This is a genomic window from Streptomyces ortus, from assembly GCF_026341275.1.
Classification (GTDB): Bacteria; Actinomycetota; Actinomycetes; order Streptomycetales; family Streptomycetaceae; genus Streptomyces; species Streptomyces ortus.
The window spans coordinates 8,025,698-8,140,046 of record NZ_JAIFZO010000002.1 but is presented as its reverse complement, the minus strand read 5'-3'; the positions used below and the strand labels follow the sequence as shown (position 1 = coordinate 8,140,046).

General features: G+C 71.3%; 103 protein-coding genes and 3 pseudogenes (2 of these 106 cut by a window edge). 51 read left to right on the top strand and 55 right to left on the bottom strand.

Annotated elements, in window-relative coordinates; genetic code table 11:
* The 9 genes from K3769_RS38710 to K3769_RS38670 all read left to right on the top strand — a co-directional run.
* A protein-coding gene (locus tag K3769_RS38710) for a helix-turn-helix transcriptional regulator (protein WP_267030882.1) crosses the window boundary here: on the top strand, positions 1-839 show its 3' portion. The gene continues 22 nt to the left of window position 1, outside the view; only the last 839 of its 861 coding nucleotides appear in the window; the start codon falls outside the window, past its left edge; the stop codon is at positions 837-839.
* Positions 840-917: 78 nt separating this feature from the next.
* A complete protein-coding gene (locus tag K3769_RS38705; protein ID WP_267031735.1) occupies positions 918-1,244 on the top strand; it encodes a PadR family transcriptional regulator in 327 nt (108 codons plus the stop codon).
* Positions 1,241-2,179 carry a hypothetical protein gene (locus tag K3769_RS38700; RefSeq protein WP_267030881.1) on the top strand — a complete coding sequence of 313 codons (939 nt, stop codon included), beginning with the start codon at positions 1,241-1,243 and terminating at the stop codon, positions 2,177-2,179. The genes K3769_RS38705 and K3769_RS38700 overlap by 4 nt, the downstream gene beginning before the upstream one ends.
* A 57-nt stretch (positions 2,180-2,236) precedes the next feature.
* Entirely contained in the window at positions 2,237-3,058 is an 822-nt protein-coding gene (locus K3769_RS38695; protein ID WP_267030880.1) for a DUF4184 family protein, read from the top strand.
* 115 nt (positions 3,059-3,173) lie between these two features.
* Complete coding sequence (locus tag K3769_RS38690; RefSeq protein ID WP_267030879.1) at positions 3,174-3,668, top strand: lamin tail domain-containing protein; 495 nt, start codon at positions 3,174-3,176, stop codon at positions 3,666-3,668.
* 113 nt (positions 3,669-3,781) lie between these two features.
* Positions 3,782-4,759 carry a bile acid:sodium symporter family protein gene (locus tag K3769_RS38685; RefSeq protein WP_372515123.1) on the top strand — a complete coding sequence of 326 codons (978 nt, stop codon included), beginning with the start codon at positions 3,782-3,784 and terminating at the stop codon, positions 4,757-4,759.
* 44 nt (positions 4,760-4,803) lie between these two features.
* On the top strand, positions 4,804-5,595 hold the full coding sequence (locus K3769_RS38680; protein ID WP_267030878.1) for a DUF1963 domain-containing protein: 792 nt from the start codon (positions 4,804-4,806) through the stop codon (positions 5,593-5,595).
* 105 nt (positions 5,596-5,700) lie between these two features.
* Positions 5,701-6,012 (top strand): hypothetical protein, encoded by a 312-nt coding sequence (locus K3769_RS38675; protein WP_267030877.1) that lies wholly within the window; start codon positions 5,701-5,703, stop codon positions 6,010-6,012.
* 504 nt (positions 6,013-6,516) lie between these two features.
* Positions 6,517-6,645, top strand: a complete 129-nt coding sequence (locus tag K3769_RS38670; protein WP_254644124.1) for an LPFR motif small protein — start codon at positions 6,517-6,519, stop codon at positions 6,643-6,645.
* 109 nt (positions 6,646-6,754) lie between these two features.
* Here K3769_RS38670 and K3769_RS38665 read toward each other — a convergent pair whose 3' ends face one another.
* Both K3769_RS38665 and K3769_RS38660 read right to left on the bottom strand, forming a co-directional pair.
* The gene (locus tag K3769_RS38665) at positions 6,755-7,990 is read right to left on the bottom strand and encodes a sensor histidine kinase (RefSeq protein ID WP_267030876.1); all 1,236 of its coding nucleotides are present in this window, start codon (positions 7,988-7,990) and stop codon (positions 6,755-6,757) included.
* 98 nt (positions 7,991-8,088) lie between these two features.
* Positions 8,089-8,946 (bottom strand): helix-turn-helix transcriptional regulator, encoded by an 858-nt coding sequence (locus K3769_RS38660; protein WP_267030875.1) that lies wholly within the window; start codon positions 8,944-8,946, stop codon positions 8,089-8,091.
* A gap of 187 nt (positions 8,947-9,133) precedes the next feature.
* Between K3769_RS38660 and K3769_RS38655 the strand changes: the two genes are divergently transcribed.
* On the top strand, positions 9,134-9,343 hold the full coding sequence (locus tag K3769_RS38655; RefSeq protein WP_267030874.1) for a 4-oxalocrotonate tautomerase family protein: 210 nt from the start codon (positions 9,134-9,136) through the stop codon (positions 9,341-9,343).
* Positions 9,344-9,377: 34 nt separating this feature from the next.
* Here K3769_RS38655 and K3769_RS38650 read toward each other — a convergent pair whose 3' ends face one another.
* Both K3769_RS38650 and K3769_RS38645 read right to left on the bottom strand, forming a co-directional pair.
* Positions 9,378-9,653 carry a hypothetical protein gene (locus K3769_RS38650; RefSeq protein WP_267030873.1) on the bottom strand — a complete coding sequence of 92 codons (276 nt, stop codon included), beginning with the start codon at positions 9,651-9,653 and terminating at the stop codon, positions 9,378-9,380.
* A 185-nt stretch (positions 9,654-9,838) separates the two neighbouring features.
* Positions 9,839-10,423, bottom strand: a complete 585-nt coding sequence (locus K3769_RS38645) for a TetR/AcrR family transcriptional regulator (RefSeq protein ID WP_267031733.1) — start codon at positions 10,421-10,423, stop codon at positions 9,839-9,841.
* Between the two features lie 135 nt (positions 10,424-10,558).
* Between K3769_RS38645 and K3769_RS38640 the strand changes: the two genes are divergently transcribed.
* Entirely contained in the window at positions 10,559-11,299 is a 741-nt protein-coding gene (locus tag K3769_RS38640; protein WP_267030872.1) for an SDR family NAD(P)-dependent oxidoreductase, read from the top strand.
* A 144-nt stretch (positions 11,300-11,443) separates the two neighbouring features.
* A complete protein-coding gene (locus K3769_RS38635) occupies positions 11,444-11,893 on the top strand; it encodes a spore-associated protein (RefSeq protein WP_267030871.1) in 450 nt (149 codons plus the stop codon).
* Between the two features lie 107 nt (positions 11,894-12,000).
* Here K3769_RS38635 and K3769_RS38630 read toward each other — a convergent pair whose 3' ends face one another.
* Both K3769_RS38630 and K3769_RS38625 read right to left on the bottom strand, forming a co-directional pair.
* Positions 12,001-12,171, bottom strand: coding sequence for a hypothetical protein (locus K3769_RS38630; protein WP_267030870.1), 171 nt, complete (start codon positions 12,169-12,171; stop codon positions 12,001-12,003).
* Positions 12,172-12,198: 27 nt separating this feature from the next.
* Entirely contained in the window at positions 12,199-12,555 is a 357-nt protein-coding gene (locus K3769_RS38625) for a PRC-barrel domain-containing protein (protein ID WP_267031732.1), read from the bottom strand.
* 132 nt (positions 12,556-12,687) lie between these two features.
* Here K3769_RS38625 and K3769_RS38620 point away from each other — a divergent pair, with 132 nt between their 5' ends.
* From K3769_RS38620 to K3769_RS38595, 6 genes are all read left to right on the top strand, one after another.
* A complete protein-coding gene (locus K3769_RS38620) occupies positions 12,688-12,924 on the top strand; it encodes a hypothetical protein (RefSeq protein ID WP_267030869.1) in 237 nt (78 codons plus the stop codon).
* A gap of 248 nt (positions 12,925-13,172) precedes the next feature.
* Complete coding sequence (locus tag K3769_RS38615) at positions 13,173-14,144, top strand: pectate lyase family protein (RefSeq protein ID WP_267030868.1); 972 nt, start codon at positions 13,173-13,175, stop codon at positions 14,142-14,144.
* A gap of 148 nt (positions 14,145-14,292) precedes the next feature.
* Positions 14,293-17,802 carry a substrate-binding domain-containing protein gene (locus K3769_RS38610; protein WP_267030867.1) on the top strand — a complete coding sequence of 1,170 codons (3,510 nt, stop codon included), beginning with the start codon at positions 14,293-14,295 and terminating at the stop codon, positions 17,800-17,802.
* Positions 17,803-18,558: 756 nt separating this feature from the next.
* On the top strand, positions 18,559-19,953 hold the full coding sequence (locus tag K3769_RS38605) for a condensation domain-containing protein (RefSeq protein ID WP_267031731.1): 1,395 nt from the start codon (positions 18,559-18,561) through the stop codon (positions 19,951-19,953).
* Positions 19,953-29,306, top strand: coding sequence for a non-ribosomal peptide synthetase (locus tag K3769_RS38600; protein ID WP_267030866.1), 9,354 nt, complete (start codon positions 19,953-19,955; stop codon positions 29,304-29,306). The genes K3769_RS38605 and K3769_RS38600 overlap by 1 nt, the downstream gene beginning before the upstream one ends.
* A gap of 39 nt (positions 29,307-29,345) precedes the next feature.
* Positions 29,346-30,224, top strand: coding sequence for a TauD/TfdA dioxygenase family protein (locus tag K3769_RS38595; protein WP_267030865.1), 879 nt, complete (start codon positions 29,346-29,348; stop codon positions 30,222-30,224).
* Between the two features lie 15 nt (positions 30,225-30,239).
* Here K3769_RS38595 and K3769_RS38590 read toward each other — a convergent pair whose 3' ends face one another.
* From K3769_RS38590 to K3769_RS38575, 4 genes and pseudogenes are all read right to left on the bottom strand, one after another.
* On the bottom strand, positions 30,240-31,817 hold the full coding sequence (locus K3769_RS38590) for a hypothetical protein (protein ID WP_267030864.1): 1,578 nt from the start codon (positions 31,815-31,817) through the stop codon (positions 30,240-30,242).
* A gap of 157 nt (positions 31,818-31,974) precedes the next feature.
* A complete protein-coding gene (locus K3769_RS38585) occupies positions 31,975-32,688 on the bottom strand; it encodes a hypothetical protein (RefSeq protein ID WP_267030863.1) in 714 nt (237 codons plus the stop codon).
* Positions 32,689-33,053: 365 nt separating this feature from the next.
* A pseudogene (locus tag K3769_RS38580) lies at positions 33,054-33,611 on the bottom strand (SDR family NAD(P)-dependent oxidoreductase); the annotation flags it as partial.
* A 120-nt stretch (positions 33,612-33,731) separates the two neighbouring features.
* Positions 33,732-34,637 carry an AraC family transcriptional regulator gene (locus K3769_RS38575; RefSeq protein WP_267030861.1) on the bottom strand — a complete coding sequence of 302 codons (906 nt, stop codon included), beginning with the start codon at positions 34,635-34,637 and terminating at the stop codon, positions 33,732-33,734.
* 164 nt (positions 34,638-34,801) lie between these two features.
* Between K3769_RS38575 and K3769_RS38570 the strand changes: the two genes are divergently transcribed.
* The 3 genes from K3769_RS38570 (at position 34,802) to K3769_RS38560 (ending at position 38,882) form a co-directional block, all read left to right on the top strand.
* Complete coding sequence (locus K3769_RS38570) at positions 34,802-35,119, top strand: putative quinol monooxygenase (RefSeq protein WP_267030860.1); 318 nt, start codon at positions 34,802-34,804, stop codon at positions 35,117-35,119.
* Positions 35,120-35,241: 122 nt separating this feature from the next.
* A complete protein-coding gene (locus K3769_RS38565) occupies positions 35,242-36,255 on the top strand; it encodes an alpha/beta hydrolase fold domain-containing protein (protein ID WP_267030859.1) in 1,014 nt (337 codons plus the stop codon).
* Between the two features lie 347 nt (positions 36,256-36,602).
* Positions 36,603-38,882: a M4 family metallopeptidase gene (locus K3769_RS38560; RefSeq protein ID WP_267030858.1), complete on the top strand. Its 2,280-nt coding sequence runs from the start codon at positions 36,603-36,605 to the stop codon at positions 38,880-38,882.
* A 102-nt stretch (positions 38,883-38,984) separates the two neighbouring features.
* Here the strand turns inward: K3769_RS38560 and K3769_RS38555 are convergent, their stop codons facing one another.
* The 3 genes from K3769_RS38555 to K3769_RS38545 are packed head-to-tail and all read right to left on the bottom strand — an operon-like array spanning position 38,985 to position 41,275.
* Positions 38,985-39,956 (bottom strand): alpha/beta fold hydrolase, encoded by a 972-nt coding sequence (locus K3769_RS38555; RefSeq protein ID WP_267030857.1) that lies wholly within the window; start codon positions 39,954-39,956, stop codon positions 38,985-38,987.
* Positions 39,956-40,189, bottom strand: a complete 234-nt coding sequence (locus K3769_RS38550) for an acyl carrier protein (protein ID WP_267030856.1) — start codon at positions 40,187-40,189, stop codon at positions 39,956-39,958. Before K3769_RS38550 ends, K3769_RS38555 begins: the two co-directional genes overlap by 1 nt.
* 45 nt (positions 40,190-40,234) lie before the next feature.
* On the bottom strand, positions 40,235-41,275 hold the full coding sequence (locus K3769_RS38545; protein ID WP_267030855.1) for a beta-ketoacyl-ACP synthase III: 1,041 nt from the start codon (positions 41,273-41,275) through the stop codon (positions 40,235-40,237).
* 193 nt (positions 41,276-41,468) lie between these two features.
* Between K3769_RS38545 and K3769_RS38540 the strand changes: the two genes are divergently transcribed.
* Positions 41,469-42,698: a hypothetical protein gene (locus K3769_RS38540; RefSeq protein ID WP_267030854.1), complete on the top strand. Its 1,230-nt coding sequence runs from the start codon at positions 41,469-41,471 to the stop codon at positions 42,696-42,698.
* Positions 42,699-42,773: 75 nt separating this feature from the next.
* Here K3769_RS38540 and K3769_RS38535 read toward each other — a convergent pair whose 3' ends face one another.
* From K3769_RS38535 to K3769_RS38520, 4 genes are all read right to left on the bottom strand, one after another.
* Complete coding sequence (locus tag K3769_RS38535; RefSeq protein ID WP_267030853.1) at positions 42,774-43,640, bottom strand: HD domain-containing protein; 867 nt, start codon at positions 43,638-43,640, stop codon at positions 42,774-42,776.
* Positions 43,641-43,748: 108 nt separating this feature from the next.
* Positions 43,749-44,492, bottom strand: a complete 744-nt coding sequence (locus tag K3769_RS38530) for a TetR/AcrR family transcriptional regulator (RefSeq protein WP_267030852.1) — start codon at positions 44,490-44,492, stop codon at positions 43,749-43,751.
* Positions 44,493-44,615: 123 nt separating this feature from the next.
* Positions 44,616-45,761 carry an RNA polymerase sigma factor gene (locus K3769_RS38525; RefSeq protein ID WP_267031730.1) on the bottom strand — a complete coding sequence of 382 codons (1,146 nt, stop codon included), beginning with the start codon at positions 45,759-45,761 and terminating at the stop codon, positions 44,616-44,618.
* A 5-nt stretch (positions 45,762-45,766) separates the two neighbouring features.
* The gene (locus K3769_RS38520) at positions 45,767-46,174 is read right to left on the bottom strand and encodes a YciI family protein (protein ID WP_267030851.1); all 408 of its coding nucleotides are present in this window, start codon (positions 46,172-46,174) and stop codon (positions 45,767-45,769) included.
* Positions 46,175-46,337: 163 nt separating this feature from the next.
* On the opposite strand from K3769_RS38520, the gene K3769_RS38515 reads away from it, so the two are divergent.
* The gene (locus tag K3769_RS38515; protein WP_267030850.1) at positions 46,338-46,727 is read left to right on the top strand and encodes a VOC family protein; all 390 of its coding nucleotides are present in this window, start codon (positions 46,338-46,340) and stop codon (positions 46,725-46,727) included.
* A 240-nt stretch (positions 46,728-46,967) separates the two neighbouring features.
* Positions 46,968-49,223: a catalase gene (locus tag K3769_RS38510; RefSeq protein ID WP_308216449.1), complete on the top strand. Its 2,256-nt coding sequence runs from the start codon at positions 46,968-46,970 to the stop codon at positions 49,221-49,223.
* Positions 49,224-49,341: 118 nt separating this feature from the next.
* Here the strand turns inward: K3769_RS38510 and K3769_RS38505 are convergent, their stop codons facing one another.
* From K3769_RS38505 to K3769_RS38480, 6 genes are all read right to left on the bottom strand, one after another.
* Positions 49,342-49,908 (bottom strand): type 1 glutamine amidotransferase domain-containing protein, encoded by a 567-nt coding sequence (locus K3769_RS38505; protein WP_267030848.1) that lies wholly within the window; start codon positions 49,906-49,908, stop codon positions 49,342-49,344.
* Between the two features lie 63 nt (positions 49,909-49,971).
* Positions 49,972-50,532, bottom strand: coding sequence for a DNA starvation/stationary phase protection protein Dps (dps, locus tag K3769_RS38500; protein ID WP_267030847.1), 561 nt, complete (start codon positions 50,530-50,532; stop codon positions 49,972-49,974).
* A gap of 88 nt (positions 50,533-50,620) precedes the next feature.
* Positions 50,621-51,448: a glycosyltransferase family 2 protein gene (locus K3769_RS38495; RefSeq protein ID WP_267030846.1), complete on the bottom strand. Its 828-nt coding sequence runs from the start codon at positions 51,446-51,448 to the stop codon at positions 50,621-50,623.
* A gap of 35 nt (positions 51,449-51,483) precedes the next feature.
* Positions 51,484-52,134, bottom strand: coding sequence for an SAM-dependent methyltransferase (locus tag K3769_RS38490; RefSeq protein WP_267030845.1), 651 nt, complete (start codon positions 52,132-52,134; stop codon positions 51,484-51,486).
* Entirely contained in the window at positions 52,131-52,907 is a 777-nt protein-coding gene (locus tag K3769_RS38485; RefSeq protein ID WP_267030844.1) for a PIG-L deacetylase family protein, read from the bottom strand. The genes K3769_RS38490 and K3769_RS38485 overlap by 4 nt, the downstream gene beginning before the upstream one ends.
* Positions 52,904-53,995, bottom strand: a complete 1,092-nt coding sequence (locus K3769_RS38480) for an acyl-CoA dehydrogenase family protein (RefSeq protein ID WP_282567460.1) — start codon at positions 53,993-53,995, stop codon at positions 52,904-52,906. The genes K3769_RS38485 and K3769_RS38480 overlap by 4 nt, the downstream gene beginning before the upstream one ends.
* 274 nt (positions 53,996-54,269) lie before the next feature.
* On the opposite strand from K3769_RS38480, the gene K3769_RS38475 reads away from it, so the two are divergent.
* Positions 54,270-54,863, top strand: a complete 594-nt coding sequence (locus K3769_RS38475; protein ID WP_267030842.1) for a TetR/AcrR family transcriptional regulator — start codon at positions 54,270-54,272, stop codon at positions 54,861-54,863.
* 205 nt (positions 54,864-55,068) lie between these two features.
* Positions 55,069-55,758 carry a type 1 glutamine amidotransferase domain-containing protein gene (locus tag K3769_RS38470; protein ID WP_267030841.1) on the top strand — a complete coding sequence of 230 codons (690 nt, stop codon included), beginning with the start codon at positions 55,069-55,071 and terminating at the stop codon, positions 55,756-55,758.
* Positions 55,759-55,856: 98 nt separating this feature from the next.
* Here K3769_RS38470 and K3769_RS38465 read toward each other — a convergent pair whose 3' ends face one another.
* Genes K3769_RS38465 through K3769_RS38440 form a run of 6 tightly spaced genes read right to left on the bottom strand, consistent with a single transcriptional unit; the run spans position 55,857 to position 61,933 of the window.
* On the bottom strand, positions 55,857-56,732 hold the full coding sequence (locus K3769_RS38465) for a phosphogluconate dehydrogenase C-terminal domain-containing protein (RefSeq protein WP_267030840.1): 876 nt from the start codon (positions 56,730-56,732) through the stop codon (positions 55,857-55,859).
* The gene (locus K3769_RS38460; RefSeq protein WP_267030839.1) at positions 56,732-57,541 is read right to left on the bottom strand and encodes a sugar phosphate isomerase/epimerase family protein; all 810 of its coding nucleotides are present in this window, start codon (positions 57,539-57,541) and stop codon (positions 56,732-56,734) included. Before K3769_RS38460 ends, K3769_RS38465 begins: the two co-directional genes overlap by 1 nt.
* On the bottom strand, positions 57,541-58,320 hold the full coding sequence (locus tag K3769_RS38455; RefSeq protein WP_267030838.1) for a triose-phosphate isomerase family protein: 780 nt from the start codon (positions 58,318-58,320) through the stop codon (positions 57,541-57,543). Before K3769_RS38455 ends, K3769_RS38460 begins: the two co-directional genes overlap by 1 nt.
* Positions 58,320-58,811, bottom strand: coding sequence for a ribose-5-phosphate isomerase (locus K3769_RS38450; protein WP_267030837.1), 492 nt, complete (start codon positions 58,809-58,811; stop codon positions 58,320-58,322). The genes K3769_RS38455 and K3769_RS38450 overlap by 1 nt, the downstream gene beginning before the upstream one ends.
* Before the next feature lie 12 nt (positions 58,812-58,823).
* Entirely contained in the window at positions 58,824-60,569 is a 1,746-nt protein-coding gene (locus K3769_RS38445; protein WP_267030836.1) for a dihydroxyacetone kinase family protein, read from the bottom strand.
* Entirely contained in the window at positions 60,566-61,933 is a 1,368-nt protein-coding gene (locus tag K3769_RS38440; protein ID WP_267030835.1) for an MFS transporter, read from the bottom strand. Before K3769_RS38440 ends, K3769_RS38445 begins: the two co-directional genes overlap by 4 nt.
* A 247-nt stretch (positions 61,934-62,180) precedes the next feature.
* On the opposite strand from K3769_RS38440, the gene K3769_RS38435 reads away from it, so the two are divergent.
* On the top strand, positions 62,181-62,945 hold the full coding sequence (locus K3769_RS38435) for a FadR/GntR family transcriptional regulator (protein ID WP_267030834.1): 765 nt from the start codon (positions 62,181-62,183) through the stop codon (positions 62,943-62,945).
* A 254-nt stretch (positions 62,946-63,199) separates the two neighbouring features.
* On the opposite strand, the pseudogene K3769_RS38430 reads toward K3769_RS38435, so the two are convergent.
* Positions 63,200-63,331, bottom strand: a pseudogene (locus tag K3769_RS38430) (response regulator); the annotation flags it as partial.
* 7 nt (positions 63,332-63,338) lie between these two features.
* On the opposite strand from K3769_RS38430, the pseudogene K3769_RS38425 reads away from it, so the two are divergent.
* A pseudogene (locus K3769_RS38425) lies at positions 63,339-63,518 on the top strand (heme-binding protein); the annotation flags it as partial.
* A 21-nt stretch (positions 63,519-63,539) separates the two neighbouring features.
* Here the strand turns inward: K3769_RS38425 and K3769_RS38420 are convergent.
* From K3769_RS38420 to K3769_RS38395, 6 genes are all read right to left on the bottom strand, one after another.
* Positions 63,540-65,156: a glycoside hydrolase family 13 protein gene (locus K3769_RS38420; protein ID WP_267030833.1), complete on the bottom strand. Its 1,617-nt coding sequence runs from the start codon at positions 65,154-65,156 to the stop codon at positions 63,540-63,542.
* 134 nt (positions 65,157-65,290) lie between these two features.
* Positions 65,291-66,166 carry a carbohydrate ABC transporter permease gene (locus K3769_RS38415; protein WP_267030832.1) on the bottom strand — a complete coding sequence of 292 codons (876 nt, stop codon included), beginning with the start codon at positions 66,164-66,166 and terminating at the stop codon, positions 65,291-65,293.
* A 14-nt stretch (positions 66,167-66,180) separates the two neighbouring features.
* Positions 66,181-67,143 (bottom strand): carbohydrate ABC transporter permease, encoded by a 963-nt coding sequence (locus K3769_RS38410; RefSeq protein ID WP_267030831.1) that lies wholly within the window; start codon positions 67,141-67,143, stop codon positions 66,181-66,183.
* 74 nt (positions 67,144-67,217) lie between these two features.
* Positions 67,218-68,636: an ABC transporter substrate-binding protein gene (locus K3769_RS38405; RefSeq protein ID WP_267030830.1), complete on the bottom strand. Its 1,419-nt coding sequence runs from the start codon at positions 68,634-68,636 to the stop codon at positions 67,218-67,220.
* Positions 68,637-68,870: 234 nt separating this feature from the next.
* The gene (locus tag K3769_RS38400; protein ID WP_267030829.1) at positions 68,871-69,881 is read right to left on the bottom strand and encodes a LacI family DNA-binding transcriptional regulator; all 1,011 of its coding nucleotides are present in this window, start codon (positions 69,879-69,881) and stop codon (positions 68,871-68,873) included.
* A gap of 121 nt (positions 69,882-70,002) precedes the next feature.
* Positions 70,003-74,289 carry a discoidin domain-containing protein gene (locus tag K3769_RS38395; protein ID WP_267030828.1) on the bottom strand — a complete coding sequence of 1,429 codons (4,287 nt, stop codon included), beginning with the start codon at positions 74,287-74,289 and terminating at the stop codon, positions 70,003-70,005.
* 486 nt (positions 74,290-74,775) lie between these two features.
* Here K3769_RS38395 and K3769_RS38390 point away from each other — a divergent pair, with 486 nt between their 5' ends.
* The 5 genes from K3769_RS38390 to K3769_RS38370 all read left to right on the top strand — a co-directional run bounded on the left by K3769_RS38390 (position 74,776) and on the right by K3769_RS38370 (position 82,223).
* Positions 74,776-78,222, top strand: a complete 3,447-nt coding sequence (locus K3769_RS38390) for a CARDB domain-containing protein (protein WP_267030827.1) — start codon at positions 74,776-74,778, stop codon at positions 78,220-78,222.
* A 212-nt stretch (positions 78,223-78,434) separates the two neighbouring features.
* Positions 78,435-80,114: a PP2C family protein-serine/threonine phosphatase gene (locus K3769_RS38385; RefSeq protein WP_372515121.1), complete on the top strand. Its 1,680-nt coding sequence runs from the start codon at positions 78,435-78,437 to the stop codon at positions 80,112-80,114.
* Positions 80,111-81,244: a cobalamin B12-binding domain-containing protein gene (locus K3769_RS38380; RefSeq protein ID WP_267030826.1), complete on the top strand. Its 1,134-nt coding sequence runs from the start codon at positions 80,111-80,113 to the stop codon at positions 81,242-81,244. Before K3769_RS38385 ends, K3769_RS38380 begins: the two co-directional genes overlap by 4 nt.
* Positions 81,241-81,672: an STAS domain-containing protein gene (locus tag K3769_RS38375; protein WP_267030825.1), complete on the top strand. Its 432-nt coding sequence runs from the start codon at positions 81,241-81,243 to the stop codon at positions 81,670-81,672. Before K3769_RS38380 ends, K3769_RS38375 begins: the two co-directional genes overlap by 4 nt.
* 50 nt (positions 81,673-81,722) lie before the next feature.
* A complete protein-coding gene (locus tag K3769_RS38370; RefSeq protein ID WP_267030824.1) occupies positions 81,723-82,223 on the top strand; it encodes a MarR family winged helix-turn-helix transcriptional regulator in 501 nt (166 codons plus the stop codon).
* Here K3769_RS38370 and K3769_RS38365 read toward each other — a convergent pair.
* Together K3769_RS38365 and K3769_RS38360 are read right to left on the bottom strand one after the other, a co-directional pair.
* Positions 82,190-82,855 (bottom strand): response regulator, encoded by a 666-nt coding sequence (locus K3769_RS38365; protein WP_267030823.1) that lies wholly within the window; start codon positions 82,853-82,855, stop codon positions 82,190-82,192. The two genes, K3769_RS38370 and K3769_RS38365, sit on opposite strands and share 34 nt — an antisense overlap.
* The gene (locus tag K3769_RS38360; RefSeq protein ID WP_267030822.1) at positions 82,852-83,805 is read right to left on the bottom strand and encodes a HAMP domain-containing sensor histidine kinase; all 954 of its coding nucleotides are present in this window, start codon (positions 83,803-83,805) and stop codon (positions 82,852-82,854) included. The genes K3769_RS38365 and K3769_RS38360 overlap by 4 nt, the downstream gene beginning before the upstream one ends.
* 284 nt (positions 83,806-84,089) lie before the next feature.
* Between K3769_RS38360 and K3769_RS38355 the strand changes: the two genes are divergently transcribed.
* From K3769_RS38355 to K3769_RS38345, 3 genes are all read left to right on the top strand, one after another.
* Positions 84,090-84,416 (top strand): TraR/DksA family transcriptional regulator, encoded by a 327-nt coding sequence (locus K3769_RS38355; protein WP_267030821.1) that lies wholly within the window; start codon positions 84,090-84,092, stop codon positions 84,414-84,416.
* Between the two features lie 177 nt (positions 84,417-84,593).
* Positions 84,594-84,986, top strand: coding sequence for a TraR/DksA family transcriptional regulator (locus K3769_RS38350; protein ID WP_267031728.1), 393 nt, complete (start codon positions 84,594-84,596; stop codon positions 84,984-84,986).
* Positions 84,983-85,858, top strand: coding sequence for an acetate and sugar kinases/Hsc70/actin family protein (locus K3769_RS38345; RefSeq protein WP_267030820.1), 876 nt, complete (start codon positions 84,983-84,985; stop codon positions 85,856-85,858). Before K3769_RS38350 ends, K3769_RS38345 begins: the two co-directional genes overlap by 4 nt.
* Here the strand turns inward: K3769_RS38345 and K3769_RS38340 are convergent.
* Both K3769_RS38340 and K3769_RS38335 read right to left on the bottom strand, forming a co-directional pair.
* Complete coding sequence (locus K3769_RS38340) at positions 85,850-86,677, bottom strand: MHYT domain-containing protein (RefSeq protein WP_267030819.1); 828 nt, start codon at positions 86,675-86,677, stop codon at positions 85,850-85,852. The genes K3769_RS38345 and K3769_RS38340 overlap by 9 nt on opposite strands.
* A gap of 477 nt (positions 86,678-87,154) precedes the next feature.
* On the bottom strand, positions 87,155-88,612 hold the full coding sequence (locus tag K3769_RS38335) for an MFS transporter (protein WP_267030818.1): 1,458 nt from the start codon (positions 88,610-88,612) through the stop codon (positions 87,155-87,157).
* Positions 88,613-88,776: 164 nt separating this feature from the next.
* Here K3769_RS38335 and K3769_RS38330 point away from each other — a divergent pair, with 164 nt between their 5' ends.
* The 7 genes from K3769_RS38330 (at position 88,777) to K3769_RS38300 (ending at position 96,127) form a co-directional block, all read left to right on the top strand.
* Positions 88,777-89,229, top strand: a complete 453-nt coding sequence (locus K3769_RS38330) for a MarR family winged helix-turn-helix transcriptional regulator (protein WP_267030817.1) — start codon at positions 88,777-88,779, stop codon at positions 89,227-89,229.
* Between the two features lie 402 nt (positions 89,230-89,631).
* A complete protein-coding gene (locus K3769_RS38325) occupies positions 89,632-90,060 on the top strand; it encodes a DUF485 domain-containing protein (RefSeq protein ID WP_267030816.1) in 429 nt (142 codons plus the stop codon).
* Positions 90,057-91,667 carry a sodium/solute symporter gene (locus K3769_RS38320; protein ID WP_267030815.1) on the top strand — a complete coding sequence of 537 codons (1,611 nt, stop codon included), beginning with the start codon at positions 90,057-90,059 and terminating at the stop codon, positions 91,665-91,667. Before K3769_RS38325 ends, K3769_RS38320 begins: the two co-directional genes overlap by 4 nt.
* 180 nt (positions 91,668-91,847) lie before the next feature.
* Complete coding sequence (locus tag K3769_RS38315; RefSeq protein ID WP_372515119.1) at positions 91,848-92,906, top strand: FecCD family ABC transporter permease; 1,059 nt, start codon at positions 91,848-91,850, stop codon at positions 92,904-92,906.
* Between the two features lie 131 nt (positions 92,907-93,037).
* The gene (locus tag K3769_RS38310) at positions 93,038-94,060 is read left to right on the top strand and encodes a FecCD family ABC transporter permease (protein ID WP_372515188.1); all 1,023 of its coding nucleotides are present in this window, start codon (positions 93,038-93,040) and stop codon (positions 94,058-94,060) included.
* A 212-nt stretch (positions 94,061-94,272) separates the two neighbouring features.
* The gene (locus K3769_RS38305; protein ID WP_267031725.1) at positions 94,273-95,049 is read left to right on the top strand and encodes an ABC transporter ATP-binding protein; all 777 of its coding nucleotides are present in this window, start codon (positions 94,273-94,275) and stop codon (positions 95,047-95,049) included.
* 49 nt (positions 95,050-95,098) lie between these two features.
* Positions 95,099-96,127, top strand: a complete 1,029-nt coding sequence (locus tag K3769_RS38300; RefSeq protein ID WP_267030814.1) for an iron-siderophore ABC transporter substrate-binding protein — start codon at positions 95,099-95,101, stop codon at positions 96,125-96,127.
* Between the two features lie 107 nt (positions 96,128-96,234).
* Here the strand turns inward: K3769_RS38300 and K3769_RS38295 are convergent, their stop codons facing one another.
* Together K3769_RS38295 and K3769_RS38290 are read right to left on the bottom strand one after the other, a co-directional pair.
* A complete protein-coding gene (locus tag K3769_RS38295; RefSeq protein ID WP_267030813.1) occupies positions 96,235-97,353 on the bottom strand; it encodes a dipeptidase in 1,119 nt (372 codons plus the stop codon).
* Positions 97,350-98,660, bottom strand: coding sequence for an amidohydrolase family protein (locus K3769_RS38290; protein ID WP_267030812.1), 1,311 nt, complete (start codon positions 98,658-98,660; stop codon positions 97,350-97,352). The genes K3769_RS38295 and K3769_RS38290 overlap by 4 nt, the downstream gene beginning before the upstream one ends.
* Positions 98,661-98,853: 193 nt before the next feature.
* On the opposite strand from K3769_RS38290, the gene K3769_RS41000 reads away from it, so the two are divergent.
* From K3769_RS41000 to K3769_RS38270, 4 genes are all read left to right on the top strand, one after another.
* Positions 98,854-99,639, top strand: a complete 786-nt coding sequence (locus K3769_RS41000; protein WP_267030811.1) for an IclR family transcriptional regulator — start codon at positions 98,854-98,856, stop codon at positions 99,637-99,639.
* On the top strand, positions 99,636-100,586 hold the full coding sequence (locus K3769_RS38280) for an ornithine cyclodeaminase family protein (protein WP_267030810.1): 951 nt from the start codon (positions 99,636-99,638) through the stop codon (positions 100,584-100,586). Before K3769_RS41000 ends, K3769_RS38280 begins: the two co-directional genes overlap by 4 nt.
* 232 nt (positions 100,587-100,818) lie before the next feature.
* On the top strand, positions 100,819-101,961 hold the full coding sequence (locus tag K3769_RS38275) for an FAD-dependent oxidoreductase (protein ID WP_267030809.1): 1,143 nt from the start codon (positions 100,819-100,821) through the stop codon (positions 101,959-101,961).
* A gap of 182 nt (positions 101,962-102,143) precedes the next feature.
* Positions 102,144-102,602: a hypothetical protein gene (locus tag K3769_RS38270; protein WP_267030808.1), complete on the top strand. Its 459-nt coding sequence runs from the start codon at positions 102,144-102,146 to the stop codon at positions 102,600-102,602.
* Here K3769_RS38270 and K3769_RS38265 read toward each other — a convergent pair.
* The 8 genes from K3769_RS38265 to K3769_RS38230 form a co-directional block, all read right to left on the bottom strand.
* Positions 102,599-103,225, bottom strand: a complete 627-nt coding sequence (locus K3769_RS38265) for a dihydrofolate reductase family protein (RefSeq protein WP_267030807.1) — start codon at positions 103,223-103,225, stop codon at positions 102,599-102,601. The two genes, K3769_RS38270 and K3769_RS38265, sit on opposite strands and share 4 nt — an antisense overlap.
* A complete protein-coding gene (locus K3769_RS38260) occupies positions 103,222-103,734 on the bottom strand; it encodes an SRPBCC domain-containing protein (protein ID WP_267030806.1) in 513 nt (170 codons plus the stop codon). The genes K3769_RS38265 and K3769_RS38260 overlap by 4 nt, the downstream gene beginning before the upstream one ends.
* A complete protein-coding gene (locus K3769_RS38255) occupies positions 103,731-104,069 on the bottom strand; it encodes an ArsR/SmtB family transcription factor (RefSeq protein WP_267030805.1) in 339 nt (112 codons plus the stop codon). The genes K3769_RS38260 and K3769_RS38255 overlap by 4 nt, the downstream gene beginning before the upstream one ends.
* Positions 104,070-104,123: 54 nt before the next feature.
* Positions 104,124-105,074 carry a YihY/virulence factor BrkB family protein gene (locus K3769_RS38250; RefSeq protein WP_372515118.1) on the bottom strand — a complete coding sequence of 317 codons (951 nt, stop codon included), beginning with the start codon at positions 105,072-105,074 and terminating at the stop codon, positions 104,124-104,126.
* On the bottom strand, positions 105,064-105,645 hold the full coding sequence (locus tag K3769_RS38245) for an Asp23/Gls24 family envelope stress response protein (protein ID WP_267030804.1): 582 nt from the start codon (positions 105,643-105,645) through the stop codon (positions 105,064-105,066). The genes K3769_RS38250 and K3769_RS38245 overlap by 11 nt, the downstream gene beginning before the upstream one ends.
* Entirely contained in the window at positions 105,645-106,700 is a 1,056-nt protein-coding gene (locus tag K3769_RS38240) for a DUF6286 domain-containing protein (RefSeq protein WP_267030803.1), read from the bottom strand. Before K3769_RS38240 ends, K3769_RS38245 begins: the two co-directional genes overlap by 1 nt.
* Positions 106,697-106,882, bottom strand: a complete 186-nt coding sequence (locus K3769_RS38235; protein ID WP_267031769.1) for a hypothetical protein — start codon at positions 106,880-106,882, stop codon at positions 106,697-106,699. The genes K3769_RS38240 and K3769_RS38235 overlap by 4 nt, the downstream gene beginning before the upstream one ends.
* A gap of 119 nt (positions 106,883-107,001) precedes the next feature.
* Positions 107,002-107,538, bottom strand: a complete 537-nt coding sequence (locus K3769_RS38230) for an Asp23/Gls24 family envelope stress response protein (RefSeq protein ID WP_267030802.1) — start codon at positions 107,536-107,538, stop codon at positions 107,002-107,004.
* A gap of 379 nt (positions 107,539-107,917) precedes the next feature.
* Between K3769_RS38230 and K3769_RS38225 the strand changes: the two genes are divergently transcribed.
* From K3769_RS38225 to K3769_RS38215, 3 genes are read left to right on the top strand one after another with little or no spacing between them, the layout of a single operon-like run.
* Positions 107,918-108,502: an RNA polymerase sigma factor gene (locus K3769_RS38225; RefSeq protein WP_267030801.1), complete on the top strand. Its 585-nt coding sequence runs from the start codon at positions 107,918-107,920 to the stop codon at positions 108,500-108,502.
* A complete protein-coding gene (locus tag K3769_RS38220; RefSeq protein WP_267030800.1) occupies positions 108,499-109,149 on the top strand; it encodes an Asp23/Gls24 family envelope stress response protein in 651 nt (216 codons plus the stop codon). The genes K3769_RS38225 and K3769_RS38220 overlap by 4 nt, the downstream gene beginning before the upstream one ends.
* Complete coding sequence (locus tag K3769_RS38215) at positions 109,149-109,556, top strand: hypothetical protein (protein WP_267030799.1); 408 nt, start codon at positions 109,149-109,151, stop codon at positions 109,554-109,556. The genes K3769_RS38220 and K3769_RS38215 overlap by 1 nt, the downstream gene beginning before the upstream one ends.
* Positions 109,557-109,634: 78 nt before the next feature.
* On the opposite strand, the gene K3769_RS38210 is transcribed toward K3769_RS38215, so the two are convergent.
* On the bottom strand, positions 109,635-110,447 hold the full coding sequence (locus K3769_RS38210; RefSeq protein ID WP_267030798.1) for an anti-sigma factor: 813 nt from the start codon (positions 110,445-110,447) through the stop codon (positions 109,635-109,637).
* 457 nt (positions 110,448-110,904) lie between these two features.
* Between K3769_RS38210 and K3769_RS38205 the strand changes: the two genes are divergently transcribed.
* Positions 110,905-111,645 (top strand): alpha/beta hydrolase, encoded by a 741-nt coding sequence (locus K3769_RS38205; protein WP_267030797.1) that lies wholly within the window; start codon positions 110,905-110,907, stop codon positions 111,643-111,645.
* Here the strand turns inward: K3769_RS38205 and K3769_RS38200 are convergent.
* From K3769_RS38200 to K3769_RS38185, 4 genes are all read right to left on the bottom strand, one after another.
* Entirely contained in the window at positions 111,623-112,357 is a 735-nt protein-coding gene (locus K3769_RS38200) for a VOC family protein (protein ID WP_267030796.1), read from the bottom strand. The two genes, K3769_RS38205 and K3769_RS38200, sit on opposite strands and share 23 nt — an antisense overlap.
* Before the next feature lie 785 nt (positions 112,358-113,142).
* Positions 113,143-113,691, bottom strand: coding sequence for a hypothetical protein (locus K3769_RS38195; RefSeq protein WP_267030795.1), 549 nt, complete (start codon positions 113,689-113,691; stop codon positions 113,143-113,145).
* A 185-nt stretch (positions 113,692-113,876) separates the two neighbouring features.
* A complete protein-coding gene (locus K3769_RS38190) occupies positions 113,877-114,167 on the bottom strand; it encodes a hypothetical protein (protein ID WP_267030794.1) in 291 nt (96 codons plus the stop codon).
* A gap of 31 nt (positions 114,168-114,198) precedes the next feature.
* On the bottom strand, positions 114,199-114,349 hold the 3' portion of the coding sequence (locus K3769_RS38185; protein ID WP_267030793.1) for a hypothetical protein. It continues 68 nt past the right edge of the window; only the last 151 of its 219 coding nucleotides appear in the window; its start codon lies off the right edge, out of view — the gene reads right to left on this strand; it ends in the stop codon at positions 114,199-114,201.

Sequence of the window (114,349 nt, the reverse complement as noted above, 5' to 3'; positions counted from 1 at the left end):
ACTTCCTGCGCCGCCGCCGGGAGTCGATCCGCCCCGCCGAGGTCGGCATCACCGACGGCCCCCGCCGCCGCACCGCCGGTCTGCGCCGGGAAGAGGTGGCGATGCTGGCCGGGATGTCGGTGGACTACGTCGTCCGCCTCGAACAGGGCCGCAGCAGCCAGCCGTCGGCACAGCTCCTGGGGGCGCTGGCACGGGCGTTGCGGCTCTCCGACGACGAGCGCGACCACCTCTTCCACTTGGCCGGCCATCGGCCCCCGCCCGCCGAGGGGGCGGCCCGGCTCGCCCGCGCGGGCCTGATCCGCATGCTCGACCTGCTCGGTGACACCCCGGCCCTGGTGCTGTCCGACCTGGGCGAGATCCTCGCCCAGAACCGCGCCGCCCTCCTGCTCATGGGCGACCTCACCGGTATCTCAGGCGACCGGCGTTACGTCGTGTACCGCTGGTTCACCGATCCCGCCGCCCGCGCGGTCTGCCCGCCCGAGGAGCAGGAGAACCACGGTCGCCGGCTCGTGGCGGACCTGCGCGCGGCGGTCGGCCGCCGGGCGGGCGACGCCGCGGTGGCCGCTCTCGTCGACCGGTTGCTGGCCGCGAGCGCCGACTTCCGGCGGCTGTGGACCGAGCACGAGGTGGCGGTGCGGCGCACCGACCGCAAGACCTTCCAGCATCCGCGGGTCGGCCGTCTGACGATGGACTGCGAGACCCTGGTCACGCCCGATCAGGGCCAGCAGTTGCTGGTGCTCACTCCGGCGGACGCCGAGGCGCGCGAGCGGCTGGACCTGCTGCGGGTCCTGGGCGTCCAGGAGTTCCCGACGGGGCCCACCGGACCGCCCGTACGCTGAGGAGCACGGCACCGGCACGACCACCGCGTTGAGACAGTCCGGCGGAGTGACTATCGTCGAGGGGTGACTGAGCGTGTGATGCAGGAGCCGACCTTGATGGTGCTGACCGCCCTCGCGGACGCACCCCGACATGGGTACGCCATCGCGCAGGAGGTCAAGGCGATGACCGGCGGTCGTGTCGTACTGCGTACGGGCGCCCTGTACGGGGCACTGGACCGCCTGCTGGCCGACGGTCTGATCGCGATCGAACGCGAGGAGGTCGCCGACGGCCGGGCACGGCGGATCTTCACCCTGTCCGCGTCGGGGCGGGAACGGCTGACGGCGGAGGCCGAGCGGCTGGCCGCGACGGCGAAGGAGGCCACGCGCCGGCTCTCCGTCACCCGGCCGTCGGCCGTCACTCGTTGATCGCGCACGTGCTGCGGCTGTACCCCGCCGCCTACCGGAGCGCTCATGGCGCGGAGATCGCCGCGACCTACCGCGAGTTGACCGCCGGTGAACCGCTGGGCTCGCGGCTGCGGGAGGGCGCGGGCCTCGCGGCGCACGCGCTGCGGCTGCGGCTGGGCCTGGGGCCCGCCAGTCGTGCCGCACGGGTGCTCGCCCTGGCATACCCCTTCGCCCTGGCCGTCTCCGCAGCCGTCTGCGGCCTGCACCTTCTGCGCTGGTACGCCGCTCTGGTCTCCTCCCCCACCCCGCTCGGAGCGCAGCTTCGGGTCGACCTGTCCGGGGCGTGGGGTGCGCTGCTCGTCTCGTCACTGATCGGATGCGCGGGAGCGGCCACGGCGCTGACCGGCCGGTGGCGGGCGGGAGCGCCTTGCACGGTGGCCGGGTTGCTCTCCTTCGCCGTGGCGGCGGTGGTCAGCGGACCGGCGTTCGGCGACCCGGTCGTCACCCCCACCGCGCTGGCCCTGACGGCGGCCGTGGTGCTCGCGTGCCCGCCGGACCGGCGTCAGGAGGCGATCGCGGGGGGCCGGGCCGGTACGGCCGGCGCCGTGATCGCGCTCGTCGTCGTGCCGCGCGCGGCCATCGACGCGCACGCGGTGCCCTGGGTCAGCACGGACTACGGGTGCTGGCCGGTACTCGTGATCGCCGCGACCGGTGTGGCGCTGACCTGGCGCAGTGGATCACGAGGCGGCCTTGAGCTGGGAGTGATGGCCCTGGTGTCGCCGCCCCTGCTCGCCCACGTCTACACCACGGCCCGGGGTGAGACGGCCGCCGTCCTGTGGCTCGCAGCCGCGCTCGCGACGGCGGCGTTGATCGCCCCGTCGGCCGGACGTCTCGGTCGCCTCGGACACCCTGGTCGCCCCGGTCGCCCCCCACGGCCGAGCACGCGCCGCCCATAGTCCGTTTGACGTAGCATTCCGCTCGACGGACTATCGGGTCCGCGCGAGAGGACACCCATGCCGTTCACCCTGTCCCACCCCGCGGCCGTGCTGCCGCTGATGCGACGGCCCTTCGGCCGGGCCGCGCTGGTGGCAGGCGCCGTCGCACCCGACATGCCCTACTACGTGGTCACCACGGGCCTGCCCGTGAGCGCGCAGTCGTGGTACGAACCCTTCACCAACGCCACGACCTCGCACACCGCCCTCGGCGCCGCCACCGTCTCCCTGCCGTACGCCCTCGCGCTCTGGGCCCTGTTCCGCGCAGGTCGCCGCCCCACGGCATCGCTGCTCCCGGCAACCGGCCCCTCACCACTGCCGCCCCGCACGGCCGGCGCACCGATACGCCGAGCCGGGTGGATCGTCGCGTCCGCCCTGATCGGCATCGCCACGCACCTGGCCTGGGATGCCTTCACCCATCACGACGGCTTCTTCGTCACCCACGCCCCCTGGCTGACCTCACCGCTGGCGGGCAGCCTCACCTGGGCGCGAGCGCTGCAGCACCTGAGCACGATCGGCGGCCTGGCGGCCATCGCGCTGTACGTGTGGCGCGGGCGGGCCCGCCTCCTCACCGACCGGGTCCGCGCCGGCCTCAGTGACACGCCACGGAGCCGTGCCGTCCTCGCCGTCGCACTGCTCGCGCTCCTCGGAGCCTTCGGCCGCGCCTGGTGGCTGGCAGCCACGCAGCCGACGAACGGGCTGCCGCCCGGCGTCAGGACCGAAGGGCTTCTGTCCGACGCGGCGAAGGGCGCGGGTGTCGCCCTCACCGGCCTCTGGATCCTCCACCTGGCCGGATGGTGGATCCGGCACGCCGTCAAAAGCCCTCAGCGGGACGGCCGTTGACGCCTCCCCTCAAATGCTGACGCCCCGCCTCCACATTTCGCACACAATGAACGCTTTAAGTTCACATTAGGTATGCTCCAACAGCTTCATCCGCACCACTGAGGGGGATCCACCCATGCGCATACGCTGTGCGCTGACCGCAGTTGCCACACTCGGCGCGTTCGCCGCGCTCTCGACCGGCACCGCCCAGGCTGCCGAGTACTCGTCCGCACTGAAGGTCAAGGGCGTCCAGTACGACGCACCCGGGACCGACTCCAACCGCTGTTCCGGGGGGAACACGAAGAACGAGTACCTGACCATCAAGAACTACTCCCGCACCGCGACGGTCAACCTCAAGGGCTACGTCGTCAAGGACGCCACCGGGAACAAGTTCACCTTCACGGCCAGTCACAAGCTGGAGCCCGGCGACTACGTGAAGCTGCGCGGCGGGCGGGGCACCGACTCCGACGCCGGCAATGTCGTCTACCGCCAGAACTGCAATTTCATCTGGAACAACGACAAGGACACCATCTACCTGTACAAGCCCAGCGGCTCCAGGGCTGACGTCCACTCCTACACCAAGCGCGCGAACGACCGCGACGGCAACGGCTACATCACGTACCACGGCTGACACCTCGCCCGGGCGCCCTCCTGCCGTACGTCCCGCGGGAGGGCGCCCGGGACCTGTGATCACATCGCGAGACAGGCTTGCATCCGGGCCCTGACCAGGCGTTGTCTCTCACGGTGAGTACCGAACGACCCGAACAGCACACGACCGCCGACGACATCCGCGATGACACCGCGGGCGATCGTTCCGCGCGCCGCGCCGTCACCCTCTTCCCCGTCCTCGTTCTCGCCGCGGGCGCCCTCGGGCTGCTGCTCCCGGGCAGCTTCACCGGCTGGGGCGAGTCGGTGCCGTACCTGCTGGGCGTGGTGATGTTCTGCATGGGCATCACGATGACGCCGCAGGACTTCCGCGGTGTCGCCGGACGGCCCTGGGCGGTGGCCCTCGGGCTGGGCGCGCACTACGTCATCATGCCGGGGCTCGGCTGGATCATCGCCCACCTGCTGCAACTGCCGCCACAGCTCGCGGCCGGGGTCATCCTCGTCGGCTGCGCCCCGAGCGGCACCGCCTCCAACGTGGTGACGTATCTGGCGCGCGGTGACGTCGCGCTGTCCGTCTCCGTGGCCACCGTCTCCACCCTGGTGGCCCCGCTGGTCACGCCGCCGCTGACGCTGCTGCTGGCAGGCGAGTACCTGCCCGTCGACGCCGGTTCGATGGTCGTCGACATCCTCAAGACCGTGCTGCTGCCGGTCCTCGCGGGAGTCGCCGTCCGGCTGCTGGCGAGCCGTTACGTGCAACGGGCCCTGCCCGTGCTGCCCTGGCTGTCCGCCGTGACCATCGGTGTGATCGTGACCGTGGTGGTGGCGGGCAGCGCCGACGCCATCAAGTCGGCGGCCCTGCTGGTGTTCGTCGCCGTCGTGCTCCACAACGGCCTCGGGCTGGCACTCGGCTACGGCGCGGGACGGCTCACCAGGCTGGGCGAGCCGGCGAGCCGCGCCATGGCCTTCGAGGTCGGCATGCAGAACTCGGGGCTGGCGGCCTCCCTGGCCACCGCCCATTTCAGCCCGCTGGCCGCACTGCCCGCCGCCGTCTTCTCCGTCTGGCACAACATCTCCGGCGCGCTGGCCGCCGCCTGGCTGTCACGCCGACGCCGCTGACCGCGGTTCGCGGCTTGTCAGTGGCTGGTGGCACGATCGCGGGCATGACATCGATCGACGAGCGGCTCGTTCGCGAGAAAGCCGCCGAACACGGCGTTCCCGACGCCGTGGCACGGGAGTTGACGGCCCGGTCCCGGCCCTGCCTCTATCTGGTGCCGCACGGGGACCTTCCGGAGAGCCGGCGAAAGGACGCCCGCCCGGCCGCGCGAGCAGGCGGGCTTCCCGCGCTGCCGGACGGGGTGGACTGGCCCGCGGGGAAAGGGCCGTTGGTGCTGAGTGTCGACTGCGGCGCCCTGCCCCGTGGCGCGCTCGACATCGAACTGCCCGCCGACGGCCATCTGTTGTTCTTCACCGAGATCGAGTACCCGCCCGACTCGGCCATGGTGCTGCACGTTCCCGTCGGCACTCCGACCACCGAGCGCGCGGCGACGTACGAGTTCGACGGTGAACCCATGCAGGTGAAGGTCTACGCACCCCAGACCCTGTACCCGCTGGCCGGCCTCACCGTCGACGAGGACTGGCGGGAGTCGCCGGCCACCCGCGCCTTCCTGGACGAGGGCGGGAAAGACGACGAGAACGATGACGTGCTGGACAGCTTCGAGGAGGCCGTCCTCGCCGCGGCCTCCGACGGGCGCCGCCCGGGCGTCACCGTGCAGGTCGGCGGGTTCTCCCAGTCCTGGGACATGGCTCCGGACGAGGGCGACCTCGTACTCCTCGCCCAGCTGGCCGGTCAGGCGATCGACTACGACGTCCGCACGATGAACCTGATCGTGGGGACCCGCCAGGACATCGCCGCCCGGCGGTACGCCGACCTCCAGTTCGAGCAGCAGTGCTGATCTCGGAGGGACAGCACCTTCGGGTGACGTATACGCAGGCATGGTCTCCGTCCTCGGGGGCACCCGGACCCGGTGTCATACGTACCTGCGGAGCTCGTTTCCCAAGTGAAATCCGCTCTGCTCCAGGCCGGCTTCCAGGTACTGAGCGAGAAGGAGCCCGATGTTCCGGGGCTAAGGGTGACCGAGGTGCCCGCCGGTGCCCTGGTGAGCTGGACCGCGTCGGACGAGTTCGCCTCGCTGGCTCGTGAACGCGGGGGCTGCGCCTCGAACGCCGACGACAGCATAAGGGTGATCGTGAAGGTCGCCGTCTCGGGGCTGCTGCTGCGGCTCGGACACAGCATCGCCGAATCAGCGGCCGACGGTGACCTGCTCGTGCTCGCCGAAACGATCTCCGCGCCGGGCCGCGGTAACCGATAGGCCCGTGTCCTCGGCGCAGTCCCCCGGCCGTCTCTTTGCTGTCGCCGGGCGGATTTTTTCGCGGGAAAGCCATGGTGGGCGCACGGCGGGCGAAAGCGCCGGTCCGGTGTGCGGACATGTCGCGCCCGGGGTGGGACGCTGGTGGTGGCCGGTCGCTGACGCGCACGTGCGCGGCAACGGCCGGAAGCGCGAGGGCCGAGCATCTCCCCCCGGATCGGACCTCGCGCGGGCCGCCCTCCCGGCGGTGCGAGATGGCGGGAGTTGCCTCTTCGGGCACGCCTGGAGGACGAAGGCCGGAGCCGCGTAGTCGGCGATGCGGCTCCGGCCGGCCTCGACGGCCCGCTTCGACGGGCCCCTTCGACCGGCCGACTTCAACAGGCCCCACTTCGACAGGCCCGCTGGGCCGGTTTCCTCCGTCGATCACCGGGCACCCGTGCGGTGATCGGCCGTACAGCGGCAAGCCAGAACCGGCGCACTGCGCCCCACAGAGTACGGAGGACCACCGTGTTGAAGGCAATCGCAGATGTTCTTCGCTCCATCGGCGGAGCCGTCGCCACCGTCGTCACCCTGCCTTTCCGGGCCGTGGCACGGCTGTTCGGCGGCGCGTCGAGCTCCGCTCACGGACATCACTGATCAGGCGAGCCGCCCAGCGCGTGGCAACGCGCCGGCCCTCCCCCACAAGCCCATGCCCGGCTGGTCCCCCGTCCAGCCGGGCATGCTTGTGTCCGGCCGGTTCCTCCGGTCACGAGGCCAGTGGTGTCGGTTTCTCGTACGGCGCCGGGTCGGGCAGCGGCAGTCGGGCCGTCACCCGGAATCCGCCCCCTGGGCGCGCGCCCGCGGTGAACTCCCCCTGCAGCAGGGCGACTCGTTCGCGCATGCCCACGAGGCCGTAACCGGCGCGGGAGCCGTCGCCGCCGGGTCCACGCCCCGTGTCGGTGATCTCCGGAGTCAGCTCCGCGTCCCGGTGGTCGACGCGCACCAGACACGAGCGGGCGCCCGCGTGTCTGACCACGTTGGTGACCGCCTCTTGGACGATGCGGTACGCCGACAGGTCGATGTCCGGCGGCAGGGGCCGCCGACGACCGTCCCACCGCACGACGACCCGCACCCCCGCCGCCGTGGTGGCCGCGGCCGGCGCGTCGACGTCCGACAGGCTCGGCGCTTCGTACGACGGACCGTCCGCCGCGTCCGCCGCACGCAGCGCGCCGAGCATCCTGCGCAGTCCGGACAGTGTCTCCCGGCTCGCGTTCTCCACCTCGCCGAGTGCTTCCCTGGCCCGGTCCGGCTGTGTGTCGATGACACGGCGGGCGGCACCGGCCTGGAGGGCGACGATGCCGATCGTGTGCGCGACGACGTCGTGCAACTCCCGCGCGATGCGCAGACGTTCGGCGGTGGTGGCCTGGACGGCGGCCTGCGCCCTGGACTGCTCGGCATGGAGCCGGGACCGGCGGGCGGAGTTGCCGAGGAGCCAGGCCACGAGCACCATGAGGGCCACGGCCAGCTGCCCCGCGGTGTTGATGCCGCCGCCCCCGGACAGCCGTACCGTCAACGGGATCATCAGCACGGTGAGTGCCATGCCGGCCGCCAGGCCTGAGACGCGTCGCGTCGTGGTGGCCGCGACGAAGTACAGGGCGACGTCCGGCGCCAGGAACTGCACGAGCGGGAATTCGGCGGCCTGGCCGAGCAGTCCCGCCCCGAGCGCCGAGCCGAGCAGCAGGAGCGCGTAGGCCACGAGCGGGCGGGTGCGCAGGATCCGGCAGGCCGTCAGGACGAGGACGGCGGCACCCAGCAGGATCGGGCCGCTCACCCAGGTCAGGTCGAAGCCGGGTACGACCTGGCCGTCCCGGACGGCGTCGCCCGGCAGGACGAAGAACTCGTCGACGCACGCGAAAGCCATGGCCCCGCCCCAGACGACCGCCGTCCAGCGGCCGGGCGACAGGCGTTCGAGCAGCGGAAGCTGGCGTGGATGCGCTGGCATGGCGCGAGCATAGGGCGCGCGTGCGGCACGGGCATCGGCCTGCGGGCGTACACCCACGGATGACACCCGTGGTGGCCCGTTGCGGGCCGCCTCCCTCGTCAGGTCGGTTCGACGACCTCCTGTGTGCCGAGGACCGCGAGCAGGTCGAGCAGGTCGGCGCTGTCGGTACCGACCGCGGGGGTGAACCACAGCAGCCGCTGCCTGCCGTCCTCGCTGAACAGATTGAGGCAGTTGACCTCGACGAGGCCCAGCGTGCGGTGGTTGAGGCGCTTGCGGTCGTCCCGCCGGAACGCCACGTCGTGCACGGCCCACAGCGCGGCGAATTCGGCGGAGGTGTCGAGCAGGAAGCTGATCAGCGAGCCGGCTTCGGGATCCTTCTTGTCCCGCCGGGCGGCGGCTGCCCGCAGATCGGCGACGAAGACACGGGACTGGGCCTCGTGGTCGGCTTCCGGGTACAGGTTCCGGGTGTCGGGGTCGGAGAACCACCGGTGGACAAGACTGGCCCGGGCCCCGCGAAACCCCGAATGATCCCCCAGCAGGGCCACCGCGAGCGGATTCTGTACGAGGGTGACGTGCAGGTCGGTGATGACCTGAGCGGGGGTCGACGTCAGACGGTTCAGCAGGTCGAGCATGCCGGGATGGACGTGTGAGGCGGGTCCTCCGGGCGCGGGCACCGGCCGGCCCGCCAGCCGGTAGAGGTAGTCGCGCTCGTCGGCGGTCAGCCGCAGAGCCCTGGCCAGTGCGGCGAGCATCTGCTCGGACGGCTGGGATCCCGCTCCCCGTTCGAGTTCGTTGTAGTAGTCCACGGACGCTCCCGCGAGCTGGGCGACCTCGTCGCGGCGCAGCCCCGGTACCCGGCGCCGGGGTCCGGAGGGGAACCCGACGTCGGTCGGGCGGATGCGGTCGCGCCTCGACCGCAGGAACGCCCCGAGCTCGGTGTACTTCGCGGAACTCATTCGTCCATTGTGTGCCCGCCCAGGCCATGGACCCAGGGGATGGCATCCCCTGGTTGCACCGGCCCTCGTCGCACAGGCTTGAGGGCGTGGCCACGGACCGTCCGAGGCCGCGGAACGCCGAACATCCAGATGCCGGTGCAACTGACCGTTCGGCCGACCATTGAGTCGACCACCCAGGAGACACCTCATGCCTTTCGCCAACTTCAAGGTCCCCGCCGGGACCATCAGCGCCGAGGACAAGAAGAAGATCGTCGAGCGCACCACCGACCTGTACGCGGAGATCTACGGTGAGCGGGCCCGTGCCACCACCGTCGTGCTCGTCGACGAGGTCGCCGACGGCGGCTGGGGAGTCGGCGGCAACGTCCTGACCGCCGCCATGGTCAACGGCGACGGCTGACCGCGCCCACCCCGGTCGGCCTCCCCCGCGGAGATCAGGGGCTGTCACCGGACCAGTCGAAGCGGCCCGGGTCGGACGGACGCGGGTCGTACAGAGCCCGGCCGCCGGCGCCGAACCGGCCGAGCTCGGTGGACAGCACGGCACCCTCGGCGATCTGATCCGGTGTCCAGTCGGTGACGTCCAGGAGCAGTCCGTCCAGGGGGCCGCCGACCAGGGCGACGTAGGAGCGGCCCGGGCGTGGGCCCGGATCGGGGTCGTCGTGGTCATGGCCGTATATCCGGCCGCGCAGCAGCTGCTCGTCGCCATTCACGACATTCAGCTTTCCACCCGCCACTGACAACGGGCCGCCGCGCCCCGGGGAGCCGCGGCCTTGACGGCCGCCGAGCGTCCGAGGACTTACGGGACCTCACGTGGATCGGCGGCAGCCGGGTCTGCCGCGTTTCGCACCTTCCCGTCACCTGGTGGACGTGGACGCCGTCCCAGCGCGCAGGGGGCTCAGCGGGGTGGCCAGTCGCGCAGGGCCGCGTCGACCGTCTCCTGGAGTTCGGCACGGCCGACACCGCTCGCGGCCTGTACGGCGATGCCGTAGCCGAAGGTGGTGATGTAGCGGGCCAGGAGCCCCGGATCGGCGTCCGCGGGCAGGTCGCCTTCGTCCACGGCCCGCTGGAACCTCTCCCGTACGCGGGTGTAGCCGTCGTTGCGCCAGTCGACGAGGAGGTCGCGGACTTCCTGGCCCGAGTCGCTGGCGGCAAGGGCGCTCTGGACGCCCAGGCACCCGTGGGGACTGGCCGGACGGGTGGTGGTCCGCACGGTGCCGGCCAGGATCGCGGTGGCGACACCGAGGGCGGTCGGCTCTTCCAGCGCTCGGGCCATGTACTCGCTAGGGCCCGCGGTGTAGCGCTCCAGCACCTTGCGGAACAGCTTCTCCTTGTTGCCGAAGGCCGCGTACATGCTGGTCGTGGAGATGCCCATCGCGTTCGTCAGGTTCGCGGTGCTGGCCCCCTCGTAGCCGTGTCTCCAGAAGACCAGCATGGCGCGCTCGAGAGCGTCGTCGGCGTCGAATGCCCGCGGTCGGCCCATGGAGCCGCCCTGTTTCCTCTCCGTGTTCCTCTCCACATCCACCCCCGCAGTCTACGCCTTCTGCAGCGATCGCTGCAGAAGTGCTACCGTCGGGACTTCCGCAGCGATCGCTACATAAGTCGAAGGGGCTTCGAAGTGGGACTTCTGGAGGGAAAGACCGCTCTCGTCACCGGGGGCAGCGCCGGCATCGGACTGGCCGCCGCAGTGCGACTGGCGACCGAGGGCGCCCATGTGTTCATCACGGGACGGCGCAAGGCCGAGCTCGACGCGGCCGTCGAGGTCATCGGTCCATCGGCGACCGGGGTGACCGGCGACATCGCGGACCTGGCCGACCTGGACCGGCTCTACGAGGCGGTCCGCGCCCGGGGACGCGGCCTGGACGTACTGTTCGCGAACGCCTCCATCGCCGCGCTCGTACCGCTGGAGCAGATCACCGAGGAACACTTCGACACGCTCTTCGGCATCAACGTCCGCGGCACGCTGTTCACCGTGCAGAAGGCGCTGCCCCTGCTCAACGACGGTGCCTCGGTGATCCTGAACGGCTCCACGAACGTGGACGTCGGGGATGCGGCGCTCGGCGTGTACGCGGCGACCAAGGCCGCCACCCGGTCGTTCTCCCGGACCTGGGCCAACGAACTCAAGGGCCGCGGCATCCGGGTCAACACGGTCACGCCCGGCCCGACCGACACTCCCGCCCTGTCGGTGCTCAGCCCCGATCCGGAGGGGTTCAAGCAGCTACTGACCACGCGGGTGCCGATGGGCCGGCTCGGACGCCCCGAGGAGGTGGCCGCCGCGGTGGCCTTCCTCGCTTCCGATCAGAGCAGCTTCATCACCGGTTCGAGCCTGTACGTCGACGGCGGCCTCAACCAGATCTGAGATACGGCATCTGAGGGACGGCACCACCCCGAACCGCGAACCGCCCGCCTTTTGAGGATCGCGTACAACCCTTGTCATACCTCGCGTGTCATATCAGGCAGGAGCAACAGACAGCAAAGATCACAAAGGCCACAAGGGGGAAATATGAGATTCAACCGTTCCGTCCTGCCTGTCGTCGCGTTCGCCGCCCTGGCGGTGGGGACCACTACGGCCCTGGCCGCGCCCGCCTCCGCCGCACCCAACACCACCCCGCAGAAGGTCTGCGGCAGCGCCTACAAGACCGTGAACTCGGCTCCCGTCGGCTCGCTGGGCACGGTGTACCTGACGTACAACGCCTCGAACGGCAAGAACTGCGTCGCGACCATCCGCAAGAACCCGGGCACGGCCGTGGACATGTCCACGTGGGTCTACATCCCCGACACCGACGAGGGCGACCAGGACTACGGCCGGTACACGTCGTACGCGGGACCGGCGTACGTGTACGGCAAGGGTCACTGCGTCGACTGGGGCGGCCACATCAGCAACGTGTACGTGCAGGTGACCGGCTCCAACTGTGCCGCGCTCAAGGAGCAGCGGGTCACCTCGACCCGCTGACCACCGCTCCTTCCGGCCGGCGCGGGAGGGCGGGGATCCCCGCACCGGTCCGGCCCGCCCCGGCGGACTCACCGAGTCCGCCGGGGCGGAGGTGTGTCGTCGCGCCGTCAGCGGATGGGGCGGTGGCTGGAGCGCCGGGACCAGCGCACGGCCGTGAGGGCCAGGGCCGCCACGAAGACCACGATGCCGATCACCAGCAGGTAGGCCAGTCCCTTCGCGACCACCCCGATGATCCCGAGCACGACGGCGACCAGGACGAGAAACAGGAACAGAGCCATGGCGGCACCTTCAGACTGAGTAGGGAGTCAACGACGCGCGAGTTGCCTCTCGCCATTCGCGCCCGTCCGATAGGCCAGGTCGTAGTGCTGGAAGATCGCTTCCTCCTCCTCGGCGGGGAGGATGTCGTCCATGCCCACGGAGGGCGCCTTCTTCACCAGCGCCTTGGGGTAGGCAACCCGCACGTAGTCGGGTCCGAGGACCGCGTCGTCGAGCGGGACGAACGCCAGCCGCTGACGGGTGGGCAGCCCGATACGGACCGTGGCCATCGCCGACTCGTCGGTGGCGGTGTTCACGTAGATCGATTCGAGCACGCCGATCTTGTGCCCCTTGAGGTCGACGACATCGCGATTGCGCCACTCACGCACATCGGCCGCGTGGATCATGCTCATGCTGCGCCTCCTGAGCCACTCATCAGCGACGAGTTCCCCCACAGCCGCCCCTGACACCACAGCGGCACAGCCGGGGACCACGATCGACTTCTGGGCGAGCTGGCTGCCGTGCCCGCGGCGGCCACAGTGCGCTCGTATCACCCGGACTGGCCGGTCACGGCGAGCATCTCCTACGTGGCGGTCGTCGACCGGCGGTCGCAGTTGGCGCCCGCAGGAGGTCAGCCCGCTCGCCGGCACCGGCTGGACGAGCCGTGGCAGGGCTGGTTCTGCGACGATCGCCCGCGCATGCGGCAGTGCGCCCACCGGCTGCGCGCCGCCCGCCCGGGTGACCTCCCGGTGAGTGACCTCCCGCCGGGCTCCTGACGGCGGGCTTCCGACGGCTGGACGGTCCAGCCGTGCGCCGCGCGGCGGCACGCCCCCGCTGCCCCATGAAGCAGGACGCGTGAGCAGGACGCCTGAGCGGCGCGCGTCAGCGGCACGCAATAGTCCACACACGGGACGTCATTGTCCACATCCGTCGCTCTAGTCTCACAGCGAGCCGACCGCGCGGCCCCGGCACAGCACCCGCACTGGCACGTCACTTCTCCAAAACCCCACGGACGGAGATCCACATGCGCAGGACGAGCGCACGGTTCACCCTGACCGGAGCCGCAGCCGCGAGTGCCGTCGCACTGGCTGTCATCGGAGCCAACACGGCGAGCAGTTCCACCGCCTCCGAGCTGGAGCCCGCGGTCGCCGCAGCCGCGGCGCCCATCGGATTCGGAGCCGGTACCACGGGTGGCGCCGGCGGCAGCACGGTGACCGTCACCAACGCCTCCGCCTTCAAGACCGCTGTGCAGAGCAGCGCGGCCCAGATCGTCCGCGTCAACGGCACCATCGCGCTGACGGAGATGACGAAGGTCGCGTCGAACAAGACCATCGTCGGCGTCGGTACCGCCGGGAAGATCACCGGCAGCGGCCTGAACGTCGCCGGCGTGAGCAACGTGATCATCCAGAACCTCACGTTCACCGGCTCGAACGACGACGCCATCAACGTCCAGTACTCGACGAAGGTCCACATCGACCACAACGACATCTCCGGCGCGTACGACGGGGCCGTCGACATCAAGCGCTCCTCGACGAACATCACGGTGTCCTGGAACCGCACCCACAACCAGGACAAGAACATGCTGCTCGGCCACTCGGACGACAACTCCGGCGAGGACACGGGCAAGTTGAAGGTGACGTACGACCACAACTGGTTCGACGGCACCAACCAGCGCAACCCGCGCGTCCGGTTCGGCAACCCGGTCCACGTGCTGAACAACTACTTCAGCAACGTCGGCTCCTACGGTGTGGCGTCCACCGAGAACGCGGGCGTCCTCGTGGAGGGGAACTACTTCGAGAACACCGACGACCCCTACCACCTCGGTGAGGGTTCCTCCGACGCGGGCTCGCTCGTGGCCAAGAACAACTACTTCGTGAACTCGGGCTCCGGCCAGACCGGTGGCTCCGTGGCGTCGATCCCGTACAGCTACACCGCCCAGTCGGCCTCCACCGTCAAGGCGACCGTGACCGCCGGTGCGGGCGTCGGCAAGATCTGATCCCGGTTCCACACCGCACCACTCAGCACGGGGCAGGACCGGTGGCCGACGCGTCGCCGGTCTTGCCCCGCGTTCCCGCCTCCCCTACGTTGCCCTGGACCCGGCGGGCCCACAGGGCTTCTGGCGGAGGCCGAGCGAGGGGGCGCCGATGGACCCGGGCCCGTACACGGAACCGTACGCCGATCTCCGTACCGTGGGGGGTACGTCGCCCGGGGCGAACCGGCCCCTGACGGTCGGGCTGCTCACCGCCAACATCCATCTGGGCGTGGGGGCGACTCTCTGGTCGGGCGCCCGTGCCGCCGCCGAGCGCAACGACGTGAACCTGATCTGCTTCCCCGGCGGGAACCTCCGGCACGGTGACGTGGCCCGCAGCGAGTTGTACGAACTCGTCGGCCCGGCCCGGCTGGACGGCGTCGTCTGCTGGAGTTCGACCCTGGGGCTGCCCTCGGCCGGTCCCCGGGCCCGCCGTCTGCTGCGCCGGCTCGCCCATCTGCCGCTGATCAGCCTCAACCAGCCGCTCAGCGACCAGACCGACGTGCTGTCGATCGACTCCCACGCGGGCATGCGCAAACTGGTCGGGCATCTCGTCCAGCACGGTCGCAGACGGCCGGCCTGCATCCACGGGCCGCTCGCCAACCCGGTCTCCGAGGAGCGATACCGCGCCTGTGTCGACGCGCTGCGCCACCACGGCATCCGCAACGAACACGTGGGCGCCGCCGTCGACTTCGCCGCCGCGGCGGGCGCCTCGGCGATGCAGGTCTTGCTGGAGGCCCGCGGACTGACCCCCGGTGTCGACTTCGACGTGGTACTGGCCTGCAGCGACGTCCTCGCCGCCGGCGCCCTGCGCCACCTCACCGAACGCGGCATCCGGGTACCGGAGGACGTGGCCGTGGTCGGCTTCAACGACTCGCCGGAGGCCCGCCTCGGCGACCCGCCGCTGACCTCCGTGGCGCTGCCCTTCGAGGAACTGGGCGCGCTCGCCGTGGACACGCTGGTCGCCCGGCTGCGCGGCACCCGGCCGCCCGACCGCACCACCATCCCCGCCACACTGGTGCCGCGCCGCTCCTGCGGCTGCCCCTACCCGACGTCGTACCGGCCCCCGCTCGTCGCCCCGGCACCGGCCGCCGCGCGGCGGCCCGCGGGATGGGACGCGGTGGACGGCGTACTGCCGTCCGGCGGTTCCCGGCTGGCGGCGGCCTTCCACGCCGAACTCACGCACGCCGAGGGCGATGACGTCCGGCCCGGGGGATTCCTCCCTCTCGTCGAGCGGCTGTTGCGCGGCAACGCGGGAACGCAGGCCGAGGTCGACCGGTGGCACCAGGCGCTGGAGAGCGCCCGCCGCGATGTCGTCGACACGCTGCCGGAGCCGTTGCGCCGGGCCGGGGAGGTCCTGTTCGGACAGGCCCGGCTCGTCGTGGCGGAGCGATCGCGCGCACTCCTCGAGTACGAGCGCTGGTCGGGGACCCAACGCGCCCGCAGGCTGCGGGAGTTCGGGACCGCGCTGACCACGGTCGTGGACCTGGAGGGACTTTCGGACGTCCTGGAGCGCCAGCTGGGCCAGTCGGGTGTCCCGCACTGCCGGATCGTCCTGTACGAGCGTGACGCAGACGCCTCCGGTCCGGCGGCCCTGGGCATGGCGCGTCCCCTGCTCGCCCGTGCTGAGGCGGCCCAGGAGGCAGTCCGGGAATCCGCTCCCGCCGGTCCGCTCGGCAGCCCCGCGTTCTCGCCGGCCCTGCTGCTTCCCGACTCCCTGCTGCCCGGCGAGGACCGCTTCACGCTGGTGCTCGAACCGCTGCACATCGGCGAGGAGCACCTGGGTGTGGCGGTGTTCGAGGCGACCCCCGCCCGGGCCGCATACCAGGACGGGGCCGACGGGGCCCTCTACCGGGAACTGGGCGATCAGATCAGCGCCGCACTGAAGGGCATCGGGCTCTTCGACGAGGTGCGGCGAGCGCGGGACGCCGCGGAGCAGGCGAGCAGGTTCCAGACGCGGCTGCTGACGCATGTCGGCGATGAGTTGCGCACTCCGGTGGAGGCCATGCTGCACCGGTCCGGTGACCCCTCGGCGGCCCTCGCGGAGGTGCGGCGGGACGCCGCGCGCGTGCTGCACCTGATGGGGAACCTACTCGACCTCGCACGGTCGGAGGCCGGCGATCTCCTCCTGACCAGGCGGCTCATGGACCCGCTGCCCGTGCTCGCGCGGGCGTGCGCGACGGCGGCCTCCGCGCTGCCCGCCGGTCCCGGGTGGCGGCTCGACCTGCCCGAGCGGCTGCCCTCGGTGTGGGTGGACGAGACGCGGTTGCGGCAGATCCTGCACAACGTGCTGCTCTCGGCGGCGGCCCGCGCGAAGGACACCCCGCCCCGGGTGATCGCCGCCCTCGGCCCGGCCGGCGTGCGGATCACGGTCGACGTCCCGGACGCCCGTACGTCCGTCGCTAAGCCGGGCCGGCTCCCGGATGTGGGGGTGACCACGGCCCGGCGGCTGGCCATGATGCACGGCGGGGCGCTGACCGTCTCCGACGCGCCGGACCGGGCCCAGTACGTCCTCGAACTGGCCCTGCCCTCTCCCGACGGACAGGCGCACCTGGCCGCCGCCGGCGACGCCCCGCTCCTCGTCGTCACCCCCGGCGAACTGGGCGCCGACATCAGCGCGCACGCCGCCCGCCACGGTTTGGAGGTGTGCCGTCCCGACAGCGCGCACGACCCCATGCCGTCGGTGGCGCGGCGTACGCCCGGAGCCGTCGTGTGGGACGCCCTGCCCGACCGGCCCCAGGAGTGGCGCGCGGTGCAGCGGCTGCACGACCATCCGGCGCTGCGCCACACGCCGTTCGTGCTGTTCGGCGCCGAAGGCACCGATCTGCCGCAGGCCCTGCGCGCGTTGCGGCCCCATGGTTTCGCCGAGCCGGTGATCGTGGCGGGCGGCTCGCAGGAGTCCCGGGAGGCGCTGCGGCGGCTGGCCGAGTCGGCGCTGCCGGACCATCCGGCGCGGGTCTCCGCCGACGCGACGACGCTGCTGGCGCTGGTCGCGGAGGAGACGCCACGGCTGGTGGTGCTGGAGCGGGCGCTGCCCGACCTCCAGGCGCTGGACGTGGTGGACCGGCTGCACGACGGCACGGGCCGGGCCCTGTGTCCCGTCGTCATCGCCGACCACGAGGGCATGACGGCGGCGGACGCGCGGCGCGGACGCCAGCATCCGGCGCTGCTCATGCTGGACATGGACGTGTTCGCACCGCGGGAGGCCGCCGTGCTCGTGCGGGAACTGGCGGCCCACGGCTCCCGGTTGCCGCCGCGCACCAGGGACGTCCTCGACGAGGCCCTGGTCTTCCTCTACGAGCACTGGCGACGGCCGATCTCCCGCTGGCAGGTCGCGCAGGCCGCCGGGGTCAGCGCCGACCATCTCGGCAAGCTCTTCCAGCAGCGGTACGGCCTGACGGTGTGGGAGTACCTGACCCGGCTGCGGATCCGGCGGGCGGCGGAGCGTCTGCGGTCGAGCAACGACAGCGTGCAGAGCGTCGCCAGGGCCGTGGGTTTCCGTGACCGCGCGTACTTCAGCCGGGTGTTCCGCCGGGTCACGGGCGCGGCGCCGCACCACTACCGTGAGAGGGCCGCCTCCGGAGAGGGCGGGCGGGACCTGTCCGCCGACCCGGCCCACCGCTGACCCAGCGTGCGAGGAGATCTCAACCCGTGCTTGCGTGGCGCGATTGGCCCGATCGGCGCGATCGGCGTGGAAACACCGTCGATTCCGCAGGGGATATCGCGGAAGCAAGCGCTCTCGCTCCGTCAAGTCTGACTAAAGAATACGCCTCGCTTGTTTATTGCGGCGGTGGACGTTTCCCGTCCGGCGGGCCGCTGGTCCACTTGTCTTCCGGCTGGTGGTGTGCGCCTGAACACCTGCCGAAACAGGGCGATCTCTGCATCTCAGAACGCCCCCACTTCCCGAAAAACCGGTCGCATGGGTATGTTTCCGGGCGTTCGGTTCCACCCGCCCGGAGACCGTTGACAGGCTCTGGTCCGCTGATCAATTATCGCCATGCGTCCAGGTGTTCCCATCGGCACACCAGTCGGACGACGTCTCCGCACCCGTGGGGCGCCGTGAGCAGGAAAGCTGGTGGCCGGAATGCCGCACGACGAAGGAACGAACTCGTCGTCGTTATCGCCTGGCAACGTTGTCGCAATGAATTGCCGAATCGCCGGGCCCCGCGGACTCCGCCCGACGCCCGCACGCTCCGGACATCCCGCCGCCACCTCCCCCGCCGTCCCCCTGGGACACCGATCCACTGCCCGCCCCGACTCCGCAGCTCCGCCCGGCACCCGGACGTAGAGCGGCCTCGGCGGCCCGCCGCACGGGCGGCCGAACTCCCAGCGTGACTCTCGGAAGCAGTAACCCTGACGACGGGAAGACCCAGCCTTGTCCGTGCATGACACCCCCCAGGTTCCGTACACCCCCCGGGTTCCGTCTCCCCGACCGCACCCCGTCGACTCGGCACGGCGGGAGCCCGCGGCCCCCTCCGCCCTCGCCCCGGTCTCCTTCGCCCAGCAGCGCCTGTGGTTCCTCGCGCAGCTCCCGGGCGGGAACGAGGCGTACGACGAACCCGTCACCTTCACTCTCCGGGGCCCTTTGGACACGGCCGTCCTGCGCCGCGCGCTCGACGCGCTCGTCGTCCGGCAGCAGGCGCTGCGCACCAGGCTGGTGGCCGTCGACGGGGAGGTGTACCAGCACATCGGTCCGCCGGAGACCGGGTTCGCCCTCACGGCGGACAATCTCAGCGGGCTGCCCGACTCCGCGGCGCGCCTCGACGAACTGCGGCTCCGGGAGGCCACGGCCCCGTTCGACCTGGCCCGTGGTCCCCTCTGCCGCGGCCGTCTCCTCACGCTGGGGGAGGACCACCACGTTCTGCTGCTGACGGTCCATCACACCGTTCTCGAGGGCCGGTCCATGACCGTGATGATGAGTGAACTGGGCGTCCTGTACGCGGCGGTGCTGGACGGACGCCCCTCGCCGCCGGCGCCCCTCCCCCCGCAGTACACCGACCATGCCCGCGCCCAGCGGGAGCGTGTCGTGTCGGGCGGGCTCGCCGAGCACGCCGACTTCTGGCAGCGGCCACCGGCCGACGCCCCGCCGCTGTCCGGCCCGCCCACCGGCAGCCCGCGCCCCGCCCAGCAGGATCTGCGGGGCGGGGCGCGGGTGGAGTTCGCCCTCGAAGCCGACCTCACCTCCGGGCTGCGGGCGCCGGCGCGAGAGCACGGACGCACCCTGTTCGGCTCCGTCCTCACCGGCTGGACGCTGCTGATGTCGCGGCTCAGCGGCCGTACCGACGTCGTCGTGGGCACCCCCACGGCGGGCCGGCGGCACAACGAGGACCTGGCGGACGTCATCGGCTTCTTCGTGAACACGCTGCCCCTGCGCGCCGACTTCTCCCGTACGGCGACGGCCGGCGACGCCGTCGCGCACGTGGGCGGTGTACTGCGCGAGGCACTCGGCCACCAGGACCTGCCCTTCGAGCACATCGTGGAGCTCGTCAACCCCGTCCGCGGCGCCGCCCCCACGCCGCTGTTCGACGAGGACACCGCACGACGGTACGTACGTCAGCTGGAACAGGTGCTCACCGACATGGCGTCCCTGCCCGAGGTACGCGACTTCCGGCGGCGTCGCGCGGAAAACGGCTTCCGGGTCGAACCACTGGACTGCGACCACCGGGAGGCGCTGGAGAGCAGTACCTCACCGCGGGTGGCGGCCGTGCTCGGCGCCGAACTCGCCGCGCTCGCCCCCCTCTCCGTCGCCGCGCCCGCCGTCAGCGAGGAGGCGTGATGTCCGGCTCCACCGCACCCGGTTCCGCCGCGCCGGGCTCCTCCCCGTCCGGTCCGCTGCTGGCCGAGGCGGTACTCGCTCAGGCGCGTCTGACCCCCGACGCCCTCGCCCTGGCCGACGGGGACCACCGCCTCGACTACGCGGCCCTCGACCGGGCCTCGCTGCGGGTGGCGCGCGGTCTGCGGGCCCGCGGGATCGACGCCGGGCAGGCCGTCGCGGTCCGCCTGCCGCGGTCCTGGCAGCTGGTGTGCGTGATGCTCGGCATCCGCCGCGCCGGTGCCACCGTGGTCCCCCTAGACGCGCAGAGCCCGGCCGAACGCCGCCGCCACATCCTCGACGACTCGGCCGCCGTGGCCCTGGTCCACGACGGCACGGACGACGGCACGGGCGACGGCACGCCCGGCGAGGGCTCCGGCTTCCTGCTGGCCGTCGACGACCTCCTCGCCGACCTCCCCGCGAAGGACACGGGCACGAGTCCGGGCGCGGGGTCCCTCGACCGGGTCACCCCCGCGACGGACGCGGCCACCTCGTTCCTCTTCTACACCTCGGGCACCACCGGCCGCCCCAAGGGGGTCGAGGTCAAGGACGCCGGCATCATGCGGCTGGCCGACCCCGGCTTCCTCTCCCCCACGGCGGGCCGACGGTACGCGAGCATCTCCAACCCGGCCTTCGACGCCCTGAGTTACGAGGTCTGGGTACCCCTGCTGACCGGCGGAACCTGTGTCGTCCTGAACGACGAACAGGTCCAGAACCCGCATCTGCTCGCCGAGACGCTGCGGCGCGAGCGGATCGACGCCCTCTTCGTGACCTCGGCCCTCTTCAACGCCGTCACCGCCGGTGTGCCGCACTGCTTCGACTCCGTCGCACAGGTCCTGATCGGCGGCGAACAGCTCAACACTACCCGCGTCAAGCGCTGGTACCGGGACAACCCCGGCAGCGCGACCCGCCTGGTCAACGTCTACGGGCCCACCGAGTCCGCCACCTTCGCCCTGCACCACCCGGTGCCCCGCGACTTCGACGGCGACACCGTCCCCGTGGGCCGGCCCCTGCCCGCCACGGACGCCGTGCTGGTCGCCGACGGTCCACGGACCGCCGGGACCGACGAGATCGGTGAACTGTACTTGTCCGGGGCCGGGTTGGCGACGGGTTACCGCAACCTGCCCGAGGAGACGGCCCACCGCTTCGTCCCGCTGCCGTGGCACGACGCGGGCCGCGCCGTCTGGTACCGCACCGGCGACCTCGCGCGCCGAGACGCCACGGGGCTCCTCACCTTCGTCGGGCGGGCCGACCGCCAGGTGAAGGTGCGCGGCTTCCGCGTCGAGCCGGGGGAGGTCGAGCAGCGGCTCGGCGCCCACCCCGCCGTCCGGCAGGTCCGGGTCTGCACCCTGCGCGACGTGGACGGCGCCCATGAGCTGCTGGCCTATCTGGTACTGGGCGCCGAGCTGACGTACGAGGAGTACGAACGCCATCTGACGGCCGCCCTGCCCCCCTACATGCGACCGCACCGCACCCACCTCGTGGACGCCCTGCCGCGCAACGCCAACGGCAAGGTCGACGACGCGGCCCTGCTGGGTTCCCAGACGCCGGCGTGGCGCCGCGTCTCGGGCGCGGCCGTCGAGGTGACCGACGCGCAGCGCGAGGTGCTGGAGCTGGCCGGGAGCGTGCTGGGGGTACCGGGGCTCCGGCCGGACGACCGCTGGATCCCGCACGGAGGTGACTCGCTCAAGGCGTTGCGCCTGCGGTTCGACATCCGGCGCCGCTGGAACGTCGAGGTGCCGCAGTCCGTCGTCCTGCGGGAGGACTTCGCCGCGCTCACCGAGGCGATCACCTCCGGCTCCGCCGACTCCCACGGTGCCTCCAGTTCCCCGGACGGCGCGGGGCAGGCGCCGCCGTACCCGCCGGTGCCCGGCCCGAGCGGTCGCCGTGCCGCGCCGGCCACCTCCGAGCAGCAGCGCCTGTGGCTCCTGGACCGGAGCGACCCGCACAGCCGCGCCTACGACGTGCCGCTCGCCTTCCACCTGCGAGGTACCTTCGACGAGGAGGTCCTGCACGCGGCACTGACCCGGCTGGTCGCCGAACACCCCGCACTGCGCACGGCTTTCCGGTCCGCCCCGGAGGGGCTGCTCCAGGAGATCGGCGACCCGTTCGACCCCTGGGAACCGACCGACGTCCTCGACGGCGAGGACTGGGAGCCGGCCGCGCGGCGGTTCTTCGCCACCCCCTTCGACCTCGCCGAGGCGCGGATGCTCCGGGCGGGCCTGCTGCGGGCACCCGACGGCCCGGTACTCCTGCTGCACCTGCACCACATCGCCGTGGACGGCTGGTCCCTCAACGTCCTCTTCCGCGACCTCACCGCCTTCACCGCGCAAGCGGCCGGACTCGAAGAAAAGGACGCGGGAACCGCTCATACGCCGCTCGACTTCGCCCTGTGGCAGCGGCGTTGGCACCTGGAACCCTCCTACGGCGAGCAGCGGTCGGCACTGCGCCACCACTACGCCGCCCTGGAATCGGAACCGTCCCCGCCCGCCGTCGCGAGCAGCGCCGGCACCGGGGCCCGGTTGCTGACCGCGTCCCTCGACCTCGTCCAGCGGGCGCGGCTCGACCGCCTCGGGGCGGAGCTCGGGCTCACCCGTTTCCAGCTCCTGCTGGCCGCCTTCTCCTGGAGCCTGTACGGCGTGACGGGCCGGACCCGCCCCGTCGTGGCCAGCCCCGTCTCGGGCCGGCCGGTAGGCGAGTTCGCCGCGACGGTGGGCATGTTCGCGAATACCGTGCTGCTGCCGCTGCGGCTCCAGCCGGGCGACGGCCTGCGCCGCCAGCTCGGCCGGCAGGCCGCCGAGGTCCAGCACATCCTGGACCGGCAGGACGTGACACTCGCCGACGTACTGACCGACCACGACTTCGGCGGCGGGCCCCTCTTCGACTTCATGTTCGTCCTGGAGAACACCGACTTCGGCGCGCTGTCGCTGCCGGACTGCCGGGTACGTCCCGCCTGGCCCCAGCCCCTCGACACCAAGTGCGCGCTCACCCTGTCCGTCGTCGAGCAGGACTTCGGGTTCGACTGCCTGTGGGAGTACGCGGCCGGGCGCTTCGACGCCGAGGTGGTGGCGTCCGCCCACCGGCTCTTCGTCCGGGCGATCGACCTGCTCACGGCCGAGGACGAGGACGAGGAGTGGAGCCAGGGGCAGGGCGAGCCCACGTTGACCGCCCTCGTCGCGCCCTACCGGCGCGCTCTCCCCGACCCCGGACAAGGGGCGCGGAGCACACCCGCGTTCACGACGGTGGCGGAGGGCTTCGCCGCGCAGGTACGGCGGACTCCGCACGCACCGGCCCTGACCGCGGGCGACCACACCCTCACCTACGCTCAACTCGACGCGCGCGGAAGGGCGTTGGCGGCCGAGCTGACGGCCCGGCTTCCGCTGCCGTCCGATCCCGCGGCGCCCGCCCGGGTCGCGCTGCATCTCACGCCGTCCGCCGAGCACATCGTGGCTCTGCTCGCCGCCGCACAGCTCAACCTGACCGTCGTACCGCTCGACCCCGCCTATCCGCCCGCGCTGCTGCGCCGGGTCCTGCGGGACGCCGACCCGCTGTGCGTCCTGACCGCGGTCGGCGCGGAGCAGGACGTGGCGGGGATCGCGCCGCCGGAGCTGCCACGGCACCCGATCAATCTGGCCGCCGTCGCGCCGGCCGCACCGCGACCGGCTCCCCACGAGGGCCTCAGACCGCTCTACACGCTCTTCACCTCCGGCTCGACCGGCGCGCCCAAGGGCGTCGACGTGCCTGACCTGACCCTGTGCAATCTGCTGCACTGGCAGAACGAGGCGGGCGGTCTCGGCGAGGCCGCGGTCACCCAGCAGTTCTCGATGCTGTCCTTCGACGTGTCCTTCCAGGAGATCTTCACGACACTGTGCTCGGGCGGACGTCTGCACCTCGTGCGCCCGGAGTGGCGGCAGGACCTGCCGGCCCTGCTCGACCAGCTGGAACAGTCCGGTGCCGAGCGGCTGTTCCTGCCCTGTGTGGCGCTGCAACTGCTGGCCGAGCACGCCGTCCACCTGGGACGGTTCCCGTCGCGGCTGCGTGAGGTGGTCACCGCGGGCGAGCAGCTGCTGTGCACCGACGCCATCCGCCGCTGGTTCGCCGGGCTGACGGACGCCCGGCTGTTCAACCACTACGGGCCCACGGAGACTCATGTCGTCAGCGGTCTGTGCCTCGACGGCGACCCGATGCTGTGGCCCACCCGTCCGGCCATCGGGCGCCCGGTGGCCAACGCGGTCCTTCGGGTGAGCGACGACAGCGGCGAACCGCTCCCGCCCGGGGTTGTCGGCCGGCTGCTGATCGGGGGCCCGATGGCCTCGCCCTGCTATCTCGGCGACGCGGAGCTCAACCGCTCCAGGTTCACCGAACTGCCCGGCCTGGGCACGTTCTACCGCAGCGGCGACCTGGCGCACTTCGACACCGCGGGGCTGCTGCACTTCGACGGCAGGGACGACGACCAGGTCAAGATCAGCGGTCACCGGCTGGAGCTGGGCCAGCTGGAAGCCGCGCTGCTGCGGCACCCGTCCGTCATCGGTGCGCTGGTGTCCCGCGACGGCGACTCCCTGGTGGCGCTGTTGCAGTGCCGCGGGGAGGACCCCGATCCGGACGAGCTCGCCGCACATCTCGCCGGCCAGGTGCCGCCGTTCGCCCGCATCCGCACGTTCCGCAGGGTGGAGGCGCTGCCACGCACCCCGAGCGGCAAACTCGACCGCCGCGCGGTCACCGCCCAGGGCCGTGAACTGGGAGGTGGGCCGCCGCCCGGGCCGCGGGGCCAGGAGGACCCGGAATCCGTCGCGGCGGCGCGCGAGGCCCGGTTGTGCGAGCTGTTCGCGGCGGTCACGGGCAAGAGGGTGCTGCCGGACCAGCGGTTCTTCGACGCGGGCGCGGGCAGTCTGGACCTGATGCGTTTCCAGCTGCGGTGCGGTGTCGAGCTGGGCCTGTCCTTCACGGTCGCCGACCTCTTCGAGCACGTCACCGTACGCAGCCTGAGCCGGTTCCTCGACAGGTCGGACCCGACGACGGCCGGGGCCACGGGTGCGGATACGGCCACGGCGCGTGTCCCCGTCGAAAGGAACAGCGACGCGGGCGAACCGATCGCCGTCATCGGGATGGCCGTACGACTGCCCGGCGCCCCCGACCTGGCGTCGTTCTGGCGGATGGTCGAGGTGGGAGAGCGCGGCATCGAGCACTTCCCGGCCGCCGAGGGACGGGTGGGCGCCCGCAGCCAGCTGGACGGCCCGCTGGCCTTCGACCCCCAGCACTTCGGTATCAGCCCCCAGGAAGCACGGCTGATGGACCCGCAGCAACGGCACCTGCTGATGAGCTGTGTGGAGGCACTCGCCCACGCGGGCATCGCCGAACCCGCCGACAGCCGCGTCGGCCTGATAGCGGGCTGCGGCGAGAACACGTACTTCCAGTCCATGCTCAGGGAGGCGGACCCCGCCGCGCTCCCGGACAGCTTCCGCCTGGCCCTCCACCACGACAAGGACTTCCTCGCCACGAAGGCGGCGTACCACCTGAACCTGACCGGTCCCGCCTTCACCGTCCAGGCGGCCTGTGCGAGTTCCCTCGTGGGGGTGCACCTCGCGGCGGGGCTGCTGCGGCAGGGCGAGGCCGACGTCATGCTGGCCGGCGGGGTCCTGGTCGATACGCTCCTGACGGACGGGTACACCTATCGGCCGCAGCACATCTTCTCGCCCGACGGTCACTGCCGGCCCTTCAGCGACGACGCCGCGGGCACCGTCGGCGCCAGTGGCGTCGGGGTCGTGGTCCTCAAGCCTCTGAGCCTCGCCGAACGCGACGGCGACACCGTCTACGCGGTCGTCACCGGGTCCGCCCTCAACAACGACGGCGCGTCCAAGCTCGGCTACAGCGCGCCTTCGGTGGCCGGACAGCGGGAGGTCATCCGTACCGCGCTGCGCCGCAGCGGCCGGCCGGGCTCCGACATCGGGTACGTCGAGGCGCACGGCACCGGGACCCGGCTGGGCGACCCCGTGGAGGTCGCCGCACTGCGGCAGGCCCTCGACCTGCCCGACTCCGCGTCGTGCGCCCTGTCGTCCGTGAAGAGCCAGATCGGTCACCTGGGCGCCGCCGCGGGCGTCGTCGGCCTCGTGCGCGCGGCGCTCGCCGTCCACCACGGGGTGATCCCGCCGAACGTCGACTTCCGGCGTCTCAACCCGGAGATCGGCGCCGACGCGGGCCCCTTCCACATCCCGACGAGGGCGCGGCCGTGGCCGGCGGGACGTCCGCGGGTGGCCGCCGTCAGCAGTTTCGGCATCGGCGGCACCAACGCCCATCTGATCCTGGAGCAGCACGCCTCCCCCGCGCCGGCGCGGACGCCGGAGGCCACCGGCCCGAGCGCCCGCACCGGCCCCCTGGTGCTGTCCGGCAGCAGCGAGCGGTCCCTGCGTACGGACGCCCGGCGCGTCGCTGACCATCTGGCCGCCGCCCCGCAGACGTACGACCAGGTCCTTCGCCATCTGCGGAGCGGCCGGCCGTCGCGGACGCACCGGGTCGCGGCCGTCTGCCCCGACGCTGAGACCGCCGTTGCCTGGCTGCGTACGGTCGCGGACGGCTCGGAGCACGCGGCGGACGGGGCGGAAGCGGTTCCGTGGACGGCGCGGGGGTCGGCCGAGGCGGGCGGCGACCTGCCGCCGGGTACGCACTCCGCTCCCCCGCCCTGGGACTTCCCGCCCCCCGCCTTCGCCCTCACCGACTACGACTTCCCGCGCGCCGCCCGGCAGCCCGAGCGCGTCACGGCGGCCGACCCCGCCGCCACCGCGCCCCCGGTGCGGATGCCGGAGGCCGAGTGGCTGCACCAGACCGAGTGGGCGCGGCTGCGACGGGCCGTCCCGTACACGGGGCCCCTCTCCGGGCGTCCGGTCGTGGTCGTCACCGACGGCACCTCGACGCCGGTCGACTGGAAGGCGCTGCACTCCGCGCACAGCCGCGTCGTGCACGTCACGAGCGGTGCCGCGTACGTCCGGTCCGGCACCGACCGGTACGAGGTCGACCCCGCCGATCCCGCCTCGCTGGCCCGGCTGCTGCGGGACGTCGGACATGACGCCCCCGAGGGGTTCGAGTGGCTGCACGCGCTGCCGCTCGGTGTCGAAGGGCCCGTCGGCGAGGGGTCGTTGGCACACGCGCGGCGCGTCTGCCTCGACCACACGGCGGCCCTGTGCCAGGCCGTGGCGAGCCTGCCGCCCGACGCGCGTCCGCGCCTGTGGTGGCTGTCCCGCGGTGCGCAACCGGTGACGGGTGAGGTGACGCGCCCCGAACTGGGGCTGCTGACCGCGGCGGTGGAGGTGCCGCGGCAGGAACTCGGCCTGGACACGCACTGGATCGACCTGCCTGGCGCCGATCCGGCCGACTGGGCCCACCTGCTGGCGCCCATCCTGGCGGACGCGCCCGCGGAGGCGGCTCCGGAGGCGGCTCCGGAGGCGGCTCCGGAACGCCGTCTCGCGCTGCGCCAGGGCTACTGGTGGCGGCCGGCCGCCCGGCCGGTACCGCGCCCGCTCCCCCGCGCCGCCGCCGGGCCCGTGCAGGGTGCCGGACTGGTGGAGGGCGACGGCACCCACCTCGTCCTCGGCGGCACCGGTGGCATCGGGACCGGCATCGCCGACTGGCTGCTCGAACACACCGACGGGCAGGTGGTGTTGCTCGCGCGCCGCGCGCACCTGCCGCCCGCCCTCGCCCGCTGGTCCGACCGTGTCACCCTCGTGGCGGCCGACCTCGCCGAGGAGTCGCTCGACGTCCTCCTGGACCGGCTCGCGCCCCACACCGGCCGCCTCCACGGCGTCGTACACGCGGCGGGCAGCGCGTCCGGCGCCCTCCTGCTCCGCCGCGACAGCGAGACCATGCGCGACGCGGACCGCGCGAAACTGAACGCCGTCCTGCTCACCGAGCGGCTGATCGCCCGCCACCGGCCGCGTTACGCCGTCTCCTGCTCATCCCTGTCGGCGCTCTTCGGCGGAGTCGGCCAGTTCGACTACGCGGCGGCGAACGGCGTGCTCGACGCCTTCCCCCACCACGGCGGCGAGGCCTCCTCGTCGACCGTGCGCCTGAGCATCGGCTGGGACGTGTGGCGGGACGCCGGCATGGCCCGCGACGCGCTCGGCACCGACGCGCGCCACCAGGCACATCTACGGACAGGGCTGTCGACCGCCGAGGGCCTGCGTGTCTTCGCCGACGCCATGGAGCTCCAGCTGCCGCACCTGCTCGTGTCCAGTACGCCCCTGGAGGCCTCCCGGTACTTCTACGAGCCCGAGGCACCCACGACCGCCCATGAGGCCACCCGAGCACCGGCCGCCGCGGCGGAGTCCCCCGACACCGCCGAACTCATCGAGGCGGCACGGGAGTTGCTGGGCACGGACACGCTGGATCCGGCGGCGTCCCTGTACGACCTGGGCGCGGACTCCCTCACCCTGCTCGACCTGCTCTCCGAGGTGAAGCGGCGGTACGGGGTCGACATCGAGCTCTCCCGGCTCAGCCATCAGGTGAGCGTCAACGAACTCCTCGACCGCCTCGACCGACCGGCACGGAGTCGGGAACCCGCCGACGACCCGGTGACCGTCGAGACCTGGCAGACCGGCGACGACCAGGACGTCCTGTGTGTGATCCACCCGGTCGGCGGCGACATCCAGGCCTATCGGCCGCTGGTCTCCGCCCTGGACGCGCGGACCACGGTCTGTCTCGTCCCCGACCCCGCCCTGCGCGATCCCCATCTGCCGGACTGGTCGGTCGCCGAGCGGGCCGACCGCTATCTCGCCGCGCTGCGCGCCCGGTTCCCCGGCCCGCGGATCCGACTGCGGCTCGCGGGCTGGTCGTTCGGCGCGCTGGTCGCCCACGCCATGGCCGCGAGGGCGGAGGCGGCGGGCCGTCCCGTGGACCGGCTGTACCTCCTGGATCCGCCCGCGCCGCAGGCCCGGGTCCAGACGCCCGACGAGGACGCCCTGCGTGCGGTCTTCGAGCTCGAACTGCGGGGCAACAAGCCGCCGGGCACCGACGCCCCGTCGTCGTCCCAGATCCGGACGGCAGGAGAGACCTACGCGGAACGGCTCGCCCACTGCTGCCGGGCCAACGTCTCCGCGATGGCCGCCCACACCGCACCCCGCCTGACCCGCACGCCCAGCGCCCTGTGGCTGGCCACCGAGGCCACCCCCGATCTGCCCCTGGCCCCGCCCGCGCCGACGGCGGCCGAGGAGTGGACGACGCTCCTCCCCCCGCCCGCCCAGGTGCAGCACGTACACGCCACGCACTACGAGATCGTCACCGGACGGCACGTACAGGACATAGCCCGTGCGATCGACGCCGACCGGTGAGTTGCCTCCCCCCTGCCGCCCCTCACATCGGAGACACCCATGGACCAGTTCACCCTGGACGCCATCGCACGCATCACGACGGCGCCCCGTGAGACCTACGAGAGTTTCACCGTCGACCCGCTGACACCGCTGATCGGTGCGGAGATAGCCGGTCTCGACCTCTCCGAGGAACTGACCCCCGCCCAGCAGAAGGACGTCCGGACGGCCTTCCTGACCCACCACGTCCTCGTCTTCCGCGACCAGCACCTCACCCCCGAGGACCACAAGCGCTTCGCCGCCCTGTTCGGGCCGCTGCACCTGGACTCCCTGCCCGAGGAGGGGGGTGACCCGTACATCCTCAAGGTCAGCGCGAACAAGGACTCCAAGGTCGTCGTCGGCAACGGCTGGCACGCCGACGGGACCGCCGACGACGAGCCCTCCCTCGGCTCGATGCTCTACGTCACCGAGGTGCCGGAGATCGGCAGCGGAGGCGACACCCTCTTCGCCAACATGCACCTCGCCTACGACATGCTGTCCCCGGCGATGAAGACGTTCCTGGACGGACTGACCGCCGTCCACGACGGTGTACGCCCCTGGCTCACCCTGGGACAGTTGCCGCCGGCGGGGTACGACGCGCCGCGCGCCGAGCACCCGGTCGTCGTACGCCACCCCGACACCGGACGCAAGATCCTGTTCGTGAACGGCCCGTACACCTCGCACATCACCCAGCTGGCCACCGCCGAGAGCAAGGCCGTCCTGGAGATGCTGTACGAGCACGTCGCCCGCACGAACCTGCTGCACTGCCGGGTGCGCTGGCAGGCCAACACCCTGGTCTTCTGGGACAACCGCTGCGTCCAGCACCACGCCACCTGGGACTACTTCCCGTACTCCCGCTACGGGCAGCGCATCGCCATCGACGGGACCCGGCCCCAGGCATGAGCGCGGGCCCGGGTGTCAGGGGCGCACATAGCGGGTCAGCTGTTCCAGCAGGCGCGCGGCGTCCTGGAGGTTGCGGGCGGTGTCGGAGAAGTCGGCCGCGAGCAGTTCCCCCGTCCCGGCGCCGTCCTCCCCGGCCGTCCCCGACACGGGCGCGGGGATCCTCGTCCCCCGGTATCCCACCGGTTCTCCGCCCGCGCCCTGGTGGTGGCCGATGAAGTCGCAGGCGCCGGGAGCGGCGGTCTCGGCGCCTCCGTCGAAGAAGCGCACCTCAAGCAACTGGGTCTCGTCCGCGCCGTGGTTGTCGGTGATCCGCAGGCGGTAGTGCAGCTGGGCCTCGGAGCGGGCGAGTGTGAACTCCCTGCACTGGTACCGCTTGTGGAAGACCTCGTCCTCGCGGGAGTCCAGCGTCGTCCAGGACCGGCCGTCGGGCGAACCCTCCAGCACCCAGTCCGCCGGGTCCCGTTCGGGGACGTCGTTGGCGGAGGTCAGGCTGTAGGCGCTCACGGCGACAGGCACTTCGAAGGTGAAGCTCAGCTCGGGGTCCTGCTCGTGGGCGAGCCATTTGCCGCCCGACCTCACCAGGTTCTGCGCGACCTCGCCGAAGTCCGCGAACTCGTCACTGGCCCACACCCGCGAGACCAGCTCGGTGATGTCACGCCGCTCGCCGGGCGCCGCGGGCCGTCCCGCCGCGACCGGGACGAGCACGGAGAGGGAGGTGGCCGCGCCGCGGCGGTCGCTCCACGTCACGCGCTCCACCGGGGCGCCGCCGTCGTCGAGCAGCAGGCGCAGCCGGCCGGCCGGGCTCCACACGCCGTCGTGCTCCTCCTCGGTGGTGAAGTGCTGCACGACGGCATCGGCGGCACGGCCTGCCTCGGGCAGGGGGCCGGTGAGAGTGCCGCGCAGTTCACCGACGGAACCGTCGGCGTCCCTGAAGTGACCGTGGAACCCCGACAGGTCCGTGCGGAACGCCACGGACGACTCCGCTCCCGTGGCCCCGCGCCACGCCAGCCGGGTGACCGGTTCCCCCTCGCCCGCCCCGTCGTGGGTCTCGCTCCGGTCGAGCAGCAGACGCAGATCCGCCCCCGGCTGCCAGACGGCGGCGCCCAGGCGGCGCCGCTCGGTGGCGAAGACCCACCCGGATCGTTCGTCCGCCCCGCGCCCGGCCACACGCGGTGCCCGGCCGTCATGTCCGACGGAGTCCAGCGAGACGTCGCGCAGCCGCAGGACCCGGTCGTCCTCGTCGTCGGCGTGGTGTACCGACAGGACGTTGGCACCCGCCCGCAGCGCCGTGCCGGGCACGGTCAGCACGTACTCCCGTACGGTGTCGGGCCCTTCGACGCCGGGCAGCAGGAAGCCCTTGGCCACCGGCTCCCCGTTCACCGTGGCGTCGATCGGCGCGGCGACGCCAACTACCGACATCCGCAGTACCGCTTCGGTGATCTCTTCCCCGTCCGGCACCATGAAGTCGATGCCGAGGCGGCCACCGGAGGCCACCACCACGTAGGTCGGGGCGACCGCGCAACGGTGCTGACGAACGACGGCGTTCAACAGCTTGGCGGGCCTGGTGGCGAAATCGACGAAGACAGCGTCCATTGTGTTTCCTCACGAGCGTCCACTGCACCGGACACGGTCGGGTGACCGGCCAGTGCTCCATGTCGTCCCGGACACTAACTGCCGCCACTGACAACGCGCGCCGCTCATGGGGTAGTTGGGGACCTCCACGCCGTCCGCGGCGCCACCCGTGAGCGACCTAGGAGGCCGCCTTCAAGGCCGCTTCGACCTTGGCGACCTGCCGGGAGATCAGTTCGTCCTTCAGCACCGGCATGAACTCCGCCTTCTTCTCTTTTGACAAGGTGGAGCCGAAACCGCCTGTGGCGCTGAAGAAGCAAAGGACATCGGCTGCGCGCACGATCTCGTACACCACGTGGTTCTCGATCCCGTCCCGGGTATGGACCATGGTCGCTCTCAGCGCCTCGTCGCCCGGCGCCGCGTGATCTTCCACGGTGAGTCTCGCTTCCACGGGCCCGCCTCCGGTTCCGGCCCGGAACACCACGGACGGGCACTTCCGGAGCGATGCCTCGACCGAGGCCAACACCTTCTCGGCCCGGCCGGCCGGATAGGTGGTCAGCTTGACGCTGCGGGTCGTCGCGCCGCCGTCGCGGTCGCCCAGATTCAGCACGCTGTACCCGACCGCGCCCTCGCCCCACCCACGCCGGAGCACGGTGATCGCGGGCACACAGGCCTCCGGAGTGGCATCGGTCTCCGCGCCCGTCATGTCCTTCGGTGTTTCCGCCCCCGACCCGTGTACGTAATCGGTCGCTTCGGCCTGGGTCAGCCTCGCCGTTTCCAGCTGGTGCTGGTCGAGTGAGCGCGCCCCGGCCGGAGTGGAGGTCTTCGGCTCTTCGGCATCCTGCGCCGCACAACCGCTCGCCGCCAGAACCCCGACAAGCAGGGCGACGGCCACGGCGTCACGTCTTCGCCGATCGGAGCCGCCCTGCAGCCGATGTGTACGCGTTCGAGGAAACATCCCCAGCCCTCCGCAGATGGAAGCAGTCGGCTTGAGATCTTAGGTGAGCCGCCCCCGGCGTCCGCACAGTGTCAACTGGGCTGTCTACAGGGCGAGTACGGCTGCCGTGCCGTCCGCTCCGGGGTCCGATGCCGCGTCGAGTTCGTCGGCACGCAGGCGCGCCGTCCGTACGTGACCGCCGCGTCGTGCGGTCCCGGTGTACGGACACCTCCAAGCCCAGGAGGGGTGCGGCAGATAGGGACAGACCTGAGCGATACATGTTTCGTACCCGACCGGCTCCTGTTTCTCAGCGGTAACAGCTGTCACTTCGCCTGGGCGAGGCGGACCGCGTCAGGTCCCGCGGGGAACCGCAGTTGCCCGGTCGCGTCGTGCGCGGCCCGCCACACCGTCTCGGCCACGTCGCTCTCCTTGGTGAACAGGTCCTGGCCCGTGAAGTCGGCCATGACCTTCTCGGCCCACGGGGCGTAGGGAGCGGGGATCAGTTCGGCCAGGGCCCCGCCGCCCGTCGCCCTGGCCGCGAAGTTCGTCGTCAGGCAGGCGCCCGGCTCGACCGTCTTCGCCCGCACACCGAGGGGCGCGAGTTCCAGTGCGAGGGACGCGGTGAATCCCTCGACGGCCATCTTGCTCGCCTTGTAGACGGCCGAGAGCGGCATGTCACCCAGCACGACGCTGGACGTCACGTTGACCACCACGCCGGAGCCGTGCTCACGGAACTGGGGCAGCACCGCCTGTGTCACGGCCATCACGCCGAACGTATTGGTCTCGAAGACCTCCCGCACCCGGGCCATGGGGGTCCCCTCGAACACACCGATCATCGGGACACCGGCGTTGTTGACCAGTACGTCGAGGGGTCCCGCCGCCATTTCCTCCTCCCCGCGGAAGAACCGACATTCCCAGTGAAGCGCTTTGAGCTGCGAAGACGTTAGAACGATGCTCTTCGCTGCCTGCACAATCCTCCCGGCCACCCTGGCCGGATGCGCCTACGGCAGTACGCCCGCCGGAGTGCTTACGGCGTCGCGCAGGCGGACCGCGTCCTGGCTCGGGGGCGCGCCGAACTGACGGCGGTACTCGCGGCTGAACTGTGACGGATTGTCGTAGCCGACGCGCCGGCCGACCCCGGTGACCTCGCCCGGGTGGGTGGCGAGCAGCAGCCGGGCCTCCTGCAGCCGGATCTGCTTCTGGAACTGGATGGGGCTCATCGCGGTCACCGCCTGGAAGTTGCGGTAGAAGGCGGAGACGCTCATGCCGGACATCCGTGCCACGTCCTCGACCCGGAAGGGTTCCGCGTAGTGCTCGCGGATCCAGCCGACCGCCCGGGAGACATGGTTCAACCTGCTGTCCGCCAGGCCGAGTTGGCGGACCGTCGCGCCCTGCTCGCCGGTGATGACACGCCACAGGATCTCCCGTTTGACGAGCGGGGCCAGGACGGCGCGGTCGCGGGGCTCGTCGAGCAGGTGCACCATCCGGACCACCGCGTCGAGCAGAGCGGGCGAGGCGTCGCTGACCGCCATCGCCGAGGGCGCTCCGCCGTCCGCGCGGGGGTTGCCCCAAGGACCGGCCCGCAACAGCAGTTCGGCGACATCGGACGGTTCCAGTGCGAGCCCGAAACCGAGTGCCGGCCGCTCGGGTTCGACCCGGATGAACTGGCCGGTGACAGGCAGGTCCACGGACGCGACCAGGTACTGCCCGGCGCCGTACTCGTAGACCCGGTCGCCCAGCGCGAGGCGTTTGGCGCCCTGGGCGATGACGGCGAGCACCGTGCCCGACATGGAGGGCGCGGGCGGATCCGGCCGGTCGACCTTGGAGATCAGGACGCCGTCGACGGCGGTCGTCCAGTCGGGCCGGGCGTGCCGGTCCAGCAGAGTCCGGAGTTCTTCGAGGCACATGGGTCCATTGCAGCACCATTCGGCCTCGCGGCTCCGGCCGTAGCGAGGATTGTGCAGGCAGCGAAGAGCATCGTTCTAACGTTTCCGCAGGTCAGCTCGCTTCAATGGAATCAGCACCGCGCCTGGTGCTCCATCTGTGAAGAAGACTGAGAGGAAACCGTCCCATGATCGCCACTTACGGGTTCAACGCCGTGCTCACCGCCAAGCCCGGGATGGGCGACCGGCTGGTCGACCTGTTGCTCACCGGCCTGGACGAGGGCAGCCCCGGCGCGAGCGAACACTGCGTCGCCTACCTCGTCTCCCGCTCCGCGTCCGACCCCGACGTCGTCCAGGTCACCGAAGGGTGGAGCAGCGAGGAGGACCATCACCGGATCTTCGCCGGCGAGGCGGCGCAGGCCATCGTGGCCGCGATCGACGGGCTGCTGGCCGGGGAGTCCGCGTACACCGACTACGTCCCGGTCCGGGGCAAGGCCGCCTTCTGACCGCGGCACGCCGAGCACGCCGGTCAACCACCCCCCGGCCCACAGCCCACAGCCAGCACGTCGCACTTCACATTTCCCGCTTGCCACTTTTCACTTCCCAGTTGCCACGAGAGGCGAAGACCATGACCACCACAGCCCGACCCGACCTCGACCCCGAACTGCGCGCGCTGCTGGCCGACATGCCACTGATCCCGCACCTCACCCCGGACGTCCTCGCGCAGCTGCGCCAGTTCCCCGCCACCCCCGTCGACTTCCTGCTCGCGCACCGGCGGGCCGGCCACCGTACGGTCACCGTCCCTGCCGAGGACGGCACTCCGCTCCCCCTGTCGGTCTTCACCCCCGCGAATGCCGATCCCACCACCGCCTCGCCTTGCGTCTACTGGATGCACGGCGGCGGAATGATCATGGGCGATCGCTTCTCCCAGATCGACATCCCCTTGGAGTGGCTCGACGAGTTCGGTGCGGTCGTGGTCTCCGTGGACTACCGGCTCGCACCGGAGTTCACCGGTACGACTCCGGTCGAGGACTGCTATCAGGGGCTGCTCTGGATCGCCGAGCACGCGGAGGATCTCGGTATCGACGCCGGCCGGATCATCGTCGCCGGTGCCAGCGCGGGCGGTGGCCTCGCGGCCGGGGTCGCGCTGCTGGCCCGCGACCTCGGGGGCCCGGCGATCGCCGGGCAGATACTGATCTGCCCCATGCTCGACCATCGCAACACCAGCGTCTCCAGCCGCCAGTACGCCGGCGGTCCCGGCGTCTGGACCCGCGAGATGAACGAGTTCGCCTGGCGTGCCCTCCTCGGCGGCCTCGACGGCCACGGCGGCCTCGACGGCCATGGGGACCCCGGGGGCCTCAGCGGTGCGGACGTGCCCCCGTACGCCTCCCCCGCGCGGGCCGACGACCTCTCGGGCCTGCCGGCCGCCTACATCGACACCGGCTCGGCCGAGGTCTTCCGCGACGAGGACACCGACTACGCCTGCCGCATCTGGGCGGCCGGCGGCCAGGCCGAACTCCACGTCTGGGCGGGCGGATTCCACGGATTCGACGCCCTCTTCCCCCAGGCGCTCCTCTCGGTCACGGCCCGCAGGACCCGTACCGACTGGCTCGCCCGGACACTGCGAGAGCGCGCCGTATGACCTCGGCGCCGGCGCGAAGGCCGCGCGGCCGAAAACATGTGCCACAGGTGACGAACTCCCAGCAAGCAATGGCCAATTCAAGCCGTTGTCTTGTCACATCCCTGACAACCTGTGCCTCGGATGTCACTCTGCTGTCGAACGTTCACCCTTCGTTCACACCCTCACACCCCCCACTCACACATCCCCCGTACCCCCACGTCTCACGCGCCTCCGAGGTTTCCGGCACCTTTGTGTGCACCTCGTGCCGCGCTTCTTCCCGCTCCACCCCGTTCAGGGCCGGCCGTACCCCGTCGGCCCGCTCACCGCCGGTGTCCACCAGACGCCGGCCGTCGCAGGAGGAGAAGACATTGTCCGGGCCCCATCGCTTCACCCACCGGCGCAGACGCGCCGCGGCTCTCGCCCTCACCACCGCGAGTTCGCTGCTCGTCCTCGGCGTCCAGGGCGCACCCGTGTCCGCCGCACCCGCCGACCCCGGTTCCGGCCCCTCGAAGATCGTCGCCACACCGCGCGCCGCGGCCGCCCAGCCCGCCCTGTCACCCGCCGCGCGCACCGCGCTGCTCAAGAGCGCCACCGCCGAGTCCGGTGACACGGCGAAGCAACTGGGCCTCGGCTCCCGCGAGAAGCTCGTCGTCAAGGATGTCGTCAAGGACGCCGACGGCACGACCCACACCCGGTACGAGCGCACGTACGCGGGCCTGCCGGTCCTCGGCGGCGACCTGGTGCTGCACGTGAAGAAGGGCCGGACCACCACCTCCAAGGCGACTCGCGCCACCATCACGGTGCCGACGACCACGCCGAAGATCTCCGCGACCGGCGCCGCCGACAAGGCACTGGCCGTCGGCAAGGCGGCCGATGTGAAGAAGTCCGCGATCGAGGGCAAGCCCCGCCTCGTGGTGTGGGCCGCCGGGTCCGCCAAGCCGGTCCTGGCCTGGGAGAGCGTCGTCGAAGGGGTCCAGGACGACGGCACGCCCAGCGAGCTGCACGTCGTCACCGACGCGAAGACCGGGAAGGTCGCCGCCGAGTTCGAGGGCGTGCACACGGGAGCGGGTCACGGCCAGTACAACGGCGACGTGTCCGTCGGCAGCACGCTCTCCGGTTCGTCGTACCAGCTCGTCGACGGCGACCGCGCCGGGCAGCGTACGTACGACCTGAATCAGGGTACGTCCGGCACGGGCACACTCTTCACGGATGACAACGATGTCTGGGGTGACGGCACTCCGGGCAACCGGCAGACCGCCGGCGTGGACGTCGCCTTCGGCGCGGCGGCGACCTGGGACTACTACAAGAACGTCCACAACCGCAACGGCATCCGCAACGACGGGGTGGCCGCCTACAGCCGCGCCCACTACGGCAACAACTACGTCAACGCCTTCTGGCAGGACTCCTGCTTCTGCATGACGTACGGGGACGGCTCGGGCAACTCGGCGCCGCTGACGTCGCTCGACGTGGCGGCCCACGAGATGAGCCACGGCGTCACCGCCGCGACCGCCAACCTGACGTACTCCGGTGAGTCGGGCGGCCTCAACGAGGCGACCTCGGACATCTTCGCCGCGGCCGTCGAGTTCAACGCCGGTCTGGAGGCGGACGTCCCCGACTACCTGGTCGGCGAGAAGATCGACATCAACGGCGACGGCACGCCGCTGCGCTACATGGACAAGCCCTCCAAGGACGGCGCGTCCCGCGACTACTGGGACGCCTCGCTGGGCGGCATCGACGTCCACTACTCCTCCGGGCCCGCGAACCACTTCTTCTACCTGCTGTCCGAGGGCAGCGGAGCGAAGACCGTCAACGGCGTCGACTACGACAGCCCGACCGTCGACGGTGTGGCGGTGGCCGGCATCGGCATCGAGAACGCGGCCGACATCTGGTACCGCGCGCTGTCGACGTACATGACCTCGTCGACCAACTACGCGGGTGCCAGGACCGCGACGCTGCAGGCCGCGACCGATCTCTTCGGGGCGTACAGCGACACCTACCTCGCCGTGGCCGCCGCCTGGGCGGGCATCAACGTCGGCGACCGCATCGCGCTCGGGACCAACCTCTCCCCGATCGGCGACCAGCTCTCCGGCGTCGGCCAGGACGTGTCCCTGCAGATCGAGGCCTACACCACCAACTCGGACTCGCCCCTGACCTACGAGGTCACCGGCCTGCCCGACGGGCTGACCGCGAGTGACAGCGGACTGATCTCCGGAGTCCCGACCGCCATCGGCACCAGCGAGGTGACCGTGACGGTCACCGACGGCACGGGCTCGACCGCCTCCGACACCTTCGAGTGGCGCGTGGCGAACATCTACGGCAACTCCACCCGTGTCGACATCCCCGACAACGGTGCCGCGGTCGAGTCGCCCATCACCATCTCGGGCCGCCCGGGCAACGCCTCGGCGACGACCGAGGTGTACGTCAAGATCGTCCACACCTACCGGGGCGACCTGACGGTCGATCTGGTGGGCCCGAACGGAACCGTGTACTCGCTGCTGAACCGCAGCGGCGGCTCGGCGGACAACGTGGACCAGACCTTCACGGTGAACGCCTCGGCGCAGCCCGTCGACGGCACGTGGACGTTGCGGGTGCGTGACGTGGCGGCGATCGACGTGGGTTACATCCAGCAGTGGCGCATCACTCCGTGACGCCCCTCGGCGCCGCCTGACCTCCAGTCGGCCTGACAGCCCGCCCGCCCGGACCGTGCCATGGTCCGGGCGGGCGGTGCCGTGTGTGCGGGCCACCGACCGCTACCGAACCGCCCCGAGCCGTTCGGGTGCGGTCGTGTAGGGAAGGTCGTCGAGCGGGAGGTCGGTGAGGAAGCGCAGGATCAGGTCGGCGTACTCGGCTTCCCGTTCCAGGTGCACCATGTGGTCGGCGTCGCGGACCAGGAGGAAAATCGAATCGGCGATGGCGGCTGCCACGGCACGGTTCTCGTCCGGTGTGCTGACGTCGTCGTGCTCGCCGGTGAACACCAGCGCGCGCACCGCGTCGATGCGCTCGGCCGGAAGCGGGTCCGCGGCGAGCAGGCGTCGGTGGCAGACGGCGTGGCGGCGGGCCGCGGCCGGGGTGATGCGGGCGAACTGCCGGTGCAGCATCCGGGCCACGGTGGCCGCCTGGGAGACCTGGTCCCGCAGAGCGGTGTTCAGCAGCGTGGCGACGGCGCGGCCCGCGATCTCGTGCGAGCCGGAGTCCGAGAGGGTCCCGTCGACGTCGTCCGCGAGGGCGGCACGCGCACTCCACACCTGCTCGCAGTCGGACACCAGGCGCGGGTTCATCCGGTGCGTGGCCCCCGCCAGGACGAGCCGTGCGACCCGCGCCGGCCGGCTCAGCGCGGCACGGTAGGCGATCGGCGCGCCGTACGAGGCGCCCAGGAGGTTGACCCGGTCGAACCCGAGCCGGTCGGTGACCAGCAGGGCGGCCTCGGCGAGCGCGTCGAAGCCCTGTTCGGCGGGCAGGTCGTCGGCCGTTCCGACGCCGGGCAGGTCGACGAAGACCAGCGGCATCCGCGCGCTGAGCCTGCGCTCCAGCCGGGGCCACGCGTACATGTCCTGGAGGGCGCCGCCGAGCAGGAGCAGGGGCTCGGTGACCGGGGGCCGGTCCGAGGTGACGACGCGGCAGGTGTAGCGCAGGCCACGCCATTCCAGGGGTACGAGCTCCTCCCTGGTCTTCTCGGGCGCGGTCCACTCGGGCGCGTTCCACACGGCGGGGACGGTCGGCATCACGCGTTCCCGGCGGCTCGGCTCGCGATGAGGTCGGCCAGGGCGTTGACGGTGGGGGCGCACGCCAGTTCGTCCTCGGTGAGGAACAGGCCCATGCGGTCCTCCAGTTGCATGGACAGCACGGTCACCGCCATGGAGTCGATGCCGGCGTCGGCCAGGGTCGCGTCGGCGGTGATGGGCGCGGAGGGCAGTCCCGCCTGCGCCGTGAGGATGCCTTTGAGTTCTTCCAGCACGTGCTTCGCTTCCTTACGTTCCTACGGTCCCGGGCTGATGGATCTCTACAGCTCCGCGGTGATGCCGGGTGGCCAGACGAGGCTGGTGGCGGCCCAGGCGAGCCCGCTGCCGAAAGCGACAACGAGCACGCGGTGTCCAGGTTTCAGTTGGCCCTCGTCCGCGGCGTGGGCGAGCAGCAGCGGGACGGAGGCCGCCGCGGTGTTGCCGACCTGGGCGATGTTCGAGGGCGTGCGCTCGGGCGGGATGCCGAGGGCGTCGGCCACGGAGGCGGCGATGCGCCCGTTGGCCTGGTGGACGATCAGCCGGTCGACCTCGTCGAGCGTCCATCCGGCGGCCTGTGCCGCGTCCCGGGCGGCCTGGCTCATCCGGCGCACCGCGTGCCGGAAGACCTCGTTTCCGCGCATGTGAACGAAGAAGTCGCCCGCGGGCGCGGTGTCCCGCCGGTCACGCTCGCGGGCTCCGCCGGCCGGGATGACGATGGCGTCGGCGAGTGAACCGTCGCTTCCCCAGGCGAAGGCTCCGAGGCTGCCGTCCTGTCCCGCGAGCCCGGCCTCCAGGACCATGGCTCCCGCGCCGTCGCCGAAGAGCGGGGCCGTCGCACGGTCGTCCGAGTCGATGATGGCCGACATCGTCTCCGCGCCCACGACGAGGACCCGGCGGGCGCTGCCCGCGCTGATGAGGCCGGCGGCGACGGCGGACGCGTACACGAATCCCGCGCAGCCCGCGGTGACGTCGAAGGCGATCGTGTCGCGCAGGCCGAGCCGGTGGGCGACCGCGGGCGCGGTGGCGGGGCAGTGGTGGTCCGGGGTGGTCGTGGCCAGGACGAGGGCGTCGACGTCCGTGACACCGGCGGACCGCATCGCCCGCCGCGAGGCTTCCACGGCCAGGTCCCCCGTGGAGACCTCCGGGTCCGCGCGGCGGCGTTCCTGGATGCCGATTCTCTCCCGGATCCACGCGTCGCTGCTGTCCAGCCGGGAGCACAGCTCGTCGTTGGTCACGCGGCGGGGTGGCAGATGGGAGCCCACACCCGTCACCACCGCGGCCGGCCCCTGCGGTTCAAGGAGTCCCGCACTCGAAACGTTCATTTACTAAGCGTACTTGAGTGGAGGCGGAGCGTTATCGATGGGTCCGGCCGCTCCTGGGGCGAGAGGGGGCCGAGAGCCGGGAGGGGCGCGTCGGCGTGGTCCGCGCAAGGGAGTTCGAACCATCATGAACAGGTTCATATAGGCTGCGTGCGCCGCCCTTTGTAGCCTTGTCCTTCCCCAGGAGAGTCTCCCAGTGACCGTAGTGACCGCTCAAACCGAACCGGCCGTTCCGCCCGTCGACCAGGTGCCCGGCCAGGCCGCCGCGGAAACCGGGGAGTTCTGGGTCGAGCCCGCGTCGTCCGACGGCACGGCTCCGGCGGACGACGCGCAGGCGGAGGCCGCTCAGGACGACACGCGTACGGAGGCGGCTCAGGACGACGCTCCTGCAGCGGCTGCTCAGGACGACGCGCACGCCGACGGCACGGCGGAGGACGTGCCCGCCGAGGTCGCGCGGGACGCCCAGGACTTCGGGGCGTATGTACGGGCCGGCGGCTGGGCGTTCGCGTTGAAGGTGGCGCGCAGTGTGCGGCCCGGCGGCGAGACGCCGGGAGAAACGCGGAAGGTCTCCGCGAAGGCCTTCGCCGAGCTGGCCGGGTGCTCGCCCGAGCGGGTCATGCGCTACTACAAGGCGTGGGACAAGGCGGCCGACGACGGTCTCGTCCCGTACTTCGAGGCCCTGGCGCCGGGGCAGGACGTGGAGTTGCCCGACTCCGACGTGTGGCACTCGTACTACGCCTCCCGTTCCAGCGCCTCCTCCGAGCGCGGCACGGCGATCACCGCCGCGGCCGAGGCCGAGGGCATCCGGCCGACGAAGGCCCTGGAGGTCGCCGAGAACCCCACCGCGCTGCGGGCGGCGATCCTCGCCGACCCCTCCACTGCGAAGGCGGCCCGGGCGGCGCTCCTCGACCGGCTGCAGGAGGACCCGTCGCTGCAGACGGAGTGGGCCCGGGACATCGCGCGCACCGACGACCTGAAGAAGGCGGTCGCCTCCGAGACGCAGGCGGCCAGCCGTATCGGCTATGTCCGCGACATCGTGGAGAACGGCCAGGTCAAGACGCCGGCCGGGCAGACGATCGACGCCCCCGCGGAGCTGCGCGCCGAGGCCGAACGCCACCTCTCGCTCATCGACGAGCTGGACGAGAACGAGGACACCACCGAGTGGGCCTCCGAGGCGTTCGAGTCGATGAAGGACATCGTCGCCCAGACCGTCCAGGCCGACCCCGAACTCCGCCTGCAGGAGCGGCGTACGAAGTTCTACAGCAGCCTGCAGAAGGCGACGAAGGTCTTCGAGGAGCTGACCTTCGACGACGTCGACGACCTCGACACCATCTACGAGGACGACATGCTGCAGCGCCTTGAGGAGCTCCAGGAGGCGATCAGCAGCTGCATCACCACCCTGCGCAAGGCGGCGCCGGGCAAGTGAGCGTTCCGTCCCGACGGGGCGGGACCCTGTCGGCCGGCCGTCGTTCCCGGCCGGCTGTCGTTCCTCGAACGGCCGTCACTCCTCGAACGGCGCGGCGAGCAGGAGATCCTCCACCGTGGGCACCGGGAATTCCGGGAGGTGACGGCGGCCGACTTCGGCGAAGGGGTGCATGAGGACCGACATGGGCTTGGTGCGGCACAGGGAGAGAATGGTGTCGAGCGCGTCCTGTTTGAATCCCTCCCGGGGGAAAGCCGCGAGTATCTCCTCAAGGGCGTCGGGCGGAATGCGCCGCAGGTCGTTTCCAGAGAAGTCCACTGCCGATCCCATGGCGACCATCGCGATCTCCGGCCTCTTCCGCGTGGCGATACCGGTGTTGGTGTGCAGGGCGATCGCATCCCAGACGACGGCTACGCGTTCGGCCGGCATCCGCTGCTCCCGCAGGAACCGCTGCGCGGCGTCGGCGCCGTCCACCTCGAAGCGTTCGGCCGGCGTCCGGTACGCCTCGACCAGCCCGAGGTCGTGCAGGGCCGCGGCGACGAACGCGAGTTCGCTGTCGTAGCGGACGTCGCGCCGGTCGCACAGCAGGGAGCCGAAGAGGTACGTCCTCATGACGTGGTTGAACAGCGTCCCGGAGGACACCTCGCGTACGAACCGCGCTGTCCTGCGGGCCAGTTCGCTGGTGGGGATGCGTACGCCGGCCACCGTCCCGGGCAGGGCGTCCGCCGCGGCGGCGGGGGCGGCGGTCACCGCGGTGGCGAACGCGGCAGCCGCGCCGATCGCGGCGACACCGGCACCCCGTCCGAGTGCGGTGCGCCGGGTGATTCCTTTGCCCCCGTTGTTCGCGTCGAAATCACTCATACCGAGATCGCTCGTACCGAAATCGCTCGTACCGAATTCGCTCGTGCCGAAATTGTTCTGGTCGAGATTGTTCTGGTCGGACATACGGACAGCCTTCTCGTCGGCGGTTGATGTCACGAGCCTATGGACGGCACTTGAGGGCAACCAGCGGCGAAAATGCCGATCAGCTCCGGATTCTCGCCAGAGCGGTGGTCAACCGGCCTGGTCCGCGGCCGGAATCCGGCCGAAGATGTCTTCCAGGGTGTTCCGCATCCCCAGGCGGAAGATCTCGGCCTGGTGTTCACCGAGGAAAGCGGTGTGCCTGAACACCTCCAGGACGACCAGACCATGCATATGTCCCCACGCGCTCATGACCAGAGCGGTCAGCGGAGACGGCAGAGCGCCCTCCCCCATCGGCGGTATCTGTTCCATGTACGCCACGAGCGCGGGCGAGAAGCCGGAGTCGTCGACCGCGGCCAGTTGGGCCGGGGTGAAGCCGCCGAACATCTCACGCTCGAAGATCGCACCCATCCGGCGCACCGCCCGGGTGGTGGTGCCCTCCACGGGAGCCTCGTAGTACCGCAACGGCGTTCCGTACAGGAGCTGGTACCGCTCGGGATGGTCGACGGCCCACTGGCGATAGCCCTCGGCCGCGATCACCACCCGTTCCAGGGGCGAGTCCTCGCGCGTGGCGTCCAGGGCGGCCTGCACGGCGTCGCCCAGGGCTACGTACGCCTTGGTGATGAGGGCCGTGACCAGCTCGTCCCGGCTCGGGAAGTAGTGGTAGAGCGCCTGCACGGTCATGCCGAGGCTCCGGGCGACGGCGCGCAGCGACAGGGCCGCAGGACCGCTCTCGGTGATCTGGCGCTCGGCCGCGTCCAGGATCTCCTGGGTCGCGGCCGCTCGGCGCCGCTCACGCAGGGAGGGCAGGGCTGCCGTGTGTTCGTCGACGGGCATGCATCGACGGTACGGCGTCAACTCCGGCCGCGCGGGCGGAAATTGAAAACCGAGCGGAAATTCTGACACTGTCAGGTGCGCCGTACGCTGCCCAGCCCCTCAGCCGCTCAGCCGGCCGATCGCTCAGCCGCGCAGTTCCGCGTTGAGCCGTGCGGCCTGGCGCGTGAGGTGGTCCCGTTCGGGGAGGCTGGGCGCCGACCGGGCGGCTTCGGCGTAGAGCCGTGCCGCGGTCGCCACGTCGCCGTCGCGCTCGTGCAGGTAGGCCGCGACGGCCGTGTGGCGGGGCAGCGAGGGGTCGAGGTGCGCCAGTGCGGTCAGGCCGGCGCGCGGGCCGTCGGCCTCGCCCACCGCGACGGCCCGGTTGAGGCGGGCCACCGGGTTGCCGGTCAGGCGTACCAGTTCGTCGTACCACTCGACGATCTGCACCCAGTCGGTCTCCGCGGCACACCGGGCGTCGGCGTGCAGTGCGGCGACGGCGGCCTGCGCCTGGAACTCGCCCAGCCGGTCGCGGGCCAGGGCCGTCTGGAGGATGCCGACGCCCTCCGCGATCAGCCGGGTGTCCCACAGACCGCGGTCCTGCTCGGCGAGGGGTACGAGCCTGCCGCCGGCGCCGGTCCGTGCCGGGCGCCGCGCGTGGTGGAGCAGCATGAGCGCCAGCAGACCCGCGACCTCCTCGTGGTCGGTCCCGGCCGCGAGGTGGCGGGTGAGCCGGATCGCCTCGGCGGCCAGGTCGACGTCGCCGGAGTAGCCCTCGTTGAAGACCAGGTAGAGCACGCGCAGGACCGTGGCGACGTCACCGGGCCGGTTGAGGCGGACGTCCGAGACGGTCCGCTTGGCCCGGCTGATCCGCTGGGCCATGGTGGCCTCCGGCACGAGGTAGGCCTGTGCGATCTGCCGTGTCGTCAGGCCGCCGACGGCGCGCAGCGTGAGGGCGACGGCCGAGGCGGGTGTCAGGGCCGGGTGCGCGCACAGGAAGTACAGCTGGAGCGTGTCGTCGGCCGCCTCGCCCGGTCCGGGTACGGGTTCGCGGTCGACGCGTACCTCCCGGTGCCGCCGGGAGGTGTCGGCGCGGACGGCGTCGAGGAACTTGCGCCAGGCGGCCGTGACCAGCCAGGCCTTGGGGTCCCGCGGCGGATCGTGCGGCCATGCGCGCACCGCTTCGACCAGGGCGTCCTGCACGGCGTCCTCGGCCGCCGCGAAGTCGGCTCCGCGACGGACGAGGACGGCGAGGACGGCGGGCGTGAGCGTCCGCAGCAGGGACTCGTCCACCGGTGTCAGTCCGTGATGGTCACGCACGGGGACAGGAAGGGCCGCACTTCCAGCCACTCCTGCACCGGCTTCCCGCCCGCGCCGGGGGCCGCGGACAGCTCGCCGGCCACGTCGAGCGCCCGCTCGTAGGTGTCGACGTCGATCACCATCCAGCCGGCGATCAGGTCCTTGGTCTCCGCGAACGGGCCGTCGGTGACCGGCGGCCGTCCCTCGCCGTCGTGGCGCACGAACGTGCCCTCCGAGGACAGCACCTGGCTGTCGACGAACTCGCCGTTCTCTTCGAGTCGCGCCGCGAAGTCGCTCATGTACCGCATGTGGGCCGCGACCTCCTCCGGGGTCCACCGGTCCATCGGCACGTCGTTGGCCGGGGTCGGCCCGCCCCGGTAGTGCTTGAGCAGCAAGTACTTGGCCATCGTGTTCTCCCTGGTGCGGTACGGCCCCTTGCGGCCGTGTTCACTGCGGGGACGGAGCCGGGCGCCGGTTCTCGACACTCCCCCGGGAAATCTTCCCCCGGGAGCGCGCCGGGACGTCCCTTGTCGCCGTCGTCGGCCGACGTCGTGGTGGGACGATGGGGACATGACCGACTCAGCTACGCGGATCAACGCCCTCATCATCGACGCGGCCGACCCCGAACGGCTCGCCTCGTTCTGGTCCGAAGTGCTGGGCAGGCCGGTGGTGGGCCGCACGGGCCCCTATGTGTGGCTGCGCCGGGAGATGGGGCTCGGCATGGGATTCCAGCGGGCCTCCGCGCCCAGGACGGGCAAGAACCGTATGCACTTCGACGTCACCGCGCCCGACCCGGCCGTGGAGCAGCGGCGCATCGAGACGCTGGGCGGTCGCAGGCTCGACGAGTACGCCGATGGCGGATTCCTGGTGATGGCGGACCCCGAGGGCAACGAGTTCTGCGTGCTGCCCGACGGGCCCTTCGAGCTCGACGACGAGGGCCGCGCACACTATCTCGGCTGACCTGCGACGCTCCCCCGTGCGGCGGAACCGTACCGCCGCCGGCGCCACCCCATCTCTGCGGCGGACGCGACCGCCCGGGTGAAACTCGGCCGTTCCCCACAGGCCGCTGCGTCGCTTTCCTCAGGAGGGGTACCCAGCCTCCGCGGATCTCAGGCGACCCGTCCACGGGACGGACAGAGTCGGCTCCGCGCTTCCCCCCTCAGAGAACGGAACGCTGTGAGCGCCACGAAGAAGAACCCTGTGAAAGCCGCCACCGGCAAGGTGGCCGAGAAGGTTCAGGAGGCTGTCCACCCCGGCAACGAGATCCCCGGAGCGCCGGGGCCGGTGCCCCCGCCGCTCGACGAGCCGACCGAGCCCGCCGAACCGCTGCCGCCCAAGCCGGACCAGCGCGGCCCGGACACCTACAGCCCCACCGGGCAGGAGACGGGCGTCCCGCAGGAGAAGGTGGCGCAGGGCGGTGAGTACCTGACCACCGCGCAGGGCGCGCGGCTGTACGAGACCGACCACTCGCTGAAGGCCGGGCCGCGCGGACCGGTGCTGCTGCAGGACCACCACCTGCGGGAGAAGATCACCCACTTCGACCACGAGCGCATCCCGGAGCGGGTGGTGCACGCCCGTGGCGCCGCGGCGCACGGCATCTTCCAGGGGTACGGCACCGCCGGGCAGATCACCAAGGCCGCGTTCCTCGGCAAGGACGTGGAGACCCCCGTCTTCGTGCGCTTCTCCACCGTGCTGGGTTCGCGCGGCTCCGCCGACACCGTGCGCGACACCCGGGGCTTCGCCACGAAGTTCTACACCGACGAGGGTGTCTTCGACCTGGTCGGCAACAACATTCCGGTGTTCTTCATCCAGGACGCGATCAAGTTCCCCGACGTGATCCACGCGGGCAAGCCGCACCCGGACCGGGAGATCCCGCAGGCGCAGAGCGCCCATGACACGTTCTGGGACTTCGTCACCCTGCACACGGAGGCCACCCACCACACGCTGTGGAACATGTCCGACCGCGGCATCCCGCGCTCGTACCGGATGATGGAGGGGTTCGGCGTCCACACCTTCCGGTTCGTGAACGCCGAGGGCGCGACGACGCTGGTCAAGTTCCACTGGAAGCCGAAGCTCGGTGTGCACTCGCTGGTCTGGGAAGAGGCGCAGATCACCGCGGGTGTGGACCCCGACTTCCACCGCCGCGACCTCGCCGACGCGATCGAGGCCGGCGCGTATCCGCAGTGGGAGCTCGGCGTCCAGACCTTCCCCGACACCGACGACCAGCTGTTCGAGGGCATCGACCTGCTGGACCCGACCAAGATCGTGCCGGAGGAGCTGGCCCCGGTGCAGCCGATCGGCCTGCTCACTCTGAACGCGAACCCGTCGAACTACTTCGCCGAGACCGAGCAGGTCGCCTTCCACCTCGGCCACCTCGTGCCGGGTATCGACGTCACCAACGACCCGCTGTTCCAGGGCCGGCTGTTCTCCTACCTCGACACGCAGATCAGCCGGCTCGGCGGCCCCAACTTCGCCCAGCTGCCGATCAACCGCACGCACGCCCCGGTCAACGACATGCTGCGCGACGGCATGCACCAGACCGCCGTGCACCGGGGTGCGGCCCCCTACCGCCCGAACTCCCTCGACGGCGGCTGCCCCTTCCTGGCCGGCGAGGACACCGGCGCGTACATCGAGGTCCCCGAGCCGGTGCACGCGGACCGCAAGGTGCGTGACGCGGCGGCCTCCTTCGACGACCACTACAGCCAGCCGCGGCTGTTCTGGCTGAGCATGACGCCCACCGAGCGGGAGCACATCGTCGCCGCCTACACCTTCGAGCTCAGCAAGTGCTGGGAGACGTCGATCAAGGAACGGGCCCTGCGGGTCCTGGCCAACATCGACCCCGAGCTGTGCGGTGAGGTCGCGACCGGACTGGGTCTGCCCGCGCCCGAGCCCACCGTGAAGCTGGCCGAGCCCGACCCCAGTCCCGCGCTGTCCCAGCTGGGCGCCACCTGGCCGCTGGACGGCCGGATCGTCGGCATCGTCGCCTCCGGCGACCAGGATCTGGACGGTGTGCGGTCCATCCGCCAGGCGACCCTGGACGCGGGGATGGTGCCTTTGGTCATCGCTCCGGCCGGTGGTGTCCTGGACGCCGACGGCGACCCCGTCACCGTGCAGCGCACCTTCGCCAACGCCCGCTCCACCGAGTTCGACGCCATCCTGCTGGCGGGTGCGCCCACGCCGGGCGCCGACGCGTACGGGGCCCGCGACGCCAAGGTCGACGACGTGGCGGTGGCTTCGGGCATCGACCCCCGGCTGCTGCTCATGCTGGCCGAGGCGTTCCGGCACGGCAAGGCACTCGGTGCCTGGTCCGACGGGGCGGACGCGCTGGAGGCGGCCGGTATCGCGCTAGACGCCGCCGGTGTGGTGACCACGGACTCGGCCGACGCGGCGCTGGAGCGCGTCACCGAACTGCTGGCCGCTCACCGTGCCTGGGACCGTTTCACCCAGCCCGTCTGATCCCCGACGCGGTCCGCCCCGTGCTCCCTGCCTGCTTGGGCGGGGAGCACGGGGCGGATGTCGTACGGACGGCTTTCGGGCCGACGGCTGTGCTGACCGGCGGTGGGGCCGGCGCGGTTCAGGAGCCGACCAGGGCCTTGTCGACAGCGGCCACGAACGCGTCGAGGTCCTTCGGCGTGCGCGAGGTGACGAGGGTGTAGCCGTTCGCGCCGTCGCTCACGACCTCCTCGTCCACCCATTCCTTGGCGCCCGCGTTGCGGACATCGGTGCGCAGGGAGGGGTAGGACGTCAGCGTCTTGCCGTTCAGGACGTCGGCCTCCACCAGCGCCCAGGGGCCGTGGCAGATCGCGGCGATCGGCCGGCCCGAGGAGGCGAACGCCTTCACGGTCTCCAGGGCCTTGCTCTCCAGACGGAGCTGGTCGGCGTTGATGGTGCCGCCGGGGAGCAGCAGCAGCTGGTACGCGCCGGGGTCGAGCGCGTCGAACGTCGTGGTGGGCTCGACGGTCTCACCGGGGTCCTTGTCGCCCACCAGCGTCTGGACGGGGTCCGAGCTGACGGCTGCGACGGTGACGTCCGCCCCGTTCTCCCGGAGCCGGCGGACCGGCACCAGCAGCTCGTCCTGCTCAACTCCGTAGTTGGTGACGAGCACCAGGACGCGGTGGCCGTTGAGCGGCTTGTCAGACATCTGAGTGAGCCTTTCTCTCGTTCCGAAGGTGCTGTGGGTGCGTGCCGGCGTGCGGCGTGTCCGTCAGTGCTTGGAGGCCTGCTGGGCGGCGTCCGTCTCCGAGTCGGCGTCGGCCGTGGTGAGGGAGCCGCCCGCGGTCTCCAGGTGTGCCCGGACGAACCACTGGAACTGCTCCAGGTCACGCAGCTGCTCGATCAGCAGGTCCTCGGTGGCGGGGTCGATGTCGCCCGCCGTCTCGACCGCGGCGCGCACGTCCTGGAGCAGACCGGTGTACACGACGTCGAGCGCGCCGAGGTGGGCGATCGCGTCGGCCCGCTCCACGCTGTAGTCCTTCCAGGTGCGCTCCTCGACCAGCGTGCCGGGAGTGCCGTGGGCGACGCCCCCGAGGGCCGCGAGGCGTTCGGCGACATCGTCGGCCATGTCACGTACGCGGTCGACCTGGGGGTCGAGCATCTCGTGTACGGCGATGAAGTGCGGGCCCACCACGTTCCAGTGGACATGCTTGAGCGTGAGGTGCAGATCGTTGAGGGCGTGCAGACGCAGCTGCAGCAGGTCGATGAGCGTGGAGGCGTTCTCCACCGTGAGGCCCGGGACGGTGTAGCGGGGGGTGGCCTGGGAAGCCATGTCGGTATCTCCTGTCTCGTACAGCGTGTGCGGCTCGTGCCGTGTGTTCAGCCCGTGCGGGCCGTGCGGCGTGCACATCTCGTGCAGCTCACAGGTTGCGCACGGGTACCTCTCGTACTGATTTGCCCCCTCCCGGTACCCCTGGTGTGGGAACGCAATCCACCTCGGCCCCATCCGGCCCGGTCGGGATGCCGGGCGGCGCCGGGGTTGGGCACAGGGAGGCGAGGAGGTCGGCGAGGCCGCCGGGGGCCCTCCCGCGCAGGCGGGCGGCCGTGCGCACGGGGTGCCGGTCGGTGCGGGCGACGCGGTGGCCCGTCGCGGTCAGCCGGGCCGCGAGGTCGCGGTCCTCGCCGGTGGTCAGCGGGGCGAAGCCCCCCACCCGCAGATAGGCCGCCGCGGACACGCCGAGGTTCGCTCCGTGCACGTGCGGGTGCTCCCACGCTCCTCCCGCGCCTGCGCCCGCCCCCGCCCCGTGGGACCGGCGGGTGCGGAAGTAGGCGGCGTCGTGCCGTGCCCTCAGGAGTGCGTCGGCCGTGATGGTGGGGGCGAGGCGAATGGTGCCCAGGACCGCGTCGTGGCCCTCCGCCGCCCTGGCGACCTGGTGGGTGAGCCAGGCCGCGGGCACCGTGGTGTCGGCGTCCGTCATGGCCAGCCAGGCGTGCCGTCCGTCGTCGGCCAGCAGTTCCAGTGCGCGCTCCACGCCGGCCGCCCGCGCGAGTCCGACATTGCGGCCGCGGGTCTCCACGACATGCGCTCCCCCGCGTGCGGCCAGTACCGCTGTGGCGTCCGTGCAGGCGTCCGCCACCACCACGATCACCACGGGCAGCGGCGCCACCTGAGCGGCGGCCACCCGCAGACTGCGCAGACAGGCGGCGATACGGCGTTCCTCGTTGTGCGCGGGAACGACGACGGCCACGGCGGAGGTCGTCGCCCGAGGCCTGGTACGAGACCTCACGCCAGACCTTCCGCGCGGGCCGGCGAGAGCGCCGGTCCCGGGCCCCGGCCGCGCTCGTGCACGGAGAGGGTGAAGTCGGGATCGTCGTAGCGCGCCAGCCGTCGCAGGCCGCTCAGGGTGTCGAGGTGCTCGGCGATGTCGCGGCCCGTGCAGGTGTGTTCGGCGACCGGGTGGTTCCAGTGAACGGTGACCAGGTGCCCGCCCTCCCTCAGGCTCTCCACGCTCTGCCGGACGAGCCGGGTACGGGTGCCGGTGTCGAAGTAGTAGAGGAGTTCCGACAGCACGACGAGGTCGAACGACTCCTCGGGCCACTCCTCGGGCACCGTCATCCGTCGGGCCGTGACCTGGTCCAGGCGCTCGGTGCGCCGGGCGGTGGACTCGACGGCCGAGGCGACGCGGTCGGTGGCGAGCAGCCGGTCGCAGCGGGGGGCGAGGAGTTCGGTCAGCACGCCCACCGAACAGCCCGGTTCGAAGGCCCGCGGGTAGCGGGGGCGGGGCAGTGCCGCCACGGTCAGGGTGTACTTGCGGCGGTCGTACCAGCGCTCGCCGAGGTGCCAGGGGTCGGCGGCCCGGGCGTACTGGTCGTCGAAGTAGCGCGCGGGGGTGTTCGCGGGCGTCTCGTCGGGGGTGGCGGCGGGGGTGTTCACCGGATCACCGTCTCGAAGGCGCGGGTGTGGTGGGCGATCTCCGCCACCGGCAGGACCGGCGCGATGCCCGTGCCCCGCGGTTCCAGCTGGCTGGTGAAACGGGCCAGGGCCGCCTTCTTACGGTCGATCACCGGCTCGGGAAGAGGCAGGACGGCGGCCCGGTGCCACGGCACGCGGCGGTCGTGGGGGCGGGCCCAGTGCCACATCCACACCGGGTAGGACCACACCGGCGTGGAGGTGTCGTGGCCCGCGCGCCGGGCGGCGCGACCGGCGGCCTCGTGGTCGCTGTGCAGATCGCCCTCCCAGGGCGCCACGCACAGGGCCGCGCCGACGGCGTCCAGGAGCCCGCCGATCACCGCGCGGGCTTCCTCCTCGTGCTGGGGCTCGTCGAGGGCGGTGTCGGGCAGCCCCGCGTGCACGGGGGCGGGCAGCTCGCCCAGGTCGCGCAGCGCCGCGGTCAGCTCATCCCGGCGCCGGGCGGCCAGCCGCGCCCGCGCGGACGGCGTACCGGGGCCGTGCGAGGCCTCCCCGTCGCTCAGGCACACGGTGTGGACGGCCGCGCCCGCCTGGAGGAGGGCGGCGATCGTGCCGCCGAATCCCAGGACCTCGTCGTCGGGGTGGGCGGCCACCACGACGACGGGTCCCGCGGGGAGGGCCAGGCGCGGCAACCGCTCCGCCAGGCGGGCCTCCCGCCATAGGGCCTCCTCGGTGCCCTGCGCGTCGATGGCAGCGGCGGCGGCCTGCCGGGGGTCGGCGGCCTTGGACGCACTCATCGAGCCGCCTCCGCGGCCTCGGTCGCGGGGGTTTCGGAAGCGGCGGGGGTGGCGGGATCCGTCGCGGGCGCCGCACCCGTAGCGGACCTCGTACCCACAGGAGGCGTCGCGTCTCTGCCGGGTGGGAAGTCCGTCGTGGCCAGGCGGCCGAGTTCCGCCAGGTTCGACTCGGCGTGGTGCTGGCGTACGTAGACCGTCAGGTCCGCCACCGCGCGGGCGTGCCGTTCGTCGCGGCACAGCGGCCCGGCGCCGGTGGCACGCCCGACGTGCTCCAGAACCTCCGTGCACACCTTTTCGGCCAGGGCCCGCACCCGCAGACTGCGCACCCGCGCTTCCTCGCGTACGTCGAAGGGGTCGGCGTCGATGTCGTCGCCCGCCTGCCGCAGCACGGCGTCGGCGGTGTGCAGCAGCATGTCGACCGCGCCGAGGTGGGCGGCGGCATGGCTGTTGAGCTGTCCCGCCGCCGCCCGCCCGTACAGCGGCGCCGCGACCGCGTGCGCCCCGCCGAGCCAGCAGGCCGCCACCCCGATTCCTCCGTGCTGGAAACCGGGGCGCAGCACATAGCCGTCCACCCCGCCGACGGCTCGCGCCGGCACGTCGGTGAACGACATGTCCAGGCTGTCGCTGCCCGCCATGCCGATCGCCGGCCAGGTCCCTTCCACGGCCTGGGCGCCCGGGTGGTCCAGGGCGACGGCGAACAGGCGGTAGCCGTCGTCGGCGTCCGCGGTCACCAGGGCGTGGGTGCAGCTGCGGGCGCCCGAGCAGTAGGGCTTGACCCCGCTGATCCGCCACCCCTGGTCGCCGCGGGTGGCGTGCACGCCGGGGCCGGGCGGGCGCGCGGCCCACACTCCCCACCGTTCCCCTTCGAGGGGCAGGGTGTCGTCCAGTTCGTGCAGGATCGCCGCCGCGTCCAGGTGTCCTTCCGCGAGCCGCGCCAGGGACAGGTCCCGGCGCCCCAGGGCGCTCAGGACGGCGAAACGATGCGCCGTCGACCGGCCCGGCAGAGGTACGCCGGAGGCCTCGCGCTCGACGAAGTCGGCGAACAGGTCGGCCGTCCGCCGCTCCGGGGAGCGCGCTGGGTCGGTCATTTCGGGGGGCGTGGCGTTCACGCGGGCCTCCTGCACACATCGTCCGGCTGAAACGCTTCGTCCCGATTGCCCAGCCCATCTGCCGACAAACGGCCAGAAGACGACTCGACATCGCACACAGACGGCCTGTAGAGCCCAGCATCGGGCAGCACCCGCACCCCTGCCACTTCGCACGGTCCGCAGCGTTCCCCCGGGGCGCGGCGGGATCCCCCGGGAGCCCCGGGAACCACCCACTTCTAGACGACCGGTCTAATCATGCGCTACTGTTGCCGACATGCCAGCCACCGCACGCACCACCGACACCCGTCGGAGCATCCTCGACGCCGCCCAGCGCATCATGGGCCGCAAGGGCTACTCCGCGGTCGGCATCAATGAGGTGCTCTCGGAGGCAGGCGTACCGAAGGGCTCCTTCTACCACTACTTCAGCTCGAAGGACGCTTTCGGAGAGGCCCTGCTACGGCGCTACTTCGAGGAGTACGTCGCCGACATGGACCGCGTCTTCGCGCGGCCCGGCCAGTCGGCCGGCGAGCGGCTCACGGCCTACTGGCAGCAGTGGCGGCAGACGCAGAGCCTCGACGACTGCCAGGGCAAATGCCTCGCGGTCAAGCTCGGCGCCGAGGTGTCCGACCTGTCGGAGCCGATGCGGCTGGCCCTCAAGGAAGGCACTGACGCGGTCGTCGACCGTCTGGAGCGGACGATCACCCAAGGCCTTGAGGACGGGTCGGTCGCCCTGGACGGCGATCCCCGCACCACGGCACAGGTCCTCTACGACATGTGGCTCGGCGCCAGCGTCATGGCGAAGATCCACCGCAGCCCCGCGCCGCTCGACACCACGACGGCGATGACCCGGCAACTGCTACATCTGTAGTCCCGGCATCTCGATCCCCGACAACCCCCGACGATCCCCGACGTCCCTCAGGCCCCGTCCCCGACTCCGGCCCGGCCCCGGTCGCCGACACTCCGGCCCGCCTCACCCACCAACGTTCCCGTCCGGCCGGAAGCTAGAGTTCACCCCGACCACTTCTAGACGACCGGTCTATTCAGCGAATCACCCGATCAAGGAGCAGACAGACATGAAGGTTCTCGTCGTCCTCACCTCGCACGACACACTCGGCGACACCGGTCGCAAGACCGGCTTCTGGCTGGAGGAGCTGGCCGCGCCCTACTACCGCTTCCGGGAGGCCGGCTGGGAGATCGTGCTGGCCTCCCCCGAGGGCGGCCGTCCGCCGCTGGACCCGAAGAGCAACGAGCCCGACTTCCAGACCGACCTGACCCGCCGGTTCGAGTCCGACGCGGAGGCGACCGCCGCACTGGCGGACACCGTACGCCTGGACTCGGTCGCGGCCGAGGACTTCGACACGGTCTTCTACCCCGGCGGCCACGGCCCGCTGTGGGACCTGGCCGAGGACACGCACTCCGCTCGGCTGATCGAGGCGACCCTGCGCGCGGGCAAGCCCCTCGCCCTGGTCTGCCACGCTCCCGGCGTCCTGCGCCACACGGTCAACGAGGACGGTACGCCGCTGGTGCGGGGGAAGAAGGTCACCGGGTTCACCAACTCCGAGGAGGAGGGCGTCGGCCTCACCAAGATCGTCCCCTTCCTCGTCGAGGACGAACTGAAGGGCCTCGGCGGCGTCTACTCCAAGGGCGACGACTGGGCGCCGTACGTGGTGCGGGACGGTCTGCTGATCACCGGGCAGAACCCCGCCTCCTCCGGTCCGGCGGCCGACGCGCTCGTCGAGCTGGTGATGAAGGCCGGCGCGTAGGCGGTTGTTCGCGGTCCCGCCCGGCCGGCGTCCGCCTGTCTGTCAGGTGACAGGCGGGCACCGGACCGGGTGGAGTCGCGGGAGCGTCGGCGCCGTGGTCAGCGCCTGATCTCCTTGATCTTCAGCATGCGCGTGATGACCTTGTCGAGCTCGTCGTCCTCGAAGACCTTCTTCCAGTCGTCGCGCACGATGGACTCACGGCCGTAGTCCATGGCGATCAGACAGGCGTCCGAGAACGGGTTGGAGCCCTTGAGGGTGTTGGCCAGGGCGACCTGGGTGTGGCCCAGGAGCATCGCGCGGGCCGCCTTCTCCGGGACGCCGACGGTGTGGACCGTTTCGTGCAGCGCCTCGGTGAGGAGGGCGCCGACCATGCAGGCGATCGTCTCGACGAGGGTCGGCTCCAGGACGGCGAGCTGCTTGACGGTGACCCAGTGGACGTCGACCACGGGCGCGTACATCACGCGGATAACCGAGTCGGCCAGCTCCTGCTTGGCCTCGTCGCCGCCCTCGTACGCGGCGACGACCTCCTGCGGGGCGGCGATGCCGCCGAAGGTGTCCTGCCACTCCTCCTTCGTGGTGCGCTCCAGGAACACCGACGGGTGGCAGGGGTGGGCACACGCGTAGTGGATGTCCTCGCGTTCGAACAGCAGGCCGGCGTACGCGGCGGCCGGGTCGAGGGTCAGCACGACCGTGCCCGGCCTCATCAGCGGGACGAGTTCCTCGGAGACCTGGCCGAGGACGACGTCCGGGACGGCGAGGATGACCACGTCGGCCTCGGCGACGGCGTCGGCGGACTCGGTCAAATCACGGCCGAGGTCGCGGATCAGCTCCTGGCCCTTGGGCGAGGCCTCGCTGAAGAGCACCCGGAAGTCGCTTTCGACGAGGTTGTCGGAGACTCGCTGGCCCATCTTGCCGGCGGCCCCGATGACGGCGACGGTCCTGACGTCGACCTGGGTCTGGATCTCGGTGGCCATTACTCGCTCCTCAGAAGGGTGGTGATGCTGTGCTGTGTCCACTGGTCTTCGAGCCGGGCGGTGGCGTCGAAGCCCTCGTCCTGCCACGGGAGCCAGTGCTCCACGATCTGGTTGACGCCGTCCGCCTCCGGCCGGGCGGCCCGTACGGCGGCAATCATCGCGTCGTAGTCCAGGAGTCCTTCTCCCAGGGGGCAGCCGGCGTAGGTGAAGCCGACCCAGCCGTCCCTGCGGGTGAAGGCGAAGTCCTTGACGTGGATGTTCACCACGTGCGGCGCGGTGGCGGCCACGACGTCCGCCGGGCGTTCCAGGCGCGCGACGCTGTTGCCCGGGTCGAGGACGACTCCGAGCCGCTCGCTGTCGACCCCGCGTACGACAGCCAGCAGGTCGTCCGTCGCCACCTGCTCGTAGGTCTCCAGGCCGAGGGTCACCCCGGCGTCCTCGTAGAGAGGTACCGCCTCCTTGAGGAGGGTGACCGCCTCGGTGGTGTCCGGCCGGTGGTCCGCCGTGTTGAGCATGGAGCGGACCAGGGTGACGCCCAACTGCCGTGCCATGTCCAGGTACTTGAACAGGCGGGCGGGGCGGACGCCGCGGGTGCCGAGTTCCAGGCGCAGCCCCAGGTCGTCCGCCGTGGCGCGTACGTCGGCCAGTTGGGCGGAGTCGTACGACTCGATCGGCGCGTAGTCGCAGATCTGGAAGACCTGGCCGCCCAGTGCGGCGGTGTCGCGCAGCATCTCGGCGAGCGTCATCGGCCGGGGTGCCCGGTCGGAGAAGCGCCAGAAGTACGCGTACGTGCTGATTCCGTAGGCCATCACGCCACCGCCGCGTCGGCCGGGGCGCGGATCTCGTCGAGGATCGCGCGGACGTTGTCCGGGTCGTGGGCGAAGCGGCCGAGGAAGAGGCCGTCCGCCGCTCCCGCCAGGCGGGTGAGCAGGCCGGGGCCCGCGCTGCCGCCGTAGATGACCTGTGAACCGGCGTGCCGGGTGCGGGTGTTGAGCCAGTCCCGCAGTGCGGTGCAGACGGTCGCGATGTGTTCGGCCGAGGCCGGTTCCGGTGCGCCGATGGCCCACTGGGGCTCGTACGCGAGGACGACCGTGCCGTCCAGGCCGTGCAGGAGGCGGGCGGCCTCGGCGACCGTGCGTTCGGCCGCCTCCTGGGGTGTCCCCCGGTCGCGTTCGCCGACGCACAGCACGGGGGTGAGGCCGTTGCGCAGGGCGGCGGCCGTCTTGGCGGCGACCACCGTGTCACCCTCGCCGTACAGGCGGCGGCGTTCGGCGTGACCGACCTCGGCGTAGCGGCAGCCGATCTCCTTGAGGAGGGGGCCGCCGACCTCGCCGGTGTACGGGCCGGTGTCCTCGGTGGCGATGTCCTGGGCGCCGAGCGCGATGCCGTAGGGCGCGAGGATTCCGGTGGCCGGGATCAGGGTCGGGAAGGCGGGCAGGACGAAGAGGCGGGCCTCGCCGGAGGTCACGGCGGGGTGCTCGGCGGCCAACTTGGCTGTCTTCCGGGCCCAGTTGAGGGTCTGGTGGTGGCCGAAGTACATCTTCAGGCTCACTCCCAGCAGCAGGGGCCGGTGTACCGGGGCGGACATCAGGCCGCCGCCCCGGTGTCGGAGGCCTCGGCGGCGTCCTCGTAGTCGCACATGAGCTGGACCTTCGCCGCGGACGCGGACGTCTCGTCGAAGCGGTAGGTGAGCCACTCGGCGGCGAGTCGGCGGGCGAGTTCGAGGCCGACGACGCGCTGGCCGAAGGTCAGGATCTGCGCGTTGTTGGACAGGACGGCCCGCTCGACGGAGAAGGAGTCGTGGGCGGTGACGGCGCGGATGCCCTTGACCTTGTTGGCCGCGATGGCCACGCCCAGGCCGGTGCCGCACACCAGGAGGGCGCGGTCGGCCTCGCCGCGGGCGACCATCTCGGCGGCGGCGATGGCGACCTTGGGGTAGGCGGTGTGGCCGTCGGCGTCGACGCCGACATCGGTGACCTCGGCGACCAGCGAACTGCCCAGCAGATCCTGCTTGAGGACTTCCTTGTACTGGTGGCCTGCGTCGTCGGATCCGACGACGATACGGAGCTTGTCGGTCATGGCGGCTGATCCTCAGTGCTGGTCGAGCGGGTGGTCGGGCAGGACGCCGTGTACGGCGCGGGTGATGAGGGCGAGCGAGTGCGCGCCCGCGTCGGGGGTGCCGAGGGACTTCTCGGCGTGCGGCCGGGCGCGGCCCTTGCGGGGCAGCAGGTCCGCGGTGTCGGCTGCCGCCTTCTCGGCGGTGACGGCGGCGCGCTGCCAGGCCTCGCTGAGCGGCAGGCCTGCGCCCGCGGCTTCGGCGAGGGTGTCGGCGAACGGCACGAGGACGTCGACCATGGTCTTGTCGCCGACCTCGGCGCCGCCCAGGCGGCGTACGGCGTCGGAGGCGTCCGAGACTCCCCGGGCGACCGCCTCGGCGGTCGGGGTGTCCTGGTCGCCGAGGCGCGTACCGAGGGAGCGCAGGATGGTGCCCCACAGTGCGCCGGAGGTGCCGCCCGCCTTGTCGGCCCAGGCGTCTCCGGCGTGGACGAGGACGGTTCCGGCGCCGGCGCCCAGGTCGTGGGCACGAACCGCCGCTTCCAGAGCGGCCGTTGTGCCGCGCCGCATACCGATGCCGTGGTCGCCGTCGCCAGCCACCGCGTCGATGCGGCCGAGTTCGTCGGCGTGGGTGTCGACTATGCCCGCCACGGCGTTCAGGGCCGCCAGGACGTGGGCGGCCGAGCCGCGGGACGCCTCGGTGGCGTCCGGGACACGGGTGTCGTCGACGTCCTCGACGTACGCCGCCGCCTCGGCCGCCGGGTCCTGTGCGACCGGGGCGCCCTTGCGGTAGGCGGGGGTGTCGGCCGGGGCGCGCCACAGCTCCTCGAGGCGGTCGTCGAGCCAGGTCAGGGTGAGGGAGACGCCGGCCATGTCGAAGCTGGTGACGAGTTCGCCGACCTCCGGGTCGACGATGTCCACACCCGCGGCGCCGAGGAGGGCGGCGACCTTGCGGTAGACGACGAACAGTTCCTCGTACTTGACCGAGCCCAGGCCGTTGAGTATCACGGCGGCGCGCTGTCCGGCGGGCGCGTCGACGCCGTCGGGGAGTTCCTTGAGGAGGGCGGTGACCATGAGCCGTGCAGCCTCGTCGGCGGTCGGCAGGGACTCCTCGCCGATGCCGGGCTCCCCGTGGATGCCGAGGCCGACGGCCATCCGGGCCTCGGGGACGGTGAACAGGGGGTGGTCGGCGCCGGGCAGGGTGCAGCCGGAGAAGGCGATGCCGAAGGAGCGGGTGCGGGCGTTGGCGTGTGCGGCCACCCGCAGCACCTCGGCCAGCGGCAGGCCTTCCTCGGCCGCGGCGGCTGCCGCCTTGAAGACGGGCAGGTCGCCCGCGATGCCGCGGCGCTGGGCGGACTCCTCCGGCGCGGCGGAGGAGATGTCGTCGGTGACGGCGAAGGTACGGGCCTCGATGCCGTCGCCCGCCAGGCGTTCGGCGGCCTGGCCGAAGTGGAGGACGTCGCCCGCGTAGTTGCCGTACATGAGCAGGACGCCCGCGCCGCCGTCGGCGGACCGTGCCACGGAGCGGATCTGCTGTGCCGAGGGCGAGGCGAAGACGTTGCCGACGGCGGCGCCGTGCGCGAGGCCCCGGCCGACCAGTCCGGAGAAGGCCGGGTAGTGGCCCGATCCGCCGCCGACGACGACGGCGACCTGCCCGGCGGGGGTCCCGGCGGCGCGTACGACGCCTCCGGTGACGGGTCGCACCCAGCCGCGATGGGCGGCGGCGAAGCCTTCGAGGGCCTCGTCGGCGAAGGCCGCGGGGTCGTTGAAGAGCCGGGTCATCGGAGGGCCTCCAGGGGCTTGTTCTCTGCTGCGGGGGCCGGTTCCGCGGTGCCGCCGCGGGCGGCGAGCCAGATCATCAGGACGGCGGACAGGAGCATGAAGAAGCCGACCAGGTAGAGCGGCACGTAGTAGTCACCGGTCCAGTCCTTGAGCCAGCCGGTGATGTAGCTGGAGGCGAATCCGGCGACGTTGCCCGCGGTGTTGATCAGGGCGATGCCGGCGGCTGCCGCGGCTCCGGTCAGGAAGCGGGAAGGTACGGACCAGAAGACGGGCAGGGCCGCGAAGATGGCACACGCGGTCACGGTGATCACCGCGACCGTGGCGGCCGGGGAGCCCATGTAGAGGGCGAGCGGGATGGAGACACCGCCGACCACGGCGGGTCCGGCCACGTGCCAGACGCGGGTGCCGTGCTGGGTGGCGTGGCGCGTCCAGAAGAACAGGACGACCGCGGCGGGCAGGTACGGGATCGCGGTGATCCAGGCCTTGTCCATCACGCTGAACGTGGTGTCGTACTGCTCCTGAAAGCCGTCGATGATCGTCGGCAGGAAGAAGGCGAGGGCGTACAGGCCGTAGACGAAACCGAAGTAGACCATCGCAAGGACCCAGACACGGCCGTTGGTGAAGGCCTTCTTCAGGTCGCCCTTGGCGTGCTTGTCGTCGTGGCCCGTCTTGCGCGCGTTCTCCGCGGCGAGTTCGTCGGTCAGCCAGTCGCGTTCGGCCGGGGTGAGCCACTTCGCGTCGGCGGGCTTGTCGATGAGGTAGAACCAGGCGACGACGCCCAGGAGGATGGCGGGCACCGACACGAAGAGGAACATCACGCGCCAGCCCTCAAGGCCGAACAGGCCGTGGTGGCCGATGAGCCAGCCCGCCAGCGGGGCGCCGAGGACGGTGGTCAGCGGCTGGGCCAGGTAGAAGAGCCCGAGGATCTTGGTGCGGTGCCGTGAGGGCACCCACTGGCTGAGGAAGAGGATCGCTCCGGGGAAGAAGCCCGCTTCCGCCACACCGAGCAGGAACCGCAGGGTGTAGAGCTGGCCCGTGCTGTCCACCCAGGTGAACAGGAGGGAGACGATGCCCCAGGTGACCATGATCCGGGCCAGCCAGCGGCGGGCACCGAAGCGGTGCAGGGCCATGTTGCTGGGGACCTCGAGGACGATGTAACCGAGGAAGAAGATCCCGGACGCGAAGCCGAACTGGGCGGCGGTGAGCGCCAGGTCCTGGCCCATGCCGTTCGGCTCGGCGAATGAGACGGCTGTGCGGTCCAGGTAGTTCACGAAGAACATCAGTGCCACGAACGGCACGAGGCGGACTGAGACCTTCTTGATGGCAGTTCTCTCGACTGCCGCGGATGGCGCGTCGGCGACCATGGCGACTCCTCGGCTCGCCCGGACAGCTCCGTCCGGGGTGGGTCGGGCCGGACGGCTCGCCGCAGGGGCGGTCGACCGGAACGGTTTCACGCTATGCCGACTCCTCAAATTGGTCACCAATTTACCAATGTGAGGACGGTCTCACATTCGACCCTCTCGCAACTCTTGACAAATCCGTCGTTCGGCACGGCCCGGAGGGCGGAACAACCGGCTGGTCAGCCCGCTGGGCGGCCCATCTGGTTGACTGGTGACCGTGACCAGTCAGCCCGACGACCAGACCTCCGGGGCCGCCCCCGACCTCGCCCAACTCCTGCGCCCCGTGGTGCGCGAGTCCTCCGTCAGCGAGGTCGCCAAGCGGCTCCTCGACCACCTGTCGGCGGGCGACATCAAGCCCGGCACGCGCCTTCCCGCCGAGCGTCAGCTCGCCGAGGCGCTGGGGGTCGCCCGCTCCAGCGTCCGCGGGGCGCTGTCCGCGCTGGACGTGCTCGGCATCATCGAGATCCGGCCGGGCTCGGGCTCGTACGTGCGCGAGGGCACGTCGGAGTTCCTGCCCCGGGCGATCAACTGGGGGTTGATGCTGGGGCAGCGGCGTACGCAGGATCTGGTGGAGGTGCGCACGTATCTGGAGGCGGTCTCGGCGCGGCTGGCCGCGGAGCGGGCCACGGACGAGGATCTGGAGCGGCTGGAGGAGCACCTTCAGCACATGCGGGCGGCCGGGGATGACGCCAAGGCCTTCATCGACGCCGACATCGACTTCCACCTGGAGCTGGCCCGCATCGCGCGCAACAGCGTGCTGAGCGACATCCTGCACAGCATCCGGGCGCTGCTGCAGGTGTGGATGGAACGGGTCAGCGACATCGAGGGCACGGTGAGCGGGACGTTGTGCGAGCACGACGCGGTGCTGGTGGCGTTGCGGGCGCGGGATCCCGAGGGGGCGGACCGGGCGATGGCGGACCACATGGCAATGGCCAGCCACCGCCTCCGGGAGTCCGTGAACGGCCACACCCCGTAGCCGACGCGTCCTGCTCTTCAGGGGCGCGGGGAACTGCGCGAACGCTCACCACAGCCCCGGATGCGGAATCCGGCCGACCACCACTCCCGTCCTTCAGGGGCGCGGGGAACTGCGCGAACGCTCACCACAGCCCCGGGCACGGAATCCGGCCGACCAGCACCTCTGTCCCTCTCGAAGTGCGCGCCCGTTCACGGGTGCACTCGGCGTTCTTCGGCGACCGCCACCGCCCCCGCCCCCGCCCGCGTATCGACACCGATCGCTGCGAACAGTTCCTCCGGCCGCTCGGCCTTCAGCAGATACCCCGTCGCCCCGGCCTCGATCGCCCGTGTGATGTCCGCGTCGGTGTCGTACGTGGTCAGGACCAGGACGTGCAGCGGAGCATCCGCCCCGCCGGTCAGCCGTCAGGAGCAGTCCCCGAACCTGAAGGACATCCCGGGCACGCTGTTCCTCGCGGGCGGCGCCCCGGTCACCGCGAAGGGCGCGCCGGTCGCGGGCGTCGGCGTGGCGGGCGCACCCTCGGGCGACCTCGACGAGAAGTACGCCCGGGCGGGTGCGGCGGCCCTGAACAAGTAGGTCACTGGCTGCCGTGTGCTCTCAACTCCGCAGCCACGCCGCCGTGTCGGAGGGGAGTCGGCCGTCGGCGTCCAAGGGGCCGCTGGAGAGAAGCAGCTCCGTGTGGTCCGGCAGGACGGCCGGGTCGTCGGCGAGGTTCACCACGCAGATCAGGTCCGGGGAGCGGCCGAAGGTGAGGACGCCGTCGGGGCAGGGCAGCCAGCGCAGGGGGCCGTCACCGAGGGCCGGGTCGGCGCGGCGCAGTGCCAGCGCGGCGCGGTAGAGGCTGAGCATGGAACCGGGATCGTCGGCCTCGCGGTCGGCGGCGTACGCGGACCAGCCCTCGGGCTGAGGCAGCCAGGGTTCGACCGCCGAGCCGAAACCGGCGTACGGGGCGTCGGCCGTCCAGGGCAGCGGGACCCGGCAGCCGTCGCGGCCCGGGTCGGTGCCGCCGGAACGGAAGTGCATCGGGTCCTGGATGCGGTCCCGGGGGATGTCCGCCTCGGGCAGGCCCAGTTCCTCGCCCTGGTAGAGGTAGACGGAGCCGGGGAGGGCGAGGGTGAGCAGGGCGGCGGCGCGTGCCCTGCGGGTGCCGAGCCGCAGGTCGGTCGGCGTGCCGTAGGTCTTGGCCGCGAAGTCGAAGCCGGTGTCCTGGCGCCCGTAGCGGGTGACCGTGCGGGTGACGTCGTGGTTGCACAGCACCCAGGTGGCCGGGGCGCCGACGGGGGCGTGCTCGGCGAGGGTGTCGTCGATGGCCGCGCGCAGCCTGGCCGCGTCCCAGGGGCAGGACAGGAAGCTGAAGTTGAACGCGGTGTGCAGTTCGTCGGGGCGGAGGTAGCGGGCGAAGCGTTCGGAGTCCGGCAGCCACACCTCACCGACGAAGACACCCCCGTACTCGTCGGCGATGCGCCGCCAGGAGCGGTAGATCTCGTGCAGGTCGTCCCGGTCGATGTACGGGTGGGGGTCGCGGCCCTCCACGAACTCGGGCAGGTCGGGGTCCTTGGCGGGCAGTGCGGCGGAGTCGATGCGCACACCCGCCACTCCGCGCTCGAACCAGAACCGCAGTACCTCCTCGTGCTCCTCCCGCACGGTGGGGTGCGCCCAGTTGAGGTCGGGCTGCTGCGGGGTGAACAGGTGCAGGTACCACTCCCCGTCCTCGACCCGGGTCCAGGTCTGGCCGGAGAACTGCGACGGCCAGTCGTTGGGCGGGAGTTCGCCGTGTTCACCGCGGCCCGGGCGGAAGTGGAAGAGCTTGCGCTCGGGACTCCCGGGTCCGGCGGCGAGTGCGGCCCGGAACCAGGCGTGCTGGTCTGAGACATGGTTGGGCACGATGTCCACGATGGTGCGGATGCCCAGCGCGCGGGCCTCGGCGATCAGCCGCTCGGCCTCGGCCAGGTCGCCGAAGGCGGGGTCGATGACCCGGTAGTCGGCGACGTCGTAGCCGCCGTCGGCGAGCGGGGACAGGTACCAGGGGGTGAACCAGATCGCGTCGACGCCCAGTTCGGCGAGGTAGGGCAATCTCGACCGGACGCCCGCGAGGTCCCCGGTGCCGTCACCGTCGCCGTCGGCGAAGCTGCGCGGATACACCTGGTAGATGGCGGCACCGCGCCACCAGTCGTCGGTGTGTCCGGGGGTCGTTGCGGGCTGAGGGGCTGCCACGTGTCGGTCCTTTCGGGGCAGGGGTGGTTCTCCGCCGCCGTCCCGGACAGCGAGGCGTCGGGAACGGGGCGGCGGCGGAGGATCGGTGGGGGCGCCTGCGTGAGGTTCGTTCGCAGCGGGAGGGTGGTGCTCGGTCAGCCCTTGAGGCCGCCGGCCGTCAGCCCGCTCATGATGTTGCGCTGGAAGATGAGGAAGAGGATGAGCGTGGGCAGGGACGCGATGGTCAGGGAGGCGATCAGGACGTTCTCGGGGACGCTGGTCGCCAGGGAGTAGATGCCCACGGCCAGGGTCTGTTTCGAAGGGTCGGGCAGGACCAGCATCGGCCAGAGGAAGTCCTTCCAGACTCCGACGACGGCGAAGATGGACACCACACCGAGGATGGGCCGGGAGACCGGCAGGACGATGGACCACAGGACACGCAGGGGTCCCGCGCCGTCCATCGAGGCCGCGTCGAGGAGTTCCTTGGGGATCGAGTCGAAGAAGCGCTTGAGCAGGAAGATGTTGAAGGCGTTGGTGACCGACGGGAGCCAGATCGCCCAGGGCGAGTTGAGCAGGTTGCGCTGCACGAGGGGCACGTCGAGCGCGGTGAGGTACTGCGGTACGACGAGGACGGTCGCCGGGATCATCAGGGTGGCGAGCATCAGACCGAGGATCATCTTGCCGAGGACGGGCCGCAGTCTGGACAGGGAGTAGGCGGCGGCGACGTCGAGCACCAGCTGGAAGGCGAGCGCGCCGAACGCGTAGTAGAGGGTGTTGAGGAGGAGTTTGGCCAGGTCCATCACCTCCCAGGCCCGCTTGTAGTTCTCCGGGTGGACGGATCCCGGCACCCAGGTGGGCGGGGTCTGGACCGCTTCCTGGGTGGTCTTGAGCCCGCTGGACACCATCCAGTACAGCGGGCCGAGGAAGGCCAGGGTGAACAGCACGACGACGAGCGCGAAGCACACCCAGTACAGGGCCTTGCCGCGCGGGCGGGCCAGCTGGGCGGGCGAGATGAGCGTGCGAGTGGACATGTGCGTGTCTCCCCCTAGTCCTGGTCGGCGCGGTTGAGTTTGGTGTAGACGGCCGAGAAGCCGGCCAGCAGGACGAGCAGGACCAGGCCGAGCGCCGCCGCGGCGCCGTAGTTGTTGAAGTTGAAGGCGTACTGGTAGATCAGGTACACGACGGTGGTGGTGGAGCCTTCGGGCCCGGCGCCGCCGGTGAGCAGGAACGGCTCGATGAAGACCTGCATGGTGGCGATGATCTGCATGAGGAGCATCAGCAGCAGGATGAGCCGGGTCTGCGGGACGGTGACGTGCCAGACCTTTCGGAACAGTCCCGCGCCGTCGAGCTCGGCGGCCTCGTACAGCTCGCCGGGTACGCCCTGGAGCGCGGCCAGGTAGATGAGCGTCGCGCCGCCCATGTTCATCCAGGTCGAGGCGACGACCACGGAGAGCATCGCGGTGTCCGGGTCCTGGAGCCACTGCTGGGCGGGGACGCCGAAGACGCCGAGTATCTCGTTGAACATGCCGTACCCGGGGTCGTACAGGTACTTGAAGAGCAGGACCGACGCGGTCGGCGGGAGCATCACCGGCAGGTAGACGAGCAGCCTCAAGTAGCCCTGGCCGTGCCGGAACTCGTTGATGATCAGGGCGGTGACGAACGGGACGACGAAGCCGAGGAGCAGGGCCAGCACGGTGAACCACAGGGTGTTGCGCCAGGCCTGGCCGAAGGCCGGGTCGTTCCAGACGGTGACGAAGTTGTCCCAGCCCACCCAGCTGACGTCGCCGTCCTCGGTCTTCTGGAAGGCGAGGAGGAACTCCCGGACGATCGGATACCAGGAGAAGAAGGCGAAGCACAGCACCGCTCCGATGAGGAAGCCGTGGGCGGTGAGGTTGCGGCGCAGGGTCTTGCCGAACCCGCCGTCCGGGAGGTGCGGCGCACCGGCGCGGGGCTTGCGGGGCCGGCGGTCCTTGACCGCCGGGTCCTTGGTGAGGGTGGGGGCCGACATGCTCGCTCCTTGACGTGCTGCGGCGGCGCGCGGGCGGGCCGGGCGGTGGTCCCACCCGCCCGGCCTCCGCGCGGTCACTGGGTTGCGAGGACCTGGTTGACCTGGGACTCGGCGGTGGACAGGAGCTTGTCGATGTCGGCGTCCTTGTTGGTGAGGATGCCCGACATAACGTTGTCGAGGACCTTGTAGATCTCCTGGGCCTTGGGCGGTTCGGCCTTGCCCGGGACGGGGTTGTCGGTGAACGCCTTGAAGTTCTCCACCGGCATGGTGGCGAACTCCTTGCGGGCCGCGTCGTCCTTGGTCTTGGAGCCGTTCAGCCACAGGTTGGGCTGCGGGAGCCCCACGGGCAGGTCGTCCGCCTTGGAGCGCTTCCAGTCGTACTGGCCCTTGCCGACCGTGGTGAACTTGAAGTTCAGCCAGGCGACGGCGGCCTTGACCTTGTCGGCCGAGATGCCCTGCTTGATCATGTAGTTGTTGCCGCCGGCGAGGGTGTTCTCACCGCCCGGTATGGGTCCCATGCCGAAGTTCGCGTACTTGGCGCCGAGTTGCTGGACCATGTAGGTGACGTCGTCGGGCGCGGCGAGGAACATGCCCAGCTTGTCGGTGGCGATCTGCTTCTGGAGGTCGCCCCACTTCAGCAGCTGGGTCTTGCCCATGGAGTCGTCGTCCCAGCGCATGGCGTGCAGGTTCTCCGCGACCTGCTTGCCGGTCCCGTCGTTGAAAGCGGCCTTCTTGCCGCTCGCGTCGACGACGTCGCCGCCGAGGCTGTACATCTGCGCGGTGAAGTGCCAGCCGCCGGTGTTGGCCGCGCTGTACTCGCCGAAGCCGGCGACACCGCCGCCGAGATCCGCGATCTTCTTGGCCGCGCTGCGGACCTCGTCCCAGGTCTTCGGCGGGGCGTCCGGGTCGAGGCCGGCTTCCTTGAAGAGCTTGCGGTTGATGAGCAGGCCCATGCGGTAGTTGCTGGTGGGCAGGCCGTAGAGCTTGCCGTCCTTCTTCAGCGAGCCGAGGACGTCGGGGTCGATGTCCTTCAGCAGCGGGACGCTCTTGTCGTTGACGTAGGCGGTGATGTCCTGGGCGCCGTCGTTGTCGAGGACCTGGGGCAGGTCGGTGAAGTAGGTGTAGAACACGTCGGGCTGGGACTTCGCCTTGAGCATCGCGGTGAAGCGCGGCGGCTCCAGACACTGCCCCGGCGTGGAACGGCCCTCGATGGTGACGTTCGGGTACTTTTTGTTGAACTCCTTGACGTCCTCGTTCCACTGCCTGAGCTCGGCCGCCTTCGCCGCGGGGGGCATGCAGTCGATGGAGATGGACACCTTCGTCTTCGGGTCCAGCGGTGCGGCGGGGTCGGCCTTGGCGCCGTTGCCGGAGCCGTTGTCGCCGTCGTCGCCGCTGCTGCTCGTACCGCAGGCGGCGAGTGCCGTCAGCGTGAGCGCGGACGCGAGGGTGACCGCGCCGACGCGACGGGTGCGGCGGAACCGAGCTCTTCTCATGGGTGGTCCCCTTCGGGCATGAACGTGGAAGGCGCCCTCATCGCCGGTGCGATGTGGGGCGCCGCACACTCAACCACCGCGAACAGATGACCGCAATATCCCGCGCAGCTTTTGTAAATGATTGACAGCACGACGCATACGAGTGATCCCGGAGAGGTGCGTGCGCGCAAGCAGAAGCGCGGCGGGCCGGAGGGCCTCGCCGCGCTTCCGTGCCGGGGGACGGTACGGGGACCGCTACCGGGGAGCCTGCGTCGTCGAGCCGCGGACCACCAGTTCCGGCTCGAACAGCAGCTCGCCGGGCTGGACCTCGGCGCCCTGGATCTGGGCGCACAACAGGTCCACGGCGGCCCGCCCCATGGCCTCGACGGGCTGGCGGACGGTGGTCAGCGGGGGTTCGGTGCAGTTCATGAAGGCCGAGTCGTCGTAGCCGACGACCGAGACCTGCTCGGGCACCGCGAGGCCCCGCCTGCGGGCGGCCCGGATGGCGCCGAGCGCGAGCGGGTCACTGGCGCAGACGACACCCGTGACGCCGCGGTCGAGCAGGCGGGTGGTGGCCGCCTGGCCGCCCTCCAGGGAGAACATCGAGCGCTCCACGTACGCGTCGGGCAGGGAGCCGCCGGCCGCCTCCGCGGCGGTCCTGGCAGCGGCGAGCTTGCGCCGGGAGGGGATGTGGTCGCTCGGGCCGAGGACCACGCCGATGCGCTCGTGCCCCAGCAGCGTGAGGTGGCGCCACGCCTGCTCGACCGCCACGGCGTCGTCGCAGGAGACACACGGGAAGTCGAGGCCCTCGATCGGGGCGTTGATGAGCACCACCGGGATACGCCGTTCGGCGAGCTGCCGGTAGTGGTCGTGCGGCGCGTCCGCCTGGGCGAACAGGCCGCCACCCGCGAACACCACGCCGGACACGTGCTGCTGGAGCAGCAGTTCCACGTAGTCCGCCTCGGAGACGCCGCCCTTGGTCTGGGTGCACAGCACCGGGGTGAGCCCCTGCTGGGCCAGCGCGCCGCCGATGACCTCGGCGAACAGGGGGAAGATCGGGTTCTGCAGTTCGGGCAGGACCAGGCCGACCAGACGCGCCCGCTCGCCGCGCAGTTGGGTGGGACGCTCGTAGCCGAGGACGTCCAGCGCGGTGAGCACGGACTGCCGGGTGCTGTCCGACACTCCGGGCTTGCCGTTGAGGACCCGGCTGACCGTGGCCTCGCTGACTCCAACCTTCTTGGCTACCTGAGCAAGTCGTCGCGTCATGAGCGCAAGGCTAGCGCAAGCCGCGCAAACGGCTTGCGCCAACCTCGGAGCCTCCTTCCGGCCCGTCTCAGGAGTTGATTCTCAGGGGTTGGTTCTCAGGCTTGGTTCTCAGGCTTGTTCCTCAGGGGTTGATGTTGATCTTGAAGGTGGAGGTGGTGTTGCGGACGTCCACGGCGTTGCCGCCGAACCTCAGGCCGTTGAAGGTGACCTCGCCGACCGCCGGACCCTGACCCGGCTCCGGCAGCTCGTTGGCCCACAGCCCGAACCCGGACTTCGCGTCGTAGGCGTCCCCGCACTTCCGGGCCCCCGTCACCGAGATGTCGGTGAGGATCGTGTCCTTGATCGGGTTGATGGGCCGCCCGCCGGCGTCGTACTGGGTCTGGAACATGATCCCGCTGTAGGTCGGGTCCACGATGTCCACGTCGTTGACGCGGATGCCCTGGAAGACCTTGGAGGCGGAGAACAGCCAGATGCCGGGGAAGGTCTGGCTGCCCCAGAAGTGGCCGCCGGAGCGGACCACCGAGACGTTCTCCACGGTCGTCGGTCCGGTGCCGAACCCGTTCATCGGATAGCCGAAGTCCAGCGAGCTGATCGTGATGCCCGAGTAGACCAGGGTGTCGGCGATGTGGATGTTGCGGAAGGTGTTGTCGTAGCCGCCGTAGACGGCGATGCCCGCGGCCCGCCAGGTGAGGATCGAGGTCAGGTTCTCGTAGAGGTTGTCCTTCATGTCGGCGCCGCCCGCGTCGATCGCGGAGAACAGCGCGAAGCTGTCGTCGCCGGAGGCCCGGGACTCGTTGTTGACCACGTGGTTGTCCGTCGACCCGTTGGTCATGTTGATCGCGTCGGCGAACGTGTTGCGGATCCGTGCGTTGCTGATCGTCACCCGGTCGGTGTTGGCTCCCCAGTAGAGGCACACCATGTGCTCGGTCCAGGTGTTGTCGATGACCATGTCCGACACGTTCGCGAAGTCGAACACCTTGCCCGGCCCGTCGATGCGGGAGGTGTAGTTGCCGAAGTAGGCGAAGTTCTTGAACGAGGACCCCTTCGCGGAGTTCTCGGCCCGGAAACCGATGTCGGTGTTGTCCTGGCCCGAGGGGGCGTGGAACTGGGTGTACCACGGCCCGGCGCCGACCACCTGCACGGCCTTGCCGTACACCTGGAACTTGCTCGACGTCTCGTAGTCGCCCGCCGGCAGGTAGACACCGGTGAGCTTGCCGGTGGTGTCCATGCGCACCCGGTCGAGGGCGTTCTGCACGTCCTGGTGACCGAAGCCGGCCGGGACGGCGTACGCGGCCGGGTCCGGGTTGGCGATCGGTGCGACCTGCTCCAGGCTGACGAAGTCGATCGCGTACTTGGAGGTGTTGGCCGCGTCCTTCTGCAGCCTGATCTTCGCCCCCTCCGGAACGGTCTCGCCCAGCATCAGATGCGCCTCGTCGTAGATGTGCCTCGGGGCTCCCGCGGACGGGGAGTTGCCGGGACCCGCCTCGGCCCCGTACAACCAGGCGTACTTGGAGGTGAGCGGCAGCGCCTTGCGGAAGGTGCCGTTGACGTAGACGTTCAGCGTGGCGTCGGTCCCGCCGCCGCCCGCGCTGTCCGGGATGGAGAAGCGGGTGACCAGGGTGTTGGTGGCGGCCTTGGTGGTGAACTCCACGTATTCACCGGTGCTGTTCAGGGTGACCGCCTTGCGGCCCGACGCCTCGCCCGCGAGGTCTCCGACGGTCCGGTTGGGCCCGACGGTCGCCGCGCCGCCACCGGTGGTGCCGTCCTCCGCCTCGTACATGTCGTAGGGCATGTTGGCGCCGCGTCCGACGAACAGGGACTGACTCGCGGTGTTGTTCTCCCGCTTGACCGGGAGTTCGTTGGCGTCGGCGGCGACCGTGGTGCGTACCGTGTACGAGCCGTTGGCCGCGGTCCAGGTGCCCAGCGTGACCGCGCCGGTGGTGGCTCCGGCGGCGATCGTACCGTCGTAGGAGCCGGTCAGGGTCTTCACGGTGGCGCCCTTGGAGTCGACGAGCGTGACCGTGATGCCGTGCGTGCCGCCCGCCGAGGCGGTGGTGCCCTGGTTGCGTACGGCGGCCTTGAAGGTGACGGTGTCGCCGTCCGCGGGGCCCGACGGTGTGGTGGTCAGCACCGGCACGAGGTCGGAGCTGGAGACCGGGCGGACGACCAGTGACGTGGGGCTGGTGTAGGTGTTGTTGGTCTCGTTCTGCTCGAAGACCGCACCGGCTTCGTCGGCGACGGCGCTGAGCTGGTAGGTGCCCGCGTCCCGTGCCCCGATGGAGGCGCTGACGGTGCGCGTCGCACCAGCCGCGAGGGCGGCGACGGAGGCGGTGGCGACCTTGGTGCCGCCCAGCCGCAGTGCGAGGGAGCTGGCGGGTGCGGCGCTCTCGCCGCTGTTGCGGACGGTGGCGGTGAGGGTGATCTCGTCGGACTCGACCGGTGAGGCGGGCGCGGCGGTCAGCGCGGTCACCTCAAGGTCCGGGTTGGGCGCGGCGTTGCCGATCACCTGGAACTCGGCGAGCTGCCCGGCCGGGGCACCCGTGTTGGAGGTGAAGCGCAGTTGCACGTCGGCCACGCGCGCGGTGACCGGCACGGTCACGCTGTTGCCGCTGGACGGGTTGAAGGCGTAGTCCTTCGCGGCCACCAGGCTCGTGTGACCCGAGGCGTCCTGCTCCCGGCCGAGGACCTGGATGTTCTGGGTGCGGGCGCCCCAGGAGCTGTCCGGGTTGAGCTTGAGGACGAGTGAGGAGACGTCGGCGTTGGCGCCGAGCTTCACGGTGAGGGTGGCGGGGTGGCCGGAGCCCTCCCAGTAGGTGGAGGTGCTGTTGTCGTTGGCGTTCTCGGCGGCGAAGGTGTGCACGGTGGAGGAGGCCGTGATCGGCTTGCCGACCGCGAGGTTGGAGCCGGACCCCGAACTGCCGTTGCGGGTCACCGTGTTGCTGTCGCCGGAGACGTTCCCGGCCGCGTCCTTGGCCCGCACGAAGTACGACACCGTGGCACTCGCGGAACGGTTGTCGGTGTACGTGGTGACCGTGCCGCCGACCGTGGTGAGCAGGCTGTTGTTGGCGTACACCTCGTAGCCGGTCACGCCGGTGTTGTCGCTGGAGGCGTTCCAGGCGAGGCGGATCTGTCCGGCGGCCGGCTCGGTGAGGGACAGGTTCGCGGGCGCGGTGGGTGCCTGGGTGTCACCGCTGTCGCCGCGGCGGGTGACGGTGTTGCTGTTCCCGGAGACGTTGCCCGCCGCGTCCTTGGCCCGTACGAAGTAGGAGACCGTGGCGCTGCCGGGGCGGTTGTCGGTGTAGGTGGTGACCGTGCCCGCGACGCTGGTCAGCAGCTCGTTGTTCGCGTACACGTCGTAGCCGGTGACGCCGGTGTTGTCGTCGGACGCCTTCCAGGTCAGCCGGATCTGGCCGGTGGCGGGCTCGGTGTAGGCGAGGTCCGTGGGCGCGCTCGGTGCCTGGGTGTCGCCGGTCGCCGGGCCGTAGACCTCCAGCTCGGACAACTGCGCGGCGGGCTGCACGGTGTTGGCGGTGACCAGCACCCGTACGTACCGGGTGGTCGTCGCGTCGAAGGAGATCGTCACCGAGTTGCCGTCGCCCGGCGCGAAGGCGTAGGCCTTGGACGCGGTCAGGTCGGTGAAGTCGGTGCCGTTGGCACTGCCCTGGAGCTTCAGGGTCTGACTGCGGGCGCCCCAGCCGTCGGGCAGGCGAAGCACGACGCGGTCGACGCGCACGGAGGAGGCCAGGTCCACCTGGATCCACTGCGGCAGGGCGTTGTTGCGGCTCTCCCAGTAGCTTGCCTTGTTGCCGTCGGCCGCGTTGGCCGGCACATAGGTCTCGTTGTGGCTCGCGGCGGTGAGGGTACGGCCGCGGGCCAGGTTCGCCGAGGAGTCGCCGGCCTCGCGGACCTCCAGCGCGGAGAGCTGGGCGGCCTGCCAGCCGGTGTTGGCGGTGATCTGGATGCGAATGTGCCGGGCCTGGGCGGCGGGGAAGTTCACCGTCACGGTGTTGGCGCTGCCGGGGCTGAAGGCGTAGGAGGCGGAGGTCTTCAGGGTGGTGAAGCTGGTGCCGTCCGCACTGCCCTGGACGGACAGGGTCTGGCTGCGGCTCTCCCAGCCTGCCGGCAGTCTCAGCACCACCTCGTCCACGCGGGCGCTGGACCCCAGGTCCGTCTGGACCCACTGGGGGAAGGCGCTCCCGGCGCTCTGCCAGTACGTTCCCTGGTTTCCGTCGGTGATGTTGTCCGCGGCGTATTCGGCGTGCGCGCTACTGGCGGTGGCGGGCCGTCCGGCGGCCAGGTCGGGCCCGGCGGCCTCCGCGGCGCCGGTCAGCGACGGCAGGCCCAGCAGGAGCAGGAGGGTGGCGAGAACGGCGGCTGTCCCCCGCCATCTCCGGCGTTGCGGTCTCATGTGTCCCCGATCTCCGTCCCGGCCCGGGGTGGGCGGCACCGGGGCGGCTGTGTGGGTGGGTGTCGTGGAGGTCGGCGCAGCACGCTTCAATCTGCGGCGAAGAGCACTCTCTTTTGCGTCGATCGATCAGAGAGTTGCAGACGGCTGCCGGTACGTCTATGGCGTGCGCATGTCCGAAACACAACCCTGCGGCCCGCCTTCACCTGCTGCGGCGCCGGGCCAGCGGCTTTCGTACGGACTGTCGGAAAACGCAAGTGGCACCGCAAGCGATGCAAGCCGCTTACGCGTCAACTGCCGGTAGTACCGGGACCGTTGACAAAGTGGAGACGGGCTAGAAACCTGTGGGCGTAGTTTCCGCAAAGAATCGACTGAGCAGCTCAATTTACGTGCAAGGCCGCTGCGTTCGTCGTCGGAGACTCCCCTCCCCCTCTCCCGCACTCCCGCTCCTCCGCAGCTCCCCCACGGAACAACGGAACAGAGGACCCCATGAGATGGAGACCCCTCGGCCGCCGGTCACTGACCGGTGCCGTCATTGCCGCGCTCATGACGACCGGGCTGATACCGCTGGCCCTCACGTCGAGCGCCCGGGCCGCCACCGCCCCGGACACCGAGCGGGCGAAGGCGGCGACCGCCGTCAACCTCGCGCTCGGCCGGCCGGCCACGGCGGGCGGCTCGAACGGCTCGTACACCGCCGGGAACGTCACCGACGGCTCCCAGGCCTCCTACTGGGAGGGGCCGGCCGGATCCTTCCCGCAGTGGGTCCAGGTCGATCTGGGCGCGACCCTCACCGTCGAGCAGGTGGTGCTCAAGCTGCCCGCCGCCTGGGAAAGCCGTAGCCAGACGCTCTCCCTCCAGGGCAGCACCGACGGCTCCGCCTTCAGCACCCTCTCCGCCTCGACGGGCCGGGCGTTCAACCCGGCGCAGGCCAACACCGTCCCCGTCACCCTCACCTCTCCCGCCACGACCCGCTATGTCCGGGTGAACATCACCGGGAACACCGGCTGGAACGCCGCCCAGCTCTCCGAGCTGGAGGTGATCGGTGACGACGGCGGCACCACTCCCCCGCCCACCGGCACCAATCTGGCCCGCAACAAGCCGGTCGAGGCCACCTCGTCGGTCCAGTCGTACGTGGCCGCCAACGCCACCGACGACTCCACCTCCACCTACTGGGAGGCGGCGGGTCACCCCTCCGACCTGACCGTGAAGCTCGGCGCCGACGCGGACATCACCGCCGTCGTCGTGAAGCTCAACCCGGACCAGGCGTGGGGCGCCAGGACCCAGGGCATCCAGGTGTTCGGCCGGGAGAACTCGGCGAGCGGCTTCACCTCGCTGCACGACCGCTCCGACTACGCCTTCAGCCCCTCCCGGGACAACAACTCGGTGACCATCCCGGTCACCGGCCGCTGGTCGGACGTCCGGCTGCGGTTCTTCTCCAACACCGGGGCGCCCGGCGGCCAGGTCGCCGAGTTCCAGATCGTCGGCACCGCCGCACCCGCGCCCGACCTGACCGTCACCGGCCTGGACTGGACACCCGCCTCGCCCTCCGAGCGGGACGCGGTGACCGTCAACGCCACCGTCCGCAACGCGGGCACGGCACGCTCGGCCGCCAGCACCGTCGAGGCAAGCCTGGAGGGCACGGTCGCGGGCAGCGCAAACGTCCCCGCGCTCGAACCGGGCGCGTCCGCCACCGTGGCCGTCGCCGCGGGCACCCGGCCGGCCGGCAGCTACGGCGTCTCCGCCGTCGTCGACCCGCGCAACACCGTCGCCGAACTCGACGACAGCAACAACAGCCGCACCGCCGCGACCCGGCTGGTCGTCGGCCAGGCCCCCGGCCCGGACCTGGAAGTCAGCGGCATCACCACCAGCCCGGCCAACCCGGCCGTCGGCTCCTCCGTCTCCTTCACCGTGGCCGTGCACAACCGCGGCACCTCCGCCGCCGCGGCCGGCTCCGTGACCAGGCTCCAGGTCGGGTCCACCACGCTCAACGGCACGACCGGCCAGGTGGCGGCGGGTGCCACAGCGAACGTGGCCATCAGCGGTACATGGACGGCGACCGCGGGCGGAGCCACCCTCACCGCCACGGCCGACGCCTCCGGAGTCGTCACCGAGACCAACGAGAACAACAACGTCCTCGCCAAGTCACTCGTCGTCGGCCGGGGCGCCGCCGTCCCGTACGCCGAGCTGGAGGCGGAGGACGGCCGCTACCAGGGCACCCTCCTGACCGCCGACGCCAAGCGGACCTTCGGGCACACGAACTTCGCCACCGAGTCCTCCGGCCGCAAGTCCGTCCGGCTGAACTCCACCGGTCAGTTCGTCGAGTTCACCTCGACCACCTCCGCCAACTCCCTCGTGGTGCGCAACTCCATCCCGGACGCGGCGAGCGGCGGCGGAGCACAGGCCACGATCAGCCTGTACGCCAACGACACCTTCGTACAGAAGCTCGACCTGTCGTCGAAGCACAGCTGGCTGTACGGAACCACCGACGACCCCGAAGGGCTGACCAACACCCCCGGCGGTGACGCCCGGCGCCTCTTCGACGAGTCGCACGCCCTGCTGGCCCAGACCTACCCGGCGGGCACCAAGTTCCGGCTGCAGCGGGACGCGGGCGACACGGCCGCGTTCTACGTCATCGACCTGGTTGACCTGGAGCAGGTCGCGCCGGCCACCACCAAGCCGGCCAACTGCACCTCGATCACCGAGTACGGGGCCGTCCCGAACGACGGGCTCGACGACACCGACGCACTCCAGCGGGCGGTCACCGCCGACCAGAACGGCACCATCCCCTGCGTGTGGATCCCGGCCGGGCAGTGGCGCCAGGAGCAGAAGATCCTCACCGACGACCCGCTCAACCGCGGCCAGTACAACCAGGTCGGCATCCGGGACGTCACCATCAAGGGCGCGGGCATGTGGCACTCCCAGCTCTACACGCTCACCCCGCCGCACCAGGCGGGTGGCATCAACCACCCGCACGAGGGCAACTTCGGCTTCGACATCGACCACAACACCCAGATCTCCGACATCGCCATCTTCGGCTCGGGCACGATCCGCGGCGGCGACGGCAACGCCGAGGGCGGTGTGGGTCTCAACGGCCGCTTCGGCAAGGGCACGAAGATCACCAACGTGTGGATCGAGCACGCCAACGTCGGTGTCTGGGCCGGCCGCGACTACTCCAACATCCCCGAGCTGTGGGGGCCGGGCGACGGGCTGGAGTTCTCCGGTGTCCGCATCCGCAACACCTACGCCGACGGCATCAACTTCGCCAACGGCACCCGTAACTCCACCGTGTACAACTCGTCCTTCCGCAACACCGGTGACGACGCGCTCGCCGTGTGGTCCAGCAAGTACGTGAAGGACACCTCGGTCGACATCGGCCACGACAACCACTTCCGCAACAACACGATCCAGCTGCCGTGGCGGGCCAACGGCATCGCGGTGTACGGCGGTTACGGCAACACCATCGAGAACAACGTCGTCGCCGACACGATGAACTACCCCGGCATCATGCTCGCCACCGACCACGACCCGCTCCCGTTCTCCGGGCAGACCCTCATCTCGGGCAACGCCCTGCACCGGACGGGCGGCGCGTTCTGGAACGAGGACCAGGAGTTCGGCGCCATCACGCTCTTCGCGCAGGGCCAGGACATACCCGGCGTGACGATCCGTGACACCGAGATCCTCGACTCGACGTACGACGGCATCCAGTTCAAGACGGGTGGCGGCTCGATGCCGGGCGTGAAGATCACCGACGTGCGGATCGACGGCTCCCGGAACGGCTCCGGCATCCTCGCGATGAGCGGGGCCCGGGGCAGCGCCGCCCTGACGAACGTCACGATCACCGACTCGGCCGAAGGGAGCGTACTCATCGAGCCGGGCTCCCAGTTCACCATCACCGGCGCGCCGGTCGGGGCGTCCGCCGCCCGCCTCAACCGCTGAACCGTCCCAGCACTGAAAGTCTGAACGGCTGCACGACTGCACGGCTGAAACAAGGGTCTTCGGCTCCCGTGACAGGGGCCGGAGACCCTTCCCGTGCGGCCGGTGCGCACCACGCGTGGTTGCCAGGAGCGACGAGATCGGCAATTGTTGCCCTGAGGCAATGTTTTCCATGAGTTGTGAGGTGAGGGATTCGCCCAGCGGGTCCTCTAGTTTTGGTCTCCACCCAAGCGCAGACCGGTGCCGGCACCGAGCAGGCCTCCCTGTGGGGCGATGCTCCCTACCCCGTCCTGGTGGCCGACGCCCAGGGCGCGGTCGTGCAGCACAATGATGCCGCGAACCTGCTGCTGCCCGGGACCCGGGCTGGCACACGCCTCGTTGACGTGGTCCCGGCGTGGCTGTCGGCGGCGCACGCCACGTTGTGCTCACCCGGGCAGGCACCCGGGCGAACACCTGGTACGTCCACCGGGCAGGAGCCGAACGCACCGCTGACCGGCATGATCGGTGAGCGCGCCTTCGAGGCCCATCCCAGCCTGCGGGACGACGGCACGGTGGCCTGGTGGCTGGTCGACGACACCGATCACCTGCTCGCGCGGAAGGCTCTGCGCATGGAGCGCAAGCGGACCGCGTTCCTGGCCGAGGCGTCCAGCACGCTGCTCTCCTCCCTCAATCTGGGACGCTGCATGGATGTGACCGCAGAACTGGCCGCGGAGCATCTCGCCGACGCGGCACTGGTGATCGCGCCGACGTACGGACGACGGCTGCCGGTGGTGACCTGTCTGCGCGGCGGTACCCCCGTGCTGGCCCACGAGTCCGTGGACCCCGACGAGGTGCCAGGGCTCGGCGAGGCACTGCGCGGGTTCCCGCCGGTGCCCTCACGGTGGATCGATCCGTCCACCGCGCCGTCCTGGATGGTGCCCGAGGGGTTCGGCACGGTCGGCTCCATCGTGATCACCCCACTGCCCGGCCACGGCGTCCCGGCCGGCGCCCTCGTCCTGCTGCGCCGGTCCGGTGGCGCGGCGTTCACCGAGAGCGAGGAGGTCTTCGCCCGGCTGTTCGCCGCGCGTGCCGGGGCCGCGATGTCGGCGGCCCGTCTGTACGCGGAGCAGACCTCGATCACCGAGGTGCTGATGCGCGAGCTGCTGCCGCCCTCGCTGCACCAGATCTCGGGCGTGGACTACGCCGGCGGCTACCGGCCCTCGGCGGACCACGAGCGGGTCGGCGGTGACTTCTACGACGTGCACCCGGCCGCCGTCGAGGGCGAGGCGTCGCTGGTCGCGCTCGGGGACGTGTGCGGCAAGGGGCTGGAAGCGGCCGTACTGACCGGGAAGATCCGCAACACCCTGCACGCGCTGCTGCCCCTGGCCGATGACCACCAGCGGATGATCAGTCTGCTGAACACCGCGCTGCTGAACTCCCACCACGCCCGGTTCGTGACCCTGGTCCTGGCCTCCGCCGTCCGGGAGGGCAACGCGGTGAACCTGCGGCTGACCAGCGCCGGACATCTGTCCCCGCTGATCGTGCGGGCGAGCGGCACGGTGGAGGAGGCCGAGACCCGCGGCACCCTGGTGGGCGCCATGCCGGAGGCACCCGCCCGCACCACCTCCGTGACCCTCGCGCCCGGGGAATCGTGCGTGCTCTACACCGACGGGATCACGGAGGCGGAGGGCGGACCGATGGGCGGTACCCAGTTCGGCGAGGAGCGGCTCAGGCGCGTCCTGTCGGAGTGCGTGGGCATGCCGTCCGAGAGCATCGTGGAACGCGTCCAGATGCTCGCCTCCCAGTGGGTCGGCAAGGGGCGTCACGACGACATGGCCGTCGTCGTGATCTCCGCGCCCCGGACGCACCACCTCAGCGCGGTGAACGGCCACACCCGGGGCAGGTTCACCGCATGAGCACCCGCACACCGCACCGGCCGCCCGCCACCGAACCCGTCACCGAACCCGTCGAGGCGACGGTCGGCGGACCCGTGGTCGGGCGACTGGCCGACGAGCTGTGGGACGCCGTCTCCGTGGCCGACGAGAACGCGGCCGTCGAGGTGGTGCTGGGCGCCCTGGAGCGCGGTGTCGACCCGGAGAGCGTGCTGCTGGACGTCATCGCCCGCGTACAGGGCAAGGTGGGCGAGGAGTGGGCGGCCAACCGTATCGGCGTCGCCCAGGAGCACGCGGCGACCGCCATCAACGAACGGGCCGTGGCCGCGCTCTCCCGGCATCCCGCCGCGCTCACCACGCCCACCCGGGGCAGGATCACGGTGGCCTGCGTCGACGGCGAATGGCACGCGCTGCCCGCCCGGCTCCTCGCCGAGGTGCTGACGCTGCGCGGTTGGCGGGTGGACTACCTCGGCGCCCAGGTGCCCGCCCCGCACCTCATCGCCCATCTGCACCGCACCGACTCCGACGCGGTCGCCCTCTCCAGCTCGATCGCCACCCGGCTGCCCACCGCGCACGCCGCGATCACCGCCTGCCAGGCCGTCGGCGTGCCCGTACTGGTCGGCGGCGCCGCCTTCGGGCCGGACGGCCGCTACGCCGCCCTGCTGGACGCCGACGCGTGGGCGCCCGACGCCCGCACCGCCGCCGACCGGCTCGCCGCGGGCCCTCTCCCCCGCCCTCGGGGAGACCATCAGCAGCTCGACGACCTGCCTCACCTGGCCGACCAGGAATACACCCTGATCACCCGCAACAGCGCTTCGCTGGTGCGCGGTGTCTTCACGGCCCTCCAGGACGCGTTCCCCGCCATGCGTACGTACAGCGAGGTGCAGCTGGAGCGCACGGCCGAAGACCTCGCGTACATCGTGGAGTTCCTCGCCACCGCTCTGTACCTGGGCGACGAGGAACTCTTCGCCGGGTTCATCGCCTGGACCGCCCAGATCCTCACCGCCCGCGGCGTGCCCGCGAGCAGCCTGCCGCCGACCCTGGCTGTCCTGGCCCGTGAGCTCAAGGACTTCCCGCGGGCCATCCGCATCCTCGAACGCGGCGCCGAGGCCCTCACTCCCGTCGACCACCGCACCGCCGAGAGCCGCTCATGACCATGCTGCCCCCCGCCCCGCTGCGTCTCACGACGGTCGACACCGAGGACACGGTCCGGGTCGAACTCGACGGGGACCTCGACTACGACACCGCCGACAGCCTCCTGACCGCCGTCACCGCCACCCTCGCCGCACGGCCGCGCCCGAGCGACCTGCATCTGCACTGTGCCGGGCTCCGCGCCGTCGACTCCATGGGTCTGTCCATCCTGCTGATGATCCGCCGCCGCGTCGACCAGGCCGGTGTCCGGCTCCATCTGGACGACCGGCCGGCAGCGCTGGAGCGGCTGTTGACCATCACCGGTAGCCTGGACTACCTCACGAAGTCTCCCACCGACACCGCGAACCCCTCCCTCGGTCAGGGAGAGGATCCCCGCACGAGCGGGGAAGCGGTGACGGCCCGCCCCACCGGACCGGACAGCACCACCTGATGTCCTTCCCCGCCGGCCGGCCGCGGAAGCCGCACACCGACGGGGAGCCCATGCCGGCACCAGACTTCGCCTCGCGCAGCTTCTCGCGCGAGGCCGCCCGGTCCGCCGGGGGCGTCACCGAGCTCCTCGACCTGATGTGGGAGAGGACCAGACATGCCGCCGCGGCTCCGGCCTCCCCTTCCCAACTGCGTCTGATGTACCTCGTCGAGAGCGAGGAGGGGGTACGGATGCGGGTCGTGTGCGAACAGCTCGCCGCCGCGCCTCCTTCGGTCAGCCGGCTCTGCGACCGACTGCAGGCCATCGGTTTCCTGGAGCGGCTGCCGTGTCCCGCCAGCGGACGGGAAGTCACCCTCCGGCTGACCGCGGCGGGAAGACTGCACCTGCGGCACGTGCGTGACCAGCGCGAGGCCGTGCTCCGGCAGGCCATGGACGCCATGTCCGACACCGAACGGCACGCCCTGGCCGAAGGCCTGGCCGGCCTGCACGCCCGACTCATGACCGCCGGGTGTCCACCGGTTCAGGCTTCGATGAGGCCGACGCGGATGGCGTAGCGGGTGAGTTCCAGGCGGTCGCGCAGGCCGAGCTTGTGCAGCACGTTCGCCCGGTGCCGGTGGACGGTCTTGATGCTGATGAACAGCATCTCGGCGATCTCCTTCGATGAGTGGCCCTCGGCGACGAGTTTGAGGACCTCCTCCTCGCGTGCGCTCAGCACCTGGCCGGGCGGCTCCTCGCCGTGATGGACCCGGTCGAGGTAGTTGCGGATCAGCGCGGTGACCGCGCCCGGGTACAGGAAGGGCTCGTCGCGCATGGCGGCCCGGCAGGCGGCCACCAGGTCGCGGTCGGCCACGGACTTCAGCACGTATCCGCTGGCGCCCGCCTTCAGTGCCTGGAAGAAGTACTGCTCGTTGTCGTGCATCGTCAGCATCAGCACCCGCACACCGGGCTTCAGCGCGGCGAGCTCGCGGGCGGCCTGCAGGCCCGTCATCCGGGGCATGGCGATGTCGAGCACGGCCAGGTCGACCTTCTCGGCGCGGGCCAGCTCCACGGCCTGCGCGCCGTCCCCGGCCTCGGCGACGACCTGGAGGTCCGGTTCCCCGTCGAGGATGAGCCGCACTCCACGGCGTACCAGCGCGTGGTCGTCGGCGAGGAGGATACGGATCACGGGGCTGTCGGGGGTGGTCATGGCTGCTTCCTGAGGACGGGGACGGTCAGCCGGACCTGGGTACCGGCGTCCGGTTCGGAGGTGACGTCCAGCGTGGCCCCGATCAGCAGGGCCCGCTCGCGCATGCCGCGGATGCCCGCCCCTTCGCGGGCGACGCCGGAGCCGCGGCCGTCGTCGCTGACGTCCAGCACCACCTGTCCGCCGACCCGGTGCAGACTCACCTCGACCCGGTCCGCCTCGGCGTGGCGGGCCGTGTTGGTCAGCGCCTCCTGGGCGACGCGGTACAGGACCAGTTCCGTCTGCTGGTCCAGCAGGGGGAGGTCGGGGTCGAAACGCCGGACCACGCGCAGACCGGCGTGGGTGGCGAACTCGGTGGTCAGCGAGGTCAGGGCGCTGATGAGCCCCAGATCCTCCAGCACGCCCGGCCGCAGCCGCCGTACCAGCCGGCGCACCTCGTCGAGACTCCCCCGGGTGATCTCCTGCACCTGCCGCAGTTCACCGCGCAGGGGCTCCTCGGCGTCGTCCGCCGCGCGTTTGAGGACCAGCAGGATCGCGGTCATGCTCTGGCCCACCTCGTCGTGCAGTTCCTGGGCGATACGGCGTCGTTCCGCCTCCTGGCCGACCAGGACGCGGGCGCTGCTGGTGGCCCGTTCGTGTTCGAGGCGCTCGACCATCGCGTTGAAGGTGCGGATCAGTTCGGCGGTCTCGCCGTGGCCCTGTTCCGGCAGCCGCTGCCCGGGGCGCAGCAGGTCGACGGTGGCCATCAGTCGGGTGAGCCGGTCCAGCGGAGCCAGGCCGATCCGCAGCAGGGCCGCGTTGGCTACGAGCATGACGGCGAGGCCGATGACCAGGATGACCGCCTCGGTCAGCACCACCGGCACGGAGACGGTCACCGGAGCCAGCAGCAGGAGCGCGGTGGCGATTCCGAGCACCACCGCGTTGAGCGCGAAGATCCGCCAGAACAGGGACAACGGGAGGGCGCCTTTCTCGGTGTGCGGTGTGCGGTGTGCGGTGTGGGATGTGCCGTGTGAGATGTGTGGTGTGACGATCTTTCCCCCCAAGCCTGCCTGCTCCCGGTTCGGCCGTCGATGGGCATCAATGCCCATTTCCCGGAACCGTGCTGCCCACGGTCCGATGGGTACCGGGACCGGCCGGAGATGGGTACCGCGCCCGATGGGATTCGTTCGGTGTACCGGCCAGGGTGGGGTGTGGAGCAATCCTCCTCCATCCCGGCCCTCGGCAGGAAGGACCCGCCATGTCACTCGACACGCCCCGGCCCGAAACGCGGCTTGAGCGACTGCCCACCCATGAGGCCCTCCAGCGCCTCGAACACGAACGCAACTCCCGTCTCACGCAACTGCGGGCCCTCGACGAGGTGGGGGCGGACGCCGAGGAGCATGTGATCGCCGTGCAGAAGGACACCATCCGGCGGGTCCTCGCCGAGGTCGAGGCCGCCTTCGCCCGCGTCCGCGACGGCAACTACGGCAACTGCCTCGACTGCGCGAAGCCCGTACCGGTCGAGCGGCTGGAGATCCTGCCGTACACACGGTTCTGCGTCCCCTGCCGACGCGAAACCGTCTGACGCCGCCACGCCGCCACGCCGCCACGCCGCCACGCCGCCACGCCGCCACGCCAGCACGACGGCGCAACGGCGCGCACGGCACAACGGCACAACGACACAACGGCACCACCGCATCACAGCCCGACGGCACGTCCACCCTCCGCTACCCGCCCTGCTCTGCCCTGCCCTGGGGGTGACCTGGTGAACGACCCGATCATCGACGACCGCGACACGGCCCTGTCGGCCGACGACCTCGCCGCACTGCGCGAGAACCTGCAGGACCAGCGCGTGTTCCGCCAGGAACAACTGCAGCAGCTACGACAGGCGCAGCAGCTCCCGGCACCCGCCGCGGGCCGCGCCGACGCACCGCGCGAACGCCTGGCCGGCCCTCAGGCCGAGGTCCGGGGCAAGCTCGCCGCCTCCGCCCGTATGGTCCTCGCCGACATCGAGGCCGCGCTCGCGCGCATGGACCACGGCGACTACGGAAACTGCCACCTGTGCCGGGAGCCCATCGGCCGCGCACGGCTGGCGGTCGTGCCGCAGGGCCGCTACTGCACCCGGTGCCAGCAGGCCAGGGAGGCCGGCCGATGACCACCCCACGACGCTCCCGCTCCCACCCCCGCATGGGTCGGCATCGCCCCTGGCCCTGGTGCCGGCACTGCTCGGGCATCGCCCTCGACCTGGGCAGCGCCCGCACCCGGGCCTGGACCTCCGGGCGGCGGATGATCCTCGACGTACCCTCGGTGACGTTCCCGGGCGGCGGCGCCACGTACCCCATTCAGCGCGGCACCATCGTCGACACCCCCGGCACCTCCAGGATGCTGGACCGGCTGCTCGGCCACCGGCTGCCCCGGTTCGGCCGCCCACTGCTCATCCTCACGACTCCCGTGCTGGGCGGGGTCGCCTACCGGGCACAGGCGCGCACCGCCGTCGAGGTCCTGCGCCCGCGTGCGGTGCTTACGGTCCCCACCGCGCGCGCCGTGGCCACGGCCGTGGACGCCGACCTGAGCCGGCCGTTGCTCGTCGTGGACATCGGAGCCCATCTCACCGAGGTCACACTTCTCGCCGACGGCGCGGTGACCGACGCCCGCCACACCGCTCTGGGCACCGGCGACCTGGGCAAGGACACCCCGCCCGCGCTGATCGCGGACGCGATCGTCGCCATGGTGGCCGGCATGCTGGAGCAGGACCGCACCCCCGCCACGCTCGACGCCCTCCGGCGGGGTGCGCTCCTCGCCGGCGGAGGCGCCCTGCGACCCGACATCACCTATCACCTGTCCGGCCGGCTGCACGCTCCCGCGCGGCCCGTACCGGCGCCGCACACCGCGGCCGTCCGTGGCGCCGCGCACCTGCTGCGGGCCGCGCACGCCCACCCGTCACTGCCGGTCGCGAACAGCGGCCTCGGGTCTGACCTCGGGTCAGGGCTCGGGGCAGGGCTCGGGGCAGGCCTCGGGTCAGAGTGAGGGCCAGGACGCGGTGGGCCGCGTGTCCGCGACGGCCGCGGACTCCGGGTCATGGCCCAGGGTGTTGTGTACGGGTTCGTTGCCGACGAGCATGTCCGGGTCGAACATGACGATCACGGCCGCGAGGACCAGGACGACGATCGGTCCGCCGACCATGGGGATCAGGGAGAAGAGCAGATCCATCGAGGACTGGCCCCGGACCCTGGAGGCCGCGTCGACGTGCACGCTCATGGCCGCCATGCCTGTGTAGTGCATACCGGTGACGGCGACGCCCATGATGACGCTCGCGGCCGTCGCGGACGCCAGGGTGTGCAGGGAGACGGCCGCCCAGAGCGCGGCGGTGGCCGCCGTGACGGCTATCAGCACCGACAGGCCGACCGTCACGGGGTCGAAGGTCATGTGCCCGGCGAACTTCATGCCGTTCATTCCGATGTAGTGCATCGCCGCGACGCCCACGCCGGTGACCACGCCGGCCGCTCCCAGGGTGAGGGGCGAGGCGCCGCGGTACCCCACGATGAGCACGCCGAGCAGGACCACGGCCACCGCGACCCCCAGGCTGAGGAACGTGAGAGCCGGGTCGTACCGGATCGACGCACCCTCGATGGTGAACCCGATCATGGCGATGAAGTGCATCGTCCAGATGCCTGACCCGATACAGATCGCGCCCAGGACGAGCCACGGCCCCCTGCGGCCCTGTGCTCCCATGCGGACCGACCGTGTCGTGCAGCGCAGGCCGAGCGCCGAACCGGCGCAGGCCATCAGGAACGCGACGACCGGAGTGACCATTCCGTAGTTGAACTGGCTGACTGTGCTGTTCACCGAACGCCTTTCGGACCGCGGGACCCGTGCGGGCCCACACTGCAGGAACGTTTCCGCAGAACCGTCCGGGCGGGCAGACGGGCCGACTTCACCGACACCTGTCTCTGCCACTCTCCGGAACCGACCCTGGGGGCGGACGGCGGCCCAGCACATGACGTTCCGTCATGCCATGGCCTCGGGGGGTGAGCGGGAGGCCAATGCTAGGTATGCGCCCCCTGCTTGTCACTCCGAGACCTGGGGCGCAATCAAATCGAGACTTGTGCAGGCATATTCCCCCTGCATGCCATCGCGCACCTTGCCCTTAATCATCCCATTGGCCCAGATAAGCCGGTCGTCGTTCCGCGGGTCCTGGTCCGCGCGGCGCGGGAGCAACGGCGGGGTGGCCGGTGGTGGATCGAAGACGCCCGGGTGTGCCGGGCACGAAGCGGTCCTGGGACTCCCGCGGGAGTTCCAGGACCGCTGAGGACCGGAGGAGTGTCAGGCCTGCACCGTCGCCTGTTCCGGGTCGTCGAGGCGGTCGGCCGGGGTCGGGGCGGCCGTGACCGGACGGGCCGCCGGGATGAGGGCCGCGATGACGGCGGCCACCAGGGCGACGCCGCCGCCGACGATCAGGGCAGTACGGAAGCCCTCCTCCGAGGTGAGGGTGTAACCGCCCATGGTGACGGTCAGCTGGGAGAGGACCACGCCGATGACGGCGGCGCCCACGGAGGTGCCGAGCGAGCGCATGAGGGTGTTGAACCCGTTCGCGGCGGCGGTCTCGGAGAGGGGGACCGAGCTCATGATCAGGGCGGGCATCGCCCCGTAGGCGAGACCCACACCGCTGCTGGTGATCATGAGGACGAGCATCAGGCCCCACGCGGAGCCCAGCAGCGCGAGGGACACCCCGTAACCGGCGGCGATGACGAGGATGCCGCAGACCAGCGTGAACTTCGGGCCGCGCGCGTCGGTCAGCTTTCCGCCGAGCGGTGAGACGACCATCATCATGATGCCGCCGGGCGCCATCCACAGACCCGCCGCGAGCATCGACTGGCCCAGGCCGTAACCGGTCGCCTCGGGGAACTGCAGCAGTTGGGGAACGATCAGCATGCCCGCGTACATGCCGAAGCCGACGAAGAGCGAGGCGAGGTTGGTGAGCAGGACCCGGGGGCGGGCGGTGGTACGCAGGTCGACCAGGGGGTCCCGGGTGCGGGTCTCCCACACGCCCCAGGCGAGCAGCACCACGACGGCGGCGGCGAACAGGCCGAGCGTCGTCGCCGAACCCCAGCCCCACTCGGCGCCCTTGGATACCGCGAGCAGCAGACAGACCAGGCCGACGCCGAGGCCTATCGCGCCGGGTGCGTCGAAGCGCTGCCCCTTGGCCCCGGCCGGGACGTCGGGGATCAGGAACCAGATCAGGAAGGCGATCGCCACGGCCAGCACGGCGGAGCCCCAGAAGAGCACGCGCCAGCTCGCGTACTGGGCGACGGCGGCGGCGATCGGCAGGCCGAGACCGCCTCCGATGCCCATGGACGCGCTGACGAGCGCGATCGAGGAGCTGAGCTTCTCGGCCGGGACCACGTCACGCAGGAGTGCGATGCCGAGCGGCACCATGCCCATGCCCATGCCCTGCAGACCGCGGCCGACGATCATCGGAACGACGGACGAGGAGAGCGCGCACACCACCGAGCCGACGATGAGGGGCACCGAGCAGGCGAGGAGCATCCGCCGCTTGCCCAGCAGGTCGCCCAGCCGTCCGGTGACGGGCACGCAGACCGCCGCCACCAGCAGGGTGACCGTGATCACCCACGCCGTGTTCGAGGCCGAGCTGTGCAGGATCCGGGGCAGGTCCGCGATCAGCGGCGTGACCAGGGTCTGCATGATCGCCGCAGTGGTGCCGGCGAAGGCCAGCGTGGCGATCACACCATTGGTATGGCGGGACGTCGGTGGGGCTCCCATCAAGGGACTCCTTGCATCTCTCGGGTCAGAGGGGATGCAGTGTACATAGCTTATGCATCATGCATGACATGTGCGCATTGCATAGCCTGTGCAAAGATAGGGACGGGGCCGGAGCCGGAATTCGCCGCGTCGGCCCTGTTCGGAACAGCGGAAGGCAGTGGCACATGGGCAGGCCGACGTACGAGGTCGAGTACGAGCAGATGCTGCTCGGCAGGCACGCGCTCGCGGCGCACGGCGGGCGCAGCAAGGAGAGCGTGCTGGAGCGCAGTTCCTACATCCTGCTCAGCCGTATCCGCGTACAGGGGCCCATGTCGATCGGCGAGCTGAGCGACGCGTTCGGGCTCGACGCCTCCACTCTCAACCGGCAGACGGCCTCGGCCATGCGCGCCGGACTCGCGGAGCGCATTCCCGATCCCGACGGCGGACTGGCCCGCAAGTTCCGCATCACGGACAAGGGGGCGCGGATCCTCGACGAGGAGCGCGAGCGGACCGTCGGCTCGCTGGACCGGGTCATGGCCGACTGGTCCGAGGAGGACATCGCGGAGTTCGCCGGTTATCTGCGGCGCTTCAACACCGGCATCGAGCGGCTCGGCGGACGGCCCTGGCCGCGCCCCTGACACCCGCTTCCCTCCCCAACTCCCGTCCCGGGCACGGCAGTAGGGACAGGGACGGATTCACGGCGCTCCCGGAGGGGTACTCATGAGCCCTATGAGGGAGACCGGAAGATACCAGGCGCGAGGGCCCCGCGACCCCGCAAGCGCCCCGAAGACCGAAAGCCCTTGCCCCTGAGCCGCCGAGCGACCCCCGCCACCCCTCACCCGCCCCTTCACGCACACCCCTCACCGGTTGACCGGCCCACCGTCCGAGGCCGGCGTCACTGACGCGCACAAACGAGCCAGATCGACCAAAAGGCCTCGCTTGACGGTCCCGCCGAATAGCGTGCGAGAAATCGAACAACTCTCCCCACCTCCCTGCGGTCCGCGCATGTCACGGACCCCCGCCGCGCTAGGAGAACCGGGATGTCCGACGACCCCTCGGATGCGTACGCCCCACAGCCCCACCGGGCCAGGCACCCCACCACCCCGCCCGCCTGGGCCACCACCGAAGACCACTTACCCGAGCGCGTCACGCGCCCCTCCGCACCGGGACACCATCGCGACCTGCGCATTCTGCGCCGGGCCTACCGCAGACAGCGCCGGGTCGCCACCTTCGTCGTCCTCGCCTACTTCACCGCCTTCCTGATCCTCTCCGTCCGCGCCCCGGCCTTCATGACGAAGCCCGTCAGCGGCGGTCTGTCCACCGGCATGGTCCTCGGCCTGATCCAACTCCCCGTCACCTGGGTGGCGATCGTGCTCTTCGAGTACACGGCGAGCCGTTACGTCGATCCGCTCGCACGCCGGATGCGGCAGCGCACGGCCCCGCCCACCGAGCGGGAGCCCGGACAATGACGGAGCTCAGCGGCACCGCGCAGACCTGGTCCCTGGTCGCGTTCTGCACCGTCGTCACCGTCACCCTGCTGCTCTGCGTCATCGCGGGCCCGGACCGGGACGACCTCGACGAGTTCTACACCGGCTACCGCTCGCTGTCCCCGATGCGCAACGGTCTGGCCATCGCGGGCGACTACATCTCCGCGGCCACCGTCCTCACCATCGGCGGAGTCATCGCGCTGTGCGGCTACGACGGGGTCGTCCTCGCCCTCAGTACCCTCCTGTCCCTGCTCCTGCTGATGTTCCTGCTGGCCGAACCCCTGCGGAACACCGGCCGGTTCACCACGGGGGACGCCATCGCCCGGCGGATGCCCGGCCGCGCCGTGCGCATCACCACGTGCGTCGTGACCATCGCCTCACTGATGCCGATGATGCTGGTCCAGCTCGCCAGCACCGGCCAACTGCTCGCCTTCATCCTCGGTTTCAGCAGCACCACGATGAAGACCGGGTGCGTCATCGGCGTCGGCGGCCTGATGATCACCTATGCGGCCATCGGCGGAATGAAGGGCACCGCCCTCATCCAGATCCTCAAGATGGTCATGCTCCTCGGTTCGGGGTCCGTGGTCGCCTTCCTGATGCTCCGCGCCTTCGCGTGGGACCCGGGAGAGATGTTCCGCATCGCCGCCGAGCACAGCGGGGCGGGCGACGCGTTCCTCCGCTCCGGCCTGCAGTTCGCCGGGGGTCCGCACGCCGACCTGGACATGATCAGCACGCAGTTCGCCATCGTGCTGGGCGGCGCCTGTCTGCCCCACGTCACCATGCGCATGTTCACGGCGGACAGCGCACGGCAGGTACGCCGTTCGATGTCCTGGGCGGTCTCGTCGGTGGCCCTGTTCATGCTGATCATCACCATCGTCGCGATCGGGGCGACCGCGCTCCTGGGCCGGACCGGCATCACCACGGCCGACCCGCGGGGCAACACGGCCTATCTCCTGGGCTCCCGGGCGGTCTTCGGCACGGACGTCACCCGCGCCGAGACCTTCCTGTTCACCACGGTCACGGCGGCGATCTTCCTCACCCTGCTCGCCTCGGTCGCCAGCATGATCCTGGCCTGCGCCAACTCCCTGGCCCACGATGTCTACGCCAGCCGCGCCACCCCTCATTCATCCGTACGGGAGATGACCGTCGCCCGGGTCTCCGCGCTCGCCGTCGGCATCCCCACGATCGTGCTGGCCGGCCTCATCCAGCACCGCAGCCTCCAGCCCCTGGCGACGCTCTCCTTCTGCCTGGCCGCCTCGGCCATCGCCCCCGCGCTCGTCTACAGCCTCTTCTGGCGCCGGTACACCCGCACCGGTCTGCTGAGCACGCTCATCGGCGGCTCCCTCACGGTCCTCGTCCTGATGCCGGGCACCCGGCTGGTGTCCGGGACACCCATGGCGGCCTTTCCGCAGGCCGACTTCAACTGGTTCCCGTTCACCACGACCGGCCTGGTGTCGATCCCCCTGGGCTTCGCGTTCGGCTGGCTCGGCACGCTGTTCTCGGGGCGCCGCGAGACCCAGCGGCGCAAGAAGGACTACGAACGGATCGAGGCCAGGATCCTGGCGGGCCCGGAGCGCAGGGCGAGATGACCCCACCGGGAGCGGATGCGTACAGCGTCTTTCCTGATGTTAGGTTTGCCTTACCTTAGTGGACGGAACACCCGGTTCCGTAACTCTGCGCTGCCCGCGAGCGGGCGGACAAGGACGACCTCACGTGTGCTTCGCCCCGTCGCCGTACACCCACGGCACGCACCCTCGGATACGCGTCGCGTGACCGTCCCCCTCTCGCCGCCCGGACCCGCCGACGCCACGCGCGCCCGCCGCCGCCACGGCAGCCCCGCACTCGGCGCGGGCCTGCTCGGGGCCGCCCTGGCACTGGCCGCCATGAGCGTGCTCAGCCTCGCCGTCGGTTCGGGTGACGTGGCGCTGCACGACGTGGCGGCCGGGGTGTTCAGCCCCGACCGCTCCGTCCACGGCCAGATGATCATCCAGGAGGTCCGCCTCCCCCGCACGCTCGCCGGTCTGCTCGCCGGTTCGGCGCTCGGGGTCGCCGGCGCCCTGATGCAGGGCATCGCACGCAACCCCCTCGCGGATCCGGGCCTGTTGGGCGTCAACGCGGGCGCCTCCGTGACCGTCGTCCTCGCCATCAGCGTGCTGTCGCTGACCGAGCCCGCCGAGTACATCTGGTTCGGTTTCCTCGGGGCCTGTGTCGCCGCCGTCCTCGTGTACGGGATCGGCAGCCTGGGCCGCGAGGGTGCGACGCCCGTGAAACTGGCCCTCGCGGGAGCGGCCACCACCGCCGTGCTGGGCTCCCTCACCAGCGCCATGCTGCTCAGGGACAGCCGGACGTTCGACCAGTTCCGGTTCTGGCAGGTGGGCGCGCTCAACGGCCGTGACCTCGATGTCCTGTGGCAGGCGCTCCCCTTCATCGCCGTCGGCGGAGTGTCGGCCCTGCTGCTTGGCCCCTCCCTCAACGCCCTCGCTCTCGGCGACGACCTCGCGCGCGGTCTGGGGCAGCGCATCGTCGCCGTACGGCTGACCGGCGCCGCGAGTGTCGTGCTGCTCTGCGGCGCGGCCACCGCGATCGCCGGACCGATCGGGTTCCTCGGCCTGGCGGTTCCGCACGCGGCACGTCTGATCACCGGCCCCGACTACAAGTGGATCCTCCCCTACAGCGCACTGCTCGCACCGGCCCTGCTGCTCTTCGCGGACGTCGTGGGGCGCCTGATCGCGCGCCCCGGTGAGGTACAGGTCGGTGTGATCACCGCCGCGCTGGGCGCCATCCCCTTCGTCCTGCTCGTCCGCCGCCGGAACGTGGTCGAACTGTGAACCGCAGGACCACCTCCGCGAGCGGTACGGCCGCCGCACACCCGGAGCCGACCGGCGCGGTCGGCGCGACCGGCGCGACCCTCGCGGTCGGTACGGTTGGTCGCCCCTCCCCCGCCGCCGCACACGACGCCGTGGCCCGGCTGGTCCGCGTCAGACGCCGTCGGCGGGCCCGTGGCGCCCTCGTGAGCGGCGTCCTGCTCGCCGTCGTCCTCGCGGCGTTCGCCCTGTCCCTCACCACCGGCGACTTCGTCATTCCGCTCGCCGACGTGCTCGCCACCCTGGCCGGGGGCGGCGACGGGGGAACCCGGTTCGTCGTCCTCGAACTGCGCCTGCCGCGCGCCCTGCTGGCTCTGCTGGTCGGCGGCTGCTTCGGTCTCTCCGGAGCGGTGTTCCAGGGTCTGCTGCGCAACCCGCTCGCCAGTCCCGATGTCATCGGCGTCAGCGCGGGAGCGAGCGCCGCCGCCGTCCTCGCGAGCATGGTCCTCGGGCTGAGCGGGATCGCGCTGTCGGCGGTCGCCCTGACGGGTGCGCTGCTGACCGGGGCGGCGGTGTACCTGCTGGCCTGGCGCAAGGGGATCAGCGGCTACCGCCTGGTCCTCGTGGGCATCGGCATCGGTACGGGCCTGTCGAGCGTCATCTCGTACGTCATGACGCGGTCGGACGTCACCGAGGCCCAGAACGCCTTCCTGTGGCTGACCGGCAGTCTCAACGGCCGCTCCTGGACACACTTCTGGCCCCTGTTCGGCGGGGCGGTCGTGCTGCTGCCCCTGGCGCTGGTGGGCTCGCGCGCCCTGCCGGCCCTGCAGTTGGGCGACGAGGCCGCCGGCGGTCTGGGAGCGCGGGTCGAGCGGGACCGGCTCGCCATGCTGGCCTGCGCGACCGCCCTCGCGGGCCTGGCGACGGCCGCCGCGGGGCCCGTCGGATTCGTCGCCTTCGTGTCCCCGCCCATCGCCCGACGTCTGCTCCCCGGACACGGCGCGGCGCTGGTGCCCTCGGCCCTGGTCGGCGCCGCGCTGGTCCTCTCCGCCGACTACGCGGCTCAGCACCTCGTCCCCGGTACGCAGTTGCCGGTGGGGATCGTGACCAGCCTCGTCGGCGCGCCGTATCTGCTGTGGCTGCTCGCGCGCGCCAACCGCGTGGGCAGGGGCGGCTGACCGTGACGCGACGTCCAGACGAAGGTTCCGGCGAGGCCCGCGAACCGCTCGGCACGCTCAAGGAGACGACGGTGACCTCCCCGCACGACTCGTACGACCGGCACGACCCGCAGGACCCGCACGACCCGAGCGAGCCGAACGCCCCGTACGACTCCCCCGTCCCGCACACCCTTCAGGCCCGGGATCTCACGCTCGGCTATGGAGAGCGCGAGATCATCTCGAAGCTCGACGTCGACCTGCCACCCGGCCGCATCACCTGCGTCGTGGGCCCCAACGCGTGTGGCAAGTCCACCCTGTTGCGCTCGATGGCACGGCTGCTCGTGCCGTCGGCGGGGGCCGTCCTCCTCGACGGCCGCAGCATCCAGGAACTGCCCACCCGTCAGGTGGCCGCGACCCTGGGCGTGCTGCCGCAGTCCCCGGTGGCACCGGAGTCCGTCACCGTCGCCGATCTGGTCGGCCGCGGCCGGTATCCGCACCAGGGCTGGTTCCGGCGCTGGACGGCGGCCGACACCGAGGCCGTCGCCGCGGCCATGCTCGCCACCGACGTCCTCGACCTCGCCGACCGGCCGCTCGACGAGCTGTCCGGCGGGCAGCGCCAGCGCGTCTGGATCGCCATGGCCCTGGCCCAGGAGACCGACATCCTGCTGCTGGACGAGCCCACCACCTACCTCGACATCAGCCACCAACTGGAGGTCCTGGACCTGCTCACCGACCTCAACCGGCAGCGCGGTGTCACCCTCGCCGTCGTCCTGCACGACCTCAACCTCGCGTGCCGGTACGCCGACCACCTGATCGCGATGAAGAACGGCCGGGTGGTCGCCGAGGGCAGCCCGACCGCGATCGTCACCGAGGACCTGGTCCACGAGGTGTTCGGGCTGCGCAGCGCGGTCGTCCCGGACCCGGCGTCGGCCACCCCCCTGATCGTGCCGATGGGGCGCCATCACATCACGGCGTCACCGGCCGACGACGCCCGGCCAGGGCGCTTTTGACCCCCGTCACCGTTTCCACCCGCCTCCTTCTCCCGAAAAGAGCACACCCATGTCCCCTCGCCCCGCCGACTCCGGCGTCCGACGCCGCACGGGCCGTACGCGCCTGCTGACCGGCGCCCTCGCGCTCACCCTCATGGGGGCGCCGGCCGCCTGCGGTTCGTCCGACGAGTCCGGCACCCAGGACAGCGCCGCCCAGCCGTCCGACGGCGCGTTCCCGGCGAAGGTCGCCACCAAGTTCGGCACGGTCACCGTGGACGAGGCGCCCAAGCGCGTGGTGGCGCTCGGCTGGGGAGACGCCGAGGCCGCGCTCTCGCTCGGCGTGCAGCCGGTCGGGGCCAGCGACTGGCTCGCCTTCGGCGGCGACGGCCTCGGGCCCTGGGCCAAGGGCCGCTACGACAAGAGCCCGCAGAAGATCGGCACGCTGGAGCCCGAGTACGAGAAGATCGCGGCCCTGAAGCCCGACCTGATCCTGGACACCAAGTCCAGTGGCGACCGGACGCGTTACGACACCCTCAGCAAGATCGCGCCGACCGTCGGAGTACCGAAGGGCGGCGACCAGTACAAGATCTCCTGGGCGAAGCAGACCACCATGGTCGCCCAGGCCCTCGGCCTCTCCGACGACGGCGAGAAGCTGATCGCCGAGACCGAGAAGAAGTTCACCGACGCGGCGAAGGCGCACCCGGAGTTCAAGGGCAAGACCATCACGCTCGGCTCGCGGACCGCTTCCGCCTGGGGCGCGTACGTCCGCGGCACCGGCCGGGTGGACTTCGTCGAGCGGCTCGGGTTCGAGAACAACCCCGCCATCGAGGCCAAGGCCGGGTCCGCGTTCTCCGTGCCCGTCTCGGAGGAGAATCTCAACCTCCTCGACGCCGACCTGACCGTGCTGGCTCCCATCGGCGTCACCGCGAAGAAGATCAGCTCCGATCCCCTCTTCAAGGCCGTACCGTCCGTGCGGAAGGGCCACTCCGTCGTCTTCGACGACAAGAACATCAGCTCGGCCTTCGCGATGGACTCCGTGCTGTCGGTGGACTACGCGCTGGAGCACGTGGTGCCGCTGTTCGCGACGGCCCTCAAGTAGTCCTCAGGGACCACAGGGTCTTTCGGGGCCCTTGGGGGTCAGCGGGCCTCGGGGGCCAGCGGGCCTTGGGGGCCAGCAGGCCTTGGGGGCCAGGGGGCCTTGGGGCCTCACGTGGTCTTCGACCACACCCGGTCCGCGTAGTCGAGGAAGTTGCGTCCGAGGATCTTCTCGATGCGTTCGGAGCGGTATCCGCGCCGTTCCAGGAGGTGGATCAGTTCCCTGAACTGGTCCACCCCGCGCAGATCGAGCACGAAGGGGACCGTGTCGGCGCGCTCGCCCGCCGCGCCGACTCCGGCCGCCCGGCGCAGCGACACATGCTCGGCGAGATCCGCGCGGTAGGCGTCCAGGTCGTCGATCGAGGTGACGGGCCCGTCGGTACCGATGCCGACGTGGTCCTCACCGCACACGTTCACGGCGTGGTCGATGTGCTCGACGACGTCCGCGGCAGTGGCATGACCGGACAGGCTGAGGAACGGCATGAAGTAGATGCCCACGAACCCGCCGCGCGAGGCGACCAGCCGCAGTTCCTCGTCGGTCTTGTTGCGGGGCAGATCGGCGAGCGCCCGGCAGCCGGTGTGGTTGATCGACACCGGCGTACGGGAGAGGGCCGCGGCCTCCAGGCAGGTGCGCTCGCCGCTGTGCGAGAGGTCGACCATCAGGTGGTGTTCGTTGAGTGCCTCGACCACGCGGCGGCCGAAGTCGCTCAGGCCCCGGTTGGCCGGCGCCATGGAGCCGTCACCGATGTGGTTGGCCTGGTTGTAGGTGAGTTGGACGACACGCACGCCCAACTCGGCGAACGTGGCGACTCGGTCGGTGTCATCGCCGACCGCGACGGCGTTCTGGAAGCCGTAGACGACACCGATGCGGCCCGATTCCCGTGCCCGGTGGAGGTCGGCGACCGTGCGCACCTTCAGCAGGTCCGCGGCGTGCTCCCGCACGATCCCGTCCCACACGTCGATCTCGTGCAGCGTGTGCTCGTACGGGGGCAGGTCGCCCATCGTGTAGCCGAGGGTGATGTTGACGGCCGTGAGGCCCGAGGCGTGGGCGTCCGCCAGGGTCCGGGCGTCGATGGTGAGTTGCTCGCTGCTCTGGTTGAGCTGGGCGGCGGCGTCGGCGGACCGGGGCGCGTTGGGGTTGTCGAGCTGCCCGAGCGCGTTGATGATCATAGGCGTGGAGGTCGTCGGCCTGCGGTTCATCGGGTCGTGGGGCATCGGGGTGGAGGTCATCGGGCTTCCTTGTACGCGCCGCGCTCAAAGCGGTGGCCGCGCTTGACGGTGAGGGTGACGCTGCGCAGGTGGTCGATGTCGAGCAGCGGATTCTCGTCCAGGACGACGAAGTTGGCGAGCTTGCCGGGTTCCACGCTGCCCATGATGTCCTCGGCCCCGGCGCTCCGGGCGCCGATCAGGGTGGCCGAACGCAGCACCTCCTCGGGCGGGATGCCACAGCGGCGCACGAGGAACGCCAGCTCCTCGAACAGCGCGGGGAAGGGGTCCCCGGGAGCGGTCTCGTAGTCGGTACCCGTCGAGAGGTCGACACCGGCGCGGTACGCCTGAGCCGTGATGTGCGCGGCGAGCTGGGCGTTGGCACGCGCGCGTGCGGCGTCCTCTGGCCCCTCGCCCATCAGCTCGTCGCTCTCCCACATGCCGGCGGTCGCGTCGAGAACGGTTCCGCGGCGGCACATCAGGGCGAAGAGTTCGTCGAGGTGCGGATCGTCCTCGGCGGCGAACCTCCCGTGGTCGACCCACGGTTTGTCCTTGTACGTCGTCAGCGGCCCGTCGGCGCCCTCGAAGGCGAGCAGCGTGACGTGGGAGACGCTGTCGACACCGGCCTCGACGACCTGTCGGGGCGTGGCGGGAAAGACGGCGGCGTGGGCCCAGACGGGCACGCCTTGCCGGTGTGCCTCGGCGGTGACGGCGGCCACCGTGCGGTGGTCGAGGTCGGCGTACACCTTGATCGCGGCGGCATGGGTGCCGCGCGCCAGGGCCACCGCCACCCGCAGGTCGGTGTCCGGGGTGACGGCCTGCATCCATGGCACGGCGCCCGGGGTCTCCCCCTGGGACACCTGGTGGGTGCGCGGGTCGTCGAAGAAGCCGGGTCCGGCCATCAGCGCGGCGTAGCGGATGTCCGGGCCGGGGATCTCGCCGACGAGGGTGGCCCGCGCGAGGTCGCCGACCTGGCGCAGGTCGTCCGCCATGTCGCGGATCGCCGTGACACCGCTGTGGACGAGGCGGTCGAGGACCGCCTCGGCGGCGGGCCGGTCGGGCGGTGTCGCGATGTGCTGGTGGGAGTCGATGAGACCCGGCATGACGAAGCGTCCGTCGAGGTCGTGGACGCGCGCGTCGGCGGGCAGTGAGGCGGCGATCTCGGCGTCGTCACCGACCGCCCGGATCGACGCGCCGTCGATGACGATCGACGTGGACGGCCGGGGCGCCCGTCCGGTTCCGTCGAACAGCGTGGCACCGCGGTACACGGCGAGCGTGCCGGCGGGTGGCGGGGCGTGCGGGGTCGTCGCTCCCGAGGCCTCGTTCGTCATCTTCGCCTCTCGCTCGTGGGGCTTCCAGCTCGGGGTGGTGCAGTGCGGCGTGCAGCAAGTTGTCGCGCTGTACGCAGGGTTGTTGCGCTGCAGTAGGGTAGGGCTGTTGCGCTGTACGTAACACATGTAACGTCTCCCGCAACATGCGTCACCGTACGCTGCCCCACCCCGACGCCACAAGGAGTGGTCGGACGTGCCCGAAGCACCCCGCACCGCCGTCGACAAGGCCCTGGACCTGGTCGAGGCCGTCGCCCGGTCATCGCACCCCCCGCGCCTGACCGACCTGGCCGAGGAGGTCGGGCTGCACCGCGCGACCGCCTACCGTGTCCTCCTCGATCTGGTACGCCGGGGATGGGTGCTGCGGGCCGGAGACCGCTACCTGCCCGGTACCGCGGTGCTCCAGCTGTCGTGGTCCGCGGCCAGGAACTCACTGACGGCCATCGCCCGCCCGGTGCTCACCGAGCTGTCCGCACGCACCGGCATGATGGCCAACCTCCAGGTCCTGGAGGAGGACCGGTCACGGGTGATCGACGCCGTCCGGCCGGAGCGGCTCGCGATGATCTCCGACCTGATCGGCGAGGGACTGCCCGTCCACCGGTTCGCGGGCCCTCTCGCCCTGGTCGCCGCGCTCGCTCCCGCCGCCCGATCCCCCTACCTGCGTCCCGCCGAAGCGGCCGGACACCCGCTTGAGGGTCCCGACGGGCTGCTCGCCGACCTCGAACGCGCGGAGCGGACCGGATTCGCCGAGGAGCACGGCCGCAGCGAACAGCCCGTCGCCTCGCTCGCCCGCGCCGTTTCCCCCACGTCCGGCGCGCCGGTCTGCGCGGTGACGGTGGTCGGCCTGGACGCCGAGTTCACCCCCTCCCGCCTGCCTGACCTGCGGGAACATCTGCGCGATGCCACCGACGCACTGCGCCGGCTCCTGACCGCCCCCGGCACCTCCAGACCCTCCGCCGACCCCGCGAAGGGACCCGTATGAGCGGCGTCCTCGTTCTCGACCGCGCCCAGACCCGCGCGGCGCTCGACCCACACCGGGTCATGGACGCCGTGGCACAGGCGCTGATCGCCGTCAGCCGGGGCGAGGCCTCCGCACCGCCGCGGGTGGCGGCCCTCGCGCCAGGCGGCCTGCTGGGTGTCATGCCCGGTTATGTCCCCGGACTCGGGCTGGCGGCAAAACTCGTCTCCGTGTTCGCGGACCCGGCTCAGGCGGGACGGAGCAGCCACCGTGGCATCGTCGCCCTCTTCGACCCCGAGGACGGCCACCCGCTGGCCCTCCTCGACGCCGAGTCCCTCACCGGGATACGTACGGCCGCGGCTGCCACCCACAGCGCTCTCGCCCTGGCCGCGCCACGACCCGGCCGCATCGCCGTTCTCGGTGCCGGGGCCCAGGCGCGGGCCCAACTCGCCCTGCTCGCCCTCCTCGACCCCACGACGCCCGTCTCCGTGGCCGGGCGCGATCCACGGCGGGTCCGCTCCGCCGCCGGTCTGCACCCCGCGGCCGAGGCCGCGCCGAACGCCGAAGCGGCCGTACGCGGTGCCGCTGTGGTGTTCTGCTGCACCGGCGCCGTCCAGCCGGTGATCCGCCGGGACTGGCTGGCCCCCGGCGTCCATGTCAGTTCGGTGGGCGGCTCCCACGGTCCCGAGGTGGACGCCGACACCGTCCGCGACGCCCTCCTCTTCACGGAGTGGCCGGGCGCCCACGCCGCCGCACCGCCGGCGGGCGCGTACGAACTGCAGGACCTGCCCGCGGAAAAGCCCGTCGTCCTTCTCGGCTCCGTCCTCTCCGGTACGCATCCCGGCCGCCGGAACGAGACCGGACCGACCCTGTTCAAGTCCACCGGGCATGCCGCTCTGGACGTGGCCGCGGCGCATGTCGCCCACGCTGTCGCCGTCCGCGAGGGCTGGGGCACGGTCGTCGACCTGTGAACGCTGCCGGCCGACCCCAGGGCGAGGGTCCGGTGCCGCTCGCCGGTGCCGCTCACCGGTGCGGGTCACCGCTGCCGTTCGCCCGTGTGGGTCAGCCGTGTCCGTCACCCGTGTCGGTCGCCTGTCGAGGGCTGTCGGTCCGGTGTCGGCGGCCTGTCGGCGAGCGCTGAGACCTTGCTGGAGATCCCGCCGGGCACACCTCCGGCGGGCGTACTACAGGCAAGGAATCCCCATGACCGGTCGGCTCACACACGTCACGATCATCGGCGCCGGGCTCGGCGGCCTCACGCTGGCCCGCGTACTGCACGTCCACGGCATCCCGGCCACTGTCTACGAGGCCGAGGCCTCACCGACGGCACGTGCGCAGGGCGGAATGCTCGACATCCACGACTACAACGGCCAACTCGCTCTGGAGTCGGCAGGCCTCCTCGACGAGTTCCGCGACCTCGTCCTCGAGGGCCGCGAGGCGATACGGGTTCTCGGCGTGGACGGGTCCGTCCTGTTCGACAAGGCCGACGACGGCACAGGGGTCCGCCCCGAAGTGCTGCGCGGTGAACTGCGGCGGATCCTGCTCGACTCGCTCCCGGCCGGCACCGTCCGGTGGGGGCACAAGGTCAGCGGTACCCGCGCACTCGGCGAGAGGCGGCACGAGGTGACCTTCGCCGACGGCACCACCGTCGCCACGGACCTGCTGGTCGGCGCGGACGGCGCATGGTCCCGGGTCAGGCCGCTGCTCACCGCCACCACCCCGGAGTACGCCGGCATGTCGTTCGTCGAGACCTACCTGTTCGACAGCGAGACCCGGCATCCGGCCAGTGCGAAGGCGGTCGGCGGCGGGTCGATGTTCGCACTCACGCCGGGCAGGGCGATCCTGGCCCACCGGGAGACCGAGGGTACCCTTCACGCGTACGTGATGCTCAGCGAGTCGCGGGAGTGGTTCGCCGGCATCGACTTCGGCGACTCCGCCGCGGCCACCATGCGAATCGCGAGGGAGTTCGACGGCTGGGCACCGGAGCTCACCGCGCTGATCACCGGAAGTGAGACCGCGCCGGTCCTGCGCTCGCTCAACGCCCTGCCCGTCGGGCACCGGTGGGACAGGGTGCCGGGGGTGACCCTGCTCGGCGACGCCGCCCACCTCTCGGTCCCGAACGGCGAAGGCGCCAACCTCGCCATGTACGACGGCGCCGAACTCGGCAAGGCCCTCGCCGCCCGCCCCGACGACCTCGAAGGCGCCCTCGCCGAATATGAGCAGGCCATGTTCACCCGCGGCGCCGAAGCCGCCGCCGAGGGCACCGAACTCCATGAACTCCTCTACGGCGCCAAGACACCCGATAGCCTGATCGCCCTGTTCACCGGCGCCGAGCAGACGCCGTAGGGCGAACGCGGTCACCGCGCGGCGGGCGCGGCAGGCGCAGCAGGCGGTGACCGCGCCGGCAGTGGTGGCCGCTCCGGCAGTGGTAGCGGATCCAGCAGCGCTGGCAGGCTTCGTGCGCCATCCGGGCACTCGTGCCGCCGCGGCGGCATATGTGTCCGCGTTCCCCGGGCATGCGGCAGAGCATGAACCAACCGAACGACGGTCCCGACCGCGCCCATCAGCGCCCCGAGGGAGTCAGTGACGAGACCGTGGAAGCGCTCGGTGCGCTGTCCAAGGCACTGGAGACCACCGAACGGGCCCGGGGACACCTGTACTCCTTCCACCAACTGACCGGCGGAGCCGATCTGGAGCTGGACCGCGCGGTCAGGCTCCTCCGCGAGGCGGGCCACACCGAGTACGCCGACCGTGTGGAGCGCGAGATCCTGGGCCGCAACGTGATCCCCGGCCACTGGACTTTCCAGATCGTCGAGGCATACGACGGGACCTACTACCAGCCGTTCAAGGAACTGGAGCGACACGTAGTGCGCGACCTCGCCGACGGGCGCGACCACCTCTACGAAGCCGAGCTGAAGGAGGACCGCCGCACGAAGGGCCACCGCGACCACAGCGCCCGCCCCGACAGCCCGGACACCCCCTCCTAGAGGTGGTCGGTGACGCCCTGGTACTCACCGGTGGGCGCCCGGCCGGTCGTCTCGTATTCGAGGAGCAGCAGGCCGTTCGGTGTCGCTTCGTGGTGGAGCAGTCGCAGGCCGGACGGCGTTCCTGGACCGGTCACCAGACGCCGGCCGGTCCGCAGCACCGTGGGTGCGACGACGAGGCGGAGCGTGTCGATGAGTCCCGCAGCGAGCAGCGCCTCGCCCAGGCGGGCGCTGCCGTGGATCTGCAATTCCCGTCCCGGTCGCGACTTCAGTTCGGCGACCGTCCGGAGCGGGTCGCCGTTGAGCACGGTCGTGGGATGCCAGGCCCCCTCGGTGAGGGTGTTGGAGACGACGTACTTCGGCAGCGAGTTCATCCGGCCGGTGAACGGGTCGTCGGGGTCGGTGATCTTCGGCCAGTCACGGGCGAATGCCTCATATGTACGGCGGCCGAGCAGCAGGCCGTCGGCGAGGTCGAGCCAGTCGGAGACGCGCTGGACGAACGTCCCGTCGATGTGGGGTACGAGCCAACCACCGTGGCTGAACCCGCCGCTGGTGTCCTCGTCCGGCGAACCGGGCCCCTGGCTGACCCCGTCGAGCGTGACGAACTCGGTGAGGGTGATCTTCATCGCGGCGCCATCCCCTCGACGAGTGCGGCCAGTTGACCCGCGACCGTGCCCCAGCCGTCGGCGAAGCCGAGCTTGTCATGGCGGGCGCGGGACCCCGGGTCGCCGTGCCGCACGAGCATCCGGTAGTCCGTACCGTCCGGATGGTCGTGCAGCGTGATCGTGGCGGTCATCGTGACCGGCGCCGGATCCGCCGGACGCCAGGTGCTGTCGATCGCGTTGGTGAACACGATCCGCCGGCCTTCGTCGACAGCCAGGAAGCACGCGTCCAGATGGGGGACGAACGCGGTGCCGTCGTCACTCATCCGCGTCACGAACCCCCCGCCGGGCCGCAGCTCCAACTGGTCCACCCGGCAGCGCATGGGAGCCGGGAGCCACCACCTCTCCAGCCGGGACGGTTCGGCCCAGGCGCTCCACACCGTCGCGCGCGGGGCACGGATGATCCGCTCCAGGCTGAGATCGAGGTCGGGATTCAGGGGAATCACGGGGTCCGCAGGGTTCACGGGGTTCACGGGGTGTTCTCCTCCGGGTCGGTGACGAACTGTTCGAGTCGGTCGGTCCGCTCCTCCCAGGTGCGGCGCTGCTCCGCCAGCCAGTCGTCGACGAGGGCGAGCCGGTCGCGGTTGAGCACACAGGTGCGGACCCGGCCGGTCTTGACCGTGCGGATCAGCCCGCTCGCTTCGAGCGTGCGCACGTGCTTCATGAACGAGGGAAGGGTCATGGGGAACTCGCGGGCGAGTTCGCCGACGCTCGTGGAGCCGCGGCCGAGACGCCGGACGACGGCACGCCGGGTCGGGTCGGCGAGCGCGACGAACACCCCGTCCAGTTGCGCCGAATACTGTGCCATGAGGCTAAGTATTGCGAGACGCGGAGAGCGGCGCAAGGGATCACAGCACTCGGCTCAGGCCGCTTCGGGAGGTCCCTCCACCGGCGGCTGTGCCGGTCGGTCTCTTCTGCTCAGCCCGCTCAGTTCGGCGGTGAACTGCGCCCCGGCGAGCAGCGCGAGATTGGACAGCCACAGCCAGATGAGGAAGACCACCGCGCCCGCGAGGGAGCCGTAGAGCTTGCTGTAGGTGCCGAGGGCGGAGGTGTACAGGGCGAACCCTCCGGAGACGACGAGCCACAGGCCCGCCGCCAGGATCCCGCCGGGGACGCTGTGCTTCCGGCGACGGGCCTGTACGGGACCGGTGTGGAAGACGATGACCACCAGCAGCGCCACCAAGCACAGCAGGAGTGGCCAGCGCAGTAGGTTCCAGGCCCACGCCGCCACCGCGTCGAAGCCGAGAATACGGCCGACGGTCTCGGCGATCGGCCCGGTCAGCAGCAGGAGGAGCGCGCTGACGAGCAGCAGGCCGAGCAGGGCGAAGGCGGTGAGCAGGATGCGGGGTGCGGTGTGCCAGGGCGACCGTTGATCGGCTTCGTGGTGCATACGGTGCAGGGCGCGGCGGAAGACGGCGAGGTAGCTGGAGGCGGACCACAGTGCGCTCACGATGCCGCCGCCCAACAGCGTCCAGGCTGCCGAGCCGTCTCGCATCGTACGAGTCAGCACGTCGTGCAGCTGGGTGCCGGACTGGTCCGGGGCATAGGCGGTGACGTGGGCGATGAAGTCCTCGGCGGTGCCCGGACTGATCAGGCTGAAGGCGATGACGGTGACGAGCAGGGAGGGCAGGACCGCAAGGATCGAGTAGTAGGTGAGGGCTGCCGCGTAGTCGGAGACGTCGTCACGCCACATCGACAGCGGCGTACGGCGCAGCGCGACCCCCCAGGCGGCCGGGGTCCGGGAGCGACGCCATAGCGGCTCCAGCGCGCGCGGGCCGCCGCCGGTGACGGCGGGCCCTGGTTCAGCGGACATGAGGCCTACGGTGCGAACGGGTGGAGAAGCGGACCTGCGTGCGCACGCTGTACGGGGTGAGGGAGCTCTCTGTTCGGCCCGCGAGCTCGGCGAGGGCGGGCAGCACGGCGGCCGGGGTCACGTCGGGCTGGAGCCTGACGTGCAGGCGCACCTGCAGCCGCTCGCGTTGTACGAGGACTCGGGTGCGGCAACGGGTGACACCGCCGATCCCGACCGCGTGCCGGGTCATGACGTCCTCCAGGGCCCGGGTCCGCAGCGTCCCGCCGGGCGCGGGCAGCGGAATCGACGGGCGGGCCCCGGCGCGCAGCAGGCGGACGCACCACAGAGCCAGAAGGGCGGTCGCGGTGATCGAGGCGGCCATGACCACAGGCGTCCACCACCCCGTGGAGCGCAGGTCTGCGAGACCGGCCGCGTCCACCAGTACGGCACGGGCGCCGGGCTCAGGCCACCAGGACGGAAGGCGCGTGGCCCAGGGGGCCCCGGTGAGGGCAAGCCAGCTACCGCCGAGGAGGAACACCAGGCCGACCACGGCGAGGGCGGTCCGGTCGAGGACCGTACGGGAACGTCGCATCAGCGGGTGACTCCTTCGAGGGCCGTGTCGTCGGCACCGGCCGTGAGCGTACGCTGCGCTCCTCCGCCGTCCCCAACCGTCGTACCGGGATCCCAGGCGGTCCCGGGCCGCACCCGGACGCGCAGTCGTGGTGGGCGACGCAGATTGCAGCTCTCCAGCACCCGGCGGGCCGTCTGCCGGGCCTCGTCGAGAGCCAGGGCGCGGTGGCCGAAGGCCAGGCCGGCCCGGACTCTGACGCTGCGGCGGCGCACCCGCACCTTCACCGGACCGATCCCCTGTATCTGTCCCACCGCGTCCCCGACGAGCGCGGCGACCGCCGTACGGTCCAGGGCCGCCCGGAGGTTCGGAGCGGGCGCGGTGAGCGTGAGCAGTCCGCGGTGTCCTGGGGTGAGGGCCAGGACGATCATCAGCAGACCGAGGAGCGCGACCGCGACGGCGGAGACCGTGACGGTCGCCTCACCGGGGCCGTGCTGCGAGAGCCAGTGCAGGGCGTCGGTGCGCCAGACCGCCGCCGACCGGTCTGCGGCGTGCACGATAAGCAGGTCGACCGCGAGCGCGCCGCAGGCCATCAGGGCCGACAGGGCGAGCAGCAGGACCGGCAGCCGTCGTTCTGACCACCACCGCAGCGGCGTGCGCGAGTTCAGCGGTCGGGTCTTCGCCGCGACCGGTGCGAGGACCGCGTCCGCGTCCGGGTCCGGGTACGAATGCAGGTCCGGGTACGGCACCGGCACTGCGGCCAGGTCCGGCACCAGGGCAGTGACGCCGACACGCGCTCTGGTGACGTCAAGGCCGGTCAACTGGTGCGTGCGGGCGGTGACATGGTCCTGGAGCCGGCGGACGGCCTCCGGCAGTGGCGCCGGGTAGGGCAGGGTGACGTCGACCCGCACGTCCGCCCGGCGGCCGTGCACGTCGGCCGAGCCTTTCGAGGCCCGGGCCCGGGCCTCGAAAGGCTCGGCTCCTGTCCCAGGCCCCGCCTCGGTGGCCGCCCGCTCGGCGATCCTTCGGACCGCTTTCTCCGAGACGGTCGTGGTGCCGCGCCGGTCCGCCGTGGTCATCGACGGCTCCGCGCATAGCCGTCGCGCAGATCCTGGAAGCGGCCTCCGCCGTCGAACCAGTGGCCCGCGGCCCACCCCAGGCCGCCCAGTGCGGCCACGAGCAGGAACGCGCCGAAACCTCCGAAGAAACCGGCGAAGGCCAGCGCCATCCCTGCGATCATCCCGACGAATGCTCTGGTCACGTGGTCACGTCCATGTCCTGGCCTCTTTCACCATTCCTTTTTCGCCGGTTCCCTTTCACCGGCCTCACGCGCCGGTTCTCACACACCGGCCGGGCATCCTCTGGTGTGCGACGGCCCGCTCACTCCACGCGGGAGTCCGTCGTCGGCGCCTCGCCGTCCTCCTCGGGCAGATGCACGTCGTTGACCGTGACGTTGACCTCGACCACGTCGAGGCCGGTGACGCGCTCCACCGCGGAGATCACGTTCTCCCGGACCTCGCGCGCCACGTCCGTGATGGGAACGCCGTACTCCACGACCAGGTCGAGATCGATGGCCGTCTGCCGCTCGCCGACCTCGACCTTCACTCCACGTCCCACGTTCGGCCGGCCGCCCGGTACCCGGTCGCGAACCGCGCCGATGGTGCGGGAGAGGCCGCCGCCCATGTCGTACACACCCGGAATCTCGCGGGCCGCGATCCCCGCGACCTTCACCACGACGACATCGGCGATCGAGGTCCGTCCCCGGTCCGCCGCCGGCTGGTCGGCGCCGGTGACACCGCCGGACAGCGCTGTCGTCGTCTGTGCTGTCGTCGTCTGTCCCGTCTTGAGGCCCTGCGGTGCCGATACGCCCTTGTCGGTCGATGTGGTCGACGCGGTCGGTACGGTCTGCGTGGTCATGGCACGTCCTTCTTTCTGTAGCCGGTCGGCTGCTCTCACTGAGATGGACCCGCCGCGGCCACGCCTGTGACGCGGATACCCGAAAAATCTCCGCTCAGCTCCGGCCGCCCGCCTCTGTCTCGCCGCGGAGTCCCCTTTGAGTCCCGTACGCGTCGCGTATAGGTCGCATGCGGGCCGCGTACGAGTCGCGCACGAATGTCCGACCGTTCACGGGCCATCCGTCGAGGTGTTCGCAACGGATCATTCACGGATCATTCGTGGGGACACATCTGTCCCGGGCCGCCTCGCGCGATCGCGCGTAAACACGAGGCGGCACTCGCGTAACAGCGGGCGGCATCGACGTGTCCAACCTGCGGAACCGGACGAGAGGAGCCGCTCAGTGGCGGGGGCCAGCAAGCAGAACGCGCCACCGGAGGCCCGGGGCGAGACCGACGACGCCCTGCTGACAGTACGGGCCGCGGAGGGGGACGAGGATGCCTTCGCCGTGCTCGTACAGGCGCATGCCCCGGCCCTGATACGGCTGGCCACACGCCTGCTCGGCGGACGGGCGGAGGCGGAGGACGCCGTGCAGGACGCGTTCATCAGCGCCTGGCGGCGGCTCCCGGAATTCCACCACCGGTCGTCGTTCAGCACCTGGATGTACCGGATCGTCACCAACCGCTGTCTGAACGTACTGCGCGCCCGCAAGCCGGTGGTCCCGCTGGAGGCCGCGGGAGAGCTGACGGCGCCCGAGCACGCGGCCTCCCCGGCCCGGATCGCCGAGGCACGCGACGCGGTGCGTGCGCTGGGCGAGGCTCTCGACCAGCTGTCTGTCGAACAGCGCGCCTGCTGGGTGCTGCGAGAATTGGACGGTCAGTCCTACGAATTCATCGCGGACACGGTCGGCATCAGCCAAGAGGCTGTGCGCGCCCGGGTCTTCCGCGCACGACGCTGCCTGACACAAGCAATGGGGGCCTGGCGATGACCACTCACACCGACCCGCCCAACGCGAGCGACGACGGCATCGACGACGAGCGGCTGCCGTGCGGCAGGCTGCTGTCCCGGGTCTGGGACGACTGGGAACAGCAGTCCGACGACCCGCATCGGCAGAGCTGCCCGCACTGTCGGAACGCGGTCCTAGGTCTCGACGATCTGGAGGTCGCGGTACGTGACCTGCGTGACGAGACGGCGGACAGTTACGCATCCGAGGCGACGTCTCTGACGCGGCGTGTCATGGAGGTCGTACGTCTCGAACTGCGTCCCGGCCGCCCCGTGCCCCTCGGCGAGCCCGACGAGGATCTGTGGATCATGGAAGCGGTCGCTGCCCGCGCCCTGCGTGCGGCGGCCGAGACCGTCTCCGGCGTACGGGCGGGCTCGTGCCGGTTCCTCCCCCACCCCACCCCCGAGTCCTCCGAGTCCTCCACCACCTCCGACGCCTTCGAGGGACCGTTCGTGGTCCGTCTGGCCATTCACGCCCCGGCCGGGGTCCCGCTGCCGGAACTCGCCGAAGAGGTCCGTGGGCGGGTCCGCGAGGCGGCGGACCGTGAGTTGGGCGTGGCCGTGGCGGCGATAGACGTCCATGTCACCGACCTGATCCACTCAGCGGACGACAGCCAGGGAGGTCGTACCTGATGACCCGCGACATCGCCCACACCGCACTGACCGAGGAGATCGCCCGAGCTGTGGAGAGCGTGCCGGGGGTGGCCTTTCTCAGACCGGGGCTCGCCGGCCGGTTGCGCTCGAACCGGACGCGATCGCAGCGGGGCAAGGACGCGGCTCCGCCGGTGGGAGTGCTGACCGCGGGGCTGCCGACGACGGTGGTGCCGACCCCCGGGATACCGACGGCGGGCGTACGTCTGGGGCGGCCGGACGACACCGGACGACGGCATGTCGAGATCCACCTCGTCGCGCTCAGGCAGGCGCGAGCCCTGGACGTGGCCCGCGCCGCACGACGGGGAGTCGAGGCGCACCTGGCCGAGAAGTTCCCCGCGGAGCCCGCACCCGCGCGGGTCACCGTGACCGTCACCGGCCAGGTGTGACACCGGGGTGACGATCGCGGTGAGGCCCGGTCCCGGTCGGGACGCCCGATCGCCCGACGCGACCGCGGGGCTTCTTCCTCATGCGGGGAGGTTCAGCAGGGCGAGCGGAGTGGAGGTCGGTTCCTCGGAGCCGCCCTTCGGCTCGACCGTGACCCCCATGCCCGACGCGGTGCCCACAGTGCCCCGCATCAGGACGGCCTGGCTGGTGCGTGCGGGGTCCATCAGACCGGCGGACCGCATGGTGCCGTCGTCGTCGAACCAGAGCTGGTAGATCTTGCCCCGGGGCGGTTCGGCCATCCCGGAGGTCAGGAAGACGGCCCTGTCTCGGCTGTCGGAAACGACGACGGTGCCCGTGGCGCCGCCGGCCAGTTTCGTGGTCCGGCTCCTGGCGTCCGGGGCTGTGAGCACGGCGGCGATGTCGTTCGCTCCCCGTTCGGCCCGCCGCGCCTGTTCGGAGGCGTTCTGGGCCCGTTCGTGCTGCCACACCGCGGTCACGCCCAGGGCGGTGGCGGTCGCGAGGCAGGCGGCGAGTGCCCAGCGCGACACCGGCCGGCCACGCGGTGCCGTACGGATGCGGAGAGTCCCGGTCCAGCCCGTACGGGTCCGGCGCGTACGGGTCCGGCGCGTTCGGATTCGGCGGGGCAGGGCCGGGCTCGCGGGTCCCTCCTGCCGGACGGTCCGGATCTGTCGCAGCACGTGTTCCCGCAGGGCGGGGCGTGCTGGCAGGGAGGCGGCGAGTCCCAGACGGGCGGCGGTGGCGGACAGCTCGGCCGTCTCCCGCGCACATGCCTCGCACTCCCCGAGATGCCGTTCGAATGCCTCGCGTTCCTCGTCGGACAGGGCGTGCAGAGCGTAGGCGCCGGTCAGTGTGTGCGGATCCTCGGTTGTCACGCGGTCACCCCCAGGCAGTCACGCGGTCGGCTGAGGTCGTCCCGCCGCCGGGTCCCGTGCGTGCCCGGTGGAGGCGGCTCCCGCAGATCAGGTTCAGCCGAGTGGTGTCTGACAGGTCTGCCGCGTGTGCCGGTCCGGGCGACTTCGTTCACCGGGGTCCTCCGTGGTCGGGACATCCATCTGGACATCCTTGGGACATCCGTCGGGACATCACAGGACGTAATCCGATGCCGGAGCCGCAGTGGATTGGTCCCTGGCACCCAGGAAATCGCAGGTGGAACCGGACGGCGCGGGCAGGCGGACGAAGGGGCGTACGGTGCCGTCCCGACTGGGTGACCCAGCGCCGACCAAGTGCCGACCGGACCCCGACCAAGCCACCGAGCGGTCGGCAACGAATACGGAATATGGAGTGGGACAAGTCCGGTGAGTTGCGGCGGCTCGACAGGCAGGAGCGGTAATGACAGCGCGCGGCCCGGCGTCCGAGGAGCACGGCCAGGCGTCCGCCGAAGAGGCGGGGGATGCGCACGCCTCTTCGCTGGCGGTGCGGCATCTACCCCGAGCGCCCCGTGCCGCCGTTCTGTTCCTGCACGGCGGCAGGTCGGACAGCCGTGCCCCGTCCCGTCCCTGGCACCTGGCGGCCGTGCGCATGAAACCGTTCGTACGCGCCGTCGCCCGTGCGATACCGGACGACGACGTCCTGCTGGCGGAGGTGCGGTACCGCGTACGGGGCTGGAACGGCGGGGACGCCGACTCCCTGCGGGACGCGCGGCGGGCGCTCGAAGAACTTCAGCGCCTCGCGCCGGAGGTCCCCGTCGTTCTCGTCGGCCACTCGATGGGCGGCCGGGCGGCGCTGCGTGCCGCGGGCGCGCCCCAGGTCCGCGGCGTTCTGGCGTTGGCTCCCTGGTGTCCCGAGGGTGAGCCGGTGGCCCAGCTGCGGGACAGGGAGGTCGTCGTGCTGCACGGAGACCGCGACCGTGTCACGGATCCCCGCCTGTCCAAGGCGTTCGTGCACCGTGCCCGTGCCGCGGGCGCCCGGGCGACGTTCGTGGAGATGGCGGGCGGCGACCACGCGATGCTCCGGAACGCCGGGGACTGGCACCGCACCGCGGTCTCCACCGTTCTTGAACTGGTGCCGCCAGTTGCCGGGGCTATCGGGACCACCGGGCCTACCAGGCCTACCGGGGGGTCAGGACTGTGAACTCGTTGCCGTCGGGGTCGGTCATCGCCACGCCGCCGAGGTCGTCCTGGCCGCCGTCGATGCGCTTCGCGCCGAGCGAGAGCAGTCGATCGACCTCCGCTTGCAGGTCACCGTCGGCGGTGGGAGCGAGGTCGAAGCGCAGCCGGTCCCTGCCCGTCCTCGGCGCCACCGGCGGCCCGCCCCATGTGATCTTAGGTCCGCCGTGCGGAGAGCGGATCGCGGTCTCCTGATCCTGGTCCCAGACCAGGGGCCAGCCGAGCGCCTTGCTCCAGAAGTACCCGACTTCCTGGGAACCGTCGCAGGCCAGCGCTCCGACGAATCCGCAGTCGGCGAGAAAGTTGTTGCCCGGGCCGATGACGCAGAACTCGTTGCCCTCCGGGTCCGCGAGCACGACATGCTTCTCTTCCGGGAGCTGGCCGATGTCGATGTGCCGTCCGCCGAGTTCCAGCGCCCGGTCCACCGTCCGCTGCTGGTCCTCCAGAGACGTACTCGTCAGATCGAAGTGCATGCGGTTCTGGACCGTTTTCGGCTCCTGCGACGGCAGGAAGCGGAGGCGGAATCCGGTGTCGTCACTGGGCAGAAGCAGGATGCCGTCCTGCGGATCGTCGACCGTCTCCCAGCCGAGAAGCCCGGACCAGAACCGCGCGAGATCCGCGGGCCTGCCCGCATCGAAAGAGAGCGCGAACAGCTGACAACTCGTGTCCCGGTCCATCTCCGGTCCCCCTGACTGGCACTGGCGGCGTGGCGCGTGCTCGACACCTCGCCCGCGAGCGTAAGCATGCGACCACCGCATCCGCATCCGGGTTTTCGCCGACGCGCCGACAGTCAGACGCATGACGGCAAGGATGGGTACGGACCTACAACCTGGAGCACCTGAGTCTGATCAGGCGATTCGTGCCGGCGTCGCTGCGTGAAGGGAATCGGAACTCGTCGGGTCCGGACCGGTAAGCGTCCGGGTTCCGGGAACCTGATCGGTTGTACTGCTTCCAGTTGCTCTGGGTCATCATGTCCCGGCCTCCCCGTAGATCCTGGGCGGCTTCCTCCCGGCTCGGGTCGTCCGTCGGCTCGTAGTCGGCGCGGATGTGCTCGACGAAGGTCCACCAGTTCTAGAAGTCTGGTGAGCTGGGGTTCAGCGCGCCGTCGTGGTTGGTCTGCAGGTCGGAGGGCCGGGTCGGATCGAGCATCCGACGGCTCGACGCCATGGGGTCCTCCCTGCGCAGCGCAGACAGACGACGAGGCACGTCGCGTGTCGGTGTCGTACACCAGAGAAATTGAGGCTCTGGATGTCGTGGCTCTCCGACGTGCAGAGGTAGCAGGCGCGGAGTCGGGCAAGCGGTAGGTGCTGGACCCGCTGGCGGCGCCAGGCATCCCACGTCGGGTGACGGTCAACGACCGGCCGTCGAACGTGAAGGTCCACCCCGAGTACCGCATGACCATCGCATCAGACATCCGTTCAATTCATCGAATTGATCGGCATGCGACAACGGAGAACCGCGGCTACTCCGGCAGTTCGAGCATCGGTTCGCCGCAGGACTGGCACTCGGCATGGACATCGAGCTCGTTGAGTATCTCGGCGTATTCGGGATGCCCCTTGAGGGCGGCCATGGCGGCGAGCAGGTAGCGGGTGGCGGTCTGGTCGTGCTCCGCCGTGGCCAGCGTCTCCGCCAGGAGAGTCAGGGCCTCAGGAAGGGCCTGTCGGTAGGCGTCCGCGATGTCGTCGGGCAGGTCGTCGGGGACTTCTCCGAGTTCACCGGAGCAGATGGCCACGAGACCGACCACGTACAGGTAGTCGTCCCGCTCGGACCGGGCGGCGGGAAGACCGCGCGCGAGGGTGACGAGGTGGGGCACGGCGGCGTAGGCGGCCGGCCAGGCGGTTCCCTCGGAACACAGGTAGGGCCACAGGTCGGAGAAACGCTCACCGTTCGTGGGATCCGCCACCAGTTGCCGCAGCTCGTCCGGAAGGAAGGGCGCGTCCGGCGCACCCCGCCCTTTCGACCAGCCCCGGTGGTCGAGGGCGGGCCAGCGCGGGTCGTGCAGGGAGATCATGGGCGAGAGTGTAGACGGCGCGCAACTGCCGTACGCAGACGGCCTTTCGACGCCTCAAGAGGCCGCCGCGCGAGGTGAGGATCCAGCTCCCCGCCGACCGGCCCGGAGGACGGCCGGCGGGGCATGGAGGACGGCACCACACCTCGGCCGCCAAATTGATCACGCAACGTTCAGACACGCACCGTTCAGGCGCTGACGTGGCGGCGAGCAGTCGCCCCGCGGGCGGCGTGGTGCGTCGGCTTGTTCGCGCCCGTGCCCTGCAGACGGTGCAGCCACAGGGATGTCGCGGACAGCAGGCCCGTGAACACCAGCGTGAAGAGCGCGGACACCCACATCTGCCGGCTCCCGGGATGTTCCCATCCCACCCAGGCGGCCGACGCCGCCCACAGCAAAACGGCGGCAGCGTAGAAGGCGCGCATCCGGTGCAGCTGCCGCACGGCCCTCAGGGGGACGGAGTGATCTTTCTTCGGTGCCATGCCGAGCCGTGTACCCCGGATGCTCCGCGAATCACCGGTCATCGGTTCGCGTTCCCACGTTCTCCGGCCGATCGTCACGGCGGTCGAAGTCCCGCCGTATCGCCGCGCCTTCGTCCTCGACCAGACCGGACGGATCCGGCAGTTCGAGCACGGCTCTGCAGTGTTCGCACACCGCCTCGTCC

Excerpts from the sequence above, each read along its gene's own strand:
- K3769_RS38705 (WP_267031735.1), top strand. The coding sequence starts at position 918 with ATGCAGGAGCCGACCTTGATGGTGCTGACCGCCCTCGCGGACGCACCC.
- K3769_RS38695 (WP_267030880.1), top strand. The coding sequence starts at position 2,237 with ATGCCGTTCACCCTGTCCCACCCCGCGGCCGTGCTGCCGCTGATGCGA.
- K3769_RS38690 (WP_267030879.1), top strand. The coding sequence starts at position 3,174 with ATGCGCATACGCTGTGCGCTGACCGCAGTTGCCACACTCGGCGCGTTC.
- K3769_RS38680 (WP_267030878.1), top strand. The coding sequence starts at position 4,804 with ATGACATCGATCGACGAGCGGCTCGTTCGCGAGAAAGCCGCCGAACAC.
- K3769_RS38665 (WP_267030876.1), bottom strand. The coding sequence starts at position 7,990 with ATGCCAGCGCATCCACGCCAGCTTCCGCTGCTCGAACGCCTGTCGCCC.
- K3769_RS38660 (WP_267030875.1), bottom strand. The coding sequence starts at position 8,946 with ATGAGTTCCGCGAAGTACACCGAGCTCGGGGCGTTCCTGCGGTCGAGG.
- K3769_RS38655 (WP_267030874.1), top strand. The coding sequence starts at position 9,134 with ATGCCTTTCGCCAACTTCAAGGTCCCCGCCGGGACCATCAGCGCCGAG.
- K3769_RS38645 (WP_267031733.1), bottom strand. The coding sequence starts at position 10,423 with ATGGGCCGACCGCGGGCATTCGACGCCGACGACGCTCTCGAGCGCGCC.
- K3769_RS38635 (WP_267030871.1), top strand. The coding sequence starts at position 11,444 with ATGAGATTCAACCGTTCCGTCCTGCCTGTCGTCGCGTTCGCCGCCCTG.
- K3769_RS38630 (WP_267030870.1), bottom strand. The coding sequence starts at position 12,171 with ATGGCTCTGTTCCTGTTTCTCGTCCTGGTCGCCGTCGTGCTCGGGATC.
- K3769_RS38625 (WP_267031732.1), bottom strand. The coding sequence starts at position 12,555 with ATGATCCACGCGGCCGATGTGCGTGAGTGGCGCAATCGCGATGTCGTC.
- K3769_RS38615 (WP_267030868.1), top strand. The coding sequence starts at position 13,173 with ATGCGCAGGACGAGCGCACGGTTCACCCTGACCGGAGCCGCAGCCGCG.
- K3769_RS38610 (WP_267030867.1), top strand. The coding sequence starts at position 14,293 with ATGGACCCGGGCCCGTACACGGAACCGTACGCCGATCTCCGTACCGTG.
- K3769_RS38600 (WP_267030866.1), top strand. The coding sequence starts at position 19,953 with ATGTCCGGCTCCACCGCACCCGGTTCCGCCGCGCCGGGCTCCTCCCCG.
- K3769_RS38595 (WP_267030865.1), top strand. The coding sequence starts at position 29,346 with ATGGACCAGTTCACCCTGGACGCCATCGCACGCATCACGACGGCGCCC.
- K3769_RS38590 (WP_267030864.1), bottom strand. The coding sequence starts at position 31,817 with ATGGACGCTGTCTTCGTCGATTTCGCCACCAGGCCCGCCAAGCTGTTG.
- K3769_RS38575 (WP_267030861.1), bottom strand. The coding sequence starts at position 34,637 with ATGTGCCTCGAAGAACTCCGGACTCTGCTGGACCGGCACGCCCGGCCC.
- K3769_RS38570 (WP_267030860.1), top strand. The coding sequence starts at position 34,802 with ATGATCGCCACTTACGGGTTCAACGCCGTGCTCACCGCCAAGCCCGGG.
- K3769_RS38565 (WP_267030859.1), top strand. The coding sequence starts at position 35,242 with ATGACCACCACAGCCCGACCCGACCTCGACCCCGAACTGCGCGCGCTG.
- K3769_RS38555 (WP_267030857.1), bottom strand. The coding sequence starts at position 39,956 with ATGCCGACCGTCCCCGCCGTGTGGAACGCGCCCGAGTGGACCGCGCCC.
- K3769_RS38545 (WP_267030855.1), bottom strand. The coding sequence starts at position 41,275 with ATGAACGTTTCGAGTGCGGGACTCCTTGAACCGCAGGGGCCGGCCGCG.
- K3769_RS38535 (WP_267030853.1), bottom strand. The coding sequence starts at position 43,640 with ATGTCCGACCAGAACAATCTCGACCAGAACAATTTCGGCACGAGCGAA.
- K3769_RS38530 (WP_267030852.1), bottom strand. The coding sequence starts at position 44,492 with ATGCCCGTCGACGAACACACGGCAGCCCTGCCCTCCCTGCGTGAGCGG.
- K3769_RS38520 (WP_267030851.1), bottom strand. The coding sequence starts at position 46,174 with ATGGCCAAGTACTTGCTGCTCAAGCACTACCGGGGCGGGCCGACCCCG.
- K3769_RS38515 (WP_267030850.1), top strand. The coding sequence starts at position 46,338 with ATGACCGACTCAGCTACGCGGATCAACGCCCTCATCATCGACGCGGCC.
- K3769_RS38505 (WP_267030848.1), bottom strand. The coding sequence starts at position 49,908 with ATGTCTGACAAGCCGCTCAACGGCCACCGCGTCCTGGTGCTCGTCACC.
- dps (WP_267030847.1), bottom strand. The coding sequence starts at position 50,532 with ATGGCTTCCCAGGCCACCCCCCGCTACACCGTCCCGGGCCTCACGGTG.
- K3769_RS38485 (WP_267030844.1), bottom strand. The coding sequence starts at position 52,907 with ATGAGTGCGTCCAAGGCCGCCGACCCCCGGCAGGCCGCCGCCGCTGCC.
- K3769_RS38480 (WP_282567460.1), bottom strand. The coding sequence starts at position 53,995 with ATGACCGACCCAGCGCGCTCCCCGGAGCGGCGGACGGCCGACCTGTTC.
- K3769_RS38475 (WP_267030842.1), top strand. The coding sequence starts at position 54,270 with ATGCCAGCCACCGCACGCACCACCGACACCCGTCGGAGCATCCTCGAC.
- K3769_RS38470 (WP_267030841.1), top strand. The coding sequence starts at position 55,069 with ATGAAGGTTCTCGTCGTCCTCACCTCGCACGACACACTCGGCGACACC.
- K3769_RS38465 (WP_267030840.1), bottom strand. The coding sequence starts at position 56,732 with ATGGCCACCGAGATCCAGACCCAGGTCGACGTCAGGACCGTCGCCGTC.
- K3769_RS38460 (WP_267030839.1), bottom strand. The coding sequence starts at position 57,541 with ATGGCCTACGGAATCAGCACGTACGCGTACTTCTGGCGCTTCTCCGAC.
- K3769_RS38455 (WP_267030838.1), bottom strand. The coding sequence starts at position 58,320 with ATGTCCGCCCCGGTACACCGGCCCCTGCTGCTGGGAGTGAGCCTGAAG.
- K3769_RS38450 (WP_267030837.1), bottom strand. The coding sequence starts at position 58,811 with ATGACCGACAAGCTCCGTATCGTCGTCGGATCCGACGACGCAGGCCAC.
- K3769_RS38445 (WP_267030836.1), bottom strand. The coding sequence starts at position 60,569 with ATGACCCGGCTCTTCAACGACCCCGCGGCCTTCGCCGACGAGGCCCTC.
- K3769_RS38440 (WP_267030835.1), bottom strand. The coding sequence starts at position 61,933 with ATGGTCGCCGACGCGCCATCCGCGGCAGTCGAGAGAACTGCCATCAAG.
- K3769_RS38415 (WP_267030832.1), bottom strand. The coding sequence starts at position 66,166 with ATGTCCACTCGCACGCTCATCTCGCCCGCCCAGCTGGCCCGCCCGCGC.
- K3769_RS38410 (WP_267030831.1), bottom strand. The coding sequence starts at position 67,143 with ATGTCGGCCCCCACCCTCACCAAGGACCCGGCGGTCAAGGACCGCCGG.
- K3769_RS38405 (WP_267030830.1), bottom strand. The coding sequence starts at position 68,636 with ATGAGAAGAGCTCGGTTCCGCCGCACCCGTCGCGTCGGCGCGGTCACC.
- K3769_RS38400 (WP_267030829.1), bottom strand. The coding sequence starts at position 69,881 with ATGACGCGACGACTTGCTCAGGTAGCCAAGAAGGTTGGAGTCAGCGAG.
- K3769_RS38395 (WP_267030828.1), bottom strand. The coding sequence starts at position 74,289 with ATGAGACCGCAACGCCGGAGATGGCGGGGGACAGCCGCCGTTCTCGCC.
- K3769_RS38390 (WP_267030827.1), top strand. The coding sequence starts at position 74,776 with ATGAGATGGAGACCCCTCGGCCGCCGGTCACTGACCGGTGCCGTCATT.
- K3769_RS38380 (WP_267030826.1), top strand. The coding sequence starts at position 80,111 with ATGAGCACCCGCACACCGCACCGGCCGCCCGCCACCGAACCCGTCACC.
- K3769_RS38375 (WP_267030825.1), top strand. The coding sequence starts at position 81,241 with ATGACCATGCTGCCCCCCGCCCCGCTGCGTCTCACGACGGTCGACACC.
- K3769_RS38370 (WP_267030824.1), top strand. The coding sequence starts at position 81,723 with ATGCCGGCACCAGACTTCGCCTCGCGCAGCTTCTCGCGCGAGGCCGCC.
- K3769_RS38365 (WP_267030823.1), bottom strand. The coding sequence starts at position 82,855 with ATGACCACCCCCGACAGCCCCGTGATCCGTATCCTCCTCGCCGACGAC.
- K3769_RS38355 (WP_267030821.1), top strand. The coding sequence starts at position 84,090 with ATGTCACTCGACACGCCCCGGCCCGAAACGCGGCTTGAGCGACTGCCC.
- K3769_RS38345 (WP_267030820.1), top strand. The coding sequence starts at position 84,983 with ATGACCACCCCACGACGCTCCCGCTCCCACCCCCGCATGGGTCGGCAT.
- K3769_RS38335 (WP_267030818.1), bottom strand. The coding sequence starts at position 88,612 with ATGGGAGCCCCACCGACGTCCCGCCATACCAATGGTGTGATCGCCACG.
- K3769_RS38330 (WP_267030817.1), top strand. The coding sequence starts at position 88,777 with ATGGGCAGGCCGACGTACGAGGTCGAGTACGAGCAGATGCTGCTCGGC.
- K3769_RS38325 (WP_267030816.1), top strand. The coding sequence starts at position 89,632 with ATGTCCGACGACCCCTCGGATGCGTACGCCCCACAGCCCCACCGGGCC.
- K3769_RS38320 (WP_267030815.1), top strand. The coding sequence starts at position 90,057 with ATGACGGAGCTCAGCGGCACCGCGCAGACCTGGTCCCTGGTCGCGTTC.
- K3769_RS38300 (WP_267030814.1), top strand. The coding sequence starts at position 95,099 with ATGTCCCCTCGCCCCGCCGACTCCGGCGTCCGACGCCGCACGGGCCGT.
- K3769_RS38295 (WP_267030813.1), bottom strand. The coding sequence starts at position 97,353 with ATGACCTCCACCCCGATGCCCCACGACCCGATGAACCGCAGGCCGACG.
- K3769_RS38290 (WP_267030812.1), bottom strand. The coding sequence starts at position 98,660 with ATGACGAACGAGGCCTCGGGAGCGACGACCCCGCACGCCCCGCCACCC.
- K3769_RS38280 (WP_267030810.1), top strand. The coding sequence starts at position 99,636 with ATGAGCGGCGTCCTCGTTCTCGACCGCGCCCAGACCCGCGCGGCGCTC.
- K3769_RS38275 (WP_267030809.1), top strand. The coding sequence starts at position 100,819 with ATGACCGGTCGGCTCACACACGTCACGATCATCGGCGCCGGGCTCGGC.
- K3769_RS38270 (WP_267030808.1), top strand. The coding sequence starts at position 102,144 with ATGAACCAACCGAACGACGGTCCCGACCGCGCCCATCAGCGCCCCGAG.
- K3769_RS38265 (WP_267030807.1), bottom strand. The coding sequence starts at position 103,225 with ATGAAGATCACCCTCACCGAGTTCGTCACGCTCGACGGGGTCAGCCAG.
- K3769_RS38255 (WP_267030805.1), bottom strand. The coding sequence starts at position 104,069 with ATGGCACAGTATTCGGCGCAACTGGACGGGGTGTTCGTCGCGCTCGCC.
- K3769_RS38250 (WP_372515118.1), bottom strand. The coding sequence starts at position 105,074 with ATGTCCGCTGAACCAGGGCCCGCCGTCACCGGCGGCGGCCCGCGCGCG.
- K3769_RS38245 (WP_267030804.1), bottom strand. The coding sequence starts at position 105,645 with ATGCGACGTTCCCGTACGGTCCTCGACCGGACCGCCCTCGCCGTGGTC.
- K3769_RS38240 (WP_267030803.1), bottom strand. The coding sequence starts at position 106,700 with ATGACCACGGCGGACCGGCGCGGCACCACGACCGTCTCGGAGAAAGCG.
- K3769_RS38230 (WP_267030802.1), bottom strand. The coding sequence starts at position 107,538 with ATGACCACGCAGACCGTACCGACCGCGTCGACCACATCGACCGACAAG.
- K3769_RS38220 (WP_267030800.1), top strand. The coding sequence starts at position 108,499 with ATGACCACTCACACCGACCCGCCCAACGCGAGCGACGACGGCATCGAC.
- K3769_RS38215 (WP_267030799.1), top strand. The coding sequence starts at position 109,149 with ATGACCCGCGACATCGCCCACACCGCACTGACCGAGGAGATCGCCCGA.
- K3769_RS38205 (WP_267030797.1), top strand. The coding sequence starts at position 110,905 with ATGACAGCGCGCGGCCCGGCGTCCGAGGAGCACGGCCAGGCGTCCGCC.
- K3769_RS38200 (WP_267030796.1), bottom strand. The coding sequence starts at position 112,357 with ATGGACCGGGACACGAGTTGTCAGCTGTTCGCGCTCTCTTTCGATGCG.
- K3769_RS38195 (WP_267030795.1), bottom strand. The coding sequence starts at position 113,691 with ATGATCTCCCTGCACGACCCGCGCTGGCCCGCCCTCGACCACCGGGGC.
- K3769_RS38190 (WP_267030794.1), bottom strand. The coding sequence starts at position 114,167 with ATGGCACCGAAGAAAGATCACTCCGTCCCCCTGAGGGCCGTGCGGCAG.